Source organism: Microbacterium sp. ARD31 (assembly GCF_031844425.1).
The window spans coordinates 112,409-202,966 of sequence record NZ_JAUZVE010000012.1 but is presented as its reverse complement, the minus strand read 5'-3'; the positions used below and the strand labels follow the sequence as shown (position 1 = coordinate 202,966).

At 71.4% G+C, this 90,558-nt stretch carries 92 protein-coding genes and 2 tRNA genes; 44 read left to right on the top strand and 50 right to left on the bottom strand.

Annotated features, from left to right (window positions below; all coding sequences use genetic code 11):
• Positions 1 to 741: DUF262 domain-containing protein (locus Q9S36_RS25430; protein WP_311287621.1), on the bottom strand; the 741-nt coding region annotated here is incomplete at its 3' end.
• 221 nt (positions 742 to 962) lie between these two features.
• On the opposite strand from Q9S36_RS25430, the gene Q9S36_RS25425 reads away from it, so the two are divergent.
• Positions 963 to 1,448, top strand: coding sequence for a very short patch repair endonuclease (locus Q9S36_RS25425; RefSeq protein ID WP_396653843.1), 486 nt, complete (start codon positions 963 to 965; stop codon positions 1,446 to 1,448).
• Here the strand turns inward: Q9S36_RS25425 and Q9S36_RS25420 are convergent.
• From Q9S36_RS25420 to nrdR, 4 genes are all read right to left on the bottom strand, one after another.
• The gene (locus tag Q9S36_RS25420) at positions 1,415 to 2,860 is read right to left on the bottom strand and encodes a hypothetical protein (protein WP_311287619.1); all 1,446 of its coding nucleotides are present in this window, start codon (positions 2,858 to 2,860) and stop codon (positions 1,415 to 1,417) included. The two genes, Q9S36_RS25425 and Q9S36_RS25420, sit on opposite strands and share 34 nt — an antisense overlap.
• A 46-nt stretch (positions 2,861 to 2,906) precedes the next feature.
• Positions 2,907 to 4,349: a DNA (cytosine-5-)-methyltransferase gene (gene dcm, locus Q9S36_RS25415; RefSeq protein ID WP_311287618.1), complete on the bottom strand. Its 1,443-nt coding sequence runs from the start codon at positions 4,347 to 4,349 to the stop codon at positions 2,907 to 2,909.
• A gap of 105 nt (positions 4,350 to 4,454) precedes the next feature.
• Complete coding sequence (locus tag Q9S36_RS25410) at positions 4,455 to 7,358, bottom strand: vitamin B12-dependent ribonucleotide reductase (RefSeq protein WP_311287617.1); 2,904 nt, start codon at positions 7,356 to 7,358, stop codon at positions 4,455 to 4,457.
• A 99-nt stretch (positions 7,359 to 7,457) separates the two neighbouring features.
• Positions 7,458 to 7,922: a transcriptional regulator NrdR gene (gene nrdR / locus Q9S36_RS25405; RefSeq protein ID WP_311287616.1), complete on the bottom strand. Its 465-nt coding sequence runs from the start codon at positions 7,920 to 7,922 to the stop codon at positions 7,458 to 7,460.
• Between the two features lie 337 nt (positions 7,923 to 8,259).
• On the opposite strand from nrdR, the gene Q9S36_RS25400 reads away from it, so the two are divergent.
• Positions 8,260 to 8,595: a hypothetical protein gene (locus Q9S36_RS25400; RefSeq protein WP_311287615.1), complete on the top strand. Its 336-nt coding sequence runs from the start codon at positions 8,260 to 8,262 to the stop codon at positions 8,593 to 8,595.
• 99 nt (positions 8,596 to 8,694) lie between these two features.
• Here the strand turns inward: Q9S36_RS25400 and Q9S36_RS25395 are convergent, their stop codons facing one another.
• The 3 genes from Q9S36_RS25395 to Q9S36_RS25385 all read right to left on the bottom strand — a co-directional run bounded on the left by Q9S36_RS25395 (position 8,695) and on the right by Q9S36_RS25385 (position 10,810).
• Positions 8,695 to 9,519 (bottom strand): PKD domain-containing protein, encoded by an 825-nt coding sequence (locus Q9S36_RS25395; RefSeq protein ID WP_311287614.1) that lies wholly within the window; start codon positions 9,517 to 9,519, stop codon positions 8,695 to 8,697.
• Positions 9,516 to 10,040 (bottom strand): hypothetical protein, encoded by a 525-nt coding sequence (locus Q9S36_RS25390; protein WP_311287613.1) that lies wholly within the window; start codon positions 10,038 to 10,040, stop codon positions 9,516 to 9,518. The genes Q9S36_RS25395 and Q9S36_RS25390 overlap by 4 nt, the downstream gene beginning before the upstream one ends.
• A gap of 413 nt (positions 10,041 to 10,453) precedes the next feature.
• Complete coding sequence (locus tag Q9S36_RS25385; RefSeq protein WP_311287612.1) at positions 10,454 to 10,810, bottom strand: LysM peptidoglycan-binding domain-containing protein; 357 nt, start codon at positions 10,808 to 10,810, stop codon at positions 10,454 to 10,456.
• A 153-nt stretch (positions 10,811 to 10,963) separates the two neighbouring features.
• Between Q9S36_RS25385 and Q9S36_RS25380 the strand changes: the two genes are divergently transcribed.
• Positions 10,964 to 11,119 carry a hypothetical protein gene (locus Q9S36_RS25380; protein ID WP_311287611.1) on the top strand — a complete coding sequence of 52 codons (156 nt, stop codon included), beginning with the start codon at positions 10,964 to 10,966 and terminating at the stop codon, positions 11,117 to 11,119.
• A gap of 10 nt (positions 11,120 to 11,129) precedes the next feature.
• Here the strand turns inward: Q9S36_RS25380 and Q9S36_RS25375 are convergent, their stop codons facing one another.
• Entirely contained in the window at positions 11,130 to 11,912 is a 783-nt protein-coding gene (locus tag Q9S36_RS25375; protein ID WP_311287610.1) for an SDR family oxidoreductase, read from the bottom strand.
• Between the two features lie 137 nt (positions 11,913 to 12,049).
• Between Q9S36_RS25375 and lexA the strand changes: the two genes are divergently transcribed.
• The 4 genes from lexA to Q9S36_RS25355 all read left to right on the top strand — a co-directional run bounded on the left by lexA (position 12,050) and on the right by Q9S36_RS25355 (position 15,468).
• A complete protein-coding gene (gene lexA / locus Q9S36_RS25370; RefSeq protein WP_311287609.1) occupies positions 12,050 to 12,769 on the top strand; it encodes a transcriptional repressor LexA in 720 nt (239 codons plus the stop codon).
• Between the two features lie 43 nt (positions 12,770 to 12,812).
• Positions 12,813 to 14,027 carry an FAD-dependent oxidoreductase gene (locus Q9S36_RS25365; RefSeq protein WP_311287608.1) on the top strand — a complete coding sequence of 405 codons (1,215 nt, stop codon included), beginning with the start codon at positions 12,813 to 12,815 and terminating at the stop codon, positions 14,025 to 14,027.
• A 287-nt stretch (positions 14,028 to 14,314) separates the two neighbouring features.
• The gene (locus Q9S36_RS25360) at positions 14,315 to 15,043 is read left to right on the top strand and encodes a sulfotransferase family 2 domain-containing protein (protein ID WP_311287607.1); all 729 of its coding nucleotides are present in this window, start codon (positions 14,315 to 14,317) and stop codon (positions 15,041 to 15,043) included.
• A complete protein-coding gene (locus tag Q9S36_RS25355; protein WP_311287606.1) occupies positions 15,043 to 15,468 on the top strand; it encodes a DivIVA domain-containing protein in 426 nt (141 codons plus the stop codon). Before Q9S36_RS25360 ends, Q9S36_RS25355 begins: the two co-directional genes overlap by 1 nt.
• On the opposite strand, the gene Q9S36_RS25350 is transcribed toward Q9S36_RS25355, so the two are convergent.
• From Q9S36_RS25350 to secD, 3 genes are all read right to left on the bottom strand, one after another.
• Complete coding sequence (locus tag Q9S36_RS25350; RefSeq protein ID WP_311287605.1) at positions 15,450 to 17,453, bottom strand: ATP-dependent DNA helicase; 2,004 nt, start codon at positions 17,451 to 17,453, stop codon at positions 15,450 to 15,452. The genes Q9S36_RS25355 and Q9S36_RS25350 overlap by 19 nt on opposite strands.
• A gap of 56 nt (positions 17,454 to 17,509) precedes the next feature.
• Positions 17,510 to 17,641, bottom strand: a complete 132-nt coding sequence (locus Q9S36_RS25345; protein WP_311287604.1) for a hypothetical protein — start codon at positions 17,639 to 17,641, stop codon at positions 17,510 to 17,512.
• A 138-nt stretch (positions 17,642 to 17,779) separates the two neighbouring features.
• Positions 17,780 to 20,074, bottom strand: a complete 2,295-nt coding sequence (gene secD, locus Q9S36_RS25340) for a protein translocase subunit SecD (RefSeq protein WP_311287603.1) — start codon at positions 20,072 to 20,074, stop codon at positions 17,780 to 17,782.
• A gap of 162 nt (positions 20,075 to 20,236) precedes the next feature.
• Here secD and Q9S36_RS25335 point away from each other — a divergent pair, with 162 nt between their 5' ends.
• Positions 20,237 to 22,390, top strand: coding sequence for a M14 family zinc carboxypeptidase (locus Q9S36_RS25335; protein WP_311287602.1), 2,154 nt, complete (start codon positions 20,237 to 20,239; stop codon positions 22,388 to 22,390).
• A 116-nt stretch (positions 22,391 to 22,506) separates the two neighbouring features.
• On the opposite strand, the gene hflX is transcribed toward Q9S36_RS25335, so the two are convergent.
• From hflX to miaA, 8 genes are all read right to left on the bottom strand, one after another.
• The gene (gene hflX / locus Q9S36_RS25330) at positions 22,507 to 24,057 is read right to left on the bottom strand and encodes a GTPase HflX (RefSeq protein ID WP_311287601.1); all 1,551 of its coding nucleotides are present in this window, start codon (positions 24,055 to 24,057) and stop codon (positions 22,507 to 22,509) included.
• Positions 24,058 to 24,120: 63 nt separating this feature from the next.
• Positions 24,121 to 24,894 carry a thrombospondin type 3 repeat-containing protein gene (locus Q9S36_RS51660; RefSeq protein ID WP_396653842.1) on the bottom strand — a complete coding sequence of 258 codons (774 nt, stop codon included), beginning with the start codon at positions 24,892 to 24,894 and terminating at the stop codon, positions 24,121 to 24,123.
• A gap of 51 nt (positions 24,895 to 24,945) precedes the next feature.
• Entirely contained in the window at positions 24,946 to 25,797 is an 852-nt protein-coding gene (locus Q9S36_RS25320) for an NYN domain-containing protein (RefSeq protein ID WP_311287600.1), read from the bottom strand.
• 136 nt (positions 25,798 to 25,933) lie between these two features.
• A complete protein-coding gene (locus Q9S36_RS25315) occupies positions 25,934 to 26,710 on the bottom strand; it encodes an SDR family NAD(P)-dependent oxidoreductase (RefSeq protein WP_311287599.1) in 777 nt (258 codons plus the stop codon).
• Positions 26,711 to 26,779: 69 nt separating this feature from the next.
• Positions 26,780 to 27,565: a diaminopimelate epimerase gene (gene dapF / locus Q9S36_RS25310; RefSeq protein WP_311287598.1), complete on the bottom strand. Its 786-nt coding sequence runs from the start codon at positions 27,563 to 27,565 to the stop codon at positions 26,780 to 26,782.
• 307 nt (positions 27,566 to 27,872) lie between these two features.
• Positions 27,873 to 29,732: a gamma-glutamyltransferase gene (ggt, locus tag Q9S36_RS25305; protein ID WP_311287597.1), complete on the bottom strand. Its 1,860-nt coding sequence runs from the start codon at positions 29,730 to 29,732 to the stop codon at positions 27,873 to 27,875.
• An 86-nt stretch (positions 29,733 to 29,818) separates the two neighbouring features.
• The gene (locus Q9S36_RS25300) at positions 29,819 to 30,334 is read right to left on the bottom strand and encodes a dihydrofolate reductase family protein (protein WP_311287596.1); all 516 of its coding nucleotides are present in this window, start codon (positions 30,332 to 30,334) and stop codon (positions 29,819 to 29,821) included.
• 19 nt (positions 30,335 to 30,353) lie between these two features.
• On the bottom strand, positions 30,354 to 31,280 hold the full coding sequence (gene miaA, locus Q9S36_RS25295) for a tRNA (adenosine(37)-N6)-dimethylallyltransferase MiaA (protein ID WP_311287595.1): 927 nt from the start codon (positions 31,278 to 31,280) through the stop codon (positions 30,354 to 30,356).
• A gap of 86 nt (positions 31,281 to 31,366) precedes the next feature.
• Between miaA and Q9S36_RS25290 the strand changes: the two genes are divergently transcribed.
• Genes Q9S36_RS25290 through Q9S36_RS25280 form a run of 3 tightly spaced genes read left to right on the top strand, consistent with a single transcriptional unit; the run spans position 31,367 to position 32,448 of the window.
• On the top strand, positions 31,367 to 31,594 hold the full coding sequence (locus Q9S36_RS25290; RefSeq protein WP_311287594.1) for an antitoxin: 228 nt from the start codon (positions 31,367 to 31,369) through the stop codon (positions 31,592 to 31,594).
• Positions 31,591 to 32,061 carry an NUDIX domain-containing protein gene (locus Q9S36_RS25285; RefSeq protein WP_311287593.1) on the top strand — a complete coding sequence of 157 codons (471 nt, stop codon included), beginning with the start codon at positions 31,591 to 31,593 and terminating at the stop codon, positions 32,059 to 32,061. The genes Q9S36_RS25290 and Q9S36_RS25285 overlap by 4 nt, the downstream gene beginning before the upstream one ends.
• 54 nt (positions 32,062 to 32,115) lie before the next feature.
• Positions 32,116 to 32,448 carry a hypothetical protein gene (locus tag Q9S36_RS25280; RefSeq protein WP_311287592.1) on the top strand — a complete coding sequence of 111 codons (333 nt, stop codon included), beginning with the start codon at positions 32,116 to 32,118 and terminating at the stop codon, positions 32,446 to 32,448.
• Between the two features lie 94 nt (positions 32,449 to 32,542).
• Here Q9S36_RS25280 and Q9S36_RS25275 read toward each other — a convergent pair whose 3' ends face one another.
• From Q9S36_RS25275 to Q9S36_RS25265, 3 genes are all read right to left on the bottom strand, one after another.
• Positions 32,543 to 33,520: a hypothetical protein gene (locus Q9S36_RS25275; RefSeq protein ID WP_311287591.1), complete on the bottom strand. Its 978-nt coding sequence runs from the start codon at positions 33,518 to 33,520 to the stop codon at positions 32,543 to 32,545.
• Positions 33,521 to 33,649: 129 nt separating this feature from the next.
• A complete protein-coding gene (locus tag Q9S36_RS25270; RefSeq protein WP_311287590.1) occupies positions 33,650 to 34,720 on the bottom strand; it encodes a glycerate kinase in 1,071 nt (356 codons plus the stop codon).
• Positions 34,717 to 35,748, bottom strand: coding sequence for a LacI family DNA-binding transcriptional regulator (locus Q9S36_RS25265; RefSeq protein WP_311287589.1), 1,032 nt, complete (start codon positions 35,746 to 35,748; stop codon positions 34,717 to 34,719). The genes Q9S36_RS25270 and Q9S36_RS25265 overlap by 4 nt, the downstream gene beginning before the upstream one ends.
• 124 nt (positions 35,749 to 35,872) lie before the next feature.
• On the opposite strand from Q9S36_RS25265, the gene Q9S36_RS25260 reads away from it, so the two are divergent.
• The 10 genes from Q9S36_RS25260 to Q9S36_RS25215 all read left to right on the top strand — a co-directional run bounded on the left by Q9S36_RS25260 (position 35,873) and on the right by Q9S36_RS25215 (position 47,142).
• Positions 35,873 to 37,102, top strand: a complete 1,230-nt coding sequence (locus Q9S36_RS25260) for an amino acid ABC transporter substrate-binding protein (protein ID WP_311287588.1) — start codon at positions 35,873 to 35,875, stop codon at positions 37,100 to 37,102.
• A gap of 46 nt (positions 37,103 to 37,148) precedes the next feature.
• A complete protein-coding gene (locus Q9S36_RS25255; protein ID WP_311287587.1) occupies positions 37,149 to 38,027 on the top strand; it encodes a branched-chain amino acid ABC transporter permease in 879 nt (292 codons plus the stop codon).
• A 4-nt stretch (positions 38,028 to 38,031) separates the two neighbouring features.
• Positions 38,032 to 39,180, top strand: coding sequence for a branched-chain amino acid ABC transporter permease (locus tag Q9S36_RS25250; protein ID WP_311287586.1), 1,149 nt, complete (start codon positions 38,032 to 38,034; stop codon positions 39,178 to 39,180).
• The gene (locus tag Q9S36_RS25245; RefSeq protein ID WP_311287585.1) at positions 39,177 to 39,944 is read left to right on the top strand and encodes an ABC transporter ATP-binding protein; all 768 of its coding nucleotides are present in this window, start codon (positions 39,177 to 39,179) and stop codon (positions 39,942 to 39,944) included. Before Q9S36_RS25250 ends, Q9S36_RS25245 begins: the two co-directional genes overlap by 4 nt.
• The gene (locus Q9S36_RS25240) at positions 39,934 to 40,707 is read left to right on the top strand and encodes an ABC transporter ATP-binding protein (protein WP_311287584.1); all 774 of its coding nucleotides are present in this window, start codon (positions 39,934 to 39,936) and stop codon (positions 40,705 to 40,707) included. Before Q9S36_RS25245 ends, Q9S36_RS25240 begins: the two co-directional genes overlap by 11 nt.
• Before the next feature lie 71 nt (positions 40,708 to 40,778).
• The gene (locus Q9S36_RS25235; RefSeq protein WP_311287583.1) at positions 40,779 to 41,918 is read left to right on the top strand and encodes a Gfo/Idh/MocA family oxidoreductase; all 1,140 of its coding nucleotides are present in this window, start codon (positions 40,779 to 40,781) and stop codon (positions 41,916 to 41,918) included.
• Positions 41,915 to 43,093 carry a dihydrodipicolinate synthase family protein gene (locus Q9S36_RS25230; RefSeq protein WP_311287582.1) on the top strand — a complete coding sequence of 393 codons (1,179 nt, stop codon included), beginning with the start codon at positions 41,915 to 41,917 and terminating at the stop codon, positions 43,091 to 43,093. The genes Q9S36_RS25235 and Q9S36_RS25230 overlap by 4 nt, the downstream gene beginning before the upstream one ends.
• Before the next feature lie 47 nt (positions 43,094 to 43,140).
• On the top strand, positions 43,141 to 43,995 hold the full coding sequence (locus Q9S36_RS25225; RefSeq protein ID WP_396653844.1) for a sugar phosphate isomerase/epimerase family protein: 855 nt from the start codon (positions 43,141 to 43,143) through the stop codon (positions 43,993 to 43,995).
• Positions 43,996 to 44,055: 60 nt separating this feature from the next.
• The gene (locus Q9S36_RS25220; protein WP_311287581.1) at positions 44,056 to 44,742 is read left to right on the top strand and encodes a hypothetical protein; all 687 of its coding nucleotides are present in this window, start codon (positions 44,056 to 44,058) and stop codon (positions 44,740 to 44,742) included.
• A gap of 111 nt (positions 44,743 to 44,853) precedes the next feature.
• Positions 44,854 to 47,142, top strand: a complete 2,289-nt coding sequence (locus tag Q9S36_RS25215) for a PQQ-dependent sugar dehydrogenase (RefSeq protein ID WP_311287580.1) — start codon at positions 44,854 to 44,856, stop codon at positions 47,140 to 47,142.
• A gap of 64 nt (positions 47,143 to 47,206) precedes the next feature.
• On the opposite strand, the gene miaB is transcribed toward Q9S36_RS25215, so the two are convergent.
• The gene (gene miaB / locus Q9S36_RS25210; RefSeq protein ID WP_311287579.1) at positions 47,207 to 48,709 is read right to left on the bottom strand and encodes a tRNA (N6-isopentenyl adenosine(37)-C2)-methylthiotransferase MiaB; all 1,503 of its coding nucleotides are present in this window, start codon (positions 48,707 to 48,709) and stop codon (positions 47,207 to 47,209) included.
• Positions 48,710 to 48,974: 265 nt separating this feature from the next.
• Between miaB and Q9S36_RS25205 the strand changes: the two genes are divergently transcribed.
• The 6 genes from Q9S36_RS25205 to Q9S36_RS25180 all read left to right on the top strand — a co-directional run bounded on the left by Q9S36_RS25205 (position 48,975) and on the right by Q9S36_RS25180 (position 54,341).
• Positions 48,975 to 50,225, top strand: a complete 1,251-nt coding sequence (locus Q9S36_RS25205) for a glycoside hydrolase family 16 protein (protein ID WP_311287578.1) — start codon at positions 48,975 to 48,977, stop codon at positions 50,223 to 50,225.
• A 37-nt stretch (positions 50,226 to 50,262) separates the two neighbouring features.
• On the top strand, positions 50,263 to 50,787 hold the full coding sequence (locus tag Q9S36_RS25200) for a 2'-5' RNA ligase family protein (protein WP_311287577.1): 525 nt from the start codon (positions 50,263 to 50,265) through the stop codon (positions 50,785 to 50,787).
• Positions 50,788 to 50,889: 102 nt separating this feature from the next.
• Complete coding sequence (locus Q9S36_RS25195) at positions 50,890 to 51,666, top strand: amino acid ABC transporter ATP-binding protein (RefSeq protein ID WP_311287576.1); 777 nt, start codon at positions 50,890 to 50,892, stop codon at positions 51,664 to 51,666.
• Between the two features lie 82 nt (positions 51,667 to 51,748).
• The gene (locus tag Q9S36_RS25190; RefSeq protein ID WP_311287575.1) at positions 51,749 to 52,639 is read left to right on the top strand and encodes a glutamate ABC transporter substrate-binding protein; all 891 of its coding nucleotides are present in this window, start codon (positions 51,749 to 51,751) and stop codon (positions 52,637 to 52,639) included.
• Between the two features lie 78 nt (positions 52,640 to 52,717).
• Positions 52,718 to 53,407, top strand: a complete 690-nt coding sequence (locus Q9S36_RS25185) for an amino acid ABC transporter permease (protein ID WP_311287574.1) — start codon at positions 52,718 to 52,720, stop codon at positions 53,405 to 53,407.
• Positions 53,408 to 53,474: 67 nt separating this feature from the next.
• Entirely contained in the window at positions 53,475 to 54,341 is an 867-nt protein-coding gene (locus tag Q9S36_RS25180) for an amino acid ABC transporter permease (RefSeq protein ID WP_311287573.1), read from the top strand.
• On the opposite strand, the gene Q9S36_RS25175 is transcribed toward Q9S36_RS25180, so the two are convergent.
• Genes Q9S36_RS25175 through Q9S36_RS25160 form a run of 4 tightly spaced genes read right to left on the bottom strand, consistent with a single transcriptional unit; the run spans position 54,338 to position 56,599 of the window.
• On the bottom strand, positions 54,338 to 54,814 hold the full coding sequence (locus tag Q9S36_RS25175) for a hotdog fold domain-containing protein (protein ID WP_311287572.1): 477 nt from the start codon (positions 54,812 to 54,814) through the stop codon (positions 54,338 to 54,340). The genes Q9S36_RS25180 and Q9S36_RS25175 overlap by 4 nt on opposite strands.
• 9 nt (positions 54,815 to 54,823) lie before the next feature.
• Positions 54,824 to 55,399, bottom strand: a complete 576-nt coding sequence (locus Q9S36_RS25170; RefSeq protein WP_311287571.1) for an AAA family ATPase — start codon at positions 55,397 to 55,399, stop codon at positions 54,824 to 54,826.
• A gap of 13 nt (positions 55,400 to 55,412) precedes the next feature.
• Entirely contained in the window at positions 55,413 to 55,799 is a 387-nt protein-coding gene (locus tag Q9S36_RS25165; protein ID WP_311287570.1) for a VOC family protein, read from the bottom strand.
• Complete coding sequence (locus Q9S36_RS25160) at positions 55,799 to 56,599, bottom strand: trans-aconitate 2-methyltransferase (protein WP_311287569.1); 801 nt, start codon at positions 56,597 to 56,599, stop codon at positions 55,799 to 55,801. Before Q9S36_RS25160 ends, Q9S36_RS25165 begins: the two co-directional genes overlap by 1 nt.
• Before the next feature lie 186 nt (positions 56,600 to 56,785).
• On the opposite strand from Q9S36_RS25160, the gene Q9S36_RS25155 reads away from it, so the two are divergent.
• Entirely contained in the window at positions 56,786 to 57,271 is a 486-nt protein-coding gene (locus Q9S36_RS25155) for a MarR family transcriptional regulator (protein WP_311287568.1), read from the top strand.
• A 27-nt stretch (positions 57,272 to 57,298) separates the two neighbouring features.
• On the opposite strand, the gene Q9S36_RS25150 is transcribed toward Q9S36_RS25155, so the two are convergent.
• The 8 genes from Q9S36_RS25150 to rsmI all read right to left on the bottom strand — a co-directional run bounded on the left by Q9S36_RS25150 (position 57,299) and on the right by rsmI (position 66,429).
• Entirely contained in the window at positions 57,299 to 59,155 is a 1,857-nt protein-coding gene (locus Q9S36_RS25150; RefSeq protein WP_311287567.1) for an ABC-F family ATP-binding cassette domain-containing protein, read from the bottom strand.
• Positions 59,156 to 59,240: 85 nt separating this feature from the next.
• On the bottom strand, positions 59,241 to 60,788 hold the full coding sequence (locus tag Q9S36_RS25145; RefSeq protein WP_311287566.1) for an SPFH domain-containing protein: 1,548 nt from the start codon (positions 60,786 to 60,788) through the stop codon (positions 59,241 to 59,243).
• 42 nt (positions 60,789 to 60,830) lie between these two features.
• Positions 60,831 to 61,328, bottom strand: a complete 498-nt coding sequence (locus tag Q9S36_RS25140) for a hypothetical protein (RefSeq protein WP_311287565.1) — start codon at positions 61,326 to 61,328, stop codon at positions 60,831 to 60,833.
• Positions 61,329 to 61,450: 122 nt separating this feature from the next.
• Positions 61,451 to 62,365 (bottom strand): 4-(cytidine 5'-diphospho)-2-C-methyl-D-erythritol kinase, encoded by a 915-nt coding sequence (locus tag Q9S36_RS25135; protein WP_311287564.1) that lies wholly within the window; start codon positions 62,363 to 62,365, stop codon positions 61,451 to 61,453.
• Positions 62,358 to 63,239: a 16S rRNA (adenine(1518)-N(6)/adenine(1519)-N(6))-dimethyltransferase RsmA gene (gene rsmA / locus Q9S36_RS25130; protein WP_311287563.1), complete on the bottom strand. Its 882-nt coding sequence runs from the start codon at positions 63,237 to 63,239 to the stop codon at positions 62,358 to 62,360. The genes Q9S36_RS25135 and rsmA overlap by 8 nt, the downstream gene beginning before the upstream one ends.
• A gap of 80 nt (positions 63,240 to 63,319) precedes the next feature.
• Complete coding sequence (locus tag Q9S36_RS25125; protein ID WP_311287562.1) at positions 63,320 to 64,450, bottom strand: transglycosylase family protein; 1,131 nt, start codon at positions 64,448 to 64,450, stop codon at positions 63,320 to 63,322.
• Between the two features lie 253 nt (positions 64,451 to 64,703).
• Entirely contained in the window at positions 64,704 to 65,612 is a 909-nt protein-coding gene (locus tag Q9S36_RS25120) for a TatD family hydrolase (RefSeq protein WP_311287561.1), read from the bottom strand.
• A complete protein-coding gene (gene rsmI / locus Q9S36_RS25115; RefSeq protein WP_311287560.1) occupies positions 65,599 to 66,429 on the bottom strand; it encodes a 16S rRNA (cytidine(1402)-2'-O)-methyltransferase in 831 nt (276 codons plus the stop codon). Before rsmI ends, Q9S36_RS25120 begins: the two co-directional genes overlap by 14 nt.
• Before the next feature lie 55 nt (positions 66,430 to 66,484).
• On the opposite strand from rsmI, the gene Q9S36_RS25110 reads away from it, so the two are divergent.
• The 3 genes from Q9S36_RS25110 (at position 66,485) to Q9S36_RS25100 (ending at position 69,701) form a co-directional block, all read left to right on the top strand.
• Positions 66,485 to 68,083: a phospholipid carrier-dependent glycosyltransferase gene (locus Q9S36_RS25110; protein ID WP_311287559.1), complete on the top strand. Its 1,599-nt coding sequence runs from the start codon at positions 66,485 to 66,487 to the stop codon at positions 68,081 to 68,083.
• Positions 68,084 to 68,234: 151 nt separating this feature from the next.
• A complete protein-coding gene (locus Q9S36_RS25105; protein ID WP_311287558.1) occupies positions 68,235 to 68,459 on the top strand; it encodes a hypothetical protein in 225 nt (74 codons plus the stop codon).
• A gap of 90 nt (positions 68,460 to 68,549) precedes the next feature.
• Positions 68,550 to 69,701, top strand: a complete 1,152-nt coding sequence (locus Q9S36_RS25100; RefSeq protein ID WP_311287557.1) for an acyltransferase — start codon at positions 68,550 to 68,552, stop codon at positions 69,699 to 69,701.
• On the opposite strand, the gene Q9S36_RS25095 is transcribed toward Q9S36_RS25100, so the two are convergent.
• A complete protein-coding gene (locus Q9S36_RS25095) occupies positions 69,652 to 70,284 on the bottom strand; it encodes a hypothetical protein (protein WP_311287556.1) in 633 nt (210 codons plus the stop codon). The two genes, Q9S36_RS25100 and Q9S36_RS25095, sit on opposite strands and share 50 nt — an antisense overlap.
• Before the next feature lie 57 nt (positions 70,285 to 70,341).
• On the opposite strand from Q9S36_RS25095, the gene Q9S36_RS25090 reads away from it, so the two are divergent.
• Positions 70,342 to 70,998, top strand: coding sequence for a Type 1 glutamine amidotransferase-like domain-containing protein (locus Q9S36_RS25090; RefSeq protein WP_311287555.1), 657 nt, complete (start codon positions 70,342 to 70,344; stop codon positions 70,996 to 70,998).
• Between the two features lie 94 nt (positions 70,999 to 71,092).
• Complete coding sequence (locus Q9S36_RS25085; protein ID WP_311287554.1) at positions 71,093 to 71,245, top strand: hypothetical protein; 153 nt, start codon at positions 71,093 to 71,095, stop codon at positions 71,243 to 71,245.
• Between the two features lie 161 nt (positions 71,246 to 71,406).
• Here the strand turns inward: Q9S36_RS25085 and Q9S36_RS25080 are convergent, their stop codons facing one another.
• On the bottom strand, positions 71,407 to 71,592 hold the full coding sequence (locus Q9S36_RS25080) for a hypothetical protein (RefSeq protein ID WP_311287552.1): 186 nt from the start codon (positions 71,590 to 71,592) through the stop codon (positions 71,407 to 71,409).
• Between the two features lie 195 nt (positions 71,593 to 71,787).
• On the bottom strand, positions 71,788 to 71,931 hold the full coding sequence (locus Q9S36_RS25075) for a hypothetical protein (RefSeq protein ID WP_311287551.1): 144 nt from the start codon (positions 71,929 to 71,931) through the stop codon (positions 71,788 to 71,790).
• 100 nt (positions 71,932 to 72,031) lie between these two features.
• Between Q9S36_RS25075 and Q9S36_RS25070 the strand changes: the two genes are divergently transcribed.
• The 5 genes from Q9S36_RS25070 (at position 72,032) to Q9S36_RS25050 (ending at position 75,167) form a co-directional block, all read left to right on the top strand.
• Positions 72,032 to 72,616 carry a phosphatase PAP2 family protein gene (locus Q9S36_RS25070; RefSeq protein WP_311287550.1) on the top strand — a complete coding sequence of 195 codons (585 nt, stop codon included), beginning with the start codon at positions 72,032 to 72,034 and terminating at the stop codon, positions 72,614 to 72,616.
• 125 nt (positions 72,617 to 72,741) lie between these two features.
• Positions 72,742 to 73,350 (top strand): sulfite oxidase-like oxidoreductase, encoded by a 609-nt coding sequence (locus Q9S36_RS25065; RefSeq protein ID WP_311287549.1) that lies wholly within the window; start codon positions 72,742 to 72,744, stop codon positions 73,348 to 73,350.
• Between the two features lies 1 nt (position 73,351).
• A complete protein-coding gene (locus tag Q9S36_RS25060; RefSeq protein WP_311287548.1) occupies positions 73,352 to 74,050 on the top strand; it encodes an FAD-binding oxidoreductase in 699 nt (232 codons plus the stop codon).
• Positions 74,051 to 74,340: 290 nt separating this feature from the next.
• The gene (locus Q9S36_RS25055; RefSeq protein ID WP_311287547.1) at positions 74,341 to 74,958 is read left to right on the top strand and encodes an ABC transporter substrate-binding protein; all 618 of its coding nucleotides are present in this window, start codon (positions 74,341 to 74,343) and stop codon (positions 74,956 to 74,958) included.
• Entirely contained in the window at positions 74,955 to 75,167 is a 213-nt protein-coding gene (locus Q9S36_RS25050) for a hypothetical protein (RefSeq protein WP_311287546.1), read from the top strand. Before Q9S36_RS25055 ends, Q9S36_RS25050 begins: the two co-directional genes overlap by 4 nt.
• A gap of 72 nt (positions 75,168 to 75,239) precedes the next feature.
• On the opposite strand, the gene Q9S36_RS25045 is transcribed toward Q9S36_RS25050, so the two are convergent.
• From Q9S36_RS25045 to Q9S36_RS25015, 7 genes are all read right to left on the bottom strand, one after another.
• A tRNA-Ala gene (locus tag Q9S36_RS25045) sits at positions 75,240 to 75,315 on the bottom strand.
• Between the two features lie 69 nt (positions 75,316 to 75,384).
• The gene (locus tag Q9S36_RS25040) at positions 75,385 to 76,296 is read right to left on the bottom strand and encodes a hypothetical protein (RefSeq protein WP_311287545.1); all 912 of its coding nucleotides are present in this window, start codon (positions 76,294 to 76,296) and stop codon (positions 75,385 to 75,387) included.
• 60 nt (positions 76,297 to 76,356) lie between these two features.
• Positions 76,357 to 76,917 (bottom strand): GNAT family protein, encoded by a 561-nt coding sequence (locus Q9S36_RS25035; RefSeq protein WP_311287544.1) that lies wholly within the window; start codon positions 76,915 to 76,917, stop codon positions 76,357 to 76,359.
• A gap of 44 nt (positions 76,918 to 76,961) precedes the next feature.
• On the bottom strand, positions 76,962 to 77,438 hold the full coding sequence (locus Q9S36_RS25030) for a MogA/MoaB family molybdenum cofactor biosynthesis protein (RefSeq protein WP_311287543.1): 477 nt from the start codon (positions 77,436 to 77,438) through the stop codon (positions 76,962 to 76,964).
• Entirely contained in the window at positions 77,435 to 77,905 is a 471-nt protein-coding gene (moaC, locus tag Q9S36_RS25025) for a cyclic pyranopterin monophosphate synthase MoaC (protein ID WP_311287542.1), read from the bottom strand. The genes Q9S36_RS25030 and moaC overlap by 4 nt, the downstream gene beginning before the upstream one ends.
• Positions 77,905 to 79,146 carry a gephyrin-like molybdotransferase Glp gene (gene glp, locus Q9S36_RS25020; protein WP_311287541.1) on the bottom strand — a complete coding sequence of 414 codons (1,242 nt, stop codon included), beginning with the start codon at positions 79,144 to 79,146 and terminating at the stop codon, positions 77,905 to 77,907. The genes moaC and glp overlap by 1 nt, the downstream gene beginning before the upstream one ends.
• Complete coding sequence (locus Q9S36_RS25015; RefSeq protein WP_311287540.1) at positions 79,139 to 80,542, bottom strand: UTP--glucose-1-phosphate uridylyltransferase; 1,404 nt, start codon at positions 80,540 to 80,542, stop codon at positions 79,139 to 79,141. Before Q9S36_RS25015 ends, glp begins: the two co-directional genes overlap by 8 nt.
• Before the next feature lie 22 nt (positions 80,543 to 80,564).
• Here Q9S36_RS25015 and Q9S36_RS25010 point away from each other — a divergent pair, with 22 nt between their 5' ends.
• Positions 80,565 to 81,170 (top strand): 5-formyltetrahydrofolate cyclo-ligase, encoded by a 606-nt coding sequence (locus tag Q9S36_RS25010; protein WP_311287539.1) that lies wholly within the window; start codon positions 80,565 to 80,567, stop codon positions 81,168 to 81,170.
• Between the two features lie 117 nt (positions 81,171 to 81,287).
• On the opposite strand, the gene Q9S36_RS25005 is transcribed toward Q9S36_RS25010, so the two are convergent.
• Positions 81,288 to 83,945: a penicillin acylase family protein gene (locus Q9S36_RS25005; RefSeq protein ID WP_311287538.1), complete on the bottom strand. Its 2,658-nt coding sequence runs from the start codon at positions 83,943 to 83,945 to the stop codon at positions 81,288 to 81,290.
• Between the two features lie 126 nt (positions 83,946 to 84,071).
• Here Q9S36_RS25005 and Q9S36_RS25000 point away from each other — a divergent pair, with 126 nt between their 5' ends.
• The 3 genes from Q9S36_RS25000 to Q9S36_RS24990 all read left to right on the top strand — a co-directional run bounded on the left by Q9S36_RS25000 (position 84,072) and on the right by Q9S36_RS24990 (position 85,519).
• Positions 84,072 to 84,371 carry an FmdB family zinc ribbon protein gene (locus Q9S36_RS25000; protein WP_311287537.1) on the top strand — a complete coding sequence of 100 codons (300 nt, stop codon included), beginning with the start codon at positions 84,072 to 84,074 and terminating at the stop codon, positions 84,369 to 84,371.
• A gap of 107 nt (positions 84,372 to 84,478) precedes the next feature.
• The gene (locus tag Q9S36_RS24995) at positions 84,479 to 85,111 is read left to right on the top strand and encodes an SAF domain-containing protein (RefSeq protein ID WP_311287536.1); all 633 of its coding nucleotides are present in this window, start codon (positions 84,479 to 84,481) and stop codon (positions 85,109 to 85,111) included.
• A 54-nt stretch (positions 85,112 to 85,165) separates the two neighbouring features.
• Positions 85,166 to 85,519, top strand: coding sequence for an MscL family protein (locus Q9S36_RS24990; RefSeq protein WP_311287535.1), 354 nt, complete (start codon positions 85,166 to 85,168; stop codon positions 85,517 to 85,519).
• 73 nt (positions 85,520 to 85,592) lie between these two features.
• Here Q9S36_RS24990 and Q9S36_RS24985 read toward each other — a convergent pair whose 3' ends face one another.
• Positions 85,593 to 85,781 (bottom strand): hypothetical protein, encoded by a 189-nt coding sequence (locus tag Q9S36_RS24985; RefSeq protein WP_311287534.1) that lies wholly within the window; start codon positions 85,779 to 85,781, stop codon positions 85,593 to 85,595.
• Positions 85,778 to 87,058: an LCP family protein gene (locus Q9S36_RS24980; RefSeq protein ID WP_311287533.1), complete on the bottom strand. Its 1,281-nt coding sequence runs from the start codon at positions 87,056 to 87,058 to the stop codon at positions 85,778 to 85,780. The genes Q9S36_RS24985 and Q9S36_RS24980 overlap by 4 nt, the downstream gene beginning before the upstream one ends.
• A gap of 167 nt (positions 87,059 to 87,225) precedes the next feature.
• Between Q9S36_RS24980 and Q9S36_RS24975 the strand changes: the two genes are divergently transcribed.
• Positions 87,226 to 87,301: transfer RNA gene (locus Q9S36_RS24975), tRNA-Arg, on the top strand.
• A 12-nt stretch (positions 87,302 to 87,313) separates the two neighbouring features.
• On the opposite strand, the gene Q9S36_RS24970 is transcribed toward Q9S36_RS24975, so the two are convergent.
• Complete coding sequence (locus tag Q9S36_RS24970; RefSeq protein ID WP_311287532.1) at positions 87,314 to 88,465, bottom strand: saccharopine dehydrogenase NADP-binding domain-containing protein; 1,152 nt, start codon at positions 88,463 to 88,465, stop codon at positions 87,314 to 87,316.
• A 117-nt stretch (positions 88,466 to 88,582) separates the two neighbouring features.
• Here Q9S36_RS24970 and Q9S36_RS24965 point away from each other — a divergent pair, with 117 nt between their 5' ends.
• Positions 88,583 to 90,454, top strand: coding sequence for a beta-propeller domain-containing protein (locus Q9S36_RS24965; RefSeq protein ID WP_311287531.1), 1,872 nt, complete (start codon positions 88,583 to 88,585; stop codon positions 90,452 to 90,454).
• Positions 90,455 to 90,558: the final 104 nt, after the last annotated feature.

Genomic DNA, 90,558 nt, shown 5'->3' with positions numbered 1-90,558 from the left:
CCATGCAGCGGCGAAGACTTCGTACTTGGAGAGCATGGTGCCGCTAGTGTTGATACGCTCAAAGATGTCGGGCAAGTTCTCCTTGGGCCCCGAGTAGATCAGAACCGGAACCTGCAATTGGCGAAGATCAACGCGACGCTCGAGGTGCTTAAGAAACTTGGTGGCAGAAGGTGTCAGGGCCTTCAACTTGGTCGCCGTCCACGAAGGCCAACCCAGTCCCTCAGCGATGGCCTCCAAGAGCGTGAGGTGGTCAAAGCCTTCCGAGATGTCAGGGCGTCGGGTCTCGCGCATCCAAACGACGATCTGGTCCCGCAACACATCTTCATCGAGTGTGCTCGGTCCAATCTTTCTGAGCGCGGCCAGTAGTGCGTCGAACTCCGGACCGTCCACGACGTCGATAGAGGCATAGAGAAGCGAGTTCTTGAGGTGCTCGGTTATAGCATTGGTTCGCTGCAAGCCATCAATAATCCCGTAGTTTGTGGCAGGAACAACTGACCCGTCCTCTAGAACCACGTCGATTTTGTCTGGCATCTCCACAAGCAGGAGGGATCCAAATGGGTAACCTCGCAGGATTGACTCGATCAATTTCTGCTGTTTAGCAGGAGGCCAAACGAGCCGACGTTGAAACGGAGGAATTGTAAAGACGACCGGGTTCTTCCGATCGATATCGACGGCGGATCCTGGCTCGGTCTTAGCGGTTCTGAGCGTATCCAGAGTCCACAGCTCCGTCTTAGTGCTCAATGCAATCTCCCTCTCCTGGCTGCAAGTGCGCGCACCTCACTTGTGTCCGAGGAGCCAGGCAAGCACGTCTGAGTTCCCCAGGTGCATGAGCGCACGACTAGATCGTTTGGCAGCAGCAACGACCGAGATCGCTGTGGCCCCGCTATGCGAAAGTACACAACGGAAGGTGCTTCCGTCCGACACTTCGCCGAGAACGGCGCGGCAGTTGGGGATACTGTCAAGTGGTAGGACTGAGGTCTGATTGCCCAGTACAGAGGACCAAGTTGTCGAGTGCGGAGCCGGAACGTCTAGCGCCGAGTGAGCAACTATCGCGCAAGATGGCGACTCTGGCCAGGCGGGACACCAGGCCGGAAGTTGAGTTGCGCCGTGAGGTCCATCGTCGCGGCATGCGATTCCGCGTCCAGGTCAAGGTGCCGGGCAACAACCGCCGAACCATCGACATCGCGTTCACGCGTGTGCGGCTCGCCGTCTACGTCGACGGTTGTTTCTGGCACGGCTGTCCCGAGCACCACGTGCAGCCGAGGTCCAACAGCGAGTGGTGGCGGTGGAAGATCGAACGCAACCAGGCGCGCGACGCCGACACTGAACGCGAGCTGTTGGCCGCCGGTTGGCAGGTTCTCCGCGTCTGGGAACACGTCTCCGCCGCCGAGGCAGCCGCAACTGTCGAGGATGCCTACCGGCTGAGGTCGGCCAGCCCCTCCCGGTAGACCCAGTCATGCCGCGACACGGCGAGCTCGCGACGTGCTTCGTGCAGGCTCATGTGGAACTTGTCGGCCCTGCTCGCCCCAGAGCCACCGATTTCCTTCGGAGGTTGTCGTCCAGGCGCTCGCACGGCGAGGCTCCCCGACGCCACCGCGGCGTCCAGCGCCGGGGTGCTGGCGATCCAGAACGCCTCGATCGACAGCGGTGTGAAGCCGCGCTTCCGCATCCGCGACCGTCCGCTGTTCGAGGGAGCGACCTTCTTGCCTTGGCGCGCCTTGAACTCCCGGTGCCAGGCGACGAAGGACCCGTCGTGGTCCATCAGCGCATCGCCCGAGACCACGAGGAAGCCCAGCCCTTGCTGGGCGACGCAATCTCGGACCGCCCGCTCGTCGTTGAGCATGAGCGCACCGCCCCGCTTGATGACCGATCCCGACGCGCCGAGCTGTCTCGCTGTATGTGCCTTGAGGTCCCAGACATGGTTCAGCGAATAGTCGAAGACCGTGTTCCCGAACCGGGTCCGGGATGGGCGTGGACTCGGTTGGAAGGAACTGGCAAGCACCTCTCGGCCACGCGCCTCGAAGTACCACCCTTGCCACTCGTTGTCGTTGGCTCCTCTCGCTCCGCTGGCAGCCAACCACTCGACGCAGGCCTTGCCGTCCCAGGTCTCGGCCTTCCACCCGTCGAACAGAGCAGCCGCCAAGGCTGCCCCCTCCGCAGCTGGGCTGGCGAGCAGGTCCGCTGCCGTGGTGCCCAGACGTCCGAGGCGGCGTTCCGCGCCTGCGAGGATCGTGTTGAGCCCCTCGAGCGAGATGGTCTCGCCGGTCGAGTAGCAGGTGTCCGTCCACGGCACGCCGAACTCGCCGGCGATGTCCCGCCCCAGCCGGGTCTTGCTCGAACGATCCAGTTCAGCCGTGGGAAGCAATCGGTCGGCGAGGTTGACGAGCACAGACTTGTGCTCCTTGCTGCCCGGGCCGAGCCATTCCTCCGGAGAGTCGGTCAGGCGCGCGATTCGGGTCACGGCCTCGATCTTGGAGACTGCCGGCTGGAACTCTGCCCAACCCGCGCCGTCCAGCGCCACCGGCCGTCCCGACTGCACGCGTTGCAGCTCGCCCACCTGGAACGCATTCGCGGCACCTTCGAGAAGGACGTTCAGCCCCGCCAAGTTCACCTTGTTGCGCACTGTGTGGAGGGCGGGCTCCCAGGTGACGTCAAGCCGTTGCGCGAGCTGCTCACCCATCACTGCATTGGTGCGGACGACGTCCACGTCGAGACCGAGTGCGTCGCGGAGGGCGACCAGCGCTCGCTTCTCCCCCCGGGACTGGTATCGGGCGCCCGTGAGGCCGAAGATGCGAGCGATCGCCTCGGCAGTTGTCTCGGCAGGGATGAAGAACTCTAGGTCGACCTGGTGGGAAGGCACGCGCCCAACTACACCAGGAACTCACTCCTGTGAAGGCGGAGTTTGATCAGTTCGCGCGAGCGAATCGGTCGTCCGGGTTAAGTGCGGCCGACTCCACCGATGCCACTACCTGGGGCGCTACTGCAGCGATTCCCTCGCGATGGGACAGCACGTACTCACGGAAGACGTAATAGGCGGCTCCGACATTCACACCGTTGCCCATCTGTTTGTACGACGCCGCGTCCTTTTGGACCACCGGGCCGTCGATGCCGGGAATCGTCCTGCGGAACTCGAACGTGTCAGGGAGCCCCTGGAGCCGTGCGGTCTCACGCGGCGTGAGGCGGCGCCGGTCGCCCAGGATCGACGTCTGGGTGATCGCGACCAGCGCCGGGACGTAGTCCGGTCGCTTCGCGCGAATGCCCGATGGACGGAAGTGCATGATCGTCTCGGACAGCGGCCGGTGGGGTCCCGCCTGCCACTCGAACTTGCGCCGCGACGCCGGGAAAGCGTCGAGCTGCATGCGGAACGTGTCGAGCACCTCGCGGTGGCGGTCGTAGAACTCGGCGTTCTTGAGGAGGAAGGTCGCCTTCCAGGCCGGGAACGGTGTCCCCTTCGCGGCTGCCACATCGATGAGGTCGGTGGCTGCCTCGAGCGGACGCCACTCGTCAGCCCAGATGGGAAAGCCCGGTAGCTTCTCGCCAGGGCCCAGCCGCTCGGCAACGGCGGTGAGTAGGCGGTCCCAGGTCTGGATCATCTTGACCTCGGCTCCGTCGAGCTCGTAGCGCTCGTCGACCTCGCCATCAGGTAGCAGAGGGAGGTCCTTCTCAAGATCCCATTGGTCCTTGCGCCAATCGATGTCGAGCGACGTGGACGACACGATCGGATCGTCGAAGTTGGCAGGGTCCTGAGCAGCCTCGACCCCGACGTAGTGCGCCAGGATGAACACGCGCTCGCGCACCTGCGGGCGGCCGCCCATCGAGCGTGGCAACAGGTGAGGGGAGAACACGGCCGGCTCGCTCGCCGTCCGATAGCCCAGCTCTCGCAACGTACGAACGATCGTCTTGAATGTCGTGTCCCGGTGGCGCGGACCCGCGAGGTTGCGGACGTTCTCGAGCATCACCACTGCAGGGCGCTTCTCCGGGTCCTGGAGGATCCGGGCGATGTTCCAGAACAGCGTCCCTCGTGTCTCGTCCATGCCACGTTGGAAGCCACTCTTCGAGAACGGCTGGCACGGGAATCCCGCGGCGAGCACGTCGGCGTGCGGGACCCGCACCTCCGGATCGGTGAGCGGGACGATGTCGCCACTGACTTGGAACGAGGACACGCCCTCAGGCATCGGCGCCCCGGACTCACGCAACGGGCGCAACCAGTTGTGGTCGTACACCGCCGCAGCGTCGGGGTCGATCTCGCTCGCGAACGCCCACGTTCCCCCAGCGGCGTGCAGCGCTGCGTGGAAGCCACCGATGCCGGCGAACAGGTCGCTGAAGGTGAAGGTCGGGATCGAGCTCATGTTCGAAGCGTAGGCCTCTCGGGCGGCGTTGCGACAGACGTGCGCGGCGTGTTGTGGACGAGGGCGGACCGCATCGCGCGGCCCGCCCTCGACATGTCGATCGCGTCAGCTGCAGCCGCTGGTGGACCCGCAGCCCTCGCAGACGTAGCAGGACCCAGCCGGGCGCATCTTCGTGCCGCAGGTCATGCAGAGCGGGGAGTCGACCGCCGTACCGGTGAGCTTCTCGAAGAGCTCGGCGGTGGTGTGGGCCGAGCCGGTGGTCACCTGGGCTGGGACCTCGCGGGCCTCGGAGCCGTGGGTGTCCTTGGTCTCGACCTCCTCGGCCTCGACGACCTCGACCGCGGCGGCGGATGAGGCAGCAGAGGTGAGCTCGGACGCCGAGCCGGTCTCCTCGACGAGGGGCTCGTAGGAGCCGGTCTCGAGGTGGCGCTGCCGCTCCTCGGCGGAGTAGATGCCGAGCATCGAGCGCTCCTCGAAGGACAGGTAGTCCAGCGCGAGCCGGCGGAAGATGTAGTCCATGATCGACTGCGACATCCGCACGTCCGGGTCGTCGGTGAGGCCGGCGGGCTCGAAGCGCAGGTTGGTGAACTTCGAGACGTAGGTCTCCAGCGGGACGCCGTACTGCAGGCCGATCGACACCGCGATCGAGAAGGCGTCCATCACGCCGGCCAGGGTCGAGCCCTGCTTGCCGAGCTTGAGGAAGACCTCGCCGAGCTGGCCGTCCTCGTGGGCGCCGGAGGTCATGTAGCCCTCGGCACCGCCGACGGTGAACGACGTGGTGCGGGAGACGCGCGACTTCGGCAGGCGCTTGCGGACCGGGGCGTAGACGACCTTCTCCACGACCTTGGTCTCGACCTCGGCGGCCGAGTCGGCGGCAGCCTTGTCGGCCGCGTCCTTCTTGGCCTTGCCGCCACCGTCGGCGAGCGGCTGGCCGACCTTGCAGTTGTCGCGGTAGACCGCGGTGGCCTTGAGGCCGAGCTTCCAGGACTGCAGGTAGACGTCCTCGATCTCCTCGACCGTGGCCGTCTCGGGCAGGTTGACCGTCTTGGAGATCGCGCCGGAGAGGAACGGCTGGGTGGCCGCCATCATCCGCACGTGGCCCATCGGCTTGAGCGAGCGGGCACCCATGGCGGTGTCGAAGACCTCGTAGTGCTCGGTCTTCAGGCCGGGGGCGTCGACCACGTGGCCGTGCTCGGAGATGTAGGCGACGATCGCCTCGATCTGCTCCTCCTGGTAGCCCATCTTCTTCAGGGCCCGGGGGATCGTCTGGTTGACGATCTGCATCGAGCCGCCGCCGACGAGCTTCTTGAACTTCACCAGGGAGAAGTCGGGCTCGATGCCGGTGGTGTCGCAGTCCATCATGAAGCCGATGGTGCCGGTGGGCGCGAGCACCGAGGCCTGCGCGTTGCGGAAGCCGTTCTTCTCGCCCAGCTTGATCACGTCTGCCCACGCCTTGCTGGCCAGCTTGTGCACACGGCCGTCCTCGGTGTGCAGCACGCGGACGACGTCGTTGGCCGCCTGGTGCTTGCGCATCACGCGCTTGTGGGCGTCGGCGTTGCGGGCGTAGCCGGCGTACGGGCCGACGATGCCGGCGAGCTCGGCGCTGCGCTTGTAGGACGTGCCGGTCATGAGGCTGGTGATCGCGGCAGCCATCGAGCGGCCGCCCTCGGAGTCGTAGCCGAGGCCCATCGCCATGAGCAGCGCGCCGAGGTTGGCGTAGCCGATGCCGAGCTGGCGGTAGTCGACGGTGGTCTTGCCGATCGACTCGGTCGGGAAGTCCGCGAAGCAGATCGAGATGTCCATCGCGGTGATGATGAACTCGACGGCCTTGGCGAACAGGGCGGCGTCGAAGGTGTCGTCGTCCTTGAGGAACTTCAGCAGGTTGAGCGACGCGAGGTTGCACGAGCTGTTGTCGAGCGACATGTACTCCGAGCACGGGTTGGACGCGGTGATGCGGCCGGTCTCGGGGTTGGTGTGCCAGTCGTTGATCGTGTCGTCGTACTGCAGGCCCGGGTCGGCGCACTCCCACGCGGCCTGGCTGATCTTGCGGAACAGGTCGCGGGCGTCGACGGTCTCGATGACCTCACCGGTCGAGCGCGAGCGCAGGCCGAACTCGGTGCCGTCCTCGACCGCACGCATGAACTCGTCGCTGACGCGGACGGAGTTGTTGGCGTTCTGGTATTGCACCGAGGTGATGTCGGCGCCGCCGAGGTCCATGTCGAAGCCGGCGTCACGCAGCGCGCGGATCTTGTCCTCCTCGCGCGCCTTCGTCATCACGAACTCCTCGATGTCGGGGTGGTCGACGTCGAGGACGACCATCTTGGCCGCACGACGCGTCGCGCCGCCCGACTTGATGGTGCCCGCGGACGCGTCGGCGCCGCGCATGAAGGAGACGGGACCCGACGCCGTACCGCCGGAGCTCAGCAGCTCCTTGGAGGAGCGGATGCGGGAGAGGTTGAGGCCGGCACCGGAGCCGCCCTTGAAGATGAAGCCCTCCTCCTTGTACCAGTTGAGGATCGAGTCCATCGAGTCGTCGACGCTGAGGATGAAGCAGGCCGAGACCTGCTGCGGCGACGGGGTGCCGACGTTGAACCAGACGGGGCTGTTGAAGGAGAAGTACTGGTTGACCAGCAGCCAGGTGAGCTCGTGCTCGAAGACCTCGGCGTCGGCGTCGGTGGCGAAGTAGCCGTGGTCGATGCCCGCCTTCGTGTACGTCTTCACGACGCGGTCGATGAGCTGCTTGAGGCTCCACTCGCGGGCGTCGGTGCCGACGGCGCCGCGGAAGTACTTGGTGGTGACGATGGTGGAGGCGTTGACCGACCAGAAGTCGGGGAACTCCACGCCGCGCTGCTCGAAGACGGTCTCGCCGGTCTTCCAGTTCTGCTGGACGACGTCACGACGCTCCCACGTGATGGCGTCGTAGGGGTGCGTGCCCTCGGTGCTGAAGACGCGCTCCAGCTTCAGGCCCTTGCCCTTCGCGCCCCTGCGGGTGCTCACCGTCTCGGTCATGCCATCTCCTGTGGTGGTGGTTGAACATCGCGAGTCTTCTCGCGGGTGCTTGGTGAGCCCGGCAGGCAGCTTCCCCACTACCTGCCGGGCCGTCTGGGGTCAGCCCGTCTGGGCTGTCTGGCGCTCGAGACGCAGCATCGCGATCTCGTTCTCGAAGTCGTCCGCGGACTCGAAGGCCCGGTAGACGGAGGCGAAGCGGAGGTACGCCACCTCGTCGAGCGCCCGCAGCGGCGCCAGGATCGCGAGGCCGACGTCGTTCGCGTCGAACTCGGCCTGGCCGCTCAGGCGCAGCGCGTCCTCGACCTCCTGGCCGAGGCAGGCGAGCTGGGCGTCGGTGACCGGGCGGCCCTTGCAGGCCTTGCGGACGCCGGCGATCGCCTTGTCGCGGTTGAACGGCTCCGTCGCGCCCGAGCGCTTGAGCACCGTGAGCTGCATCTTCTCGACCGTGGTGAACCGGCGGTCGCAGGCGCTGCAGGTGCGGCGGCGGCGGATCGAACCGCCGTCGTCGGCGACCCGGGAGTCGAGGACCTTGGTGTCCTCGTTCTTGCAGTAGGGACAGTGCATGCTGGTCCTCCTTCCGGGCGCGCTTCACACACCTGTAGAACAGGGTGCGGACTGGGGATGTTCCTGTGGACAACTAGCCTGATGCTGTGCGGTTCGCCCTCTGGCCTGTGCACCAGATGTGGATAACTACAGCGGTGTAACTACTAGATGTAGTGGTAACCGTACGCCCCGACCACGAGGTCTGACAAGCGAACGACGGACTTCGTCGGAGGTTTTTCTCCGCCTCGGTAAAGCCGCAGGTCAGAGGCTCCTGCGACCTGGTCAGGGCGGCGTGTCGGGGGTCTCGGTTGGCCGGTTCGGCTCCCCCACTCAGGCCACATCGGCCACAATGATCCCCGTGTCCACGGGGAAGAGAGCAGGCTCGCGTCGAGCGGCTCCGGCACCCCGGAAGCTGAACAAGGCAGCGCTCCTCCTCGGCGCCGCGATCACCGTCTGCATCGTCGCCTGGGGCTACCTCGTCTACGCCGCCATCGACTTCGGTACGGCGGCCCGCGGGGGCTCCGGCAGCTCGGCCTGGCTGTTCATGGGGCTGGCCTGCCTCGGGGCGATCGCGTGCCTGTTCGTCGGACTGCTGCTGGTCGCTCGACTGACGCGGGTGCTGGGCATCACCGCTCCCCCGCCGTCGTCCGACGAGCCCCCTCGCCCCGTCGGCGGCAAGCGCGCGGCGCGCTAGGTCGAAGGTTGCTCGCATCATGTGGGAGCGAACATCGACATTGGAGTCTCCGGCCCGACCTAGGGGCCTCCGGCTCCACTGATCAGCCTTCCTGGCGCACTACTCCAGGACGAGCTGCGGGAGGGCCTCGAGGATCTCGAGGTCTTGTTCTTCGCCAGGGACCCAGATCGTGGACGGGATCTCCTCCGGTTGGCCGCCATCGACCGTGAAGCTCGCGTCGCCGTACTGGGTGTCGACGCTGACGGCGACCTCGCCGATCTGCGCGAAGACATGGGCGACGTCGAGGTCGGGATATGGCGCACCCGGGCTCGTCGTGGTCTTTGAGGTGCCATCGCCGAAGTTCCAGCGGTAGGCGATCGGGCGGGCGCTGACGATCACAGTTCGTCCGAGCAGTCGGACCGGGATGTCGGTCAGCTCGGTGTTCGTCGTGTAGAAGTTCGTGTCCAAGTTGACCAGGGTCTTGCCATTAGGCGGTTGCACGACCAGGTTCGACGATGGCCAGTCCAACTCCTCGAACGCTCTAATGACTAGCGTCCGAATCGGAGGGTCTTCGACGACAGCTGCCTCCCCGGCAGTCAGGCAGGCGAGCCCCATCCTCCGGCCGTCCTGGAAGACCGCGTACAGCGTTCCAATCACCCCTCCGATCGTGCAGATACGAGGATTGGCGCACGCCTCTGGCTCGCCCGACGTTCCGTCCTTGCAAAGTTGATAAATCACCCACTTGGACTGCGACTCGGCCTGCTGCGCGGCTTGCAGGGTGGTGCCCGTGTACTCACACTCGATTGACACGCTGTAGAAGTTCACCACCTCGTAGCACGCCTCAGATCCGTCCCCCGAGTCGTCGGCCGAGTGCGCCGCGCTCGACAGAGATGCCACCAACAGCACGAGCGCAAACACCCGACCGAGGGCCCACACCGTCTTCATGATGCGAGTTGAGTGAGCTGGATCAACCGCCAGGGAGCGGCGGCATTTAGCCGCATTCGGTAAGTGACTGTTCCACCTGGGAGCCGCTGCTCGTCGCCACCTGCCGACTCCTTGTAGACGGTGGGCGACGAGCGGACGGTAACGTCCAGAGTCTTGCGCCCGTCCGCGGCGGACTGATCGACGATCCGTTGGATGGTCAGGCCGTCGGTCTTGACGAAGCCGCCGGCTTCGTAGATGGAAGCGACCCTTGCAGCGACAGACATACACGTCTTGCACTTAGACGAAATCTCCTCGTAGGCGCCCGTTTCACCGGTGTTCTGCATCTCCCGGTCGACTTCCACCCACCGCCGAACAAACTCCTCCGGGCTCTCCGCCTCCGGCGTCTCCGAATCGGTGGGCGTGGGCGTCGAGGAGGACGTCGAAGGCTCGGGCATCTTCGGAGTGGGTTCAGCCTCGTCGGAGCAGCTGGCCAGGAGGAGCGGGAGCGCGAGGGCCAGCGCGAGCAAGCGGCGTACGTGCATGAGGTGCCTTCCCGAGAACAACGTCAGCAGGCTGAAACTACCCACTCCCGAGCCGGTGGAACCACCCCGAAGGCAAAGCCTGTGGACGGAGAAGATCGTGGAAGGTCCGAGTCATCCGGTGGCACGGATCTTCCACGATGTCGAGGGAATCACCGGATATCTGTGACTCCAGCGCCGGGAGCGGCGGGCCACTCGACCGCGATGTGGGGTGGTTTCGAGGCTCGCTTCGCTCGCACCTCAACCACCGAGTGGAGAGCGCTCGCACCTCAACCACCGAGCGAAGAGCGCCCGCACCTCGACCACCGAGGCACGAGCACCGACAAATGCGCCGAGGGGCGGGCCCGGTGGGCCCGCCCCTCGCCTTCCCCTTGGTCCATCAGCCGGGGTCGAAGCGACTGATGGAGGCCTCTGCGTCAGTCCTCGGTGGGGACCGGGACGCGGAGCTTCTGGCCGGCCTGGAGGCCGACGGTCTCGAGCGCGTTGAGGCGCTCGATCTGCTTCATCATCGACCGGACGTCGCCGTCGGTCGCGACGTCGCTGGCGATCCCCCAGAGGGTGTCGCCGGGAGCGACCTTCACGATCTCGGTCGGGATCTGCTCACCCGGCTCGTCCGTGCCGACGGCGCCGCCCGCGAGCATGAACGCGACGGCGAGGGCCAGGAACAGCGAGGTCACGAAGACCACGAGCCGGCCGCGTCGCGTCAGCCGCACGGTGGAGCGCGCACGGGCGGAAACGGGGGAGAAAGCGGGTGCAAGGCTGAGGGTGCTCATCGTGGCCTCCTGGGGAAGATCAGCCGGTGTTGTCTGTCGGGGAATGTCTAGTGACGACCACCGACAGTGGGTCTGCGTCGATCAGACGTTCGATCGAACACGTGTACGACGATAGAGCACCTGTTCGAACGAGGCAAGCACTCGAACGAACAAATGTTCGACCCTCGTCAGAAGGTCCCCGAGTTCGGAGATCGGATCAGGCGCGAGCACGGCGTGCTGATCCCCGGCCCGCAGGCCCACGCGATGAAGCTCGGCTTCGAGAAGTACTTCCTCTGGAAGATGAAGCACGGCCAGGTGCGGCTGCCCTGACCCGCGCGCGTCAGCGCCTCTTCATCGCCCGTCGCCCCTGGGCGGCGAAGAGGCCCGCGGCGTGCTGCATCACCCCGGGCGCCAGCGCGGAGCCGCGCACGACTCCCCCGCGCCACGTCGGCAGCGCGCGGACCACCCGGCGTGAGCCGACCAGCTCGACCGCCGCCTCGGCGACCTCGGCCACCGACAGGATCGGACCGCCCGAGTGCACCAGCTGCGACCCCAGGCCCGCCGGGTCCTGCGCCGCGAGCATGTCGGTGTCGGCGCCGTCCGGGCACAGCGCGTGCACCCGCACCGAGCGCGGCGACTCGGCGTTGACCGACGCCGAGAGCGACACGACGCCTGCCTTGGTGGCGGCGTACACGCTGTAGCCCGGCACCGGCCCCAGCCCTGCGAGGGAGGCGATGTTGACCACGTCTCCCCCCGCCGGCCCGAAGGCCTCGAGGGCGGCGCGCGTGCCCCACATCGTGCCGAGGAGGTTCACCTCGACGAGGCGGCGTACCTGCTCGTCGGTGAGCTCGGCCAGCGTCCCGTCGTCACCGACGCCCGCGTTGTTGAACCACGCCGTGAGCACGCCGACCTCGTTGGCGACCTCGGCCGCCTCCCGGTGCGCGTCGGGGTTGCGTACGTCGTGGTGCATCCCCTCCGCCGCACCGATCAGGTCCGCGGTCTCGACCGCCGCCTCGCCGTCGACGTCGCCCACCACCACGTGGTGTCCGCGCGCGACCATCAGCTCCGCGATGCCTCGGCCGATGCCGCGGGCCGCTCCGGTCACGACGCACGAGGTCTCCATGCGGCACATCATGCCTGTCCACAGCCGACACGCGGAGTTCGAACAGGTGTTTGATCCGGAGGGTCGATGCGGTCTACGGTGACGACATCCCCGCCGACCACCACGCACGCAGGGCACGCACCAGGAGGAGTCCGCAGATGGCCAAGGACGACAAGAACGTCATCGAGATGCCCGACGGACCCCCGGACGCGACCGGTCTGACCCCGCGCCAGCAGCGGGTGCTCGCCACGATCAAGGACTCGATCGAGTCCAAGGGATACCCGCCGTCGATGCGCGAGATCGGCCAGGCCGTCGGCCTGACCTCGTCGTCCAGCGTCGCCCACCAGCTTCGGGTGCTGGAGAGCAAGGGCTTCCTCAAGCGCGACCCCAACCGCCCGCGCGCCCTCGAGGTGTTCCTGCCCGAGGTGATGGCGGCGCGCCGGTCCATCTCCAGCGGCGAGGAGTCGAGCGTCGACGAGACCGGCATCGGCGACGTCGCGCCCACCGCGATCAACATCCCGGTCGTCGGCCGCATCGCCGCCGGTGGCCCGATCCTCGCCGAGGAGCAGGTCACCGACGTCTTCCCGCTGCCCAAGCAGCTCGTCGGCGACGGCACCCTCTTCCTGCTCGAGGTCTCCGGCGACTCGATGGTCGACGCCGCCATCTGCAACGGCGACTACGTCGTCATCCGCCAGGAGCAGACCGCGGAGAACGGCCAGATCGTCGCCGCCATGATCGACGGCGAGGCGACCGTGAAGACCTTCCAGCGCAAGGACGGCCACGTCTGGCTGCTCCCCCACAACGCGGCCTACGACCCGATCCCGGGCGACAACGCCACCATCCTCGGCGTCGTCACGGCGGTGCTGCGCAGCCTCTGAGCGGGCTGTTGAAAGGTCCACCACCACCGGACACGATAGGACCATGAGCCACGTCAAGGAGTCCTACGACTACGTCATCGTCGGTGGAGGTGTCGCCGCGGCCAGCGCCGTGAAGGGCATCCGGTCGCAGGACTCCTCGGGCACGATCGCCGTGCTCGGGTCCGAGCCGGACCCGCCGGTCTACCGCCCCGACCTGTCCAAGACCTTGTGGCTCGAGGATGACAAGAGCCTCGACGACTCCTCGCTCGCCGGTGACCTCGAGGACGACGACCACGTCGACCTCGTGCTCGACACGACGGTGACCGAGCTCGACCCCGACGCCCACGCCGTACGCCTCGCCGACGGCGGCAGCGTCGGCTACGGCAAGCTGCTGCTGGCGACCGGCGCGGAGCCGCGGGTGCTGGAGGTCGCGCCCGGCCCCAAGGTGGTCTACTACCGCACCGCCGCGGACTACCAGCGGCTGCGTGCGGCCGTCGACGCCGGCAGCCACGTCGTGGTCGTCGGCGGCGGCTACATCGGCTCCGAGCTCGCGTCCGCCCTGGTGCAGAACGACGTCCGGGTGACGCTGGTCCTCGACCTCGAGGACGTGCAGGAGCAGATGTTCCCGCGGGCCCTCGCCGCCAGCCTGACCAAGGCGTTCGCCGACCGCAGCGTCACCGTCGTTCACGGGACCGTGGCGAGCGGCGGCGAGACCGACGGCGGGGTGCAGGTCACCCTCGACGACGGCACCAAGATCAGCGCCGACGCCGCCGTCATCGGCGTCGGCGTCATCCCGCGCACCGGTCTCGCCGAGGCCGCCGGCATCGAGGTCGACAACGGCATCGTCGTCGACGACCACCTCCGCACCAGCGCGACCGACGTGTACGCCGCCGGCGACGTGGCGTCGTACCCGGACGCGCTGCTCGGTCGCCGCCGCGTGGAGCACGTCGACCACGCCGAGAAGTCCGGCGAGGCGGCCGGTCGGGCGATGGCGGGAGCCGACGAGGCCTACGACTACACGCCGTTCTTCTGGTCCGACATCCTCGACTACGGCTACGAGGCGGTCGGTGAGGTGACCAGCCGCAACGACATGGTCGAGGACTGGAAGGACGGCCAGCTCGGGACGGGTGTCGTCTACTACCTCCGGTCCGGGCAGGTCCGCGGCGTGCTGCTGTGGAACGTCTGGGACAGCGTGGACAAGGCCCGCGAACTCATCAAGGAGACGGCCGACAGCCCAGTCGAGGACGTCGACTCGCTGCGGGGCCGGATCGCGTTCTGACCGTCGTCGGTCGAGGTGCGAGCGAAGCGATCCTCGAGGCCACGTGGTTTCGAGGCTCGTCGCTAGCGCTCCTCGCACCTCAACCAGCGATGGGCGCCGCCACCCGGTGGTTGAGGTGCGAGCGAAGCGAGCCTCGAAACCACTCCCCTGGTGTGGTTTCGAGGCTCGTCGCTAGCGCTCCTCGCACCTCAACCTCCGGTGGCGCTGGCGCTCCTCGCACCTCAACCACCGAGGTGGGCTGGCGCTCCTCGCACCTCAACCACCGAGAGGGCGGTAGCCTCGCGGCGATGCCCGAGCCCGCCGAAGTCCCGCCACCGGAGGTGTTCCGCACCCGGCCGGCCAACCGGCGTCGGCTGACCGCGGCCGCGCAGGCGGAGGTCGACCGGCTCGCCGCCGCGGGCGAGGCGTCGGGCTGGCTCAGCCCGCTGGCGTACAACCTGACGATCAGCCACAGCCACCGCTTCGTGTGGTTCCGCGTCGCCAAGGTCGCGACCCGCACGATCCGCCACCACTGCGAGGCCCACGGCGTGAGCCTGGACGTCGACCACGCGATGCGGATCCGCTACCCGCTGGCGACCTTCGCCGACTACTTCACCTTCGCGTTCGTCCGCGACCCGCTCGACCGCTTCGTCTCGGCGTGGCACGACAAGGTCGTGGACCACAACTACTACGACTTCGACCCGGCCACCCACGCACGGATGCAGCAGGTCGAGGAGTTCGCGCGGTGGACCGCGGCGCAGGACCTGTCGGCGGTGCCGGGGACCGACCAGCACCTCACCCTGCAGAGCCGGATGATCGACCTCAACCGGGTCGACTTCGTCGGGCGGCTGGAGACCTTCGACCGCGACTTCGCCGAGGTGTGCGAGCGCGTGGGTGCGCCGGCCGTGCCGACCGCCCCGAAGAACCAGACCGCTCCCGGAGGCCGCGACCGGCAGGTCTCCGACGAGCTGCGCACGCTGGTGGCGCAGATGTACCGCCGCGACTACCAGCTCTTCGGCTACCAGGAGCCCATCTGATGCTCGAACGCCCGTCCTTCAGCACCACCTCGATGCGCGAGGGGTACGACACGGATGAGGTCGACCGTGCCGTCGACCTGATCTTCGACAACCTCGCCCTGCCGGAGCCGCGCTTCGGCGCCGACCAGATCACCAGCCTGCGCTTCACGCCCGTGCGGCTGCAGCAGGGGTACGACATGGGCGAGGTCGACAGCTGGCTCGACCTCGCCGCCGCGGAGACCGAGAGCCGCAGTGCGGATGGGGCCGAGCCCGCACAGCAACCGGCGGACGCGCCGCCCGCGCCGGCTGAGCCGGCGCCGATTTCGTCCGCACCCTCGAGCTCGACCGCGATCACCGAGGTGAAGGCCGGCGGGGCCGGGCTCTACGTGATCGTGCTGGGGATGATCGTGATCCTCGGCGTGCTGGCCTACGTGTTGCTCGGCTGACCCAGCCGCGTGAGCGCCTGGCGCACGAGCGCCGGGTCGGTGGTCGACCACATGGGCGGCAGTGACGCCTTGAGGAAGCGGCCGTAGCGGGCGGTCTCCAGCCGGGGGTCGAGGACGGCGACGACGCCGCGGTCGGTCGTCGTACGGATGAGCCGGCCCGCGCCCTGCGCCAGCAGCAGCGCGGCGTGGGTGGCGGAGACCTCCATGAAGCCGTTGCCGCCGGCCTGGTCGGCCGCCTTGGCGCGCGCGGACATGAGCGGGTCGTCGGGGCGTGGGAACGGGATCCGGTCGATGATGACCAGCTGGCACGTGTCGCCGGGGACGTCGAGGCCCTGCCACAGCGAGAGCGTGCCGAACAGGACGGTGTGGGGGTCCTCGACGAACTGCTTGGCCAGCTCGGGGAGCTGGGCGTCGCCCTGCGCGAGCGTGGTCAGGTGCGGCAGCCGCGCCCGCACCGCCTCGGCGGCGGTCTCGGCGGCGCGGCGCGAGGAGAACAGGCCGAGGGTGCGACCGTCGAGGGCGTCGACGAGGTCGCAGATCTCGTCGAGCTGGGCCGGGCCGAGCCCGTCGCGCCCGGGCTGAGGCAGGTGGCGGGCGACGTAGAGGATCGACTGCTGGCCGTAGTCGAACGGCGAGCCGACGTCGAGGCCCTTCCACGGCAGCGCGGTGTCGGGGTCGCTGGGCGCGACCAGCGACCCCACCCGCTCGGTGGGCTTGAGGCCCAGCGAGGTCGCCACGGTGCCGAAGTCGCCGCCGAGCATCAGCGTCGCGCTGGTGAACACCACCGTCTTGTCGGTCAGCAGCTTGTCGCGCATCGGGCCCCAGACCTGGAGCGGCGCGACGTGGAGGCGGGCGGGGAAGCGGTCACGAGCCTCCCCGAGCCACAGCACGTCGCGGTCGGAGCCCGCCGCCATCCGCTCGGCGTTGACGAAGACCTCCTGCACCATGCCCTTGGCCTGGGTGCGGCCGGCGTCGGCCTCCCCCTCGCCGGGCGACTCGCGCGGGAACGCCGACAGGCACGCGCGCGCGGCGTCCCGTACGGCGACCAGCGCGTCGCCGAGCTGCTGGGGGACCTGGTCGATCCGGCCGGGGCCCATCGCCTCGAACGCCTCGGCCAGCTGGGCGCCCGCGTCCTCGAGGTCGCCGGCCGGGTCGCCCTCGGCGTCGGCGGTCCACCGGCTCGCACGCCGGGCTGCGCGCTCGACGTCGTTGGCGCCGAGCTCGTCGGTCGCCGCCTGGGTGACGCGGGCGGTGAGCTCGTGGGCCTCGTCGATCACCACGGTGTCGTAGTCGGGGATCATCGGGACGTCCTCGATCGCGTCGATCGCGAGGAGGGAGTGGTTGGTGACGATCAGGTGGCTGCGGTGGGCCTTCTCCCGGGCGAGCTCAGCGAAGCACTCCGCGCCGAACGGGCACTTCGTGCCGCCGAGGCACTCGCGGTGGTTGACCGAGACCTGCCGCCACTCGCGGTCGGTGTGGCGCGGGGCGTTGTCACGCTCGCCGCTGCCGCCCTGCTCGGACTCCTCCTCGGCCCACGCCCGCAGCTCGAGCACCTTCTCGGCCATCGACCCGGTGGGCACGTCGACGAGGGTGCCCTGGTCGTCGGGGACGCCGGCACGGATGCGGTGGAGGCAGGCGTAGTTGGAGCGGCCCTTCAGCACGGCGTACGACGTGTCGAGCCCGGGGACGTCCTTGACCGCCTCGACGAGGCGTGGCAGGTCGCGCTCGACGAGCTGGTGCTGGAGGGCGAGGGTCGCGGTCGCGACGACGACCCGCTTGTCGTGGAGCAGCGCGGGCACGAGGTAGCCCAGCGACTTGCCGGTGCCGGTGCCGGCCTGCACGAGCAGGTGGCGCCCGTCCTCCATCGCCTCGGCGACCTCGGTGGCCATCTGCACCTGGCCGTCGCGCTGCTGCCCGCCGAGGGCGGAGACCGCCTTGCCGAGCACCTCCGCGACGGGGGCGGCGGGGGCGGTCGTCTCGGGCACCAGAGCACCTTACGGGGCGGCGCCGACACCTCGTCGTACGCCATCCACAACGGGCGTCAGTAGTTCTTCTTGCGCCCGATCTGGCGCTCGATGCGCCGCTCGGGCTGGCCGAGGACCTTGGCCAGGATCTTGACGCGGTAGCGGTAGGCCACGACGCCCAGCACGACGATCAGCAGGAGCCACAACATGCGGTGAGCCTACGCCGGTCCGGCAAGGTGCCGGCCGGACTTGTCAGGCCATCGCTGAACTTGTCAGGGCGTGCACGGCCTGACAAGTTCAGCGATCCCCGGTCAGCCGGGGATCACGAAAGGACCCAGCAGCAGAGGTCAGACGACCGCGCCGGAGTCCTCGGGCGCGCGGACGACCTTCTCCTTCTTGACCCGGCTCATCGGCCACTTCGGTTGCATGTAGGTCAGCAGCGGGGTGGCGACGAAGACCGAGGAGAACGTGCCGACGACGAGGCCGACGAGCAGCGCGATGGCGAAGTCCTGCAGCGAGTCGCCACCGAGGACGGCGAGCGCGGCGAGGATGAACATCGAGCCGAGACCGGTGTTGACCGTGCGCGGGATCGTCTCCACGTTGGCGGTGTTGGCGACGTCCATGAAGTCGTCCTCGGGCTTGGAGGCCCACCAGCGTTCGCGGATGCGGTCGAAGACGACCACGGTGTCGTTGACCGACAGACCGATGATCGTCATCGCCGCGGCCAGGAAGATGCCGTCGATCGGCTTCTGCAGCCAGGCGAAGAGGCCGACGACGAGGATCACGTCGTGGAGCATCGCGACGACGGCCGAGACGCCGAAGGTCCACTTGAAGCGGACGGCGAGGTAGAGCAGCTGGGCCAGGAAGGCCACGCCGAAGGCGATGAGCGCGTTGTTGCGCAGCTCCTCGCCGAGCGAGGCGCCGATCGTCTGGTCGTCGACCTTGGTGACGTCGCCGCCGACCGCGGACAGCTCGTCCTCGATCCGCTGCTCCTCGTCGTTGCTGATCTCACCGACACGGACCGTGAAAGCCGTCTCGCCGGTGTCGGCGGTCTGCACCACGGCCTCGGGGAAACCGGCGGCGGCGACGGCCTCGCGGGCCTGGTCGACGTCGATGTCCTTCGAGACCGAGTAGTCGAGCTGGCGACCACCGGTGAACTCGACGCCGAGCTGGAGGCCCTGGGTCGCGATGCCCGCGATGGCCACCACCAGCGCGGCGGCCGAGATGCCCAGCCAGGTCCTGCGGCGCTGGACGATCTGCGGGTTCTTGCGGTCCAGCCAGGTGCGGACCTTGCCGAGGTGGCCGAGTCCGCTGACGGACGGGCGCCGGGCGACCGACCTGTTGGAGACCGCGAGGTCGCACAGCACCCGCGCGACGATCAGCGCGGAGATCATCGAGGCGACGACACCGATGGTCAGGGTGACACCGAAGCCCTTGATCGGGCCCGAGCCGAGGAAGAACAGCAGGCCGGCGGCGAGGAGCGTGGTGACGTTGGAGTCGATGATCGCGCTCCACGCCTTGTTGAAGCCCACGGTCAGCGCTCGCCTGAGCCCCGCGGAGGGATAGGCGGCGTACTCCTCCCTCGCTCTCTCGAAGACGAGCACGTTGGCGTCGATCGCCATGCCGATGGCGAGCACGAATCCGGCGAGGCCGGGCAGGGTCAGCGTGGAGCCGAGGCCGACGAGCATGGCGTACGCCAGCAGGGCGTACGACGCCAGCGCGAGGGTCGCGGCGAAGCCCACGAGCCGGTAGACGAAGATGATGAACAGGCCGGTCAGGACGATGCCGATGATGCCGGCCTCGATGGAGGCGTCGATCGCCGCGGCACCCAGCGAGGGGCCGACGAGGCGGTCGGAGATGGCCTTGAGCTCGAGCGGCAGCGAGCCGCCCTCGATCAGCGCCGCCAGGTCCTTCGCCTCGGTGGGCGTGAAGCTGCCGGTGATGTCGGTGGAGCCACCGCGGATGCCGACCTCGCAGCCGACGCCCTGGTTGACCTCGGGCGAGGAGATGACCGCGCCGTCGAGGACGATCGCGATGCGGCGCTTGGGGTCGCCGGTGGGGTTGCAGGCGGCCTTGCCGGTGATGTCCGCCCAGGTGTCGCCGCCCTTGCCGTTGAAGTCGATGGCGACGACCCACTGCACGCTGTTCTCGCGCTGCACGGCGCTGGCGCCGGTGACCTCGTCGCCCTGGATGACCGTGGGACCGATCTCGAGAGGCCGACCGTCCTCGTCGGCGATGACGGTGTTGTCCTTCTTGGAGGGCTTGGCCTCGAGGGAGGCGGCCGAGCCGACCACCTCGTGGATCGTGAGCTTGGCCGTGGTGCCGATCTTCTCCTCGGCGTCCTGGGCCTCCTCGTCGGAGGTGACGCCCGGCAGCTCGACGAGGATGCGGTCCTCGCCCTGGCGGATCACGTTGGACTCCGCCACACCCAGCGCGTTGACGCGCTGGTTCAGCACGCTGAGCGTCTTGTCGACGTTCTCGGACGTCGCCGGCGTCTCCTCGGTGCCCTCTGCCTGGAACACGAACTGCGCGCCGCCCTTGAGGTCGAGGCCCAGGTTCGGCTTGACGTTGACGGCGAGCGCCGCGCACCCGACCAGCAGGCCGAGCACGAGGATGAAGCGGATCCAGACACCACGTGACATGCGCGACATCCTCTACTACTCGACTCAGATCGCCCGAATCCGGGCCCGGGAGCGTCAACGGGCGGCACGACCCGAAGGTTCCGCCCCTCGACAGCGACCGCCGGCGGGTGTTGTGTGGACGGACTGCGGCCGACCCACGGCCGCGATCTCGGGAGGGGCCCCATGGCGACGCGCACGAAACGATTCCAATCTACCCGGGTGGTGGCGGTCGGTGGCCTGGTGGCCGCAGGCCTGGCCGCCGGCGCCGGGGTGGCATCCGGCAGCACCGGGCCGGACGACGGGCGACGCGCGCCGGCGCGCGCCGCGTCCGACGAGCCGACCCAGGTGGTGATGGTCCGGGCCCCCGAGGTCGAGGACCGCAACGAGGTCATCGCGCTGGGCCTCGACATCACCGAGCACGCCACCCAGCGCGGGATCGAGGTGGTCCTGCACGACGCGCAGGACGCCCAGGCCCTGGAGGACGCCGGGTTCACCTGGACGGTGACGGTCGACGACCTCGAGGCACTCACCGCGAGGAACAGGAAGGCGGACGAGAGGTACGCCGCCAGCGTGGCGCGCTCGGCGCTGCCCAGCGGGCGGACGTCGTACCGCACCTACGACGACTACCTCGCCGACATGAACCGGCTCGCCCGGCTCTACCCCACCCTCACCAAGCCGCTGACGCTCCCGAACCCGACGGTGCTCGGCGAGCGGATCCGCGGCCTGGAGATCAGCGCGGACGCCCCCGACGTGCGCGACGGCAAGCCGGTCTTCCTGCTGATGGGCGCCCACCACGCGCGCGAGTGGCCCAGCGCCGAGCACACCATGGAGTTCGCCTTCGACCTGCTGCAGTCCTACTACGACCGCGATCGTGACGTCCGCAACCGGGCCCGCCGGGTGCTGTCCGAGTCGCGGGTCATCGTGGTCCCGGTGGTCAACGTCGACGGCTTCCGGATCTCGCGGAGCGCGCAGCCGATGGGCGACTTCAGCCGGTTCGACTACGAGATGAAGCGCAAGAACTGCTCGGTCTCCGCCACCACCACCCCCGAGTTCCTCGGCGGCACGTGTGCCGACAACCCCGCGGGCCGGCAGCGCGGCACCGACCTCAACCGCAACTACCCCGGCTTCTGGGGTGGCGGCGGGGCGAGCACGAACTTCCTGAGCGACACCTACCGCGGCGACGGCCCGGGCAGCGAGCCCGAGACCGACGCGGTGCGGCAGCTCATCTCCGAGCGGTCGGTCACGGTGATGATCTCCAACCACACCTACAGCAACCTGGTGCTGCGCCCGCCGGCGATCGCCGCGACCGGCAAGGCGCCGGACGAGCCGCAGCTGAAGGCGCTCGGCGACGCGATGGCCGCCCAGAACGCCTACACCAGCCAGGCGTCGTACCAGCTCTACGACACCTCCGGCTCGACCGAGGACTGGAGCTACTGGATCACCGGCGGCTACGGCTACACCTTCGAGATCGGCGACGAGGGCTTCCACCCGGCCTACGAGGAGGCGGTGGTCGGTGAGTACCTCGGCGAGGCGCCCGCGGACGGCGTCGGGCGCGGCGGCAACCAGGAGGCGTACTGGCTGGCGGCGGAGGCGGCGGCCGACGACGCCCAGCACTCCCGCATCCGGGGCAGCGCGCCGGCCGGGAAGACCATCACCGTCTCCCGGCGCACGGTCTCGCCGACCTCGCCGGTGATCCAGCCGGACGGCAGCGTGGGTGACCCGCTCCTCTACGAGGACTTCCTCGTCACCTCCTACGCCACCGACCGCGGCGGTCGCTTCACCCTCGACGTGAACCCCTCGACGCGGCCGCTCGTGGCGGGTCGCTACGGCCGCTACCCGGAGGCGCCGCCGCAGGGCCCGGTCACGCTGGTCAACCCGCCAGATGTTCCGCCCGTCGGCGGCAGCGAGACCACGACCTTCGAGGTGCAGGGGCTGCCCGCCGCCGACAACGGGTACGCCGTCGTCTCGATCGGCTGGCCGTCGGACGACCCGACCGCCTACGACTGGGACTTCACCGTCCTCGGCCCGGACGGAACGCCGGTGGGCTCGGGCGCGACACTCGCCAACCCGGAGGTGATCCGGATCCCGGACCCGCAACCGGGGACGTACACGATCGTCGCGGACAACTACAAGGGCGGCGACGCGGCGCACGACTGGAGCGGCGAGGTGACCTTCGAGAGCCCCGACCCGCCGGTCGACACCGGCGTGAAGGAGGCGTGGCTGGTCTCCTGCACCGACCGCCAGGGACGCGTGCTCGGCACCCGCGAGGTGGTCGTGGACCGCGGCGAGGTCGCCGGCGTGGGCGAGATCTGCCGCCGGAGCAGCCTCAAGCGCTGAGCCGCCGCTGGTTCACCACGGTATGTCGGTGAGTGGGCACTTCCCACGGTCAGCTGATCGTGGGAAGTGCCCGTTCGGCTGCATGCCGTGGTGAAGCGTCTCCGGGAGGGGAGCGGTCAGCGGGCGTACGCCGCCAGCTCGCCGGCGAGGTCGGCGTTGGCCCGGCCGACGACGAGCGTGCCGTCGCCGGTGTGCTCCAGCGAGCCGATCTCGGCCTCCTGGTGGATCCGGTTGACCAGGTCACCGCGCTCGTAGGGCAGCAGCACGTCGAACTCGACCTGCGGGCGCGGCAGCTCCGACTCGATCATCCGCAGGGCGTCGTCGATGCCCTCGCCGGTCTTGGCGCTGACCACGACGCTGTGCGGCTCGCGGGCGAGCAGCCGGCTGATCACCAGCGGGTCGGCGGCGTCGGCCTTGTTGATCACGATGATCTCGGGGACCTTGGTCGCGTCGATCTCGGCGAGCACCTGGCGCACCGCGGCGATCTGGCCCTCGGGGTCGGGGTGGGAGCCGTCGACGACGTGGAGCAGCAGGTCGGAGTCGGCGACCTCCTCCAGCGTCGAGCGGAACGCCTCGACCAGGTCGTGGGGCAGGTGGCGGACGAAGCCGACCGTGTCGGACATCGTGTAGACGCGGCCGTCGCTGGTCGTCGTACGCCGCGTGGTGGGGTCGAGCGTCGCGAAGAGCGCGTCCTCGACCAGCACCCCGGCGTCGGTCAGTCGGTTGAGCAGCGAGGACTTGCCGGCGTTGGTGTAGCCGGCGATCGCGACGCTGGGGATGTGGTTGCGGCGGCGCGACTGGCGCTTGACGTCGCGGGTGCCGCGCATCTCCTTCAGCTCACGACGGAGCTTGGCGATCTTGGTGTTGATGCGGCGGCGGTCGGTCTCGATCTTGGTCTCACCCGGACCACGGCCGCCGATGCCGTCACCGCCGGCCGCGCGGCCACCGGCCTGGCGGGAGAGGTTGCCGCCCCAGCCGCGCAGGCGCTGCTTCATGTACTGCAGCTGCGCGAGCTCGACCTGGGCCTGGCCCTCCTTGCTCTTCGCGTGCTGGGCGAAGATGTCGAGGATCAGCGCGGTGCGGTCGACGACCTTGACCTTGATCCGGTCCTCGAGGTTGCGCAGCTGGCTCGGCGCGAGCTCGCCGTCGCAGATGACGGTGTCGGCGCCGGTGGCCTGGACGATCTCGCGGATCGCGTCGACCTTGCCGCGGCCGATGTAGGTGGCCGGGTCGGGCTTCTGCCGACGCTGGAAGACGGCCTCGAGCACCTCGGAGCCGGCAGTCTCGGCGAGCAGGGCGAGCTCGGCCATCGAGTTCTCGGCGTCGGTCACCGACCCCTCGGTCCACACGCCGACGAGCACGACTTTCTCCAGCCGGAGCTGGCGGTACTCGACCTCGGTGATGTCCTCGAGCTCGGTGCGCAGGCTGGCGACCCGGCGCAGGGCGTGCCGCTCGGCGAGCTCCTGCGCGCCGATCGTCAGCTCCTCGGGGTCGGCGTCCTCGAAGGGGTCGTCGTACGTCGTGTCGTCGGCGTAGCCGGACTCGAAGCCGTCGTCGACGTCGTCGTCCTCGGCCAGGAGCTGGTCGTCGAGCTCGATCGTCTCGTCGTCCCAGGCGCGGGTCGCGTCGAGGGCGTCGCGCAGGTTGAAGTCAGGTGCGTTCGTCATATGTCTGCAAGGGTAGGTCGCGGACCTGACCTGCGCGAATGACTTTGTCCGCGCCGTGCGGGTTCAGCCCCGGCGGACCTTCACCGTCGGGGAGGTCGCCGACCCGCAGAGGGGCTGCTCGGGCGAGGCGACGGTGACGTAGTAGCGCCCCGGACGCGCCGGGCGGCTGGTCGAGAAGCGTCCCGACGCGCGGCTCGACACGACCACCAGACGGCGGTCGGCGCCCTTCTTCTGGCGCCACAGCGTGACGCTGGCGGATGCCCGGCAGCCGACGGCTGTTGACGAGACGGTGCCGCGCAGCCGCGACCCCACGACCCGCAGGTCGACCTCGCGCGGGTAGGCGCAGGAGGCCTGGCAGCCCGGGGAGACCGGGACCGAGGTGGGGGTGGACGTCGGGCTCGAGGTCGGCGTCGCCGTCGGGGTCGCCGTCGGAGTGGCCGTGGGGGTGGCCGTCGGGGGCTCGGTCGTGGGCTCGGTCGTGGGCTCGGTCGTGGGCGGCGGCTCGGTCGTGGGCGGGTACGGCGTCGGGTCGCACGCGTCGCCGATCCCGTCGGCGTCGGCGTCCTCCTGGCCCGGGTTGGCGGTGGTCCGGCAGTTGTCGAGGCAGTTGGGGATGCCGTCGCCGTCGGCGTCGCGCTCGCACGGGTCAGGCGGCTCGCAGTCGGCCGGTGCCGCGCCCGGCACGGCCGGCGGGGCGGGGCACGCGGTCGTCGGCAGGGCCTGCGGCACCGCGTCGGGGTCGGACTCGGCCGAGGCGCCCGGCTGGGTCATCCCCAGCGCCGCAACCACCACCAGCACGACACCGACGAAGACCCGGCTCCCGAGACGCTCTCCCATGGCGGGGCTCTTCCCCCACGGCGGCCGCCCAAACCCGGCCGACGGCAAAGTTCAGGCGCGGTGCCGCCCGGCCGGGGCCAGCTCGTCGGCCTCGATCGACTCCGAGTCCCAGAACTCGTCGCAGGCGGCGCGCACGTCGTGCGACGTGTGGCCCGGCCCGACCACCACGACCCGTACGCCGGCCGCGTGCAGGCGGTGGACCAGCGGCAGCAGGGAGGTCATGTCCCCCGCGACCACGACCTCGTCCACCGCGGCGTCGCGGGCGATGTCGACCGCGTCGATCGCCAGTGCGACCAGCGCCTGGTCGTCGTCGTCGGAGAACTGGTGGAAGGAGTGGAGGCCCTGGAGCCGCATCCGTGCCACCCAGTCGCCCAGGTCGGCGCGGGTCCAGTCGGCGTAGGCGCGGCACACGTTCACCGCGCCGCGCTCGGCCAGCCGCGCCAGCAGCGCGGTGGCGACGTCCTCGGGCACCCGGCGGGCGTCGATGAGCACCGCGACCCGGGTCGCCTGCTCGACGTCGGACCCGGTCGGCCGGTGCGGGAGCGGCGGGGTGGCGAGCGACCCGGGTTCACCCGCCTCGTGCTCGGCCTCGACCTCGCGTCGGCTCACGACGGTGACCGTGGGCGCGGCCGGACTGCCCCCCTGCAGCGGTCCGACCGCCTCCAGCTCGGGCTTCACCTCGGCCTCGGGCTCGGGCACGACGTCGGTCTCGACGTCCTCGGGCGCCGGCCGCACCACGTTCTCGCGGCTCTCGCGGCGCACGCGCTCCTGCACCTTCGTGCCGGCCGCCATCCAGCGGCGTACCAGCGTGGTCAGCTCGCCGTCGCCGAACGACCCGATGCCGGCGTCGTTCCCCACGTTCTCTTCCTCAGCCGCACGCCGCGGCTCCACCAGGTTGGTCATCTCGTGCCCCCCACGGACTCCGATGAGTGTCGATCCCTTCCCCAAGGGATCGACCATCACCCCGCCCGTCGGACGCCGTCCGCGGTTTGCACGAAATGTGGACGTTCGGTCTGGACCAGTGGAATCCGCGGTCGGGTCACTTGGGTGGCATGCGGATGCCGCCGTCGACGCGGATCGTCTCGCCGTTCATGTAGGAGTTGGTGAGGCACTCCACGACCATGCTGGCCAGCTCCTCGGCGTGGCCGAGGCGCTTGGGGAAGAGGACGTTCTGGCCGAGGTTGGCCTTGAACTCCTCCGGGTTCGGGAACGCGTCGTAGATCGGGGTGTCGATCAGGCCGGGCGCGACGGTGTTGAGCCGGATGCCGGCCGCCGACAAGTCGCGGGCGACCGGCAGGGTCATGCCGACCACGCCGCCCTTGGAGGCGGAGTAGGAGGCCTGGCCGATCTGGCCGTCGAAGGCGGCGACCGACGCGAGGTTGACGATCGCGCCGCGCTGGCCGTCGGCGTCGGGCTCGTTGCGGCTCATGACCGTGGCTGCCTGGCGGGTCATGTCGAAGGTGCCGATGAGGTTGATGTCCACGACCTTGCGGAACGCGTCGAGGTCGTGGGCGGACTCCAGCATCCCGTCGCGGCCGATGGTGCGCTGGGCCCAGCCGATGCCGGCGGAGTTCACGCAGGCGCGCAGCGGCGCGATCTCGGCGGCCGCCTCGACGGCCGTCGCGATCTGGTCGGTCTTGGTCACGTCGACCGCGGCGAAGACGCCGCCGATCTCGGCGGCGAGGGCCTCGCCCTTCTCGGCGTTGAGGTCGGCGACGACGACCACGGCGCCCTTCGCGGCGAGGGCTCGGGCGACCGCGGCACCGATGCCGCTGGCGCCGCCGGTGACGATGGCGGTGGAACCGGAGATGTCCATGGCCCGGATCCTAGAAGGGTCGAGTGCGCGGCCCCGCGGCGGATGGTGCCCGCGCGCGCACCCGACTCCTCAGAGGTCGGTGCGGCCCTCCGCAACGAGGACGGCCGGACCGGTCATCAGGACGCGGTCGTCGTCGGTCCAGATGACGTGGAGGGTGCCGCCGGGCACGTCGACGCGGTACGTCGTACCGCGGGGCGCGTCGTCGGCCAGCGCGGTCGCGACGGCCACCGCGCACGCGCCCGTGCCGCAGGATCGGGTCTCGCCCGAGCCGCGCTCGTGGACGCGCATCGCGACGTGGTGCTCGCCGCGGCGGACGACGAACTCGACGTTCACGCCGTCGGGGTAGACGGCCGGGTCGTGCTCGGGTGCGTCGTGGAGGGGTCCGGCGTCCGCGAGGTCGTCGACGAAGGCGACTGCGTGGGGGTTGCCCATGGAGACGTGCACGGCCGCCCAGGAGCGGTCGCCGACCGCGACCTTGGTCTCGCCGAGCACCTGCGGGGCGCCCATGTCGGCCGTGTACTCGTCGCCGGCCTGCTCCAGCCGCTTCACGCCCGCCCGGGTGCCGATCTCCATCGGGAACGGCTCGCCCTCACGCTCGTGGAGGTAGTGCGCGAACACCCGGACGCCGTTGCCGCACATCTCGCTGACCGAGCCGTCGGCGTTGCGGTAGTCCATGAACCATCGGCCGTCGCGACGGATCGCGCGCAGCACCCCGTCGCCGCCGATCCCGGCGCGGCGGTCGCACAGCGCCCGCACCCGTGCCGGGCTCAGGTCACCGTGGACCGACCCGTCGGCGTCGGGCAGGACCACGAAGTCGTTCTCGGTGCCGTGGCCCTTGAGGAAGGCGTAGCTCACCCGTCCAGTGTGACAGGCGGGCCGACCCCCACCCTTGCTGGTCGAAGTGCGAGCGCAGCGAGCCTCGAAACCACTCCGCGAGGGTCTCGGAGGTTTCGAGGCTCGGGCGCTGGGCGCCCTCGCACCTCAACCACCGACAGGGTCAACGCGGATCGAACCCCACCCTCGCTGGTTGAGGTGCGAGCGCAGCGAGCCTCGAAACCGCTCCCCGACGGACTCGGAGGTTTCGAGGCTCGGGCGCGGGGCGCCCTCGCACCTCAACCACCGACAGGCGCGGGGCGCCCTCGCACTGCAACCACCGAGAAAGTCAGCGCGGGTCGACCACCCGGGCCGAGCCCTTGCCGCGGCGGCTCGGCTCGGCGACCGCGGTCAGGCGCGACTTGCGGCCGAACTCGATCGCCGTCGCCGCTCCGATCTCGGCGGCGCTGGTGAAGGCGTCGCCCGCGGGGACGAGGGTGTGGCCGAGGTTGGTCAGCGCCGGGCCGTAGGCCGCGATGAAGGCCGGCTCGGCGGTGACGCTCGCGGTGTTGCGCTGGGTGGCGCGCGGTGCCGCGATCGCCTCCTCGATGGACATCCCCAGGTCGATGCGGTTGACCAGCATCTGCAGCACCGTGGTGATGATCGTGGAGCCACCGGGCGAGCCCAGCGCCAGGAACGGCTTGCCGTCCTTCAGCACGATCGTCGGCGACATGGAGCTGCGCGGGCGCTTGCCCGGCTGGATCCGGTTGGGGTCGGCGGCGTCGTACACGGTCGAGAAGTCGGTCAGCTCGTTGTTGAGGATGAAGCCGTGGCCGGGCACCGTGATGCCGGAGCCGCCGGTCTGCTCGATGGTGAGGGTGTACTCGACGACGTTGCCCCACTGGTCGGCGACGGTGAGGTTGGTGGTCGAGATGTTCTCGGTGTCGGCGTCGGTCTCGCCAGCGGCGGACCTCGGCGAGCACACGCCGTCGTACGACGTCACGGTGCCGGCGGCGACCGGCTTGGTCGCGGCCTTGGCCGGGTTGAGCGAGCAGGCGCGCTCGGCGGCGTACTTGTCGTCGAGCAGCCGCTTGACCGGGACGTCGACGAAGGCCGGGTCGCCGAGGTACTTGCCGCGGTCGGCGAAGGCGAGGGCGCTCGCCTCGAGGTAGTGGTGCAGCGCCTGCTCCGGCGTCATCGCGGAGAGGTCGTAGCGCTCGAGGATGTTGAGCGCCTCGCCGACCGTGGTGCCGCCGGACGAGGAGGGGGCCATGCCGTAGACGTCGTGGCCGCGGTAGGTGGTGCGGGTGGCGCGCTGCGAGCGGACCTTGTAGTCGCGCAGGTCGCGCGGGGTGAGGTAGCCCTTGGGCACGGGCAGCGTGGTGCCCGCGCTGGTGCGCGGCTTGCGGACCACGTCGGACATCAGGCGGGCGAGCTTGCCGCGGTAGAACGCGGAGGTGCCCTTGTCGGCGATCAGGTCGTAGGTCGCCGCGAGGTCGGGGTTGCGGAAGATCGAGCCGACGGCCGGTGCGTCGCCCTTGGGCAGGAAGAGCTTCTTCGTGTCGGTGAAGGCGGCGAAGCGGTCCTTGTTGTCGAGCGTCTGCTGGCGGAAGGTCTCGTCGACCTTGAAGCCCCGGGTCGCGACCTTGGTGGCGGGGGCGAGCGCGTCGGCGAGCGACAGGGTGCCCCAGTTGGCGAGCGCCTTGTCCCAGGTGGCGAGGGTGCCGGGGGTGCCGACGCTCACACCGCTGGTGACGAGCTCGGGGGTGAAGTTGTAGGGCTTGCCGGTCGCCGGGTCGATGAACGCGTCCTGTGGCATCTTGCTGGGCGCGGTCTCGCGGCCGTCGAGCGTGCGGACCTTGCCCGACTTGGCGTTGTAGTACACGAAGTAGCCGCCACCGCCGATGCCGGCGCTGTAGGGCTCGGTCACGCCGAGGGTCGCGGCTGCCGCCACCGCGGCGTCCACGGCGTTGCCGCCCTTCTTGAGCACCTTGAGGCCGGCGGCGCTCGCCTCGGGGTCGACGGTGCTGATCGCGCCGCCCTTGCCGACCGCGGTCGGGTCCTTGGCGGTCGGCCTCAGGTCGGGCGCGCTGGCGGCGGGCGCGGGCGCGGCGCCCGGTCGCGCCTGGGCGGCGCCGGAGACGAGGGGCACGACGACGAGGCTGGCGGTCGCGAGCGTGGCGAGGGCGGGCCGGGCGAGATGGTGCATGGGGGGATCCTCCCGAGACGAGTCGTCCCTCCACCCTGCCTGCCGGTGGAGGCCGTGTCCACGCCCGCAGGGTGGGGCGTGTCGGATCAGCGCACGACGGTGTGGCGCACGCACGCGAAGTCGCGGTTGCGGGCGACCTCCTCGAGCCTCAGCTCCATCGCCCGCGGCAGCACCGGGGCACCGCCGCCGAGGGTGCAGGGGGCGTACTGGATCCAGACCTCGTCGAGCAGGTCCGCGTCGTGGAACTGGCCGACGAGCTCGCCACCGCCGACCACCCAGAGGTCCTTGCCATCCGCGGCCTCGGTCATCTCGGCGTGGACGTCGCGCACACCGGCGTCGGTGAAGCGGACCTGCGCAGTGGGCGCGAACTCGCGGTGGGTGACCACCCACGTCGGCTTCGGGCCCCAAGGGTCCTCGTCGTGGTCGAGGATCCACTGCCAGGTGTTGGCGCCCATGACGCAGGCCCCGACGCGTTCGCTGAACGCCGGGTAGGCCATCGGGCCGTCGTTGTCGATGTCGCGCGAGGTGAGCCAGTCGAGGGAGTGGTCGGGCGTCGCGATGAAGCCGTCGAGGGAGCAGCCGGTGTAGTAGATCGTCGCCATGGACCCACCATGGCACCGCTCACCGACAGTGGGCCTGATCGATCTCCGCGATCGCGGTCAGGGCCTTGTCGACGCGCTGCGGGTCGTCGTGGGCGACCCAGACGATGCGCGGGTCCTTGCGGAACCAGGAGTCCTGGCGGCGGGCGAAGCGGCGGGTGGCCACCTTGGTCTGCTCGACCGCCTCGTCGAGCGACCGGTCGCCGGCGAGGAAGCCCATCACCTCGCGGTAGCCGATGGCCCGGCTGGCCGTGCGACCCTCCGCCAGGCCCCGGTCCAGCAGGGCCTCGACCTCGGCGACGAACCCCGCCGCGAACATCTCGTCGACCCGGCGGGCGATCCGCTCGTCGAGCGTCGGCCGGTCGATGTCCACGCCGACCTGCACGGTCAGCGGGTCGTCGTACTCGAGGCGCGGGAGGCTGGCGCTGAACGGCCGGCCCGTGAGGGCGATGACCTCCAGCGCCCGGACGACGCGGCGGGCGTTGTCGGGCAGGATCTGCGCGGCCGCCTCGGGGTCGACGTCGGCCAGGCGCGCGTGGAGCGCGCGGCTGCCGAGCCGCTCGATCTCGGCCTCGAGCTCGCGGCGCAGCGAGTCGTCGGTGCCGGGGAACTCGAAGCGGTCGACGATCGCGCGGGTGTAGAGCGCGGACCCGCCGACCAGGACCGGGGTGGCACCGCGGCCGCGGATGTCGGCGATCGCGTCGCGGGCCCAGGCCTGGAAGAGGGCGACGGTGGCCGGCTCGGTCACCTCCAGCAGGTCGAGGAGGTGGTGCGGGATGCCGCGTCGCTCGGCGACCGGGAGCTTGGCGGTGCCGATGTCCATGCCGCGGTAGACCTGCATCGCGTCGGTGTTGACCACCTCGCCGCCGAGCCGCTCGGCGAGGTCGAGGCTCAGCGCGGTCTTGCCCGACGCGGTCGCGCCGACGAGGGCGACGACGGGCTGGGGCATGGGCTCATTGTCCATGTCTGGCTACGCTTCTGGACGCCGGAGTCACCACCCGTCGGGGTGGGCCGGGTCCCCGCGGAGGAGGAGTCATGTCGTTCCTGGACAAGGCCAAGGAGAAGCTCACCAAGGCGGTCGACGACCACGGCGGCAAGATCGCCGAGGGCATCGACAAGGCGGGTGCGTTCGCCAACGAGAAGACCGGCGGCAAGCACGCCGACAAGATCGACAAGGCCACCGGCAAGGCTCGTGACGCCCTCGACTCGCTCGACGGCAAGAACGACGACATCCCGCCCGCACCGCCGACCACGCAGGCGTGACGGGCCCGACCTTCGCCCTCGTCCCGGCCTCCTACGTCTACCTGCTGCGCGAGGGCGGGTCGGGCACCGAGGTGCTGCTCCAGCAGCGAGGACCCGTCCCCTACATGCCCGGGCACTGGGCGGCCGCGGCCGCCGGACACGTCGAGCCGGGCGAGACGGCGTACGACGCCGCGCGCCGTGAGGCGGTCGAGGAGCTGGCGATCACCGACATCGCGCTGGAGTTCGCCTTCACCATGCAGCGCAGCCAGTTCGGCGCGCCGATCGAGGAGCGGGTCGACTTCTTCTTCACCGCCCGGTCGTGGAGCGGCGAGCCGCGGATCGTCGAGACGGAGAAGGCGACCGCGCTGGGCTGGTACCCGCTCACCGCGCTCCCGGAGCCGACCGTGCCGCACGAGGCGCACGCCCTCGCCCACCTGTTCTCGGGTAGCCGCTACCTGACCTTCGGGTGGCCCCCCGAACGGGGGTAGCCCGGGTTGGGACGGTTGGGCACGATCGAGGAGATCCGACCAGGGAGGGAACCCATGACCGACGACCTGAGCCCGATGCCGACGCCCTACGCCGAGGAGCCGCAGCTGGTGCCCGGCGGCGTGGACGCGATCGAGGAGGACCCGGCCGACAACGGCCTCCCCCGCGACCTCAGCACGGAGGACAACCCGGCCGTCGACGACACCGTGCCCGACGAGATCTCCCAGCCCGACGACAAGCAGCAGGAGCCCGACGACTCCACCGACTCGGACGACTCCAGCGACTCCGAGGACCAGGAGCCCGGCAGCACCCGCGACAGCGCCGCGACCACGGGCGAGCCCGCTGCCGGCCAGGAGGCCGAGGACGGCTCCCCCGAGCCGCCCGCCTGATCCCAGCCGCCCGCTGCTGGAGTCCCCGGACATCCGGGGACTCCGCGCGCATCGTGGAAGATCCGGGCCACTGGATGACTCGGACCTTCCACGATCATGCGGCCCGCGCCAGGTCGCAGCCCGGCCCGCAGGGCATGGCCGCCGGCCAGCCGTCCCGCGCGAAGAGCAGCGCGAGCTTGGCCGCCGTACGACAGGGTCGGCCGACCACCTGCCCCCACGTGAGGCGCACGGTGGAGTGCCCCTCGACCGCCGCGTCGAGGTCGCGCTCGAAGTCGCGGTCGCGCTGCTCCGCGGTGTCGTGGAACAGGCGGCCGTCGAGCTCCACGATCCGCTCGCCGTACACGGCGTCGCGGTAGACGAGGCCGCTCGCGGTGCCGGCACGCACCTGCCGGATCGCTGACGGGAGGCCGTGGGTCCGCTCGACCCGGGTGAGGAAGGCGTGCTCGAGCACCGAGCAGGTGCCGTGGGCGACGTCGGCGAGCACCGACTCGAGGAACACGCGCCGTGGCGCCCGCGCCCGCGACGCGAGCGCCGTCTGCATCCGCACGGCCGTGGTGTGCCGGCCCTGCACCGCCCGCGCGATCGCGTCGATCGCCGCAATCTCTCCCGTCGCTCGAACGGCCACGTCGAGCGCAGCCTCCTCGTAGCGCAGGCGCGGCGGGCCGAGGTGCCACTGGACGTGGTCGGGCGCCAGTCGGGAGCGCACGACCGTGACCCCGCTGGGCGCGACGACCCGCCGCGACCGCGGCACCACGACCTCGATCGGTCCCGCGTCGCCGCCGGGCCGCCCCGGTCCGTCGGCGGCGCGCATGGCCGAGGCTCCGGCGAGCGCCGCGCCCAGGTCGGCCCCGCCCATGCCGTACGGGCTCGCGCACGCCAGCACGGCTCCCCACGCACGCTGGAGCCACGTGGGCTCGCCGGTGTGCGACACGTAGACGCCTGGCAGGAGGGGCGCGAGGTCGCGGCGCCGCACGAGACGACGTACGTCGTGGGGCTGCAGCCCGACTGCGATCGCCTGGGCGCGGGAGACCACGCCGTCCTGAGAGACGAGGAGCGCGTCGAGATCCGTCACCCGGACCACCATCACCGCCGCCCGGCTGCCTCGCCACCCGTGCGAGTCGACCTGTGGAGAACGGGATCGCGGAAGATCCGGGTCACCTGGTGGCTCGGACCTTCCACGTTGTCGATGGAGTCCCCCGAATCAGCCCAGGACGTCGCGGGCCAACCGCTCCCCCAGCTCGACGAGGAGCCGTGCGGGCTCGCGGAGGCAGACCGAGACGTCGGGCTCGACGTCGGTGAGGGCGTAGGCGCGGGAGATGCCGGCGGCGGCCAGCTCGTCGTCGGGCAGCGTGGTGCGGCCGCAGACCGCGGCGACGGGTACGCCGACGCGGCGGGCGGCGGTCGCGACCCCGACGGGCGCCTTGCCGCGCAGGCTCTGCCGGTCGAGCATGCCCTCGCCGGTGACGACGAGGTCGGCTCCCGCCACCCGCTCGGCGAAGCCGAGGAGGTCGAGGACGAGGTCGATGCCGGGACGCAGCTCGGCACCGAGCACCGCCAGCAGCCCGAACCCGACGCCACCGGCGGCGCCGGCCCCCGGCTCGTCACGCCGGTCGGTCCCGGTGGCAGCGGCGACGAGGTCGGCCCACCGGCCGAGCCGGGCGTCGAGCTCGGCCACCTGCTCGGGGCTCGCGCCCTTCTGCGGCGCGTAGACCGCGGCTGCGCCGTCCGGACCCGTCAGCGGGTTGTCGACGTCGCAGGCCACCACGATCCGCGCCCCGGCCAGCGCCGGGTGCAGCCCGGTGAGGTCGAGGCCGTCGGAGGCACGAGCCCCCAGCGCCTCGAGCAGGCCGAGCCCGCCGTCGGTACTCGCGCTGCCGCCGATCCCCACCACGAGCGACCGGCAGCCCGCGTCGAGCGTTGCCGCCATCACCTCACCCAGGCCCCTGCTGGTCGCGGTCATCGGTGCGGGTGCCCCGCCCGGGAGTCGTGCCAGCCCGCAGGCGTCGGCCAGCTCGACGACGGCGGTCGCGCCGCGTCGGGCGTACGACGTCGCGACCGGGTCGCCGGTCGGTCCGCTCACCGCGACCGGGACCCGCTCGAAGCCGCCGGCCACCGCCGCGTCGACGGTCCCGTCGCCGCCGTCGGCGACCGGCAGGAGGTCGACGACCGCGTCCGGGCACGCCCGGTGCACGCCGTCGGCGAGCGCCTGCGCCACCCCGGGGGCCGACAGCGACCCCTTGAACTTGTCGGGCGCCAGCAGCACGCGGGTCATGAGGGCGGCCCGGAGGAGTCGCGGACCACGAGCTCTGCACCGACGGTTCGCCGGCGCGGCCGGCTGCTCGGCTCCTTGAGTGCCAGGAGCAGGGCCTGCTCCCCCATCTCGGCCATCGGCAGCCGCACGGTGGTGAGCGACGGCGCGAGGTCACCGGCGACGGCGACGTCGTCGAAGCCGGTGACCGAGACCTGGCCGGGCACGGAGACGCCGCGGGCGCGCAGGGCCGAGAGCACCCCGATCGCCATGTCGTCGTTGAGGGCGAGGACGGCCGTCACGCCGGGGTGGTCGTCGAGGATCCGGTCGGCGGCGACCTTGCCCCCGGCACGGGTGAAGTCGGCCTCGACCACCGGGACGTCGTCGATGTCGAGTCCCGCGGCCGCGAAGGCCTCCGCCACGCCGGCGATGCGGTCGGCGACGGTGGTGAGCTGGCGGGACCCGGTCGCCAGGGCGAGCCGGCGGTGCCCGAGGTCGAGCAGGTGCTGGGCGACCGCGCGGGCGCCCTCGGTGTTGTCCGGGAGCACCGCGTCGACCCCGAGGTGGTGGCGCCCGATCACCGCGACCCGACCGCCCGCGCGGCGGAACGCCTGCAGCTCGGCCTTGGCCGGCGCCTGCAGCGCCGGGTCGACCAGGCCCGAGCCGGCGACGATGATCGCGCCGACGCGGTTGGCGATCAGCATCCGGAGCTGGGCGAGCTCGCGCTCGGGGTCGCGACCGGTGTGGCAGATCTGCACGGTGAGTCCCTCGCGGGCGCCCACGCCCAGCACGCCGCTGGCGATCTCGGAGAAGTAGGGGTCGCCGATCTCGTGGACGACCAGGCCGACCGAGCGGGTCGACCCGCCGGCCAGGGAGCGCGCGTGCAGGTTGACGACGTACCCCATCTCGCGCGCCGTCTCACGCACCCGCTGGGCGACCACCTCGCTGACGCCCGGAGACCCCGAGAGACTGCGGGACGCGGTCGCGATGGAGACCCCCGCCGCCTCGGCCACGTCCTGCAGGCGAGGGCTCGTCGCCGCTCCCTTGGGCATCCAGCGTCCTCCCCGTCGATGTCGGACATCGGCCGGATGTGACCCTTGCCACATCCCCGCCGTCGTGCATACAGTAGCCGAAAGCGCTTACGAAAGCGCTTACGCATTGGACACGAGGAGTGACATGAAGGTCAAGACCCCCTATCGCTTCGCCGGACTTGCACTGGCCTCCTGCCTCGCGCTGACCGGCTGCATGAGCTCCGGCGCCGACGGCGGCTCCGGCGAGGAGGGGGACGGTCCGATCAAGATCGGCATCTCGCTCCCGCTCACCGGAGACTTCTCCGAGCCCGGCAAGGGCGTGCAGCGCGGCTACGAGGCGTGGGCCGACTACGTCAACGAGAACGGCGGCCTCCTCGGCCGCGACGTGGAGCTCACCATCCTCGACGACCAGTCCAACGCCGACCGCGTCGCCGCCGACTACGAGAAGCTGATCAACCAGGACGGGGTCGACCTCGTCTTCGGGCCCTTCTCCACCCGCCTCGTCGTCCCGGCCGCCCAGGTCGCGCAGGACTACGGCTTCCTCTTCGTCGAGCCCGCCGGCGCCGCCGAGGAGGTCTTCACCCAGGGCTTCGACAACCTCTTCTACGCCGCACCGGCGATCGCCAACGACCACTACGACTACCTCGCCGACGCCATCGAGGCCCTGCCCGAGGCGGAGCGGCCCAAGACCGCGGCGTACGCCGCGATGGACGACCCGTTCGCGATGGGCACCGCCTACGGCCTGAAGGAGCGCCTCGAGGAGATGGGCGTGGAGACCGTCGTCGACGAGGTCTACCCGCCCAACACCACCGACTTCGGCTCGATCGCCGCCAAGATCGCCGACAGCGAGGCCGACGTGGTGGTCGGGGGCACCCAGTACCAGGACGCGGTGAACATGATCGTGGCCCTGCAGCAGCTCAACTACCAGCCGAAGATGGCGGCCTTCTCGACGGCCCCGACGAATCCCGAGTTCCCCGAGGCGATCGGCGACAAGACCGAGGGCATCCTCTCCCCCACCGGCTACACGCCCGAGGCGACGTTCCCCACCAACAAGGAGTTCGTCGACTACTACACCGAGAAGAACGGCAACCCGCCCGCCGAGGACGAGGCCAACGCCTGGACCACCGGCCAGGTCGTGGCCGCCGCCGTCGAGGCCGTCGAGTGCGCCAGCCCCGACCCCGAGTGCCAGTCCGAGCTCATCGACTGGCTGCGCAACAACGAGGTCGAGACCGTCGTCGGCCCCCTCACCTGGGACGCGGAGGGACGCCCGCAGGGCGCGCACCTGATCCAGCAGTACGTCGACGGCAAGATCCGCATCGTCCTGCCCGAGGAGGCCAAGGAGGCCGACCTCATCCTGGAGAAGCCCCGCTGGTGACGTCCGGCCGCTTCCCCAGACCCGACTCCTACCGTTAGGCGACTCGATGTCCCTGTTCGTGCAAAGCCTGGTGCTGGGCATCCTGTTGGGAGGGCTCTACGCCCTCCTGGCAGCGGGCCTCACCCTCTACTTCGGCGTGATGCGCGTCGTGATGATCGCCCACTCGGCGTTCCTCATCCTCGCGGCGTACCTCGCCTGGTGGTTCACCGACCAGACCGGCCTGGACCCGCTGCTCTCGCTGCTGGTGACGGTGCCCCTCTTCTTCGGGATGGGCGTCTTCATGCAGCGGGCGCTGATCAGCCGGCTGCGCCCGGCGACGCTGACGATGATGTCGGTGCTGCTGACCTTCTCGATCGCGCTGGTGATCGAGGGGATGCTCGGCTTCGTCTTCAGCGGCACGCAGCGCCGGATCCGCCTCGACTACGGCGGCGCCAACTTCGAGATCGCCGGCGCCAACATCGCCGTGGTCAAGCTCATCGCCTTCGGCCTCGCCGTCGTCTCGCTCGCGGCGCTCTTCGTGCTGATGAAGAAGACGCAGTTCGGCCAGTCGCTGCGCGCGACGATCCAGCACCCGGAGGCCGCACGCCTCATCGGCATCAACACCGAGCGCGTCGCCGGCTACGGCTTCGGGCTCGGGCTCGCCACCGCCGCGATCGGCGGCACCGCCCTCGCCCTGGACTCCACGTTCTACCCCTCGCTGCACTGGCACTGGATCGGGCCCCTGATGGCGATCATCGTCGTCGGCGGGCTGGGCAGCATCCCCGGCGCGGCGATCGCCGCGATGGTCCTCGGCATGGGCCAGGCCCTCCTGCAGATCCCGCTCGGGACGACGTGGGCCCAGACGTTCTTCTACATCGCGCTGTTCGCCACCTTGATGGTGCGGCCGCAGGGATTCTTCGGAGGTCGTCTTGCCCAGCGTTTCTGACACCGTGACCGCGCCCGCGGGCTCCAGCAGCCGCCGCAGCCGGACCACCGTGCTGCTCAAGGCCGTCGGCATCCTCGTGCTCGCCGCCGCGGTCCTGTCGTTCCCGTCCGTCGCCGCGAACCCGTTCATCCTCTCGGTGGGCGTCGTGATCATGAGCTACGCCGTCCTCGCGACGTCGTGGAACTTCGTCGGCGGGTTCACCGGCTACATCTCGCTCGGCCACGCGGCGTACTCCGGTCTCGGCGCGTACGCCACTGGCCTGCTGGTCATCCACACCGGCATCAACCCGTGGCTCGCCATGCTGACCGCCGGGCTCGTCGTCGCGGTGCTCGCGGTGCCCATCGGCATCGCCAGCCTGCGGGTGCGCGGCGCGTCGTTCGTGATCGTCTCGATCGCGCTGGTGCTGATCATGCTGCTGGTGTTCCAGTCCTGGGGCTCCTTCACCGGCGGCTCCAACGGCCTGCGGGTGCCGCGGCCCTTCGGCCCGGAGGTGCTCCGACCCGAGCAGCACCAGCGGTTCTTCTACCTCCACGCCGCGCTGCTCGCCGTCGCGCTGCTCGTGTGGTGGCTCATCGACCGCTCCCGCTTCGGCACCGGCCTCAAGGCGATCCGCGAGGACGAGGACAAGGCGCAGGCGCTCGGCGTGCCGACCTTCACCTACAAGCTCATCGCGTTCGTGGTCTCGGCGTTCTTCACCGCCCTCGGCGGCGGGCTGTACGCCCTGTGGTTCGGCTTCCTCGACCCGATCTTCCAGTTCTCCATCCTCGTCGGCTCCTACATGGTGCTGATGAGCCTCCTCGGCGGCATCCGCAGCCTCTTCGGCCCGCTGCTCGGCGCGGTGATCGTGGGCTACGCGGTGGAGTACTTCAAGAACCAGTACGGCGACACGCAGTTCCACCTCGTCGCGATGGGCCTGCTGCTCGGCCTCGTCGTGCTCTTCATGCCCGACGGGATCATCCCGGCGGTCACCCACCTCGTCGACCGCTTCCGGCCGCAGCGCGCCTCGATCCGCGAGGTCACCGCGGCCGAGCTCGCCGAGCAGCGGCGTACGTCCGGGCCGGAGGCCGCGCAGGCCGACCAGCAGGCGCGCACCGACGCCGGGGCCGACGTCCCGGCCGGCGACAGCACCGTCACGGAAGGAGCACGCTCATGACGGCGACCGCACCCGCCCCCACCGGGCAGGAGACCGCCAGCCTCGCGACCGTCGGGCTGACCAAGAGGTTCGGCGGCGTCACCGCCGTCGACGGCGCGTCAGTGACGTTCCACCACGGCAAGGTCAACGCGCTGATCGGACCCAACGGCTCGGGCAAGACGACGTTCTTCAACTGCGTCACCGGGATGATCCGCCCCGACGAGGGGACGGTGAGCTATCGCGGCGCCGACATCACCGGCAAGGCCCCGCACCGCATCGCCCGCGCCGGCGTCGGCCGCAGCTTCCAGCTGTGCCGGGTGTTCCCGCGGATGACGGTCATGGAGAACATGCTCGTCGCGGTCCGCTCGACGTCCCTGCGCCGCCAGCTCTCCTCGGCGCGCAACCCCGAGGAGCTCGACCGGGCCCGCGGCCTCCTGGCCAGGGTCGGCATCGAGCACCTCGAGCACTCGCTGGCGCGCGACATCTCCTACGGCCAGCAGAAGCTGCTCGAGCTCGCGGGCGTGCTGATGGCCGACCCCGAGACGATCATGCTCGACGAGCCGGCCGGCGGCGTGAACCCGGCCCTCATCGACCGGATCGCGAACCTCGTCCGCTCGCTCAACGCCGAGGGCAAGACCTTCATCGTCGTCGAGCACAACATGGAGCTGGTCATGGGCCTCTCCGACCACGTCGTGGTCTTCGACCGCGGCCGCCCCATCTGCGAGGGCACCCCGACGGTCGTGCAGAGCGACCCCCGAGTCCTGGAGGCCTACCTTGGCATCTGACGCCAGCACGTCCGAGACGAAGCAGGAGTACCTCCTCGAGCTCGACGACATCGAGGCCGGCTACGGCCGCGCGGCCCTCGTCCTCCGCGGCCTCACCGTGAAGGTCCCCTCGGCCACGGTCGTGTGCCTCGTCGGCCCCAACGGCGCCGGCAAGTCGACCGTCCTCAAGGTCGCCAGCGGCATGCTCACCCCCCGCTCGGGCACCATCCGGGTGGCCGGCAAGGACGTCACGAAGAACTCGCCCCAGCAGATGCTGGGTGCCGGGCTCTCCCACGTCCTGCAGGGCCACAGCGTCTTCAAGGAGATGACGGTCGAGGAGAACGTCCGCCTCGGCGCCTACACGGTCAAGGACAAGGGCGAGGTCAACGACCGCATCGACTTCGTGAAGTCGCTGTTCCCGGTCGTCGCCGAGCGCTGGGGCGCCCTCGCCGGCGCACTGTCCGGCGGCCAGCAGAAGCAGGTGGAGTTCGCCCGCTCGCTGATGGTCAGCCCGCGGGTCGTGCTCCTCGACGAGCCGTCGATGGGCCTGGACCCCAAGGCCACCGGCACGGTCTTCGAGCAGGTCGTGCGGATGCGGGACGCCGGCACCGCGGTGCTGCTCGTCGAGCAGAACGCCCGGCGCGCGCTCGAGACCGCCGACCTCGGCTGCGTGCTCGACCTGGGCCGCGTGCACATCTCCGGCCCGGCCGACGAGCTGCTGCGCGACCCGCAGCTGGCCGAGCTCTACCTCGGCGGCCGGCCGGCCGCCGCGCGCACCACCTGACGTACGCCGCCACCCGGCGCACGTCCACCGCACCCCCGACGACACCGACGACCTCGACGTGAGGAACACCAATGCCTGACACGACCTACCGCATCCTGATGAACGGCGTCACCGGCCGCATGGGATACCGCCAGCACCTGCTGCGCTCCATCCTGGCGATCCGCGACGACGGCGGCATCCCGATGCCCGACGGCACCCGGCTGCAGGTGGAGCCGGTGCTGCTGGGCCGCAACGCCGACAAGCTGGCGCGCCTCGCCGACCAGCACGGCATCGCGGACTGGTCGACCGACCTCGACACCGTGCTGGCCGAGGACCCCGCCCCGATCTACTTCGACTCCCAGGTCACCAGCGAGCGCAAGAAGGCGATCCTCAAGGCGGCGGCCGCGGGCAAGCACGTCTTCACCGAGAAGCCGATCGCCGAGACCGTCGCGGAGGGCCAGGAGCTCGTCGACGCCGCGGAGAAGAGCGGGATCATCAACGGCGTCGTGCACGACAAGCTCTACCTGCCGGGCCTGATGAAGCTCAAGCGGCTGGTCGACTCCGGCTTCTTCGGCCGCATCCTCTCGGTGCGCGGCGAGTTCGGCTACTGGGTCTTCGAGGGCGACTACCTCCCGGCGCAGCGCCCGAGCTGGAACTACCGCGCCGAGGACGGCGGCGGGATGGTCCTCGACATGTTCTGCCACTGGAACTACGTCCTGGAGAACCTGTTCGGCGCGGTCGAGGCGGTCACCGCCAAGGCCGTGACCCACATCCCGGAGCGTTGGGACGAGAACGGCCAGAGGTACGACGCCACGGCGGACGACGCGGCGTACGCCATCTTCGAGCTCGCGGGCGGCATCATCGCCCAGGTCAACTCCTCCTGGGCCGTGCGCGTGGAGCGCAAGGAGCTCGTGGAGTTCCAGGTCGACGGCACCCACGGCTCGGCCGTGGCCGGCCTCTTCAACTGCCGCATCCAGCCGAGGGAGTCGACGCCGATGCCGGTGTGGAACCCCGACCTGCCGACGACGGAGGACTTCCGCGGCCAGTGGCGCGAGATCCCCGACAACCAGGAGTTCTCCAACGGGTTCCGGGCGCAGTGGGAGCAGTTCCTCCTCGACGTGCACGCCGGGCGACCGCACCGCTACGACTTCGCCGCGGGCGTGCGCGGCCTCGAGCTGGTCGACGCCGGGCTGCAGTCCTCCCGCGAGGGTCGCCGGGTGACCCTCCGATGACCACCTCGACCCTCGTCGACGTCTCGGTCGACGTCCCGCGCGCCGACGGCGGGTGGGAGACGGTCACGCTGCACGAGCCGCGGCAGTGGACGTCCCACCCCCACCCCTACGACCAGCGCGTCGCCTTCGCCGCCGCGCACGTGGTCGCCGACCCGCGCGGCGAGAACGTGCCCGGCGCGCCGGCGGTCGTCGACTGGGACTCGACGCTGGCGTTCCGGCGCGAGCTGTTCCGCTACGGCTTCGGCGTGGCCGAGGCGATGGACACCGCCCAGCGCAACATGGGGCTGGACTGGCCGGCCGTGCAGGAGCTCGTGCGTCGCAGCGCCGAGCAGGCGCGTGACCACGACGCCCGCATCGCGTCGGGCGCCGGCACCGACCACGCCCCCGGTGCCACCACCCTCGACGAGGTCCGGGCGGCGTACGCCGAGCAGGTGGCCTTCGTCGAGTCGACCGGCTCGCAGGTGATCCTCATGGCCTCGCGGCAGCTGGCCGCGGCCGCGGCCGGTGCGGACGACTACCTCTCCGTCTACGCCGAGCTCCTCGAGCAGGTGCGCGAGCCGGTGATCCTGCACTGGCTGGGCGAGGCGTTCGACCCGCAGCTGCGCGGCTACTGGGGCTCCACCGACGTCGACACGGCGACGGCGACCTTCCTCGACCTCGTCGCCGCGCACGCCGACAAGGTCGACGGCGTCAAGGTCTCGCTGCTCTCGGCCGAGCACGAGACCGGGCTCCGGGCGGCGCTGCCGGCGGGCGTCCGGCTCTACACCGGCGACGACTTCAACTACCCCGAGCTGATCCGCGGCGACGGGACGCACCACTCCGACGCGCTGCTCGGCGCGTTCGCGGCGATCGCCCCGGCAGCCTCCGCGGCGCTCACCGCGCTCGACGACGGCGACCTCGCGACGTACGACGCCGAGATGGCGCCGACGCTGCCGCTGTCGCGCCACGTCTTCGAGGCGCCCACCTACCACTACAAGACCGGCATCGCCTTCCTGTCGTGGCTGTGCGGCCACCAGCCCGGCTTCACCATGGTCGGCGGGCTGCAGTCCGCGCGCAGCGCGGTCCACCTGGGCCGGCTCTTCTCGCTGGCGAACGACGCCCGGCTGCTGCCCGACCCGGAGCTCGCCGCGCACCGGATGCGCGTCTGGCTCGACGGAGCGGGGCTGGCCCGGTGACCGCGGTCGACCTCGCCCTCGACGTGCCCTCGGGCGCACCCGCGCGTGTGGCGACGCCCGCACCCGGCGACCCCCGGCTGGCCCGCCTCTCGCTGAACCAGAAGACGGTCGACCGGTGGGGGCTGCGCGAGGCGATCGACGGCTGCGTCGCGGCCGGGCTGCCCGCCATCGGCGCCTGGCGCGAGCCGGTCGCCGAGGTCGGCCTCGAGACCGCCGCCCGGTGGGTGCGCGAGGCGGGGCTGCGGGTCTCGTCGGTGTGCCGCGGCGGCTTCTTCACCGGAGCCGGCGAGCTCTCCCGGGCCGAGCGACACGACGACAACCGTCGCGCGCTCGACGAGGCCGCCGCCCTCGGCGCGCCGTGCCTCGTGCTGGTCCCCGGCGGCCTGCCGTCCGGCGACCGCGACCTCCCAGCCGCCCGCGCGCGGGCCGCCGAGGCGATCGAGGCACTGGTGCCGCACGCGCTCGACGTGGGCGTCCGCCTCGCCATCGAGCCGATGCACCCGATCTTCGCCGCCGACCGCGGCGTCGTCTCCACCCTCGGCCAGGCGCTCGACATCGTCGAGTCGCTGCCCGTCGAGGCCGTCGGCGTCGTCGTCGACACCTTCCACGTGTGGTGGGAGCCCGGTGTCGAGGACCAGATCGCGCGGGCCGGCGCGCGCATCGCGTCGTACCAGGTGTGCGAGTGGATCACCCCGCTGCCGCCCGACGCGCTGCTCTCGCGCGGGATGATGGGCGACGGCCACATCGACTTCCCCCGGCTCACCTCCCTCGTCGCGGCCGCCGGCTACACCGGCGACGTCGAGGTCGAGATCTTCAACGCCGACGTGTGGGCCGCCGACGGCCGCGCGGTCGTCGACACCCTCGCCCGCCGCTACGTCGAGCTCGTGGAGCCCCACCTGTAGCAGTCGACCGGCGGTCCCACCGCACGTCCCCAGTCTCACCTCGGAAAGGAACGGGAGCACATGCACCGCAGAAGGATCACGACCGCCCTGCTCACGGCCGCGCTCGTCGCCGGGCCCGCCGGCGCCGGGTCGGCCCACGACGGGCCACGCACCGTCCGTGTCGTCGCCCCGGCGACACCGCAGCACTGGGACCCGCTCACCGACGACCTCTGGGCCTACGAGGGCAACCAGCTGGTGCTGACGCGGGCGGGCACCAACCCCAACGACGGCGTGCGCCGTCCGTTCGAGTACGCCATCGTCACCAAGGGCCCGGCCCTGGAGGACGTCAGCATCAGCGCCGAGGTCCGGCTCGACGAGTCGGTCACCGTCAGCAACCGCGACGTGGTCGTGATCTGGAACTACCAGGGGCCCAGGCGCTTCTACTACGCCCACTTCTCCCAGGACAACACGATCTACCCGCACAACGGGATCTTCGTGGTCGACAACGCCGACCGACGCCGCATCGACGACCAGTGGACCGGCTCGGTCGGTGCTCCGCCGGCGGTCACCGACGCCGACTGGCACGACGTCCGCGTGGACCACGACGCCGGCACGGGCGAGATCGAGGTCTACGTCGACGGCGCCGACGAGCCGCTCATGACGGCCACCGACACCACCTTCAGCGGCGGACGGGTCGGCTTCGGCTCGTTCGACAACTTCGGCCGCGCGCGGCACTTCCGCGCGACCGGCACCGCCCTCGCCCCCTGATCCCCGTCGGTCCCCGGTCGCATCCCGGGGACCGACGAGGGCTGCCACGGTCCCGGCCAAGGACACCGCGGCAGCAGTTGTCTCCAACCACCTCAACGATAGGGACACCCCATGCGCAGATCACCCTGGTGGGTCGCTGCGGTCACCACCTCCCTGGTGGCAGCGGCCCTCTCCCCCTGGGCCTCCCCGGCCACCGCGGGCAAGGCCTCCGGCCCCGGTGCACCGCCCATCCCGCCGGACCCCGAGCCCTCGACCCTGGGCCTCGTGCTCGAGGAGTACGCCCAGCTCCCCGCCTCGACCCCCAACGGTCCCTGGACCGACGTCCGCATCGGCACCCGGCACAACCGCATCAACCACGTCGGCGAGCTGCCCGACGGCTCCGGCCGGCTCTACGTGCCCGACCTCAACGGCAACCTGTACTTCCTCGAGGACCGCGAGCCGTCTGTCTACCTCGACGTGAAGGCGCAGTTCCCCGAGTTCCTCGCCTGGCGCGGCCTCGGCTCCGGCTTCGGGTTCGTGGCCTTCCACCCCGAGTTCGCCGAGAACGGGAAGTTCTACACCACCCACACCGAGAACCCGACCGCCCCGGGGGCGCAGACCTACCCGGGCCAGCCGCTGCGCTCGAACGGCGTCCAGAGCGTCGTCACGGAGTGGACGGCCGACGACCCGGCGGCCGACACGTTCTCGGGCAGTCGCCGCGAGCTCTTCCGCTACCGCTTCGCCGGCCAGATCCACGCCATCCAGCAGATCGACTTCAACCCGACCGCCGAGCCCGGCGACGACGACTACGGCCTGCTCTACCTCGCCGTCGGCGACGGCGGCTACGGCGTCGAGACCGACATCCCGCAGCAGCTGTCCGACCCGTCGGGCAAGATCCTGCGCATCGACCCGGCCGGCACCGATGCTCCCAACGGCGCCTACGGCATCCCCGACACCAACCCGTGGGTCGGTGAGCCCGGCGCGCTCGGCGAGATCTGGGCCATCGGCATGCGCGACCCCCACCGCTTCAGCTGGGACGCCGAGGGCAAGCACGACATGTTCCTCGGCCACATCGGCCAGCGGGCCATCGAGGCCGTCTACGAGGTCGACGCCGGCGACGACTTCGGCTGGCCCGACGTCGAGTCCAGGCTCGACTACCAGAACGACACCCAGTGCCGCCTCGACCCGATGACCCCGGAGCAGGCCGCGAAGGGCTACGACTTCCCCGTCGCGTCCTACGCCCACGAGACGCCCGCCAACTGGAGCTGCAACGCCGACTCCGGCCACGCCATCTCCGGTGGCCACGTGCACCGCGGCGACCTGCCGGGGCTCAAGGGCAAGTACGTCTTCGGCGACCTGGTCAAGGGCGAGGTCTACTACGCGACCGCCAGCCACCTGCGCGACGAGTCGGACCGTGAGGCGACCGTCCACGAGCTCCAGCTCTTCGACACCGCGGGCACCCGGATGCGGATGTCCGACTTCGTCGGCGACGGCCGCGTCGACCTGCGCTTCGGCACCGACTCCGACCGCAGCCTCTACCTGCTGGCCAAGGCCAACGGGAAGATCTGGAAGGTCGTCGACACCGAGCGGGCCCCGGTCGACAAGGACGTCGAGCCGGCCCTCGCCGACGACGTGGTGGCGTCGTACGACTTCGAGCACCCGTTCGCCGCGGACGACTCCTACGAGCAGGACCAGGGCCCGAGCCGGACGCTGATCCGCCTGGTCAACGGCCGCGACCAGATGCGCGTCGACGACGGCGCCTACCCGGGCTCGAACAACGCGCTGCAGCTGCACAGCGCCGCGGAGTCCCCCACCGGCACGCCGTGGAAGGCCGGCATCTATGAGAACGACGCCGACGGCATGGCCTCGCTGTCCCGGTTCGCCGGCGCCGAGGGCATCACCGTCATGGGCTGGTTCAAGATGGACGGCACCAACCCCACGCCGGGCTACAACGCCATCGGCCTCGCCGGCGTCCTGTCCGGCAACTCCGACGGCCACGGCGTGCGCGCGCTGCTCGAGCTGATCCAGGTCAACGGTGAGCTCAAGCTCGTGGCGCTGGGACGGCGCCTCGACACGGGCGCGTCGCAGACCTTCGCGGCCTCGGCGCCGTGGCAGGAGCTGCTCCCCGACGGGGAGTGGGTGCACCTGGCCGCGACGTTCGACTACGCGAGGGGGACGATGGCGCTCTACCGCAACGGCCGGGCGGTCGACGGGTTCTACACCAACCCGAACGACCCGTGGCAGGTCGACGGCACGGGCACCTCGCCGACCAACCCGCGCGGCATCAAGATCGGTGGCTCCTTCCCGCAGGACGGCACCGAGCGCAACCCGTGCAACTGCCGCATGGACGGGCTGATGTTCCTCGACGACGTGGCCTCCGCGTCGGAGGTGGCACGCCAGTACCGGCGCCTGCTGCGCTGACGCCAGTGCTCACAGATCGTGGAGGATCCGGGTCACCTGGTGGCCCGGATCTTCCACGTCGGCCTCAGCCGCAGGCCGGCGCGGGCGGGAGCGGGGCGGGGACGCCGACCGACGGCATGCCGAGCCCGACGGAGGCAGTGGCGGGCGGGGCGGACGTACGGCGCTCCCAGGCGTCGCCGGCACGGGTGCGGCGGACGGACCGGACGGGGCCGTCGGCGACGAGGTGGTGGGGCGCGGCGTAGGTGATCTCGACGGTCACCATGTCGCCGGGCCGCACGGAGTCGGCGTCGACCGCCGAGAAGTCGGCCGCGAAGTGCACGAGCCGGTTGTCGGGCGCCCGGCCCGACAGCCGCCGGGTCGCGGAGTCCTTGCGGCCCTCGCCCTCGGCCACCATCAGCTCGACGGTGCGGCCGACGAGCGCCTTGTTCTCGGCCCAGGAGATCTCCTCCACGACCTCGACGAGGCGCTGGTAGCGGTCCTTGACGACGTCGGCCGGGACCTGGTCCTCGAGGACGGCGGCGGGGGTCCCGGGGCGCTTGGAGTACTGGAAGGTGAAGGCGGCCGAGAACCGCGCGGCTCGTACGACGTCGAGCGTGGCCTGGAAGTCCTCCTCGGTCTCCCCCGGGAAGCCGACGATGATGTCGGTCGTGATCGCGGCGTCGGGGATCGCCGCGCGCACCCGCTCGATGATCCCGAGGTACTTCGACTGGCGGTAGGACCGCCGCATGTCGCGCAGGACCTTGTCCGACCCCGACTGCAGCGGCATGTGCAGCGAGGGCATCACGTTGGGCGTCTCGGCCATCGCCTCGATGACGTCGTCGGTGAACTCGGCCGGGTGGGGCGAGGTGAAGCGCACCCGCTCGAGGCCCTCGATCTCCCCGCACGCGCGCAGCAGCTTGGAGAAGGCCTGGCGGTCACCGAACTCCACGCCGTAGGCGTTGACGTTCTGCCCGAGCAGGGTGATCTCGGTGACGCCCTCCGCCACCAGGGCGGAGACCTCGGCGAGGACCTCGCCCGGTCGGCGGTCCTTCTCCTTGCCGCGCAGCGAGGGGACGATGCAGAAGGTGCAGGTGTTGTTGCACCCGACCGAGATCGACACCCAGGCGGCGTACGCCGACTCGCGCTTGGTCGGCAGCGTGGACGGGAAGACCGACAGGGACTCCAGGATCTCGACCTGGGCCTCCTCCTGCACCCGTGCCCGCTCGAGGAGCACCGGCAGCGAGCCGATGTTGTGGGTGCCGAAGACGACGTCGACCCAGGGCGCCTTCTTCGTGATGGTGTCGCGGTCCTTCTGCGCCAGGCAACCGCCGACGGCGATCTGCATGCCCGGCCGGCGTGCCTTGACCGGCGCGAGGTGCCCGAGGTTGCCGTAGAGCTTGTTGTCGGCGTTCTCCCGCACGGCGCAGGTGTTGAACACCACGACGTCCGCCTGCTCGTCGTCGTGCGCGCGGACGTAGCCGGCGTCCTCGAGCAGGCCGCTCAGCCGCTCCGAGTCGTGCACGTTCATCTGGCACCCGTGGGTCTTCACCTCGTAGGTGCGGGCGGTGGCTTCGGGGAGTGCGCTCATGACCGACCCAGCCTACGGCGGCGCGCGAGGGCGCGAGGAATCGAGCACGGAGGCCCGTGACCCTACGGAGTTCGGGTCCCCCGACAGGGCGACCGCCTAGTCCGAACGGACTAGACCAGTGGGCAATTCGGAGGATTAATGCTCGGAATCCTTACATTTGCTCAGGCCCGGCGCCCAAGATCGCTTCCAGAAGTCAACAAAGCGGTAACACAGGTCCACACGGACGTGGTCTCACCTGTGTCGCCGGTCACCGGGGAGTGCACGGATGCATCAGCTCACGAACAGCTTGGACCGCTCGACCACCGCTCGGCGCGCGCGCACCGGCGCCTTCGCCGTGGTTGTTACCGCGCTGTTGCTGACCCTGCTCCCCACCGGTGCCCACGCCGCCGCGACCCAGGCGAAGAAGCGCGCCAAGGGCGCCACCGTCACCGCCACCCTGGCCTCGCTGCCCCCGATCGTGCAGCCGGGCACCTCCCCCGCGGCGCCGTCGGACGACGCCACGCTGGTCGCGACGTTCGCGCCGGCCAGCCCGGGCCAGAAGGTCGTCCTCGAGAAGCGCGTGCGCAACGGCTGGAAGGTCGTCGCCACCGCGACCGAGGACGCCTGGGGCTCCGCCGCCTTCACGCCCGGCTCCGGCACCTACCGCGCGTCCTCCACCGCGGGCGGCCGCACCTGGACGTCCGGCTCGGTGACCACCTCGCGATGGACGCCGGAGTTCGAGGACACCTTCTCCGGCACCACCCTCGACACCACCGTCTGGAACGACCAGAAGCGCGAGCACGAGAGCGTCTACGCCCCGCGCACCTGCGCCCGCGTCGACCCCGCCGCCCGCCGCGTCGGCGGTGGCGTGCTGCAGCTCGGCATCGCCGCCGACCCGGCGCGCCTCGGCCTGCCGTGCAGCTACACGACGCCGCGCACCTCGGGCACCAGCCCGTACCTGCTCAACAGCCAGGTCGCCACGGAGCACACCCGCTTCTTCCAGCACGGCATCGTCGCCGCCCGCATCAAGCCGCAGCGCGCCAAGGGCATGCACTCCGGCTTCTGGCTGCTGCCGAGCGGCACCAAGTACACCGACGGCGTCCCCGCCGCCGGCACCGAGATCGACGTGATGGAGTTCTTCGGCGAGACCGGGCGCGGCACCGAGACCATCGGCTCGCACGTCCACTACTACGAGGCCAACTGGGACAAGATCAGCTACGGCAACTTCTTCCGGTCCACCCGCAACGCGCTGACCAGCAGCCGTCGCAACTGGTGGGACGAGTTCCACGTGTTCTCGGTCGAGTGGACCCCGGAGGAGTACATCTTCCGCGTCGACGGTCGCGAGTACTACCGCGAGACCCAGGCGGTGTCGCAGACCATGCAGTACCTCGTGCTCTCCAACCTCACGTCCGACTACGAGCTCGGCGAGCTGACGTCCGACGAGCTCGGCGACACCGCCCAGGTCGACTGGGTGCGGGTCTTCGACGCCACCTCGCGCGAGTCCGCCCGGGTCACCCGCGGACGCAAGGCCGCCTGACCAGCACCGAGTTCCGGCCGCGCCCTAGGCTCGCGGCATGCCGCGCCTGCACGCCCTCGAGCTGCTGCCGGACGTCGCCGGCGACGAGTCGGTACGACGTGACTGGCAGGCGCTGCGCGACGCCGGGCTCCCCTCCCAGCTCGACCACCGCGGCACCACCAACGGCCCCCACCTGACCCTCGTCGCGGCGCCCGTGCTCGGCCCGGCGGACGACGAGCGCGCGCTCGCGCTGCTGGCCCCGCTGCTCCCCGTCGAGGTCAGGGTCGCCGGGGTCGCGCTCCTCGGCGGCTCGCGGGTGACGGTGGCCCGGCTGGTCGACGTGCCCGACGCGCTGGCCCGCGCGGTGCTCGACCTGCGGCGCGACGTCGCCGACGTGCAACACCCGGGCTGGCTGCCGCACGTCACCCTGGGTCGCCGCATCCCGCGGTCCGAGGCGCCCGCCGCGCTGGCCGTGCTCGGCCACGCGGACGTCGTGCTGCGGCTGGACACGCTGCGCCGCTGGGACCCCGACGCGGGCGTCGTAGGCACCCTCGCCGGGCCGGGACCCGCCCGTCCGGACTGAGCGCGCACCCCGCACGTCGCTTCGAATCGTCACCACTTCGTGATGGCCCGTACGGGCCAGGGCCGATGGCCCAACCGGTCCACGTGCCTATAGGTTGCGCCTATGACCGCGCAGGAATCGCGCCCCGTCAGCGCCGGCCGGGGCGAGCCCCTCGTCGTGCTGAGCGGCGTCCAGAAGCACTTCGGGCAGCTCCACGCCCTCAAGGACATCGAGCTGTCCGTGGCTCGCGGCGAGGTCGTCGTGGTGATCGGCCCGTCGGGGTCCGGCAAGTCCACGCTGTGCCGCACGATCAACCGTCTCGAGACGATCGACGAGGGCACGATCACCCTCGACGGCCAGCCGCTCCCGCAGGAGGGCAAGGCCCTCGCCTCGCTGCGCGCCGAGGTGGGCATGGTGTTCCAGAGCTTCAACCTCTTCGCGCACAAGACGATCCTCGAGAACGTCACCCTCGGCCCGATCAAGGTGCGCGGCATGAAGAAGGACGCGGCCGAGAAGAAGGCGCGCGAGCTCCTCGACCGCGTCGGCGTCGGGCACCAGGCCGAGAAGTACCCCGCGCAGCTCTCCGGCGGCCAGCAGCAGCGCGTGGCCATCGCGCGCGCCCTGGCCATGGAGCCGAAGGTGATGCTCTTCGACGAGCCCACCTCCGCCCTCGACCCGGAGATGATCAAGGAGGTCCTCGACGTCATGGTCGACCTCGCCCAGCAGGGCATGACCATGGTCGTGGTGACCCACGAGATGGGCTTCGCCCGCACCGCCGCCGACCGCGTCGTGTTCATGGCCGACGGCGCGATCGTCGAGGAGAACACCCCCGAGGAGTTCTTCACCAACCCGCGCTCGGAGCGCGCGCAGGACTTCCTCGGCAAGATCCTCAAGCACTGAGGACCCACCGTCTCGGGACATCACCACTCCATCCCCAGGAACCCACCGTCGGCCTCGGGCCGCCACACGAAGGAGAGCAAGGATGAGATTCACCAGGACCAAGGCGCTGGTCGCCGCGGCGGGGTTGGCCCTGTCACTGGCCGCCTGCGGTGACGCCGGCGAGGACAGCGAAGGACCGGACGTCGACGTCGCGGAGGACGCCGGCTCCGAGTTCGAGGACGGCACCCGCATGAAGGAGCTGGCCGACGCCGGCACCATCAAGGTGGGCGTGAAGTACGACCAGCCCGGGCTCGGCTTCAAGGACGCCGCCTCCGACATCCCGACCGGCTTCGACGTCGAGATGGCCAAGGTGCTCGTCGCCAGCCTCGGCATCGACCCCGAGGACACCTCGAAGGTCGACTACGTCGAGACCATCTCCGACAACCGCGAGCCGTTCCTCGAGGACGGCACCGTCGACCTCGTGCTGGCGTCGTACTCCATCACCGACGAGCGCCGGCAGGTCGTCGGCCAGGCCGGCCCCTACCTCGTCACCGGCCAGCAGCTGCTGGTCAAGGCCGACAGCGACGTCGAGTCCGTCGCCGACGTCAAGGGCGAGGAGGTCTGCTCGGTGACCGGGTCGACGTCGCTGGACAACATCGAGGCCGAGGGCGCCAAGCCGGTCGGATTCGACACCTACTCCGAGTGCGTGGAGAAGGTCCTCGACGGCACCGTGCAGGCGATGACCACCGACGGCACGATCCTCGCCGGCTACGCCGCGCAGAACGAGGGCGAGCTGAAGGTCGTCGGCGACGAGTTCTCCGAGGAGCGCATCGGCGTCGGCTACTCCAAGGACTACCCCGAGATGTGCCAGTGGATCGTGGACACGATCACCGAGGCCTACGAGGACGGCACCTACGAGGAGGCGTTCAACGCCACCCTCGGCCCCTCGGGCGTCGAGGTGCCCGAGCTCCCCGAGATGGACCCCTGCGAGTAGTCCGCGCCACCTGCTCCCTGCCCGGGTCGGCCGGCGACGGCCGGCCCGGCGGGGAGCACCCCACCTGAGAGGAGTGGCGTGAACGCCGTCCTGGACAACGTCGACCTCGTGCTGAGGGCCTTCGGATACACGATCTTCCTGTTCCTGGTCTCGGCCGTGCTGTCCCTCGTGCTGGGCACCGTCCTGGCCGCGATGCGCGTCGGACCGGTCTCGGTCCTGCGCGGCTTCGGCACCGCGTACGTCACCCTCGTCCGCAACACCCCGCTCGTCATGATCTTCCTGTTCTTCCAGCTCGGGGCGGGCAAGATCTTCGACTTCCTGCGCTTCACCTGGGTCGACATCCACATCGGCCCCTTCGACTTCACCTCGTTCTTCAGCGCCGCCGTCGCGGCGCTCAGCCTCTACACCGCCGCCTTCATCTGCGAGGCGATCCGGGCCGGCGTCAACGCCGTCCCGCTGGGCCAGGCCGAGGCCGCACGCGCGATCGGCCTGCCCTTCGCCGGCGTGATGAGCCAGGTCGTGCTGCCGCAGGCCTTCCGCGCATCGGTGCCGCCGCTCGCCAGCACGCTGATCGCGCTGCTCAAGAACACCTCGGTCGCCGGTGTCTTCGGCGTGATCGAGGCGGTCGGCCGGATGAAGGGCTTCACCAACGACTACGCCGACCAGCGCTGGGGCATCTTCATCTGCTTCGCCCTCGGCTACATCATCCTCGTCGAGGTCGTCTCGTTCTTCGCCTCGATGCTCGAGCGCCGTTGGAAGGTGGCCTGATCATGAACACCCCACGACATTCTTCTCCCCCGCTGCGCTCCTCCGAACAATGCCGCAGGGACCCCGCATGAGCGCCGGAGTCCTCTTCGACACCCCCGGGCCCGCCACCCGCGCCCGCCACCGCACGTACGGCGTCCTCACCGCCGTGGCACTCGTCGCGCTCGCCGCCTGGGTCGTGTGGCGCCTCAACGAGACCGGGCAGCTCGAGTACGACAAGTGGGAGCCGTTCCTCACGCCGCGCTACATCGAGGCCATCATCGTCGACGGCCTGCTGATCACCCTGCAGATGGCCTTCAGCGCGGTCATCGGCGCCCTGGTCTTCGGCGTCCTGTTCGGCGTCGGCAAGCTCTCCGACCACCGGTGGGTCCGCTGGCCCTGCTGGCTGGTCGTCGAGTTCTTCCGGGCCGTCCCGGTCATCATGCTGATGATCTTCTGCTTCTACGCCGTCTTCGGCGGCGTCGACGAGCTCAGCCGACGGACCTACTGGTCCGTCGTCATGGCCCTCACCCTCTACAACGGCGCCGTGCTGGCCGAGGTCTTCCGCGCGGGCATCAACGCCGTGCCGCGGGGTCAGGCCGAGGCGGCGTACGCCATCGGCATGCGCAAGACGCAGGTGATGACGATCGTGCTGCTCCCGCAGGCCGTGAAGATCATGATCCCGGCGATCATCAGCCAGATGGTGGTGGCCCTCAAGGACACCAGCCTCGGCTACGCCATCGCCGGTCTCGGCCTCACCCGCATCGCCAAGCCGATCTACCAGCAGTTCGGCAACCACGTGCCGACGATCATCGTGATCACCGCGATCTACGTCGTGGTGAACCTGCTCCTGACGCTGCTCGCGACGTGGGTGCAGCGCAAGTTCGTCGGGGAGAAGAAGGTGCTCGACGTCCCGATGGTGGGCGAGGCGCAGTCCGACCGGACGACCATCCCCTAGGCCTTGCGCGGGCTGATCCAGAGCCGGATCTCGCCCTCAACCACGACCGTGCCGTCCGCGCGCACGCCGCGCACGCGCACGGGCAGGTCGTAGCCGTCCCCGAGCTCGGCGGTCCACTGACCCGGGTCGGTCTCGGCGATGCAGGTGACGTCGGAGTCGGCCTTGGCCGTGTAGGCGACCTCCATCCCCTTGGGGATCCAACGGCGGTCGCGCGGGATGGTCGACTCGGCCAGCGCTCCCATCGCCGCCTCGAGGCCGTTGCACAGCGCGATCGCGTGCACCGTCTTGATGTGGTTGTGCACCCGGCGCCGCTTGGTGATGACGAGCTCGGCGTGGTTCGGCTCGATGACGGTGAACCGCGGGCGGACGGAGCCGAAGTAGGGCGCCTTCTGGCTGAACAGGAACGAGAAGAGCCGGTCACCGCCGACGGGCAGCGAGGAGGACTTCTTCCAGAGGTCGAGGACGGCAGGCATGCCCCGACATTACTCGTGAGTAACCAGCCAGGCCAGCACCCTCTCCGCCACCTCGCCGGCGGAGAGGTCGGTGTTGTCGACGAGGAGGTGCGGCCACCGCCCGAGCAGCCGCTCGCCCGGCGCGTCCCGGCCCGGCTCCGAGGTCATCCGGTAGCCGGCCTCGAGCTCGCGCACGTTGGCGTCGGACCACTCCACGTCGCGCTTCGACTTCTTCTCGGCCAGCCGGTGCTCGGTGCGGTTGCGGGCCAGCCGGGTGTCGAGGTCGGCGACCAGCTCGACGACCGCGACCCGGTCGCCGTACGGCTCCGCGAGGCGCTCGAGGTAGTCGGCCTCGTCCTGCTCGTCCATCCCCATCACGAAGGTGAAGACGAGGTCGGTGCCGGCCGCGGCCGCCTCCTCGATGACGCGCCGGCGGATCTCGGTGTTGAGGGTGCGGAACGGGGGCGTGCCGTAGTCGAAGACGTCGAGCAGCAGCTCGATGCTGTGGTGGTTGTGGAACAGCCGGAAGCCCGACCGGTCGGCGATCGCGCGTCCGACCGTCATCTTCCCGACGGCGGGCGGGCCGAGGACCAGCAGCAGGCGCATGCGCGGATGCTAGTCAGCGCGGGGCGAGCACCTCGACCCGGTTTCCGTGTGCGTCGAAGGCGTGGAACCGCACGTGCCCGGAGAAGGTGTCGCGCTGGCTCACATCCACCTCGAAGCCGAGGCGACGCAGCCGCCCGGCGGTCTCGTCGAGCACGGCCGCGTCGTCGACGACGAATGCCGGGTGTGCCTTGCGGGCAGGGGCGAACGGGTCCTCGACCCCGACGTGCAGCTCGGCGGCGACCGCACCGGCGTCGTCGTACGCCCGGAACCACGCGCCGCCGCGCGCGGCCAGGTCGGCCGGCTTCTCGACCTCGGTCATCGCGAGCCCCTCGGCGTAGAACCGGCGCGCGCCGTCCTCGCCGGCGGGCGGGCAGGCGACCTGGACGTGGTGGAGGCGCATCAGACCCGCACCAGGTCGGGCTTCTGCGCCACCACGAAGATGCGGCGGAAGGGCAGGATGACGCGACCTGCGGAGTCGGCGGGATAGGCCTCGCGCAGCAGCGCCTTGAACTCCTCCTCGAAGTCCGGCCGGAGGTCGTCGGGGAGCGCCTGCAGCGTCGGGCGCGCGCCCGTCCCGGAGACCCACCGGAAGACGGGGTCCTCGCCGGTGAGGACGTGGAGGTACGTCGTCTCCCACGCGTCGACCTCGCAGCCGAGGTCGAGCAGCACCCGGGCGTAGTCGGCCGGGCCGTGGCTGGTCGGCACCCGGGCGTCGCGGACGTGGGCGGCGTACGGCTCGCGCGCCGCGAGCTCGGTGCGCGCGGTGTGGCTCGGCTCGTCGAAGTTGCCGGGGACCTGGAAGGCGAACCAGCCGCCCGGCGCGACGCGGTCGAGGAGCCCCGGCAGCAGGTCGAGGTGCTCGGGGACCCACTGCAGCGTCGCGTTGGAGACGAGCACGTCGACGGGCGCGCGGAGGGCGAGGGGGTCGGGCTCGGCCCACGTGCGGAGGTCCGCGACCTCCCACGAGACGCCCTCGATCGCGCTGGCGGCCGCGATCATGTCCGGGCTGCTGTCGATGCCGGTGACGTCGGCCCCGGGCCAGCGGTCGACGAGCAGGGCGGTGAGGTTGCCGGGGCCGCAGCCGAGGTCGACGACCGTGTGCGGCTTCTCAGCGTGCACCCGCGCGAGCAGGTCGACGAACGGCCGCCCGCGCTCGTCGGCGTACGCGAGGTAGCGGTCGGGGTCCCAGGTGTGCGTCATGGTCGTCGTCCTCCTCGCGGCCTCGGTGGTGGTCCAGTGACGGACGGTCGTCGAAAAGCCGTCCTGACGACAGATTGTCACTGGACTAACCCAGGATGTGTCTTGATGTCGAGATATCTACCCTCGCCCCCAACCATCTCGATGTCAAGATTCTCGACCGGATCGGTCGTCTGGCAGGATGTCGTCATGCGCGACGAGGTGGACGACCTGGTCGAGGCGTGGGGCCGCGAGCGCGGCGACCTGGACCTCGCTCCCGTCGAGGTGTTCTCGCGGATCAGCCGACTGGCCCGCCACCTCGACCTCGCCCGGCGCGACGCCTTCACCGCGCACGGCATCGAGTCGTGGGAGTTCGACGTGCTGGCCGCGCTGCGTCGCGCAGGGGCGCCGTACGAGCTCTCTCCCGGTCGGCTGCTGCGCGAGACCCTGGTGACCAGCGGCACGATGACCAACCGCGTCGACCGGTTGACCGGCCGCGGACTCGTCGAGCGGCTCCCCGACCCGCGCGACCGCCGTGGCGTGCTCGTGCGCCTGACCGCCGAGGGCAAGGCCGCGGTCGACGGCGCCTTCGAGGCGCTGCTCGCCGCCGAGGCCGACCTGCTCGCCGACCTCAACGACAAGCAGCGCACCCAGCTCGCCGGCCTGCTGCGCTCGTTGCTCGCGCCCTTCAGCTGACGCCGACTCGACGACCTGCTCGACGACCTACTCGACGACCTCCGAGGCCTCGAGCCACTCCAGCTCCAGCTCGTCCTTCTCCGCCGCCAGATCACCGAGCTGCGCGCCGACCCGGGCGAGCAGGTCGTAGTCGCTGAGGTTCGCCTCCATCTCGGCGTGCAGCTCCGCCTCGCGTACGGCGATGCGCTCGAGCTGCTTCTCGACCCTGGCCAGCACCTTGCGGGCGGCGCGGTCCTCGGCCGACCCGGGGCGCGCCTTGGTTCCAGAGCCGTGGCTGACGTCGGCGTTCGGCTGACCGGGTTTCGACGCGCTCGTCGCGACCTCGCCCCTCGGTCGCGGAGCTCGCTCAACCTGCTCTCGCGACGCCGGCCGCTCGTTCCTCGCGGCCGCCTGCTCGCTTGCCCGCCGCTCGAGGTACTCGTCGACGCCCCGCGGCAGCATCGAGACCTGGCCGTCGCCGAGCAGCGCCCACACGGAGTCGGTGACGCGCTCGAGGAAGTAGCGGTCGTGCGAGACCACGACGAGCGTCCCGGGCCAGGTGTCGAGGAAGTCCTCGAGGACGTTGAGGGTGTCGATGTCGAGGTCGTTGGTGGGCTCGTCGAGCAGCAGCACGTTGGGCTCGCTGAGCAGCAGCTTGAGGAGCTGGAAGCGGCGGCGCTCACCTCCGGAGAGGTCGCCGAGCCGTGCGGTGAGCCGGTCGCCGGTGAAGCCGAACCGCTCGAGCATCGACGTCGCGGAGACCTCCTGGCCGTCGAGCGTGCGCGTGACCCGGCGGATCGACTCGACGGTCGGCAGCACCCGACCCTCGGGGTCGATCTCGTCGAGGGCCTGCGTGAGGTGCTGCATCTCCACCGTGCGGCCGCGCCTGACACGGCCGACGTCGGGCGGCAGCGCGCCGGAGATCAGGGAGAGCAGCGAGGTCTTGCCCGCGCCGTTGACGCCCACGATGCCGATGCGGTCGCCCGGACCGATCCGCCAGGTGGCGTGGTCGAGGAGCTTGCGGTCGCCACGCGAGAGGTCGACGTCCTCGACGTCGATGACGTCCTTGCCGAGCCGCTGGCTGGCGAAGCGCTGCAGCTCCATCCGGTCGCGCGGCGGCGGCACGTCGTCGATGAGCGCGTTGGCCGCCTCGATGCGGAACTTCGGCTTCGACGTCCGCGCCGGGGCGCCGCGCCGCAGCCACGCCAGCTCCTTGCGGGCGAGGTTCTGCCGGCGGGTCTCGCTCGCCGCGGCCTGGCGCTGCCGCTCGGCCTTCGCCAGGACGTACGCCGCGTAGCCGCCCTCGTAGGAGTCCACCGCGCCGTCGTGGACCTCCCACGTGGTCTGGCAGACCGCGTCGAGGAACCAGCGGTCGTGGGTCACCACGATCAGCGCGCTGGGCAGGCTGACGAGGTGCGAGGCGAGCCAGGCGACGGCCTCGACGTCGAGGTGGTTGGTGGGCTCGTCGAGCACGATGAGGTCGTGCCGGGAGAGCAGCAGCGCGGCCAGCGCGCAGCGGCGGCGCTCGCCGCCGGAGAGGCCCACCACGGCCCGGTCCAGCGTGACGCCGGCCAGCAGCTCCTCCACGACCTGGCGGGTGGTCGGGTCGGCCGCCCACTCGTGGTCGGCGCGACCGCCCAGCACCGCCTCGCGGACGGTGTGGCTGTCGACGAGCTCGTCGCCCTGGTGTAGGTAGCCGATCTCCACGCCGCGGGTGCGTGAGACGCGGCCGGAGTCGGGCTCCTCGATCCCCGTCATCACCTCGAGCAGCGTGGTCTTGCCGTCGCCGTTGCGCCCGACGATGCCGACCCGCTCCCCCAGCGAGATGCCGAGGGAGACGTCGTCGAGCAGCGGCCGGACGCCGTAGGACTTCGAGACCCGCTCGAGGTTGATGAGGTTCGCCATGACCGGGCGATCCTCTCAGGTGCGCCCCAGCGCGGGCGCGTCGGCGTACGCCCGCCCGGCGCGGTGCCGTGCGGGGCGGAGCCGGTCAGGGAGCCGTCGGCTGCGGACCGTCGGCGGTGGCTGCTGGTACGACCTCGCCGTGGGTCGGCGCGGCGCCGTTGCTGGCGTACTTCTGGATCAGCTGCTCGACGTCGAGGCCGGTCGTGGACTTCAGCAGCTCCATGGTCTGCACGAGGTTGTTGGTGACCTGGCGCGGCAGCTCGCCGGCGCCGTCGGCGGAGATCACGGTCAGCTTGTCGATGCCGGTCATCGGTCGGGCCAGCTCGGCGGCGACCTTGGGCATGACCTCGATCAGCATCTGGAGGACGGCGGCCTCGTTGTAGCCCGCGAACGCGGCGGCCTTCTTGTCCATCGCCTCGGCCTCGGCCTGGCCCGCGGCGAGGATCGCGGCGGCGGACGCCTCGCCCTCGGCCCGGGTCGCGTCGGCCTCCGCGACGCGGCGGGCCTTCTCGGCCTCACCCCGCTTGGCGCCCTCGATGGCCTCCGCCTCGGCGAGCGCGGAGCGGCGCGACTTCTCGCCCTCACCGGTCAGGCGGGCCTTCTCGGCCTCGGCCTCGGCGTTGGCGATCGACGCCGCCTTGCGCGCCTCGGCCTCAAGGATCTGGGAGTTGCGGCGGCCCTGCGCCTCGGTCTCGACGCGGTAGCGCTCGGCGTCGGCGGGCTTGCGGACCTCGGTGTCGAGCTGGCGCTCCTTGAGCGCGGCCTGGCGCACGGCGACCTTCTCCTGCTCGAGCAGGATCGCCTGGTCCCGGTCGGCCTGGGCCAGCGGGCCCGCGGCCGAGGCCTGGGCGTTGGCCGCGTCGGTCTCGGCCTTGATCTCCGCGCTCTTGAGGGCGAGGGCGCGCTGGGTGATCGCGATCTCCTGCTCGGCGGCGATGCGCGCCTGCTCAGCCGCCTGGCGGGCGTTCGCCTCGGCGATGGACGCGAGCTGGTTGAGCTTGGCGGCCTCGGGGCGGCCGAGGTCGGCCAGGTAGGAGCCGTCGTCGGTGATGTCCTGGATCTGGAAGGTGTCGAGGACCAGGCCCTGGCCGGTCAGCGACGACTCGGACTCCTCGGCGACGCGCTGGGCGAAGGCGGCGCGGTCGCGGATGATCTGCTCGACCGACATCGAGCCGACGATGGAGCGCAGCGCACCGGCGAGCACCTCCTGGGTGAAGGTCTCGATCTCCTGCTGCTGGGCCAGGAAGCGCTGCGCAGCCGCGCGGATGGAGTCCTCGTTGCCGCCGACCTTGACGAGCGCGACGCCGTCGAGGTTGAGCTTGATGCCCTGGCCCGAGACCGCGCCCCGGATCTGCACCGAGATGCGGCGCGAGGAGAGGTCGAGGGTGGCGAGCCGCTGCACGAACGGGATGACGAACACGCCGCCACCCATGACGACCTTCTGCCCGGACAGGTCGGTGGAGATCTCACCGGTCTCCGGGTTGCGCACCTCCCCCTTGCCCTTGCGGCCGGTGATGATGAACGACTCGTTGGGACCGGCGACCTTGTAGCGGGTGGTCACCAGCAGCGCCAGCAGCACCAGGAGGACGACGAGGCCGATCACTGACGTGACGACCGGGGACAGACCGAACATGCGGGCTCCTAGCGAGGTGACGGGTTCTGGGCGTTCAGGAGTTCAGGGGAGGAAGAGCGGCTCGACCTGGACGGCCGTGGGCGAGATGACCTGGGTGACGCTGACCTGGGTGCCGGGAGGCACGGCGACGCTCGAGCGGGCGTTGAGGCGGGTGATGTGGCCGCCCACGCTGATCGACACGACGCCGAAGCCGCCCTCGGGGATCGCGCTGACCACCGACCCGATCTTCTCGACCATGTCGGAGGTGCGGACCGTGTCGGTCGCGCCGTCGCCGTGGAGGAAGCGCGACGCCTTGGCCGCGGCCCAGCCCAGCAGCACGCCCAGCACCAGGCCGACGACCACGGCCACCGACGTGGAGCCGGTCGCGTCGAGGGCGATGGCGCCGCCGAAGCCGAGGGCGCCGAGGAAGCCGGCCAGTGCCTCGGTCGAGAAGAAGCCGGCGCTCAGCCCCTCGAGCGCTCCGTCGAGGACGTCGCCGAGGACCAGTGCGACGAGCAGCAGGACGACGCCGATGCCGCCCACCACCAAGAACACGGTCACGATGCCTCCCCCAGGTCGTGCTCGCGGCGCGAGTGCCGCGCACAACATAGCGGCATGCTTCCCCGTCCGCCGCAGTTCATGCCATCGGGTGTGGACCCCACCCGCCGCGCCTGCTCCGGACGTCAGGCCAGGACGTGCGCGCCGGCCACCGGCCCGACCGCGGGCAGCACCACGTCGTAGTGCTCCGAGAGGCCGGCGACGACCTCCATCGCCCCGTCGCGACCGTCGCAGAGGAACACGCAGGTCGGCCCGGAACCGGACACCAGTCCGCGCAGCGCCCCTGCCGCCTCACCCCGCTCGATCAGGGTGCCGAGCTCGGGGCGCAGGTCGATGGCCGGCTCCTCGAGGTCGTTGTGCAGCGCCCGGGCGAGGCGTACGGGCTCGCGGCCGGCGAGTGCGGCCAGCAGGTCGAGCGGCTCGGCGGGCTGCTCGGGGGCGTCCGGGCGGAGCCGGTCGAAGTGGCGGTAGACCTCCGGCGTCGACAACCCGACGGCGGCGGGTACGACGACCCACCACCAGCTGCCCGCGTCGTCGATCGGCTCGACGAGCTCGCCGCGGCCGCGCCCGCGCGCCGTACCACCCACGAGGGAGAAGGGGACGTCGCTGCCGAGCCGCGCCGCCTGCGCCAGCAGCACGTCGTCGGGCTGGCCCAGGTCGTGGAGGCGGTCGTGCGCCAGCAGCGCCGCAGCGCCGTCTGCCGAGCCGCCGGCCATGCCGCCGGCGACCGGGACCTGCTTGACGATCCGCACGCGGTGCCGGGAGCCGCAGGACACCTCGGCGAGGGCGCGCACCGCGATGTTGGAGGCGTCGGTGGGCACGCCCGCGACGTCGACGTGGGACGGTCCGTCGACGGTGAGGGCGTCCTCGTCCGCGACCTCGACGGTGACGTCGTCGTGCAGCGAGATCGCCTGGTAGACGGTGTCGAGCGGGTGGAAGCCGTCGTCGCGGACGCGTCCGACGCCGAGGTGGAGGTTGATCTTGGCGGCCGCCCGGACCGTGACCGGTTTCGAGGCTCGCTGCGCTCGCACCTCAACCATCAACGGCCTCGAGCCCCTGCAGGCCCTCCGCGATGCGGGCGAAGTCCTCGACGGTCAGCACCTCGCCGCGCGCGGTCGGGTCGACGCCGGCCTGCTCGAGGGCGGCGGTGGCCGCCTCGGCGGAGCCGGCGAGCCCGCGCAGGGCGGCGCGGACCTGCTTGCGGCGCTGGGCGAAGGCCGCGTCGACGACGGCGAAGACCTGCTCGCGCGTGGCGGTGGTCCGCGGCGGGTCGCGGCGAGTCCAGGCGACCAGCCCGGAGTCGACGTTGGGCGCCGGCCAGAACACGTTGCGGCCGATCGCGCCCGCACGGCGTACGTCAGCGAACCAGGCCGCCTTCACGCTCGGCACCCCGTAGGTCTTCGAGCCGGGCCCGGCGGCCAGCCGGTCGGCGACCTCGGCCTGCACCATCACCAGCCCGCGCTCCAGCGACGGGAGCAACGTGAGGAGGTGGATCAGCACCGGCACCGAGACGTTGTAGGGAAGGTTGGCCACCAGCGCGGTCGGCGCGGGGCCGGGCAGCTCCTCGACGCGCATCGCGTCGGCAAGCACGACCTCGAACCGGTTTGCCTGCGCCGGTGCGTACGACGAGATGGTGGCCGGCAGCCGCTCGGCGAGCAGCGGGTCCACCTCGATGGCGACCACCCGCCGCGCCACCTCGAGCAGGGCCAGCGTCAGCGAGCCGAGGCCCGGGCCGACCTCGACGACGACGTCCTCGCCACCGACACCGGACTCGCGCACGATCCGGCGCACCGTGTTGGCGTCGATGACGAAGTTCTGCCCGCGCTGCTTGGTCGGGCGCAGGTCGAGCTCGGCGGCGAGCCGACGCACCTCGGCCGGCCCGAGGAGCCTCGGGCCGGCCGGGTTCGTGGTCATGGGGCAACCCTAGTGCCGGGGTAGTCCCCTACGTTCTGGACGGTGCGGTGGTGCAGGACGTAGGGGACTACCCGGGTGGGTCAGCGGGGCAGGCCGAGCTTGGCGGCGCAGCCGGGCCAGGAGCCGTAGCCACCGGTGGCATCACGCAGCCGGGTCGCGACCGCGATCTGGGTCTCGCGGGAGGCCTGGTGGGGGTAGCCGGTGCCGCCGTAGGCGCGCCAGGTGCCGAGGTTGAACTGGAGACCGCCGTAGTAGCCGTTGCCGGTGTTGATGGCCCAGTTGCCGCCGGACTCGCACTGCGCCAGGGAGTCCCAGACGGTGCTGCCGCCGGCGAAGTTCGAGGTGGGCTCCTCCTTGGTGCCGACCTTCACGATCGTCGGCACGGGCTTGACGAGCGAGGAGGCCTGCACGACCTTGCGCGCGACCAGCTCGCCGTTGACGAAGCGGAGGCGGTAGGTGACCCGGCGGGCGCCGTCCTTGCCCGCGCGGACGACCTCCTCCTCGCCCTCGTACATGGTGGCGTCCTCGCGCTCGATGACCGGCGCGTCGACGACCTCGCGGGCGACCTTCTTCGTCGCCACGCGGATGTCCTTGACGACGACCGTGTCGCCGTCGGTGATCTCGGTGCCGAGGGAGGGACGCACCTTGTCGTGGCGGTCGACCTCGAAGCCCATCGACGACAGCACGTCGGCGACGGTCAGCGCGGTCACCTCACGCTTCCTCAGGTCCTTCGCGCCCAGCTTGATGCGCACGACCTTCGGCGTGACGACCTCGAGGCTGAGGCCGCTGCGACCGATGGAGGAGCTGCGGCTGGCGGACAGGTCGGCGCCCTCGAAGCGGCGGCCGATCTCGCCGAGCGCGCTCGCGACGTTGGTCGAGTTCACCCAGTGGGTCTCGGTGTCGCCGTCCACCGACAGCTCGAGCGGCCGGCCGAACTGCACGGCGATCGCCGTGCCGTCGGTGACGGGCTCGTCCATCGCGGGGGCGACGAGGTCCTTGTCGGTGAGCTCGATGCCCTCTGCCGAGAGGACGTCACCCACGGTGTCGCCGATGGCGCTCACCTGGGTGGTCCGGCCGTCGAGGCTGAGGGTCACGTCCTTGCTGAGGGCGGCGTAGCCGACCGTCGTACCTGCGACGGCCGCTACGACGACCCCCGCGAGGGTCGCCAGGACTGTCGTGGACCTGCTGAGCTGCGCGAGACGAGAGCGCACGATTCTCCGAACGTCGTACTCCCCGGGCCTCGGGCGGCAGCACGCCCCACTGACGGCGCGCAGCACCCAGCGAGGGCGTACGAGTTGCGAGCGGGGGTCTCGCGGAACCGGCCCGATCCGGCTCCAGGTGCTGCCGAAATCGCTCCCGATCCCGGCCAACAATCACAAGACGATAACGAAACCGACCCCTCGCGCAAACTCGAACGCCGAAATTCACCCGAGATCCCGCTCACGTGCGCGGCTCACCGACGGGCTACCAGGCGCCCCCGAAGGCGGCCTCGGTGTTGGCGTCGAGCGCCCGGCAGAGCTCCTCCAGGTCGTCGCCGCGGACCTCGGCCATGGCCCGCACCGTGACGGGAACGAGGTACGACGCGTTCGGCCGGCCGCGGTACGGCGTCGGCGTGAGGTAGGGCGCATCGGTCTCGACCAGGACGCGGTCGAGCGGGGTGGTCGCGAGCGCCTCGCGCAGGGGCGCGGCGTTCTTGAAGGTGACCGTGCCGGCGAAGCTCAGGTGGGCGCCGCGGTCGAGGCACCGGCGCGCGAAGGCGGCGTCGCCGGAGAAGCAGTGCATCACCCAGCGCTCGGGAGCGCCCTCCTCGTCGATCACCTGCAACACGTCGTCGTGGGCGTCCCGGTCGTGGATCACCAGGGTCTTGTCGAGCCGCTTGGCGAGGTCGATGTGGCGCCGGAAGCTCTCGACCTGGGCGGCCCAGCCCGCGTCGCCGGTCCCGCTCTGTGCGTGGCGGAAGTGGTCGAGGCCGGTCTCGCCGACCGCGCGCACCTTGTCGTGCACGGTGGCGAGCCGCTCGATCTCCTGCAGGGCCTGCTCGAGCTCGCCGGCGGCCGCGAGCCCGGGCGCCTCGTTGGGGTGCAGCGCGACGCCGGCCACGAGGGCGTCGTGCTCCGCGGCGGCCTGCACCGCCCACCGGGCCCCCGGGAGGTCGCAGCCGATCTGCACGATCCGCGGCACCCCGACCGCGGCGGCCGCGGCCAGGGCCTCGTCGGTGGTCAGCCAGTCGCCGTCGGCGATGTCGAGGTGGCAGTGATTGTCCACCACCGGGTGCGGCAGCGCCTCCGGCGCGGGCGGTCGCTCGCGGTCGCGGCGGGCGCCCGACCGTTCCTCGGTCCCGGCGCGGCTGCGGGTGGGCTCAGCGGTGGACAACGTCGTACACCTCCCGCTTGGGCAGTCCTGCCCGCTTCGCGACCTCGGCGATCGCCTCCTTGCGGGTCGAGCCGGACTCCTCGAGCGCGGCCACGGCCGCACGGAGCGAGCCGGGGTCGGTGGCCACGGCGGGGGCGCCCCTCGATCCCTCGACCACGATGGTGACCTCGCCGCGCACGCCGTCGGCGGCCCAGGCGACGAGCTCGCCGAGCGGGCCGCGGCGTACTTCCTCGTGGGTCTTGGTGAGCTCGCGGCACACCGCAGCCGAGCGGTCGTCGCCGAGGGCCTCGGCCATCGCGGCCAACGCCGCCTCGGTGCGGTGGGGCGCCTCGAAGAACACCATCGTCCGCTCCTCCGCGGCCAGAGCGGCGAGCCGGCGCCCGCGCTCCCCTGCCTTGCGCGGCAGGAAGCCCTCGAAGCAGAACCGGTCGACCGGCAGGCCGCTGACGGCGAGCGCGGTCAGCACGGCACTCGGGCCGGGGACCGCGGTCACCGGGACGTCGTTCTCGACGGCAGCGGCGACGAGGCGGTAGCCCGGGTCGGACACGCTCGGCATCCCGGCATCGGTGACGAGCACGACCCGGTCCCCTGCCAGCAGCGCCTCGAGCAGGGCCGGCGTGCGGGCCTGCTCGTTGCCCTCGAAGTACGACACCACCCGTCCCGAGAGGGTGATCTGGAGGTCGGCGCAGAGACGCTTCAGCCGCCGGGTGTCCTCGGCGGCGACCACGTCGGCGCCGGCGAGCTCGGCCGCCAGGCGCGGCGGTGCGTCGCCGGCCTGCCCGATCGGAGTGCCCGCGAGGACCAGGACGCCAGCCATGTCCCGATCATGTCAGGCCGCGTCCGGGTGCTCCGCTCTGGTTAGAGTTCCCGACGTGACCCAGACTGCCGCGGCTCCGGTGGTGACCCCGACCGCGGCGGAGCGGAACCGTCCGCGCTGGCGGTCGGAGGACCCGCTGCTGGGCTGGGTGGGTGCCATCTGCCTCGCCAGCCTGGCGTTCTTCCTGCGGCGCTGGCACCTCGGCACGCCCCACCAGTTCTCCTTCGACGAGACCTACTACGCCAAGGACGCCTGGTCGCTGCTCAACTTCGGCTACGTCCGCGCTTACGTCGAGGACGCCGACAAGACCATCCTCAACGGCGACGTCACCGGCCTGTGGCAGGACGGGCCGTCGATGATCGTCCACCCCGAGGTGGGCAAGTGGCTGATCGCGGCCGGCGTCGAGGTCTTCGGGATGGAACCCGCCGGCTGGCGGATGGCCTCCGCCGTCGTCGGTGCGCTGATGGTGCTGCTGATGTGCCGCTTCGTCCGGCGTGTGACCGGCTCCACGGTGCTGGGTCTCGTCGCCGGGCTGCTGCTCTCGCTCGACGGCCTGCAGCTGGTGCTGTCGCGGCTGGCCCTGCTCGACATCTTCCTCGCCTTCTTCATCCTCTGCGGTGTGCACTGCGTGGTCGCCGACCGGCAGTGGCTGCGCGACCGGCTCGCGGCAGGAGCACGCCGTACGTGGTGGCGCCCGTGGCTGCTGCTGGGCGGCGTGGGCTTCGGCCTGGCCTGCGGCACCAAGTGGTCGGCGGTCTACGCGCTGGCCGCCTTCGGCGTGCTGGCCTGGCTGTGGAGCGCCGGCGCGCGCCGCGCCTTCGGGCAGCGGCGGCCCCTCCTGCGCTCGGTGGTCCTCGACGGCGTACCGGCGTTCCTGGCCCTGGTCGGGGTCGCGCTGGTCACCTACGTCGCGTCCTGGACGGGCTGGCTGCTGCACGCCGACGCCTACGAGCAGGCGTTCAGCAACACCCAGTACACGACGTACGACGGCGGCGAGCCGTGGCCGACGGCCAGCGAGCCGGACGCCAGCGGGGTCGGCGAGGTCACCCAGTCGCTGCGCTCGCTCTGGTACTACCACCAGGACGTCTACACCTTCCACAGCCACTTCCTGAACGACTCGACGCACGTCTACGCCTCGAAGCCGTCGACCTGGCTGGTGATGGGACGCCCCGTGGGCGTCGACGCGCAGACCGACATCCAGCCCGGCGCGCAGGGCTGCGGTGCCCCGAGCGGCTCGACCTGCATCCGCCAGATCCTCCTGATCGGCAACCCGGTCGTGTGGTGGGGCGGGTGCCTGGCGATGATCGCCTCGCTCCTGCTCTGGATCGGCGCCCGGGACTGGCGCCACGGCGTCGCCGTCGTCGGCCTGGCCGCCACTTGGCTGCCCTGGTTCCTCTACGACGACCGCCCCATCTTCTTCTTCTACGCGATCGCCAGCCTGCCCTTCCTCGTGCTCTCGATCGCCCTCGCCTTCGGGCACATGGTCGGCACGGTCGACGCCGCGGGTCCGCGCCGCACGTTCGGGGTGGTCGTCGCCGGGAGCTGCACCGTGCTGGCCGTCATCGCCTTCGCCTGGTTCTGGCCGATCTGGACCGACGCGCTGCTCACCAAGTCGGAGTGGGACGCGCGGATCTGGTTCCGGCGCTGGATCTAGACCACCTAGCCGTCGGCGGCCACGGACGCCGCAGTTTTCGTCAAGATGACCCGAAATTCCGTGTCGCCTAGTGCATTCGGGCCATGCGTGGCCCCACCATGGTCCCCAGTCGCCGCCGGTGGCGACGCACGAACCCCTGGGGAGGGTCGCGATGAGCTCGACGTTGCTGCACATCTGCCTGGAGACCGACGGTGCTCCCGACGCGGAGGGGCACGAGGTGGGCAGCCGCTGGATCTGCGAGTGCGGCCTCAACTACGTCTTCCACGAGGGCTTCAACCCCCGCGGCGGGCTGACCAACGCCTGGTTCGTGGCCCCGCCGCTGCCCAAGCCGCGCAGCGCCGTCGGCAAGCTGCTGTTCGGCCCCCGCAAGGGCTGACCTGAGGCGCGTCGAGCGCCACCCACACGTGACCCCGCCCGATCCAGCCCGGGCGGGGTTTCTCGTCGCCGGCCCACTACCCTGACGCCGGTGCGCGGCCAGATCTCCTTCATCCACGTCCTGCGCGGCGTGGCCGCGCTGCTGGTGGTCTGGGCCCACCTCGGGGCCTACTGGTTGTTCACCGTGGGCGGGACGTCGGCGCTCCAGGACCTCTGGCGTACGACGGTCGCGGCGCCGCTGCGCCTGTACCAGGACGGCGGCTACCTCGGCGTCGTGCTCTTCTTCCTGATCAGCGGCTACATCGTCACGCACGCCTCGCTGTCCGAGACCCGCACCAGCTTCGTCACCAAGCGGGTGCTGCGGATCTTCCCGCCGCTGGCGTTCGCGCTCGCCGTGCTCTGGTCGCTGATGCACCTCATGCCGGCGCTGGGCGTGCCCATGTCGGCGTTCCCGGGAGGCCCGCCCGCCCGGTGGGTCCAGTCCCTGCTGCTGCTCGACTTCCTCACGCCCGGCACCCGCGTGCTCTCCGTGACCTGGACGCTGGCGAGCGAGATGGTCTTCTACGTCATGGTGCTGGCGGCGCTCGTGGTGCAGCGCAGCCGTCCCCTGGCGGCCACCCTCGTCATGGGCGCGGGATGGGCCCTCGCCTGCTGGCTGGTCGTCGCCTCGGCGTTCGGCCTGCCGCCCACCCCCGAGGCGGCCGGCATCCTCATGCTCGTGGGCGTGCTCCTGGTCGGGCGCTGCACCTACCTGGTCCATGCCCGCCTGGTCGCTCCCGCCGCCGGCGTGGCCCTGGCGACCGTAGTCGCCGTCCTGGTCGCCGTCTTCCAGGAGGCCTGGTCGCCCGGGTTCCTCCTCGACCGGGCCGACACCCCTGGCGAGCCCGTCGTCGCCTACGCCATGGCGGTCGCGGTCTTCGTCGGCATGCTGGTGTGGTCGCCGAGGCGCGCGGCACGACCCCTCGCCTGGCTCGGCGACATCAGCTACTCGCTCTACCTGCTCCACATGCCGGTCGGCTTCGCCGTCCTCGGCGTCCTGCACCGGCTCGACGTCCCGAGCTCGCTTGCCACGATCCTGGGGGTGGCCGCCTCGCTGGCGGCGGCGCACGTGTCGTACCGCCTCGTCGAGCGGCCGAGCCAGCGGCTCGCACGCGACCTGCTGCGCCGCGGTCCCGTGCTGGTCGCCGCCCCGGTCACCACGCCCCGGGGAACCGGCTCGACCCCGCGATCACCAGCAGGCTGACCAGCAGCGCGACGCCCACGGCGATCAGCACGGCCTGGCCGAGGTGCCGCGTGCCGGGGACGGCCAGCAGCACCAGTCCGGCGAGCACCGCGAGCAGCGGCAGCACCCACACCGGTACGACGGCGGAGAGCAGGCCCGACGCCAGTGCGAGCGCCGCGCCGCCACCCAGCGCGGGAGCGATCGGGACGGGCCGGGTGCCCCGGGGCAGGCCGACCTCGGTGACCGGCCCCGTCGCCGCGAGCTGGTCCGGGGCGAGGACCCGCAGCAGCAGCGTCACCGTCGCGGGGTCCGCCACCACCACGACGTCGCGCCACCGGTCCGCCACCGCGTGCCGGCGCACCAGGGCGTCGAGGTGGTGGCCTCGGTCGGCGTCCGGGAAGCGGACGGGGGCGAGCAGCACCTCGGGGACGACGTCGTGGCGCTCGCGCCCAGCCCCCGTGGCCAGTGCCTCGACGACCCGCTTCGCCTCCGCCGTCGGCGCGGTCAGCACCGTCGCCTCGCGGCCGAGCCGCGCACGCAGGGCGGTGAGGGCGGCGGCGTCCTCCTGCGCGGTCACCACGAAGATCCGCTGGAGGTCGGTCACGAGCCGACGGTAGCGGCACCCCCGAACCCGCCCACCGGAACCTGCGAGCATGACTCCATGAAGCTGCTGCTCACGTCGGGTGGAGTCACCAACGACAGCATCCGCGCGGCACTGGTCGAGCTGCTCGGCAAGCCGATCGAGGAGGCGACCGCGCTGGCCGTCCCCTCCGCGCAGTGGGGCCACCCGATGTGCCGGCCAGAGACGGTTCACGGCTTCGCCACCGACCGCACCCCACCGACCATGACGGGGCTCGGGTGGGCGTCCGTCGGTCTCCTCGAGCTGACGGCGCTGCCGACCATCGAGGAGGCGCGCTGGCTGCCCTGGGTGCAGCGGGCCGACGTGCTGCTCGTCGACGGCGGCGAGGCCACCTACCTGGCGCACTGGATCGAGGAGTCCGGGCTCGGCGCCGTGCTCCCCTCGCTGGAGGACACGGTCTGGGTGGGGGTGAGCGCGGGGAGCATGGCGCTGGCCCCGCGCATCGGCGACCGGTTCACGCACTGGCGGCCGGACGACGGCGACGCAGCGCTCGGCCTGGTCGAGTTCTCGATCTACCCCCACGTCGGCCTCTTCGCGTCCAACACGATGGAGGACGCCGAGCAGTGGGCCGCCGGCCTCGGCAACCCGGCGTACGCCCTCGACGAGCAGTCGGCGGTCGTGGTCGACGGCGACCGGGTCGAGGTCGTCTCCGAAGGCGAGTGGCGGCACTTCCGGTGACGACGGGCGCCCCCTCCTAGGGGTGGCCGCGGTTCATGCCCCCGCGGTCGACGGGTACGAGGCGCGGTCTGCATCCCCCGCGAAAGTTGACTCCATGACGAACGACCTCAGCATGGGCCTGCTCATGGTCCTCGGCGTTCTCGCCGGCATCGGGACCCTCCTGGTCCTCATGTCCCGGCTCGACCCGACCAGCCAGCAGCGTCCCGCTCCCACGCACCGCGCGGCCAAGGTGCCGCCGCGGACCTGACCGACCTGGGCGACCCGGCGTCGCGCTCGGGCGCGATTGCCGTTTCAACCATGGTTGCGCCGCGCGCCCGACGCGACTAGAACGGGAGCATCCGAGGCGCCTCCGACCGGCCCCTTACGCAGCGGGTCCGACGGGGCGCCTCGCCACGTCCGGCGGGAATGTCAGTCCGACGGCACCAGGACGGTCAGCCCGAACAGGTAGATCAGCACCAGCGCGGCGATCAGCAGCAGCAGGTAGATCAGCGGCTTCCAGACCGGGCGCTTCTCCCCGAAGAGCGGCTTGCCCGCGGTGGGCTCTTCCTGGTGCTCCTCGCCGAGGCGCAGCTTGCGGAGCTCTTCCTCGCTCATGGGACTCCCCTCTCGTGCGTGAGCACCACGTACCCGGGTCGCACCGCCGGCATACGACACGCCCACAAGGGCTGGGCCGCCGGGCGCGGCCGGACTACGATCCATGCTCCCGCGCCTCGTCGGTTCACGTCCGGCCTCAGCCCCACGCTGGCCGGGCCCCCCGCCGGCGGGGCGCGGCCCCCGGGTCCGATGGTCTCAGTCGGTCCCGCCCTCGGGGTCCTCCTCGGGCTCGAAGGTCGTGCCGTCGCCGTCGGTCGTGGTGATCTCGACACCGGCGCCGTCCTCGGGCCCCGCGTCGTCAGCCCCGTCGCGGCCGTGGTCGTCAGGTCGGTCGGTCATGGTCTCCTCGCTCTCCTCGCGCTCCGGTACCCGCCGAGGACGCACCCGATGTGCCCGGACGACCCGCGGTGATCGCGACGGCGCCTGTCATGATCACCGCATGGAGGTGGTCGACCGGCGTCCCGTCGACGCCCTCGCGTGCCTGGCCGGGCTGGCCGTCACCGGTGCCGCGGCGGCCGTCGCCGACCGGCATCCCGCGGCCGAGAGGCGGCTCTTCTCGCTGATCAACGACCACGGCAGCGAGCCGCGGCTCGTCCGCGCCCTGCAGCAGGCAGGGACACCATGGGTCCTCCCGCTGACCGCGGCCACTGCCCTGCTGCTCGGGCGCCGGCGCCTCGCCGTGAGAGCCGCCCTCGCCCTGCCGGTGGAGAAGGCGTTGGAGGTCGGCATCAAGAAGGCGCGCCCGGTGCCGCGGCCCCTCTACGTGGAGCCGACCGTCCTGCGGGACGACGCGCCCGTGGAGGGTGGGTCCTACCCCTCGGGGCACGCCGCGATCGCGACCACGGCTGCCTGCCTGGTCGCTCCCCACCTCCCCCCGGCCGTTCGACCGGCCGTGCTCGCCGTCGGCGTCGGGTCGGGCCTCGTGCGCGTGTCCCAGGGTGCCCACCATCCCGTGGACGCCGTGGGGGGCACCGCCCTCGGCGTGGCGATCAGCGCGGGGATCCGTCTCGCGCTCGGGCGCTGACGCCGAGAGGTCGCCGTCCGCGCACGAGCAGGTGACCCCCGGTGCGCCCGGCAGGTGCGGACGCCGCCGGGCCACGGCAGACTGGCAGCCATCGCGCTGAGCCCCACCGAGCCAGGGAGCAATCGATGCCAGTCACCCGAGGTTTCCACCGTCGCCGGCCCGAGCCCGAGCGCGGCCGGCTGCCACCCGGGCAGTACGACACCGGCTCGTCGTGGCCGGTCCTGAGCGCCGAGGCCACGCCGCAGCAGCCGGCCGAGTCCTGGACGCTGAGCGTCGACGGACTGGTCGAGTCACCGCACACGTGGTCCTGGTCGGAGCTGCACGCCTTCCCCGGGTCGACGTTCTTCGGTGACATCCACTGCGTCACGACCTGGTCGAAGTTCGACGTCACCTTCAGCGGCGTGAGCGTGGACGACCTGCTCGAGGTCGCCCGGCCCAGCGACGACGCCGAGTTCGTGATGGCCCACTCGGTCACCGGCTACACCACCAACCTGCCGCTGGCCGACGTCACCGGTGGCAAGGCATGGGTCGTGTGGAGCTTCGACGGCGAGCCGCTCGCCCGCCAGCACGGCGGGCCGCTACGACTGCTCGTCCCCCACCTCTACTTCTGGAAGTCCGCCAAGTGGGTCTCGCGGCTCGAGCTGATGGCGGAGGACCGACCGGGGTTCTGGGAGCAGAACGGCTACCACGACCGAGGCGACCCGTGGCGCGAGCAGCGCTACCAGGGCGACTGACGTGGCGCCTGCACCCCTCGCGGCCTGGACCGACGGCCGCATCATCGAGCTGGACCACCCGACGCCGCGCACCGTACGGCTGCGGATGCACGTCGACGACCGGCCCGGCCACCTCCCGGGTCAGCACTACCTGATCCGGCTGCGCGCGCCCGACGGCTACACCGCACAGCGGTCCTACTCACTGGCCTCCGACAGCGACGACCCGCTGCTGGAGTTCCTCGTCGAGCGCCAGCCCGAGGGCGAGGTCTCCGAGTTCCTGGCCGACGTGGCGGAGGTCGGCGACGTCCTCGAGCTGCGTGGCCCGATCGGCCGCTGGTTCGTGTGGGACACCCGCACGCCGGTCCTGTGCCTCGTCGGGGGCACCGGCGTCGTGCCCGCGGTGGCGATGGCGCGCACCGCGCGACGACTCGGGCGCGCCGACCTGCTCCGCGTCGCGGCGATGGCCCGCCGGCGCGACGACCTCCCGTACGCCGCCGAGCTCGAGCGTCACGGCGCGACGCTGGCGTTCACCCGCGAGGGGGCCGACGGCCGCCCGGCGGGTCCGTTCACCGCCGAGGAGGTCACCCCGCTGCTCGAGGGCGTCGAGCTCGGCTACGTCTGCGGGTCGGCACGGTTCGCGGCGTACGCCGAGGAGCTGCTCGTCGCCTGCGGCCTCGACCCGGCGGCGATCCGGGTGGAGCGGTTCGGGCCGACGAGCTAGTGCGGGGCGGCCGTCGGCCATGATCCGCTTCACATCCGCCCCGGACCGGCCGTTCGGTGGCTAGGCTGGTCGCAGACCCCGGTCGCTCCTCCCCCGTGGCGGCCGGGGTCCTTCCATGCCCGTGCACGCCGGACGCCCACCCCGAGCGGCGCCCGCCGCGGCGCAACTGCGAGTTGCACAGCGAGTTCCCTCCTCAGGGGTATGTCGGCGCCTCCTCCGTGTTCCTAGCGTCGAAGCGAGGGAGCAGCACCTGCTGCACTGCCGGGGGGCGGAATCCACACGGAGGAAACATGTCCCCACTCGCACACGCATCGCGCAAGCTCCTCGCCTCGGCCGTGCTCGCCCTGTCGATGGCCGTCGGCCTCTCGTCGATGGGCGCCGGCGGCGCCGCGGCCGCCGAGAGCTCGCCGCGGTCGGTCGTCGGCAAGTCCGACGTCGGCAAGATCACCAGCACGGTCGTCGGCAGGACCTCGAACGGCGACAAGGTCACCGGCTCGTTCACCCCCATCCGGACGGTCGAGCGTGACGGCGTGCTCTACATGAAGGGCTTCCTGCGCGGCGTCATCCAGGACGCCGGCCCCAACACGAAGTTCTCGGGCGTGCAGAGCATCCCGATCAAGAAGATCAACGGCAGCCCGCTCGCCAACGGTCGCGTGGCCGCGAACGCCGCCGCCTGCGACATCCTCAACCTGGTGCTCGGCCCGCTGGACCTCAACCTGCTCGGCCTGGAGATCCACCTCCAGCGCGTGGTGCTCGACATCGTGGCCGTCGCCGGCGCCGGCAACCTGCTCGGCAACCTGCTCTGCGCCGTGGCGGGACTGCTCGACGGTGGCCCGCTCGCCGGCCTGCTCGGCCAGCTGCAGACGCTGCTCAACCAGATCTTGGCCGCGCTGAACCTCGGCGTGTGACCGTCGTCGGCGATCCCATGTCGAACGACGTCCACATGATGGCGATCGCCATCGTCGCCACGCAGGCCGGCATCGCGGTCCTGCTGATGCTGATGGCGAACCTCGAACCGGGGAGCCGGGGGCGGGACACGCACAGCAGCCCGCCCCGCCAGGTGCCGGTGCGCCGCGAGGCGCTGCCGCGTGACCGTGCCAGGCACGCGCGCCGCTGAGGAGCACCGAAGGACCACCAGCAACACCCGAGGAACGGTGAAGGGCCCGGATCGTGGATCCGGGCCCTTCACTGGTGGAGCTGAGGGGATTCGAACCCCTGACCTTCTCATTGCGAACGAGACGCGCTACCAACTGCGCCACAGCCCCGTGCGCCAACAGGCGCGAAAGGAAAGATACACGAGCCCCCGGAGGCGGACCGAATCGGCCCGGGACGGCTCAGGCGCCGCTGGCCCGCCGGGTCTCGCCGGCCTCGCGGACCGCCTTCGCGGACTGCTCGGCGGAGCGGGCGAGGGCGGAGTCCTCGTCGTTGTGGCCGCTGGACCAGACGCCGGTCGAGTCGAGGTCGATCGTGGAGACCGTACGACGCTGGGCGGCCGTCTTGCTGACGTAGGTCGGCAGCGTGGTGGGCACCATCTCCCAGCCACCGACGACCGGGACCTCGCCGGTCGTCACGGCCGGCGCCTCGGCAGCCGGGACCTCCTCGACGGTGCGGGGCAGCGCCGGCTCGGGCGCGACCGCCGGGACCTCGCTGGTGAGCTCGGCGTCGTCGCCCTCGGGCTCGACGACGGGCTCGACCACCGGGGTGTCACCGATCTCGATCGCGGACCAGCTCGCCCGCTGGCGGTGCTCGGCGCGCACGGACACCCGGCAGGCGACCAGCCACGCCACGAGCACCGCGGCGGGCGCAGCCACCCACGGCCAGGCGACGACGGAGGTGGCGGCCAGGGTGACGACGACCGCGTTGGCGAGCAGGACCAGGGCGAGGACGTTGCGGCGGCGCTTGGCGGCTCGTCGCGCAGCGGCACGCTGGGCGGCGGGCGCGGGGCGCTGCGGCGCGCGGACCGCGGCAGCCGGGCCGGAGGCCGACGGCGGGGCGGGCACGGTGACGGGCGCGACGCGCGCCTTGGTCTCGACCGGCGGCCGGAGGGCCGCGCGGATCGGGGCGACGACCAGGCGTGCGTTGCGACGGTCGACGGGCTCTCGCCGCGCGAGGACGCGCATGGTGTGGGAGAACTTCTCGACCGACCGGCTGCGGACCACCTCGTCGTGGTGCTTGAGGGCCTTGGGGATGAGGTAGACGGCCCACGCCACGGCAAGGGCCACGAAGATCAGCGCGCTCAGGTCCACGTTCGAAGCGTAGGAGCGTGGACCGCAGGCGGGACGGATGTCAAGTGGTGTGTCGCAGAACTACTGGTGTGACTGATGTGTCGACAGCCGCACCTCGATGCCCTCCGGCACCTCCTCGCGGGTGACCGCGAAGATCCGGTGGTCGCGCCAGTCGCCGTTGATGTGCAGGAAGCGCGGGGCGTAGCCCACCTGCTCGAGCCCGAGCTTCTCCACGACCCGCAGCGAGTTCGTGTTCTCCGGCCGGACGCAGATCTCGATGCGGTGCAGTCCCACAGGGCCCAGGCAGTGGTCGATCACCATCGCGACGGCGCGGGGAGCGACGCCGCGACCGGCGACGGCGGCGTCGACCCAGTAGCCGATCGACGCCCACTGGGCCGATCCGCGGGCGACGTTGCTGACCGTGACCTGCCCGGCGAAGCGGCCCTCGACCTCGATCACGAACGGCAGGGTGTGCCCGCGCCCGGCCTGGCGCAGCAGCGCGCGCGTCACCAGCCGGTACGACGACGGGCGGGGCGCACTGCCCGGCGGCACCGTCGCGTCCCACGGCCCGAGCCAGTCCTGGTTGCGCGCGCGGACCGCCTGCCAGTCGTCGGCGTCGGAGCGGCGCAGCGACCGCACCACGATCCCGTGCGACTCCAGGCGGGCGGGCCAGCCCGGCGAGGCGTTCAGTGGTCGCTCCCGACGACCTGCTCGACTGCGTGCCGGACCACCGGCTCGAGCACCGCGAGGCCGTCCTTCACCCCGCCGCGCGAGCCCGGGAGGTTCACCACCAGGCAGTCGCCGGCGATCCCCGCGAGACCGCGCGAGAGCATCGCGGTCGGCACGCCCTTGGCCACGCCGGCGGCCCGGATGGCCTCCGCGATCCCGGGCACCTCGCGGTCGAGCAGCGGCGCCGTCGCCTCGGGGGTGCGGTCGGTGGGCGTGAGGCCGGTGCCGCCGGTGGTGAGCACCAGGCGAGCACCCCCGGAGACGGCCGCGGAGATGGCCTCGCGGACCGGGTCGCCGTCGGGCACGACCGCCGGGTCACCGCACTCGAAGCCCTGCCCACGCAGCCAGTCAGCGATGAGCGGCCCGGTCTCGTCGGCGTACACCCGGGCGGAGGCGCGGTTGGAGGCGACGACCACGGCTGCGCGGAGGCTCATCGCTGCCAGTCCCCCGACTTCCCGCCGGTCTTGGTCTCGACGCGGACGTCGGTGATCACCGCGGCCTTGTCGACCGCCTTGACCATGTCGACCACGGTGAGCGCGGCGACCGAGACGGCGGTCAGCGCCTCCATCTCCACCCCGGTGCGGTCGGTGGTGCGGACCGTCGCGGTGATGTCGACGGAGTCGTCGGTCACCGCGAGGTCGACGGTCGCGCCCGAGATCGCCAGCGGGTGGCACAACGGGATGAGCGCGGGCGTCTGCTTCGCGCCCATGATCCCGGCGATGCGCGCCACCGCGAGCGCGTCGCCCTTGGGGACGCCCTCGCCGCGGAGCAGGTCCACGACGGCGCGGCTGACGAGCACGCGGCCGGTGGCGGTCGCCGTACGGGACGTGACGTCCTTGTCGGTGACGTCGACCATGCGCGCGGCGCCGCTCTCGTCGACGTGGGTGAGCCGCTCGGCCATCAGAACTCCTCGTCGAGCTTGCGGACCTGCACCATCTCGCCGGCGGTCACCGCGGTGACGTCGGCCGGCACCTCGATGAGGCAGTTGGCGGTGGCGAGGTCGCCGATGAGGTGGGAGCCGTGCCCGCCGACGGGCGACACGAAGGCGCCGCCGCGGTCGGTGTCGTGGAGCCCGCGCACCAGCTGGAGCTTGCCCTCGGGCGAGGAGATGCCGTGGGTGAGCCGGGCCCGCGCCGTCGGCCGGACGTAGGGGAGCTTGCCCATCATCCGGCGGATCGCGGGCAGCACGAACATCTCGAAGGAGACGTAGGAGGAGACCGGGTTGCCGGGGAGGGTGAACACGGGGGTGTCGTCCTCGCCGATCGTGCCGAAGCCCTGCGGCTTGCCGGGCTGCATGCCCACCCCGCCGAACCACATCGAGCCGTGGTGCGACAGCGACTCCTTCACCACGTCGAAGTCGCCCTCGCTGACCCCGCCGCTCGTCACCACCAGGTCCGCACGGACCAGCTGGTCGCTGAGCGCCTCGGTGAAGGCGTGGGTCTCGTCGGGGACAATGCCGACGCGGTAGGCGATCGCCCCGGCGGCGCGGGCGGCGGCGGCGAGGAGGTAGGAGTTGCCGTCGTAGATCGAGTCGCGGCCCAGCGCGGTGCCGGGGTCACGGAGCTCGGAGCCGGTGGAGATCACGACGACGCGCGGGCGGGGGCGGGTGCGCACGGTCGCCCGGCCGACGGCGGCGAGCATGCCGAGGTGGCGCGGCCCGAGGACCGTTCCCTCCTCCAGCAGCATGTCGCCCTCGGCGATGTCGTCGCCGGTCGGCCGGACGTGCTGGCCGGCGGACGGCGCGCGGTCGATCCGGACGGTCGCCACGCCGCGGTCGGTCCACTCGTACGGCACCACGGCGGTCGCACCGGTCGGGACGGGCGCCCCGGTCATGATCTTCACCGCGGTGCCCGGGGACAGCGCGAGGATCGAGGACTGGCCGGCGCCGATCTCGCCGACGACCGGCAGCGTCACCGGCGAGTCCGCGGTCGCGCCGGCGACGTCCTCGGCCACGACGGCGTACCCGTCCATCGAGGAGTTGTCGAAGCTCGGCAGGGAGATGGGGGCGACCACGTCCTCGGCCAACGCCAGGCCGAGCGCCTCCATCAGCGGCTGCGGGAACGCCGGGAGCGGCGAGACCGTGGCCAGGATGCGCTCGACGTAGTCGCCGACCGGGAGGAGCCCCGGCTGCGGATCACTCATCGGCGTCCTGCTCGGTGAGGACGGTGCCGCCCTCGACCCGCTGCGCGGCGGCCGAGCTCAGCGCGACCTCGCCGACCACGCGGACTCCCTGACCGAAGGTCCAGTCCCCCTCGACGGTGAACGACTCGGCCTCCCGCAGGGAGGGCGCACCCTCGGGGAAGCGCTTGTCGAAGTCGCCGACGAGCTTGTAGAAGTCGCCGTCGAGCGAGACGTAGGGGACGTCGTCGCCGGCCTGGTCGAGCACGAAGTCCTTGCCGAGGTCGTAGACGTCGGAGCGCAGGACCAGCAGGTCGTCGGTGGTCTTCACCGGCACGAACCGGTCGCGGCCCACCTCGATCGTGCGCGCGCCCTCGAACACCTCGATCGCGGCGCCCATGGCCGTCTCGATCTGGATGACCTTCGGCGTGGAGGGGTCGGCCGGGTCGAGGTGCTTGACGTTGCGGATCAGCGGCAGGCCGAGGATCCCGCCGCGGGCGTCGAGCGCCTCGACCATGGCCTGCAGGTCGAACCAGAGGTTGTTGGTCGAGCAGTACTTGTGGCGCGACAGGTCGGCCAGCGCCTCCTTGTCGGCGTCGAGGGTCTGGGCCGACTCGCGCAGCACGATGCGGCCGTCGGCCTTGCGGCGCGCGAAGTGCCCGCCCTTGCGGTCCGACGGCGTGCGCCGCACCGCCTCGATCGCGAACGGGGCACCGGTCTGGGCGAACCAGCCCGCGACCCGGGCGTCGGGCACGGCACCGAGGTTGTCGGAGTTTGAGACGAAGACGTAGCGGTAGCCGGCGTCGATGAGCCGGGCGAGCAGGCCGGTGCCCCGGAGCGCTGTGTAGATGTCGCCGTGGCCGGGCGGGCACCACTCGAGGTCGGGGGCCTTCGGGTAGGCCACGGGCATCAGGTCGGCCTCGAGGAGCTTGGGCTCCTTGTTCTGCAGGAACTCCAGCGGCAGGCCGTCGACCGGGAGGTCCTCGTAGCGGGCCAGGGCCTCCATGGTGTCGGCGGAGGTCCGGAAGGAGTTCATGAACAGCAGCGGCAGCGTGGCGTCGTACTGCCTGCGCAGGTGCAGCACCTGCCGCGCGATGATGTCGAGGAAGCTCAGCCCGCGCCGCACGCACAGCAGCGACTTGGCGCGCTCCATGCCCATCGACGTGCCGAGACCGCCGTTGAGCTTGATGACGGCGGTCTTGCGGATCGCCTCCGCGGCCACGTCGTCGTCGACCTCGACGTCGGTCAGCGCCTCCATGTCGAGGGGCTCGATGGTGTCCTCGGCGATCATGCCGGTCTCGCCGTGCTCGAGGAGCCGGTAGTAGTGCGCGAACGTGTCGATCGCGACCTCGTCCACCCCGGCCTGACGCATCTTCTCGCGTGCGAGGTCGAGGCCGTGAGCAGTGCCCTTGCTTGCCATGCTTCGATCGTAGGCTGCCCATGTGGACGCACGACACTCGGCGGACAACACGATCGCCAAGACGGCCCTCCGCGACCAGGTGCGCGCGGCCCGCAAGCAGCGCCCGCTCGGGGCCGCGGCGGAGGTCGCCGCCTCCCTCGCGCAGGTCGCGCTGGGGTGGGACGAGGTACGTCGTGCCGCGACCGTGACGGCGTACGTCTCCGTCGGCAGCGAGCCGGGCACCGGCCTGCTGCTCGACGCGCTGGTGGCGGCCGGCAAGCGCGTGCTGCTCCCTGTCGTGCTCCCCGACCTCGACCTCGACTGGGCCCTCTACGAGGGGCGCGGGCACCTCGCCCCGGCGGTCCGCGGGCTGCTCGAGCCCACCGGCCCGCGGCTGGGCAGGGAGGCCGTCGCGCAGGCCGACGTGGTGCTCGTGCCCGGCCTCGCCGTCTCGTCCCGCGGCGAGCGCCTGGGCCAGGGCGGCGGGTGCTACGACCGCGCGCTCACCCGGACCACCGCGGGCACCCCCGTCGCCGTGCTGCTGTACGACGACGAGGTCGGGCTGCCCGTGCCCACCGACCCCCACGACGTGCGCGTCGGCTTCGCGCTGACCGCCTCCGGGGTCACTGGTTTCGAGGCTCGTCGCTAGCGCTCCTCACCTCAACCACCGGACGATGGCTGGTTGAGGTGCGAGCGCAGCAACCCCCGGTGGTTGAGGAGCGAGCGCAGCGAGCCTCGAAACCAGATCGTGTGCTGGCGCCGGCGGTCAGTCGCCGGCAGGCTCCAGCATCAAGGTGTCGTCGGCGGCCGCGTCGACGGCGTCGCGGGTGTAGGCCCAGGGCAGGGTCCGGCCGTCGACGTAGAGCTCGGTCTGGTCGGTGTAGTGGGAGGACGCCGGGTGCCCGGAGACGCCGGTGAGGTTGATCCAGCGCGAGTCGTCCCAGTCGGCGAGGGAGACGACCATCCGCATGGACGGCGCGGCGGTCACCTCGTAGCCGTCGACGGCGTTCCAGGACGTCGCGTCGACGATCGACGACCCGCCGCCGACCTGCCAGCCGTCGCGGTTGAAGAGCCGCTCGACCAGGCCGACGCCGGACTCGCCGAGGGTGGCGCTGCGGAGGTTCATCCGGTGCAGCCGGCCCCACTCCCACAGGTGCGGGTCGCGGGCCTGGCGGCGGGTGAGCTCGTCACGCGCCGCGACGAGCGCCGCCCGCAGGACGTCGTCGCGGGTCTCCACCTTGTCGGTGGTGTCGGAGTCGTCCCACCATCGGCTCGCCGGGTCGTTCAGCAGCGCGCCGACGACGGAGAACCAGCGGTCGCCGCCGTCGGGCCAGGTGCGCTGGCGCAGGTCGTCGTGGAAGGTCAGCTCGAGCACCTGGCGCCACACGACGTTGAAGTACGCCGCCGCGGCGCTGTCGGCGGGCTGGGTGAAGTCCCAGTCGCGCAGCAGGTCCTGCGCGTTGCGGTAGTACCCCCGGGGCAGCCGCTCCACGTCGAGGAGGTACGGCACGAGGGTCTCCGCCATCGGGTTGGTGCTGTCGAGCTGGAGCTGCGCCATCTCCTCGACCGACAGCTCGCCCTCCTCGACGAGCGCCTCGCGGATCCGGGTCGCGCGGTAGCCGTAGTCCCAGTCCTTGGTGAGCAGGTAGGGGTAGTCCTCGTCGACGACGGCCTGGTTGGCCGTGACGATGAAGCCCTCCTCGGGGTCGAGCACGCTGGGCAGGCCGTCGAAGGGGATGTAGTCGCCGGTCCAGTCGTTGGCGCTGACCCAGCCCTCGACCGGCATGGTGCCGTCGTTGCCGCCGCGCCGGATCGGGATGCGGCCGGGCGACTGGTAGCCGATGTGGCCCTCGCGGTCGGCGTAGACGAGGTTCTGCGCGGGCACCGCGAAGTCGGCCGCGGCGGCCCGGAAGGAGTCCCAGTCCGACGCCCGGTTGAGGGCGAGGATCGCGTCGGCCGTCGGCGACGGCTGCAGCGCCGTCCACGCGAGCGCGACGGCGTACCCGCTCCCGCGCTCCCCCGGCTCGTCGGTGGGGGCGTTGGCGCCGACCGTCGCGAACTGCGACGACACGTCGCTGATCAGCGGTCCGTGCACCGTCTCGCGCACACGCAGCTCGACGTCGTCCGCGCCGCGCACCTCGATCGTCTCGGTGCGCACGTCCATCGCCTCCGTGGAGCCGTCGCGGACGTAGCGGTCGTCGCCCTCGGTCTGCTCGAGGAACAGGTCGGTGACGTCCGGGCCGAGGTTGGTGAAGCCCCAGGCGATGTCGGCGTTGTGGCCGATGATCACGCCGGGCACGCCGGAGAAGGTGAAGCCCGAGGTGTCGAGCGTGCACGCGTCGGAGACCTCACGGCAGTGCAGGCCCATCTGCATCCAGATGCCCGGCTGGCTGATCCCGAGGTGCGGGTCGTTGGCCAGCAGCGGCGCGCCGGTCGCGCTGTGCTCGCCGTCGACGACCCAGGAGTTGCTGCCGATGCCGCGACCGGACCCCACGAGCTCGGGCATCGCCTCGACGACGTCCCGCACCCCCTCGAGGGCGTCGACGACCTCCGGCGGGTACGCCGGCCGGCGGGGGTTGCGGGTGGCGTTGCCGGTGGCGTTCTGCTCGAACACGCCGTCGACGACCCCGCCGCCCTCGACGATCGGTGGGTGGTCGGTGAACGGGTACTCGGGCCAGAGCTGTGCGATCTCGTCCTCGGTGTGGTCCAGCGAGAGCAGCACCCGGTCGACCTCGGCCTCCATGTTGCCGCGCAGGTCCCAGGCCATCGCCTTGAGCCAGGCGAGCGAGTCAACGGGCTCCCACTCCTCGGGCGTGTAGTCGAGCCCGGTCAGCCCGAGCACGGAGTACTCGACGGCGAGCTGGGACGGCGAGCGGTCGGAGACGTACGCGTTGACCCCGGCGGCGTACGACGTCAGCGCGTCGCGGGTGGCCGGCTCGAGCAGGGCCCACTCCTCCTCGGCCACGCGGCGCCACCCCATGGTGCGGATGAGCTTGTCGGTCTCGAGGGTGTCGGGACCGAAGATCTCCGAGAGCCGACCGGCCGTCACGTGCCGGCGGAAGTCCATCTCGAAGAACCGCTCCTGCGCGTGGACGTAGCCCTGCGCGAACATCAGGTCGGCGTCGCTGTCGGCGTAGACCTGCGGGATGTCGTTGTCGTCGCGGACGACCTCGACCGACGACGCGAGGCCCGGCACCTCCACCTCGCCGTCGGTCTGCGGGAGCGGTCGGCGTACGACGACCACGACCGTCGCGGCCAGCACCACCAGCAGCAGGACCAGCCCCAGCGCGGCCCACGCGGTCCAGCGCGCGGCGCGGGGCGCGCGCCGGAAGGCTCGCCACCACCGGACCGCGCGGGCGTCGCGGGGCGCGTCGGTCGAGGTCGTCGTCGGGTCGGGGGACGGGGAGGCTGGCTGGTCGCTCATCGCGTTCGCCATTGTGCCGTACCATTGGCAGTCGAAGGGCTCGAGTGCCAGCGCGTCGCGCCGGCCCAGCCCGATCAGTGCCTGCACCACCTGGAATCACGTCGGAACCACGCGAGGACTCCACACATGCCCACCTACCAGTACGCCTGCACCGAGTGCGGCCACGCCTTCGAGCAGTTCCAGAGCTTCAGCGAGGACGCGCTGACCGTGTGCCCGGAGTGCGACGGACGGCTGCGCAAGCTCTTCAACGCCGTCGGCGTGGTGTTCAAGGGCTCGGGCTTCTACCGCACCGACAGCCGCTCGTCCTCCTCGTCCGCGACACCGGCCACCAGCTCGGCCAGCTCGTCGTCCGACTCCTCGTCGTCTGCGGCGGCGTCCTCCTCGACGTCGTCGAGCAGCTCCTCCTCGAGCTCCTCCGCCGACTGACCCTCGCTGCCCCGGTGGTCGAGCAGCCCGCGAGGAAGGAGCGGCGTATCGAGACCCCCTGTGGAGAGGCCGAGCGGCGGACCGCCCGTCCGACCTAGCGTCGGAGCATGTTCCAGGGACTGCCTCCGGCGCAGCGCCGCCTCCGCGCGCTGCGCCACCAGCTGCGCCGTCGACGACGGTGGATCGCGGCGGCGCTCGTGGCCGTGGCGACGGTGAGCGCCCTCCGCGCCGTCGCACCGTCCCCGCCCGACACGGTCGACGTCCTCGTCGCCGCGCGCGACCTGCCGTCGGGCACCCTCCTCGACCGCTCCGACGTCCTCGCCCAGCGGTTCCCCGCGGACCTCGCCCCGTCCGTCACCTCCCCCTCCCCCGTGGGACGGGTGCTGGCGGCTCCGCTGGCGCGGGGCGAGGTGCTGACCGAGGCACGCGTGGTCGGTCCCGGCCTCGCCGAGGCGCAGGCCGGCCAGACCGTCCTGCCCGTCCGCCTGCCCGACGCCGGGATGGCGACGCTGCTGCGGCCCGGTGACGAGGTCGACCTGATGGCGACCGACCCCGGGAGCGGGGCGACGCGCGTCGTCGCGCGCGAGGTCACCGTCCTGGCGGCCCCGGCCGAGGTCCCGGAGGGGCCCGCGAGTGGGACGGGCGGGGCCCTGGTGGTGGTCGGCACGTCGGCCGTCGATGCCGTGGAGATCACGTCGGCGGCGCTCTCCCAGTTCCTCACGGTGTCCTGGAACCGCTAGCGTGCTGGGCATCCGCTCGTTCGGGCCCTCTCGGGGCCGCACCTAGGAGGCACCATGACCGGCTTCAAGAACTTCATCCTCAAGGGCAACCTGATCGAGATCGCGACGGGTCTGATCATGGCGCTCGCCTTCGCCGCAGTCGTCACGACCTTCACGGCCTGGCTGACCGCGCTCCTCCCGGACAGCTCGTCCGAGTACTTCAGCAACGAGCCCAACAGCTTCGGCGCGTTCCTCAACGCGGTGATCTCGTTCCTGATCATGGCCGCGGTCGTCTACTTCTTCATCGTGCTGCCCTACACGAAGGCCAAGGAGCGCTTCTTCCCCAGCGAGGCGGAGGGCACGCCCGCCGACATCGCGCTCCTCGAGGAGATCCGCGACGCCATCAAAGCGCGCGGCGGCGCCGTCTGAGCCGAGCTGCCACGTCGGACGCGAACGGCCCGCCCCTCCCGGGGCGGGCCGTTCGTCGTGCTGCCGGTCCTCGTCAGCCGTGGTGCGGCGGGACCTGGTCGCGGTACCAGTCGTCGCCCTTGCCGGCGCGGTCCTCGCGCGGGTCCGCGTCGTCGGAGGTCTGGTCGGGGCCCGCGTCGCCGAAGACGGCGGCGAGGCGCCGACGGCGCTGCCACTCCGGCTCCTGCTCGTGCTCCGATGACGAACGTCGTGGGGTGTTCATGCGCAGACCCCGAAGATCCGGTCCTCCTCGTCCTCGGTCGTGGCCGGGGAGCTGGGGGAGCTGCTGGGGGTCTCGGACGCCGTCTCGCTCGGCGTCTCGGAGGGGGTCTCGGACGGCGTCTCGGAGGGCGACTCGCTGGGGGACTCCGACGTGCTCGGCGTGCTGGTGCCCGTCTCGTTGGCGGAGGCCGGCGCCTCGGCGCTGACGGACGTGCCCTTGAGCAGCTTGGGCGGCAGCTGCTTGTCCTGGTTGAGCAGGTCCCAGACCTGGGTGGCCTGCTCGGTCCAGAAGACCTTGCCGCGGAACTCGGAGTCGCTCGGGTAGTACTCCGTCGGCAGGGTGACGAACTTGATCCTGTCGAGCCCGATGCCCTGCAGCTGCATGGCCACCTTGCCCAGGCGGGTGACCTTGGCGAAGTCCTCGTCGGTCTGCAGCGACTTGGTGGCCGCGTCGAGGAACCGGACGACCTTGTCGAAACGGGTCAGCGTGCCGGCGGAGAGCACCTCGCGCACCAGGGCCCCGATGAACTCCTGCTGGCGCCGGATGCGGGAGATGTCGTTCTGCTGGATGAGGTCGCCGACGTAACGGGCGCGTACGTAGTCGAGGGCCTGGTCCCCGGTCAGCCTCGACGGGTTGCCCTTCGGCACGAAGATCTGGCGCGGCTTGTCGACGATGTCCTCGGGCACGCAGACCGGCACCCCGTCGACGGCGTCGACCATGTCGCCGAAGCTGGCGAAGTCGACCACGATGAAGTGCTCGACGTGGATGCCGGTCATCTCCTCGAGCTGGCGCAGCGTGCACGTCGGGCCGCCGACGCTGAACGCGGCGTTCCACATCACGTCGGAGGCGGCGGGCGAGTCGCACCCGTCCTCGGGCCGGTCGACGATGGAGTCGCGCGGGATCGAGACGGCGTACGCCCGGGACCGGTCGGCGGACAGGTGCACCAGGATCGTGGTGTCGGAGCCGCCACCGCCCTCCTGGTCGATGCCGCAGCCCTCGCAGTCGCGGGAGTCCGACCCCATCACCAGGATGTCGAGGGGCTGGCCGTTGCCGGTGTAGACCTCCTCGGGGCGGTCCCCGAGGTTGTCGGTCGAGATGGCCTCGATGTTCCCGTCGAGGTGGCGGATGAAGTAGAGCGTGCCGAGGCCCGTGACGAGCGCGAGCACGAGGACGCTGATGAGGATCACGCGGCCAACGGTGTGCCGGCGCTTGGCCTTGCCCCTGCGCTTGGGTTCGCCGTCGCCGACGGGCGCCTGCGGGCGCGACTCATCCGACACAGGGCACACCTTTGACGAAGGGACAGGGCTGACCGGGTCTGAACCTACTTCACCGGGGCAAGATTTCCCCCGCTCGCGACACGTGAGGTCGCAGCGCGCCGACGACCGTGGGTGCGCACGGAGGCGGCCCCCGTGGCAGGATGCTGCCCGCCGTGTGCGCACGGCACGCCCCAGTAGCTCAGTGGATAGAGCAGCCGCCTCCTAAGCGAAAGGTCGCAAGTTCGACTCTTGCCTGGGGCACCAGTCAGGCACCCGTCAGAGCGTCTCGAACCCGATCCCCGCCTTCTGGAGACGGGCGAGCAGCGCGTCGCCCATCGCCTGCGCCGGGGTGACCTGGCCGGCGGTCGGCGGGTTGTCGTCGAACGCCAGGCACAGCGCAGACTCGGACAGCATCTTCGCGGTCTCGGTGTAGCCGGGGTCGCCGCCGGACACCTTGGTGCGCACCGTCTGCCCGCCGGCCTCGCCGACGAAGTCGACGGTGAACCAGGACTTCTCGCGCTTGGCCGCGTCGGGACCCGAGCCCTGCGGCACGCGGCTCAGCAGCAGCTCGCGCAGCGGCCTCACCTGCGCGGCGAGGGACAGCGCCCCGACGCCGACGGCTCCCCCGGCGGCGTACCGGAGGGTCTTGGTGCCCGCCCAGTGGGAGTAGCGGAACTCCGGACCGTACGCCGGCAGGGCGGCGCCGCTGCGCGCGACGACGATCGGGTCGATCGTGGGCAGCGGGAGCAGCCAGTAGCCGAGCACCGGGTCGCGGTGCGGCTTGCCGCCGACGGACCGCGACGTCCGGCCCTCGGGCCGGTCCTCGACGCGGCGGCGGGCGGCGTACGTCCTGCGCATCTCCTTGGCGCGCGCGAACTGGTTCAGCGCGGAGTGGAAGGTGCCGCCCGAGAAGGTACCGCCCGAGCGGACGACGCCGCGCAGCGTGATCGGCTGGTCCGAGGGCAGCTGCTGGACGGTGAAGTACGCGCCGAGGTCGTGCGGGACGGAGTCGAACCCGCACGCGTGGACGAGGCGGGCGCCGGTGCGCACGGCTGTCTGGTGGTGCTCGAGGAACATCCGGTCGACGAACTCGGGCTCGCCGGTCAGGTCGACGTAGTCGGTGCCAGCCTCCGCGCAGGCGGCGACCAGTGGCCCGCCGTGGGTGAGGTAGGGCCCGACGGTGGAGATCACCACGCGGGCGCGGCGGGCGACGTCGGACAGCGCGACCGGGTCGGAGGCGTCGGCGACCAGCACCTCGACGTCCGCGCCGAGGCGGCCGCGCACGGACGCGAGCCTGTCGGGATTGCGGCCGGCGATCGCCCAGCGCAGCCCGGCGGGTGCGTGGGCGGCGAGGTACTCGGCGGTGAGGCCACCGGTGAAGCCGGTGGCGCCGAACAGCACGAGGTCGAGGTCGCGGTCGTCGCTCATCGCGCCATCGTGTCAGACGGAACCAGTCCCCCACCGGGCCCGTCCCACCGGGCAGAGCAGCACCGGAGCACCGCACCGGAGTCCGGTCCGGGCACGTCACGAGGGGAGCAGGTCGCCATGGGTCTGCGCAGGATCGGCACCAGCGTCGCGGCGGTCACGGGACTCGTCGCAGCCGCCGGAGTGGGGTACGCCGTCGGCAGCGGGAGCGGCCGGGACGGGGACCCGCCCGTCGGCCCGCCCCTCGTGCTGGCCAACGCCGACCTGACCACTCCCGCGAGCTGCGAGGACCTCCTGGACTCCTTCGTCGACCGGGCGCTCGAACGGGTCGGGGCCTACGGCTGGGGAGGCGGTCCGATCGTCGCGTTCGACGCGGGCTCCGCCGGCTCGGAGGCCAGCGCACCCACCGCGTCCGGCGCGCTCCGCTCGTCGGCCAAGACGTCGCGATCGGTGAGCAACGAGTCCGGCACCAACGTCCAGGAGGTCGGCGTCGACGAGTCCGACGTGGTGAAGGTGGCGGGCAGCCTGCTGCTGCGGCTGCGCGACGGCGTGCTGGTGGCCTACGACGTCTCCGGCGACCGGCCCACGGAGCTGTCCTCGACCCCGATCGACGACGCGGAGGGCAACGACTGGCCCGGCGACCCGGGCGGTGAGCTGGTCCTCGTCGACGGTCGTGCGGTCGTCATCGGCACGTCGAGCGACGGGCTGGAGTCCACCATCACGACGGTCGACCTGGCCGACCCGACCTCGCCGAGCGTCGTCGCGACCACCACCGTGAGCGGGCGAGCGTCGGCCGTGCGGCTCCACGGCGACGTGGTCCGGGTGGTCGTCCAGAAGGGACTGCCCGAGCTCGACTTCACCTACCCCGGCAGCAAGCTCGGCGAGATCACCTCGCGGATGCGCAACCGTGCGCTGGTCCGCGGCACGACCCTGGCCGACTGGCTGCCCACCGTCGACGGTGACCCGGTCGTCGACTGCGCCGACGTCGCGGTGCCCGACGACGAGGAGCTCCCGCTCGGTACGACCACCGTGCTGGCCTTCGACCCGGCCGCGCCGGCCGACCGCACCTCCATCGCGGTGGCGACCGACTCCGACACGTCGTACTTCTCGACCGACCGGTTCTACCTCGCCGGAGCGCCCGCGTCGTGGGGGTGGGACGACTGCTGGGACTGCCGGAGCGGGATCGGCGGGACGCCCGACGGCACCACGCCCATCTTCGCCTTCGCCCTCGACGGGACGGACGCGACGTACGTCGCCTCGGGCGAGGTCGAGGGCACCATCGCCGACCGGTGGTCGATGGACGCGGTCGGTGGATCGCTCCGCGTGGCGGTCGGCCCGAGCAGCGAGACCGGCGACCACAACTCGGTCATCACCCTGCGCGAGGAGGGCTCGAAGCTCCTGGAGGACGGCCGCGTCGACGACCTCGGCGTGGGCGAGCAGATCAAGTCCGTGCGGTGGTTCGACGACCTGGCCATCGTGGTGACGTTCCGCCAGACCGACCCGCTCTACGCGATCGACCTGTCCGACCCGGCCGACCCGCGGCTGCTCGGCGAGCTGAAGATCCCCGGCTTCTCCGAGTACCTCCACCCGCTCGGCGAGCACCGGCTGCTCGGCATGGGCCAGGACGCGACGACCGACGGCATGACGCTCGGCGCGCAGGCGGCCCTCTTCGACGTCACCGACCTGACGGACCCGCGCCAGCTCGACGTGGTGAGGTACGACAAGGGCACCGTGGCGGCGGCCGGTGCGGACCCGCGGCAGCTCACCTGGCTGCCCGAGCAGCGCGTCGTGCTCACCGTCGTCTCCCGCGGCTGGACCGGCACCACCGGCTGGGTCTCGGTGCTGTCGCTCGACGACGGCCGGATGGCCAACCGGATGGTCGAGGTCGAGCACGGCACCGACGTCGCCGACGTACGCCTCGTGCCGCTCGCGTCGGGGAAGGTCGCGCTGGTCACCGGCGAGGACGTGTCCTTCTTCGACCTCGTCGGTTGAGCTTCCCACTCGTCGGTTGAGGTGCGAGCGCAGCGAGCCTCGAAACCACGCGTGGGCCCGTGGTTTCGAGGCTCGTCGCTGGCGCTCCTCGCACCTCAACCACC

Bases quoted from the DNA above. Each gene is read 5' to 3' on its own strand.
- Q9S36_RS25160 (WP_311287569.1), bottom strand. From the start codon at position 56,599: ATGACGCACACCTGGGACCCCGACCGCTACCTCGCGTACGCCGACGAG.
- Q9S36_RS25145 (WP_311287566.1), bottom strand. From the start codon at position 60,788: ATGTTCGGTCTGTCCCCGGTCGTCACGTCAGTGATCGGCCTCGTCGTC.
- Q9S36_RS25090 (WP_311287555.1), top strand. From the start codon at position 70,342: ATGAAGCTGCTGCTCACGTCGGGTGGAGTCACCAACGACAGCATCCGC.
- Q9S36_RS25080 (WP_311287552.1), bottom strand. From the start codon at position 71,592: ATGAGCGAGGAAGAGCTCCGCAAGCTGCGCCTCGGCGAGGAGCACCAG.
- Q9S36_RS25190 (WP_311287575.1), top strand. From the start codon at position 51,749: ATGAGATTCACCAGGACCAAGGCGCTGGTCGCCGCGGCGGGGTTGGCC.
- Q9S36_RS25315 (WP_311287599.1), bottom strand. From the start codon at position 26,710: ATGGACATCTCCGGTTCCACCGCCATCGTCACCGGCGGCGCCAGCGGC.
- Q9S36_RS25155 (WP_311287568.1), top strand. From the start codon at position 56,786: ATGCGCGACGAGGTGGACGACCTGGTCGAGGCGTGGGGCCGCGAGCGC.
- moaC (WP_311287542.1), bottom strand. From the start codon at position 77,905: ATGGCCGAGCGGCTCACCCACGTCGACGAGAGCGGCGCCGCGCGCATG.
- Q9S36_RS25265 (WP_311287589.1), bottom strand. From the start codon at position 35,748: ATGCCCAAGGGAGCGGCGACGAGCCCTCGCCTGCAGGACGTGGCCGAG.
- Q9S36_RS25390 (WP_311287613.1), bottom strand. From the start codon at position 10,040: ATGCACGTACGCCGCTTGCTCGCGCTGGCCCTCGCGCTCCCGCTCCTC.
- Q9S36_RS25245 (WP_311287585.1), top strand. From the start codon at position 39,177: ATGACGGCGACCGCACCCGCCCCCACCGGGCAGGAGACCGCCAGCCTC.
- Q9S36_RS25165 (WP_311287570.1), bottom strand. From the start codon at position 55,799: ATGCGCCTCCACCACGTCCAGGTCGCCTGCCCGCCCGCCGGCGAGGAC.
- Q9S36_RS25270 (WP_311287590.1), bottom strand. From the start codon at position 34,720: ATGACCCGCGTGCTGCTGGCGCCCGACAAGTTCAAGGGGTCGCTGTCG.
- nrdR (WP_311287616.1), bottom strand. From the start codon at position 7,922: ATGCACTGTCCCTACTGCAAGAACGAGGACACCAAGGTCCTCGACTCC.
- Q9S36_RS25205 (WP_311287578.1), top strand. From the start codon at position 48,975: ATGCATCAGCTCACGAACAGCTTGGACCGCTCGACCACCGCTCGGCGC.
- Q9S36_RS25375 (WP_311287610.1), bottom strand. From the start codon at position 11,912: ATGGAGACCTCGTGCGTCGTGACCGGAGCGGCCCGCGGCATCGGCCGA.
- Q9S36_RS25085 (WP_311287554.1), top strand. From the start codon at position 71,093: ATGACGAACGACCTCAGCATGGGCCTGCTCATGGTCCTCGGCGTTCTC.
- Q9S36_RS25215 (WP_311287580.1), top strand. From the start codon at position 44,854: ATGCGCAGATCACCCTGGTGGGTCGCTGCGGTCACCACCTCCCTGGTG.
- Q9S36_RS24965 (WP_311287531.1), top strand. From the start codon at position 88,583: ATGGGTCTGCGCAGGATCGGCACCAGCGTCGCGGCGGTCACGGGACTC.
- Q9S36_RS25355 (WP_311287606.1), top strand. From the start codon at position 15,043: ATGCTCGAACGCCCGTCCTTCAGCACCACCTCGATGCGCGAGGGGTAC.
- Q9S36_RS25395 (WP_311287614.1), bottom strand. From the start codon at position 9,519: ATGAAGACGGTGTGGGCCCTCGGTCGGGTGTTTGCGCTCGTGCTGTTG.
- Q9S36_RS25230 (WP_311287582.1), top strand. From the start codon at position 41,915: ATGACCACCTCGACCCTCGTCGACGTCTCGGTCGACGTCCCGCGCGCC.
- Q9S36_RS25015 (WP_311287540.1), bottom strand. From the start codon at position 80,542: ATGGCAAGCAAGGGCACTGCTCACGGCCTCGACCTCGCACGCGAGAAG.
- Q9S36_RS24990 (WP_311287535.1), top strand. From the start codon at position 85,166: ATGACCGGCTTCAAGAACTTCATCCTCAAGGGCAACCTGATCGAGATC.
- Q9S36_RS25065 (WP_311287549.1), top strand. From the start codon at position 72,742: ATGCCAGTCACCCGAGGTTTCCACCGTCGCCGGCCCGAGCCCGAGCGC.
- Q9S36_RS25055 (WP_311287547.1), top strand. From the start codon at position 74,341: ATGTCCCCACTCGCACACGCATCGCGCAAGCTCCTCGCCTCGGCCGTG.
- Q9S36_RS25385 (WP_311287612.1), bottom strand. From the start codon at position 10,810: ATGAGCACCCTCAGCCTTGCACCCGCTTTCTCCCCCGTTTCCGCCCGT.
- Q9S36_RS25290 (WP_311287594.1), top strand. From the start codon at position 31,367: ATGTCGTTCCTGGACAAGGCCAAGGAGAAGCTCACCAAGGCGGTCGAC.
- Q9S36_RS25180 (WP_311287573.1), top strand. From the start codon at position 53,475: ATGAGCGCCGGAGTCCTCTTCGACACCCCCGGGCCCGCCACCCGCGCC.
- dcm (WP_311287618.1), bottom strand. From the start codon at position 4,349: ATGAGCTCGATCCCGACCTTCACCTTCAGCGACCTGTTCGCCGGCATC.
- Q9S36_RS25260 (WP_311287588.1), top strand. From the start codon at position 35,873: ATGAAGGTCAAGACCCCCTATCGCTTCGCCGGACTTGCACTGGCCTCC.
- secD (WP_311287603.1), bottom strand. From the start codon at position 20,074: ATGTCACGTGGTGTCTGGATCCGCTTCATCCTCGTGCTCGGCCTGCTG.
- Q9S36_RS25030 (WP_311287543.1), bottom strand. From the start codon at position 77,438: ATGAGCCTCCGCGCAGCCGTGGTCGTCGCCTCCAACCGCGCCTCCGCC.
- Q9S36_RS25320 (WP_311287600.1), bottom strand. From the start codon at position 25,797: ATGACCAACCTGGTGGAGCCGCGGCGTGCGGCTGAGGAAGAGAACGTG.
- hflX (WP_311287601.1), bottom strand. From the start codon at position 24,057: ATGACGAACGCACCTGACTTCAACCTGCGCGACGCCCTCGACGCGACC.
- Q9S36_RS25170 (WP_311287571.1), bottom strand. From the start codon at position 55,399: ATGCGCCTGCTGCTGGTCCTCGGCCCGCCCGCCGTCGGGAAGATGACG.
- Q9S36_RS25005 (WP_311287538.1), bottom strand. From the start codon at position 83,945: ATGAGCGACCAGCCAGCCTCCCCGTCCCCCGACCCGACGACGACCTCG.
- Q9S36_RS25175 (WP_311287572.1), bottom strand. From the start codon at position 54,814: ATGCCTGCCGTCCTCGACCTCTGGAAGAAGTCCTCCTCGCTGCCCGTC.
- Q9S36_RS25150 (WP_311287567.1), bottom strand. From the start codon at position 59,155: ATGGCGAACCTCATCAACCTCGAGCGGGTCTCGAAGTCCTACGGCGTC.
- Q9S36_RS25280 (WP_311287592.1), top strand. From the start codon at position 32,116: ATGACCGACGACCTGAGCCCGATGCCGACGCCCTACGCCGAGGAGCCG.
- Q9S36_RS25235 (WP_311287583.1), top strand. From the start codon at position 40,779: ATGCCTGACACGACCTACCGCATCCTGATGAACGGCGTCACCGGCCGC.
- miaB (WP_311287579.1), bottom strand. From the start codon at position 48,709: ATGAGCGCACTCCCCGAAGCCACCGCCCGCACCTACGAGGTGAAGACC.
- Q9S36_RS24995 (WP_311287536.1), top strand. From the start codon at position 84,479: ATGTTCCAGGGACTGCCTCCGGCGCAGCGCCGCCTCCGCGCGCTGCGC.
- Q9S36_RS25345 (WP_311287604.1), bottom strand. From the start codon at position 17,641: ATGTTGTGGCTCCTGCTGATCGTCGTGCTGGGCGTCGTGGCCTACCGC.
- Q9S36_RS25360 (WP_311287607.1), top strand. From the start codon at position 14,315: ATGCCCGAGCCCGCCGAAGTCCCGCCACCGGAGGTGTTCCGCACCCGG.
- glp (WP_311287541.1), bottom strand. From the start codon at position 79,146: ATGAGTGATCCGCAGCCGGGGCTCCTCCCGGTCGGCGACTACGTCGAG.
- Q9S36_RS25135 (WP_311287564.1), bottom strand. From the start codon at position 62,365: ATGGTTGAGGTGCGAGCGCAGCGAGCCTCGAAACCGGTCACGGTCCGG.
- Q9S36_RS24985 (WP_311287534.1), bottom strand. From the start codon at position 85,781: ATGAACACCCCACGACGTTCGTCATCGGAGCACGAGCAGGAGCCGGAG.
- lexA (WP_311287609.1), top strand. From the start codon at position 12,050: ATGGCCAAGGACGACAAGAACGTCATCGAGATGCCCGACGGACCCCCG.
- miaA (WP_311287595.1), bottom strand. From the start codon at position 31,280: ATGCCCCAGCCCGTCGTCGCCCTCGTCGGCGCGACCGCGTCGGGCAAG.
- Q9S36_RS25070 (WP_311287550.1), top strand. From the start codon at position 72,032: ATGGAGGTGGTCGACCGGCGTCCCGTCGACGCCCTCGCGTGCCTGGCC.
- Q9S36_RS25380 (WP_311287611.1), top strand. From the start codon at position 10,964: ATGTTCGACCCTCGTCAGAAGGTCCCCGAGTTCGGAGATCGGATCAGG.
- Q9S36_RS25410 (WP_311287617.1), bottom strand. From the start codon at position 7,358: ATGACCGAGACGGTGAGCACCCGCAGGGGCGCGAAGGGCAAGGGCCTG.
- Q9S36_RS25075 (WP_311287551.1), bottom strand. From the start codon at position 71,931: ATGACCGACCGACCTGACGACCACGGCCGCGACGGGGCTGACGACGCG.
- Q9S36_RS25300 (WP_311287596.1), bottom strand. From the start codon at position 30,334: ATGGCGACGATCTACTACACCGGCTGCTCCCTCGACGGCTTCATCGCG.
- Q9S36_RS51660 (WP_396653842.1), bottom strand. From the start codon at position 24,894: ATGGGAGAGCGTCTCGGGAGCCGGGTCTTCGTCGGTGTCGTGCTGGTG.
- ggt (WP_311287597.1), bottom strand. From the start codon at position 29,732: ATGCACCATCTCGCCCGGCCCGCCCTCGCCACGCTCGCGACCGCCAGC.
- Q9S36_RS25195 (WP_311287576.1), top strand. From the start codon at position 50,890: ATGACCGCGCAGGAATCGCGCCCCGTCAGCGCCGGCCGGGGCGAGCCC.
- Q9S36_RS25335 (WP_311287602.1), top strand. From the start codon at position 20,237: ATGGCGACGCGCACGAAACGATTCCAATCTACCCGGGTGGTGGCGGTC.
- Q9S36_RS25200 (WP_311287577.1), top strand. From the start codon at position 50,263: ATGCCGCGCCTGCACGCCCTCGAGCTGCTGCCGGACGTCGCCGGCGAC.
- rsmA (WP_311287563.1), bottom strand. From the start codon at position 63,239: ATGACCACGAACCCGGCCGGCCCGAGGCTCCTCGGGCCGGCCGAGGTG.
- Q9S36_RS24970 (WP_311287532.1), bottom strand. From the start codon at position 88,465: ATGAGCGACGACCGCGACCTCGACCTCGTGCTGTTCGGCGCCACCGGC.
- Q9S36_RS25365 (WP_311287608.1), top strand. From the start codon at position 12,813: ATGAGCCACGTCAAGGAGTCCTACGACTACGTCATCGTCGGTGGAGGT.
- Q9S36_RS25000 (WP_311287537.1), top strand. From the start codon at position 84,072: ATGCCCACCTACCAGTACGCCTGCACCGAGTGCGGCCACGCCTTCGAG.
- Q9S36_RS25255 (WP_311287587.1), top strand. From the start codon at position 37,149: ATGTCCCTGTTCGTGCAAAGCCTGGTGCTGGGCATCCTGTTGGGAGGG.
- Q9S36_RS25220 (WP_311287581.1), top strand. From the start codon at position 44,056: ATGCACCGCAGAAGGATCACGACCGCCCTGCTCACGGCCGCGCTCGTC.
- rsmI (WP_311287560.1), bottom strand. From the start codon at position 66,429: ATGGCTGGCGTCCTGGTCCTCGCGGGCACTCCGATCGGGCAGGCCGGC.
- Q9S36_RS25105 (WP_311287558.1), top strand. From the start codon at position 68,235: ATGAGCTCGACGTTGCTGCACATCTGCCTGGAGACCGACGGTGCTCCC.